This window comes from Brevibacillus sp. HB2.2 (assembly GCF_013284275.1).
Lineage (GTDB): Bacteria > Bacillota > Bacilli > Brevibacillales > Brevibacillaceae > Brevibacillus > Brevibacillus brevis_D.
Genome location: NZ_JABSUV010000015.1, coordinates 1 through 113578 on the forward strand (window position 1 = coordinate 1; position 113578 = coordinate 113578).

Here is a 113578-nt window from a genome sequence, read left to right on the forward strand (position 1 = left end):
CTATTTATGTTCAAAATGTAAAAATGAAATAGCCCAGCGGTGGCTCCTGTAAAGGAACTCCGGCTGGGCTTTCTTTGTATTTGTTTACGAGTGATCAGGCTGATAAAAGTGAAGGCGATTGCCAAAAGGATCGGTCACGCTCACTTCACGCGTTCCCCACGGCGTCTCCTCTAAACCAGGACGAGCATACTTGTACTCTTGGCGCAACAGGGACTGATGAAAAAGCTCAATGTCCTCTACCTGTACGCGAATCGCTGAGCCAGGACAAGCATCCCCGTGATGCTCAGACAGATGAAGTGTGCACGACGGAGAGGAAATTTGCATGTATAAAGGAAAATGATCCTCGTAACGATGCTCCCAATCAATTTGAAAACCTAGAAAATCCACGTAAAACTCTCTTGCCTTCTCAACATCAAACATACGAAAAATCGGCGTGATAATCTGATTCATTTGCCTAGACACCTCCGGATTGTATGGAGGGAGGCGAGGTGCATCCCTTCGTGAAAAATCGTTCGGACAAGCACTTGTGCAATCGTATGCATGCCAGATTCCGTTGCGGGAAACTCTTCTTCTAATCGATCCTTGTAAGAGGCTTGTATCTTCTGAGGTTGTTCTTGTAATAAGGAGACGAGCACGGCGAGTTTCGGTGGCTGCGCATCCCAATCAGCTGGCTTTGTCCCGAAGTTAAACCATTCGTTGAAGCCAGAGGGGATTGGGAGCGGTTCTTTTGTAAGGTGAGCGATCCATAAATACTGATCGAGATAGATATGCCCCAGATTCCACAAGATATTGTTGGAGAAACCATCGGGAATGATGTTCACATCTTCCTCCGTCAAGCCATCAATTGCTTTTAATGTCTCCTGTCGATAATCCTCTAGCTGCTGGAATAACACTTTATGCCGTTTTTCCATATCCTTTCCCCCTAGAGTGGCAGTCTTTGTAAATAAATTCGAGTCAAAGATTCTACCTTCCTTCTATAAGAAGAGGGAGCATCGTCAAAAAAGCGTGCAGAGCCAATTCGTCTGCACGCTTTTGTATGCTGCTTATAAGAAACGGCGCTACATTCTTTCCTGCTCGAGGGCGTGAGAATGGGAGAATAGTTTCCGCCATTTTACTTGCGGTACGCAGATGGCAGCAAGGATCATGAATACGCCACCCCATTGAGGGAGAGAGACAGTCTCTTTAAGTACGAAGCTCGACAAGAGCACGACGGTGGGCAGCTCGACTGCACTTAAAATGGTAGCCAGTCCATTACCGATCCGTGGCACACCAACAGCCAAACAGAAGATGGGAATGACCGAACCGAAGATCGCAACCAAAAGACCGAGCGGCAGCAAACCTTGCAGAAGCTGACCATTTACCAGGAAAGTTGGTGGATAAACGATCGAGAGCATCAGGGCAGCCATACTAATCGAAATCGCGCTTCGCAAGTAGGGGTCCATTCCTGGAAGAATTCGCCCGCTAAAGAAAATAACCAAGGCAAAGGTCGCGCCCGACATCAGACCGAAGATCAGTCCGACCATGTCTACACTCTGAATTCCGCTTTCGCTAAGTCCACTTGCAAGAACGGTCCCTGCTCCAAGCATAGCCAGAGAAACCCATTTTTCAGCGGTCGGCCATTTGCGATCCACAATCGCCTCCAGCAAAACGCCGATCCAGGTAAACTGAAAGAGAAGAACGATGGCGAGCGAAGCCGAAACCCTGCTAACAGCCTGATGGTAAAAAAGACTGGTTGAGGCCATCATGAGGCTGGCTGGTGCCAAAAGCAACAAATACTTGAACGAAAACCGTTGCTTGGAGAAAAAGATGGCCATGACCGTCATGATCAATCCGCCAAAAATCAATTGGCTTCCACTCATTTCAAACGGCGTAAAGCCGAGTTGAAAAGCATGCTTCATGAAGATCGAGAGGACACCGTAGCTGCACGCACCGAGTAAAACTAAAAAGATAGATCGCCAGTATGTCATAAGTAAAAGTTCCTTTCGTATGACTAAACTCGGAAGAATAATGACTATTGTACTACAGGTCTAAAAGTGGTACAATAAAATTTTTGTCCATACTTCACTGTGCTACTAAGGTAATTAGATAGCTACATGCATTGGTAATATGGTAACGGATGAAAGTGTAGGGGACACCTTCTTTTACGTGAGAATACATAGCTGTTTTTTCGTATTTCCGTTACACTACTTCATAGAGAAGAAGTTTAAAAGTCGTCTATAGAGAAAGAGAAGGCGAAACACATGGAGGAGCAGGATGAGACAGGGGATTATTTATGCAATTGTGGCGTATTTGGCTTGGGGGTTACTCCCGCTCTATTGGAAGCTGTTTCAGGCAATGGGGGCATGGGAGATACTCGCTCATCGAATCGTCTGGTCGGTTATTTTTGTCGCAATCATTATTCAGGTAACGAAACGCTGGCGCAGTATGTGGGGAGCGGTTACTGGTTTTAAAATGTTCGGAGCATTAGCGATATGTTCACTGCTAATCAGCGCAAACTGGCTTATTTTTATCTGGGCAGTGAATAACAATCATGTCATGCAAACGAGTCTTGGTTACTATATGAATCCTCTCATCACTGTACTGCTTGGAGTCCTTTTCTTAAAAGAAAAAATGCATGCTGGGCAATGGTTCGCGCTTATACTCGCGGCTTTCGGAGTCCTGTTCATCACCTTCCAGTACGGTGAGATTCCATGGGTCTCTTTATCACTTGCTCTGACCTTTGCTTTTTACAGCTTGGCGAAAAAACTCGTCCGGTTGGAGGCGATGGTCGGACTGGCGTGGGAGACGCTGTTTGTGGCCCCTATTGCTTTCGGTTATTTGTTGATGCTACAGGTTAATGGGACGGAGACGATGACATCCTTAGCGTGGTGGCAACTTTTGTTGCTGACACTGGCGGGGGTAGCTACTGCCATGCCGCTCTACTGGTTCGCCCAAGCAGCGACTAGACTCCCACTTTCCGTTGTGGGCTTCATTCAATACTTGGCGCCTACGATATCGCTTTTATCAGCTGTTTTCTTGTTCGGTGAGCCTTTCACGCAAACACATTTCATCAGCTTTGGATTCATCTGGTCTGCGCTCATCGTATTTACAGTGTCTTCTGTACGCATAAAACGAAAAGCTTCCCCAATCAATCCCGAGGTTGCTATCAAAAAACAAGCGTAACCATAAGAAAACTCCTGGCCCGCCGAGAAAGACTCGGAGCTGGTCAGGAGTTTTTGCTTACCAAGATGTGATTAGCAAATCGCTTCGCCGTGCTTTTTCATGCGGTACGCGCCGTGATTAGTAGGTCCCACATATTGATTGAGCGCAAACGAGTGGCGAATCGCTTCGGTAATAAATTCTTTGGCAACAGCTACTGCGTTGTGTACAGAGCTTCCTTTTGCCAATTCAGCACAGATTGCAGCTGAGAACGTGCAGCCGGCACCATGAGTAAAGCTCGTCTCAAAGCGCTCTGATTCCATTACCTCGATCGTTTTCCCGTCATAGAAAACATCTACGGCATTTCCGCTTTGAAGCTTGCTGCCACCTTTTACCACGACATAAGAGGTGCCGAAGTCGTGGATGCGCTTCGCCGCTTCCTTCATGTCATCGACACTTTTCAGCGCACCCATTTGGCTAAGAATACCAGCCTCGAACAGGTTAGGAGTCGCAACTGTTGCATGCGGGAGCAAGACTTCGCGCAGGCTGACTGCAATTTCTGGATGGAGAGCTTCATCTGCACCCTTACAGATCATCACAGGGTCAACGACAACATTTTTCAATTCGTATTGTTTTATTTTACGGGTAGCGAGGTCAACCAATTCAGTGGTTCCGAGCATCCCTGTTTTTACAGCATCTACGCCAATTCCTGCGAGTACGGTTTCGATTTGTTTTTCTAGGATCGCAACATCGATCGGAAACACTTCGTGAAACCATTCGTTATGTGGATCTTGGGCTACGATAACGGTGAGGGCGGTCATCCCGAAAACACCAAGCTCCTGAAACGTTTTGAGGTCTGCTTGCTGACCAGCTCCGCCGCTGGTGTCGGAACCTGCAATGGTGAGTGCTTTCTTCATGGTCATTGTGATTATCTCCCTTTGTATACCGCTGCACAATCGAAGCGGATCTATACTGTCATGCGCTGTAATGCCTCTCTCTCTATTAAAGAGGAAGAAATCGGTGCTGTCAATAATATCCCCAAAATATAAAAACCGCCTCCCTTAGAGGGAAAGCGGTTTATGTATGTGTGCATTTATGCTTGAGAAGCAGCGTGGTGAAAAGAGAAGCTGATGGTAGTGGACATGGACTTGGAACGCTTGGTTGCAAGCTGTTTGGCTTGTTTTGCTGCCTCAAACATACTGGGTGCCTTGATGATTTCAACCCATCTGCGTGTTGCTGTTTCAAATAAAAAGCGATAGATAGTCATCTTTTTCGACCTCCATGGTTTGTTGACATCTACATTGTAATACGTAACAGGCTGCAAGAGGTTACACAGCTGTTACATATTTTTGAAGAAAACATGGTTATTCTGTAAATCGTAAAATGTTTGCGAAAGAAGCGTTACGTTTTGCGAAATGTTACGTCTTTAGTATGTGATGTTTACGAAAGCTTCCATTTTTAGAGAACGAATGAGGTGCGACAAACGATGGTCAATTCAACAGGAGAGCTGACGGTGACAGGGGTCAATCACAGCTACGGAACGGGAAAAATCAAAGTGCCCGTGCTGTACGATATCAACCTTCATATCAACCAGGGAGAATTCGTAGCTCTGTGCGGCTCGTCGGGGTCAGGGAAGTCTACGCTCTTGAATTTGCTTGCAGGTTTGACCAAGCCGGAGGAAGGGAGTGTCATGGTTAGCGGAGCAGAGATTTCCAGCTACAACGAAAACGAACTATGCATGTTTCGCCGGAAAAGCATGGGCTTCATCTTCCAGTCATACAATCTGCTCCCAAATCTGACAGCGTTGGAAAACGTAGAACTTCCCTTGATTTTTGCAGGCGAAAGCAAGAAAAAACGTCGGGCAAAAGCAACGGAAATCCTACACCGCGTAGGGTTGGAAGGTCGTATCGACCACAGACCCAATGAGCTTAGTGGTGGACAGCAGCAGCGTGTCAGTATTGCAAGAGCGCTCGTCAATCAGCCTGGCATCATCTTGGCGGATGAGCCGACGGGGAACCTGGACTCGAAGACAGAACAAGAGATTCTCCTTTTAATGAGAGAAATGAACAAGGAAAATGGGACTACATTCATCATCGTTACCCATGAGCAGGAAGTCGCGGAACAGTCCGACCGCGTTATTTATCTCCAAGACGGACGGGTTGTACAAAAAAGGACAAGACCAGCGTAGGCGAGGGTATGAGGTGAACAAACAGTGAAGGTAATGGATTCTTTTCGCATCGTCTGGAGGAATCTGTGGCGAATGAAGCTACGGACAGCCCTCACGTCGGTTGGTGTCATGATCGGGACGGCTGCAATCGTCGCGATGATGGCGCTTAGTTTAGGGCTTAAGGAAAGTGCGGTAAAAAGCTTGGAGAACTTCGGGAACTTGACAGAAATGGACGTCGATGCATTGCGCTGGTACGAGGAAAATGGCGAGTGGATTGATGTCCCAGAGGATAAGGTCAGGAAGCTGAATATGCAAGCGGTGCAGGATTTAAAAAAGATTCCTGGTATTCAGGCAGTTATGCCGATAAAAGAATTACGAGAGCAAGCGAAATTAAAGGTAGGTAGACGAGAAGGTTACGTACAGCTAATTGGGGTGGATGTGAACGAGTCGGCTGCCTATCGCAAAAATGACATTGAAAAAGGAAGCTATCTGACAGGGGCGCCACAAGAAATAGTGGTTGCTTTCGATGTATCCAGAGAATTGCGTGACATAGAAAAGGAAAAGCGCGAGGAACGGCGAAGAAAAGCCGGAGCTGGACGGCATGAAATGTCCCAGATGCCACCTCCTGATATAGGTGGCGGAGATGCACTGACCTTCAATCTCGTAGACAGAGCAGGGACTCTCATCTTGTCACGCGAATATCGCATCGACGATGAACCGAAATACGAGAAAAAAGAACTGCGTGTGAAGGTTGTCGGTCAATTGAAAAAGTCAGAAGAACGTAACTCCTCAGCCGCGGTTTATGTACCGATTAACGTAGTGAAAGAGCTGAACGAGTGGGTCACGCGCAGTCGAGGTGACGAAGTCGAAGAGGGAGCATCGCGCAGATCACGCGATAAAGCCAAAAAGGATACCTTTGAATTTGACAGAATTACAGTCAAAGTAGAATCTCGTGAAAAAGTCGAGAGTGTAGTCAAAGCGTTGAAGGAAAATGGCTTTGAAGTATATTCGCCTGCACGTGAGCTGGAAACCATCAATAACTTCTTCTTCGTGATTCAGATGGTCCTCGGAGGAATTGCAGCAATCTCCTTGCTTGTCGCAACTATTGGAATCGTCAATACGATGATCATGTCGATTTTAGAGCGAACCAAAGAGATTGGCATCATGAAAGTAATCGGAGCCACTGTGTTGAATATTCGTTGGCTGTTCTTAATGGAGTCAGGCTTTATTGGCTTAATTGGTGGACTAGCTGGTCTTGGCATGGCGTGGGGAGCGGTTGAGCTCGTGAATTACTTCGGAGCGTCTGGCGGTCTTTTGGATAGTCTGAACATGGGCTATGGCGGTGGAGGAGATCCTGAGGCTGAGCCGGCAAAGCTAGCGGTCATTCCAAGCTGGCTGGCACTCTTTGCGATTGGCTTCTCCTTTGTTATTGGGGTGTTGGCGGGAATCTTCCCGGCAATCCGCGCATCTCGTTTAAGTGCACTGCAAGCGATTCGATCTGAATAAGTGATGAAATGTGGGGAACGTAAGATGAACAAGAAAAAATGGATCATTATCGCCACGGTCGTGGCCGTTCTTGGAGGAGGAAGCTATTACGGCTATTCGTACTTCAAGGGCGAAGAGGTTACAGAAGAAAAGCCAGAAGAAAAACCGAACTTCCCGACAGCGCTCGTGGAACGTGGTGAGGTCAAGAAGACGATCAACTCAGCAGGTACAGTGGAAGCGAAGGCGCGTGAGGAAGTCAAGCCAGAGCTCAATGGCAAGGTGCAACGTGTGCTAGTCAAGGAAGGTCAGTCTGTGAAAAAAGGTGATGTCTTGTTCACGATAGACAGCTCGGATGCACAGCTGGAAATTCAAAAGCTAGAGCTGGAAATTTTAAAAGCGAAAAAAGAACTAAGTGAAATTAAACAGAAAAAAGACAAGATCACGGCTACCAAGGAAGGGAAAGTCATCGAAGTCTCAGTGGAAGAAGGGCAAGATGTCAGACCAGAAACGGTAGTCGCCAAACTTGCTAATACCGACTATTTGAAAATTATTGGGCAATTTACCTCCTATGAGTCTGAACGATTCAATGTAGGTACAAAAGTGAAGGTATTCATCCCGACTTCCATGTATTTTGTGGATGGTGTTGTCACGGAGGTGGATAGAATAGGTGAAAAAGTAGAAGGTGCTGGCGGAATTCACAATGTCGAGGTATTGGTCAAGAAGCCTGGGGCCATTTATGTTGGGGACAAGGGTGAGGTACAATTCACGGATGATAAGGGACTCTTATATGTAAGCCGAAATCAGAAAGAATTCCAGCTGCCAGATGAAATGGAGATATTGGCTGGTACTTACGGGAAAATCGGCAAGATCGACGTGAAAAAGGACGATGTCATCAAAGTAGGGCAACAACTGTTCAAGATGGATATGGAAGCGTCCGGTATGGAGCTGATGGAAAAAGAACTAGCGCTAAAAGGGTCCTTATTGAACATGGAGCAGAAAAAGCGTGAAATTGCGAAGAACCAAGTAACAGCGCCAATTAGCGGTGTCATCACCAAGCTAGGTGTAAAAGAAGGCGAAGCGCCAGGGTCAGAGCCTGCGGCCATTATTATGGACACAACTTCTGTTTACTTTATGGCAGCCGTTGGAGAGCTTGATATTCCCGCGATTAAGATCGGACAAAATGTCGATGTTTACGTGTATGCATTTGGTACAGAGCCGTTTAAAGGTAAAGTCATAGAGCTCCCGAAAGAAGGGAAAAAAGAAGACAAGGAAGTTCGTTTCGCGGTAAAAGTGGAACTACTAGACAAGGCTGAATTTAAGCATGGGATGACGGGAGATAACGATATTATCGTCGCTCAAGCACAGAATGTCCTGCGCTTGCCAAGCAATGCGGTTGAGATTCTGGGGCCAGGTCAGGGTACCGTAATGGTGAAAGATCCGAGCACGGGAGACCCGATGCCGAAAGACGTACAAATCGGGATTGAAGGTTATGATTTTATTGAAATTAAAGGCGGCTTGAATGAGGGAGAAGAGGTTCTGGTGACCAACGCCGAAGGCATGTAAAAGCCAATTGAATTCGTTTATAGCGACAGCCCCGTTGCCACTGGCCAAAAACCTAAGGAAACGGGGCTGTTTTTTACACGCTTACGATTTTCAACGATTGAAAAGTAATGGTAACGTTGCGGACACTTTCGACGTCAAACTATGTAAAGGATGGGAAATCTTACAGCCGTTTTCCTTTGCAAACTGATCAGCAACAGGTGCCATGGAGAGCTGTGCCACTGCAATTGGTTGATCTGGAAACGTTTGGCGGAGCTGATACAAGGCGTCTTTTACTGCTTCTCTGTACGCTTCTTGCTTGTTTTCCATGAGCAGGGCAAAAGCATTTTCGACGAGAGATACTTGTACCTCTGGATGAAGGTTGTGGGAATGGGCGAGCTTCACGAGACGCTCCATCGTAGGTTGGACAGTAGCGGGATTGGAGAACAGCAGAACTTGTGGCTCAGGATGACGGGCAAGCTCATGAAAAAATGGTCCATCGATCGTGAAGAGTGGGACAGTGACAGTTGCTTCAACCTCGGGTGTTACCAGTGCGGCATACTGCGTGCAAGTGATCACGATTGCATCGACCGCGCAGCTCTGCATCCAGTTTAGCTGCTCACGTAATTTGGCTTGTGCTTGTTCCGTGGTATGGACTGGAATTCCCGCGTTTTGCAGGAGTAAACCTGGATCAACAAAATGAATGAGCTCTACGTCAAAGGCTGCGAACGCATCTGATAAAAGGGAAATATTCGAATAATGTCCATGGAGACAGGCAATCCTGGTCATTTTACAGCTCCTCCTTGTAGAGTATCCTTCTCTGATTTCTTATGGGCAAGGACGCGAATACGCTTGTAATCGAGCACCCAGTGTCCCTCTTGAAACAGAGCAGGACGCAGTATGTCAGTGACTTCCCTACATACTTGCTGGATATCATCTGAGGACAGTCCAGCAAAAAAAGGACTGCAAAAAGAATTCAGCCAATTCGAAAGCCCCAAGTCCCCATCAGCCATGACTGTCGGACGGTCAAAATGGGAGGCAAATACGACATGGAAGCCTTGCTTCTCCAAAAGGGTCGTGTACTCTCCAATGCTTGGAAAATACCAAGGTGAGCGCTCATCAGCAGATATTCCTCTTCGTGCTAAAGCAGTCCGTAATGCATTTGTGATTTGTCCGCAATTGCCGTGCCCTCCAAATTCGGCAACAAAGCGTCCACCGGGAGCAAGAGCCAACCAAATGGTTTCAACGACTTCTGCAGGGCGTTTCATCCAGTGGAGTGCGGCATTGGAAAAGACAGCGTTGTAACTGACATCTGTACGATACGTATGCGCATCGGCTACTTCAAAAGCAAACGGCGGATATTTTTTCCGAGCAGCCTCAATCATGGTTGCAGAAAAGTCGATTCCTGTCACATATGCTCCTGCAAGCGATAGTTCGGCACACAGGTCGCCTGTTCCACAGCCTAAGTCAAGAATGCTTTCTCCAGGAGCCGGCTGTAGCCAGTCCACTAACCCTTTGCCGTATTCAGAAACGAAATTCATTTTGGCGTCGTACAGTCCGGCATTCCATTGATTGGTTTGTACCATCTGAATCCCCTCCTTTTCATCCATTTTTACCGACTAGGGAGATATAAGTCAAATCTATATAAATTATAAACCGGATAGTATTTAACTATATCTAGCGCGTGAAAAAGCTTTATGATCGTAAAGGATATTTCGCTGTTTTTGTCGAATGATCACAGTTGAAAATTGTAAGGAAGAAAGTAGGAGGACAATTCGTGAAAAAATGGGTTGTAAAAACACTTCTAGTGTGTTTGGCAACGGGCACTCTTTTGTCAGGTGTGTCAGTACCGCCAGCCATGGGGGCCGGGGCAACAGCATCCATGAAAAAAAACAGCCAAGTATCTAAGCCACTCCGGCAGCAGCCTGTTCACGATATGGTTATCTTTAACGATTATCAGGTTGCAGGACTGGATTCAAATGGTTGGAACTGGGTGAAGAATGATGAGTTTATTCTTCCTCCCGAGACACCACTTGATATTGACGTGATACAGACTACTTATGGAACTGGCACCAACATCAATCGGAAGCAAGTTTTATTGGATGGCGTAGAGTTACCGGAGTATCAAGCCGAAAATACCTCGTCACAAACTACTTTTAAATGGCAAGTACCTCGGTTTACCATTCCAGCACAAAAGCTGTCTGCTGGATCGCATACCTTGACCTTTGTTGTGACAGATGCCAAAGGGAAGAGCAGCACAGTGCATGTGCGATTTCTGGTAGAGGCCATAAATTACCCGAGCATATTTAACGGGGAAAAGGCAGAGGGAGAACCAGTACCAAGTGGCGGGCAAACGGCGATTTTTGGAATGATGGGTTCACACGACTTTACCAGTTCTGTACGGGGCACGTGGAAATTAACAAATAAGTCCACGAGTACAGAGATGAGGTCTGTTCAAGAAACAATATTTTCGACGGGGACATTGTTGACGGGGCAGTATGAGCTCCTCTTTGTTCCAGATGATACAACCATGTCACCTTGGATGACAACGATTCAAGTAGGCGTTGCAGAGCTGTACATGGGAACGGATGCAAGCGGTCAAAAGCTGACGCAAGATCAGAAAATAACAGCTCCAGCAGCACCAGGGAAGGTTCCATTGTATTCGCCAATCCCAGGAAGATGGTCGGTGAACGGGACAGGACAAACCTTGACAGACGCGCAACATTTTGAGGTGGACATTCCTGAGAGATTGGCTGGAATCACAATCGCTGTCACGTTTGAGCCTGTTTCGGGGCAAAAAGAGAAATCGTCTTTGTGGGGCGATACTTCGGCGACAACGGTTCAAATAGAAATACCAGGTGCACCAAATGCCTGCGGCCCTGCTGGTGGAAATGTCACGATGGATGTGTTGATGAAGCAAAACGAAAAATCAACACCGACGGTAGAAAAGATGAACCTGTATTCCTCTGATAATACAGTCAAGCTGTATCAGAATCCTGTTCATGTGATCTGGCTGACCACTGCTGCCGAGCACATTGAAAAGGGAAGTGAAGCGGATGATGATGAGGGGCCGGGTGTATGGGCGATCGATAACGTCATTGCCGATGAGAGCAAATTGAATTGGGATCACACGGGATTGCTGTTGTCCGGCTACAAGCCAGGTCGCTACAAAGTCAACTACTATAGTAAAAGAGACCCAGCGCAAGTCTGGTGCGGCTATGTTCAAGTGATAGAAGATTCGCCTCCAATCAAGTCGTATCCGGCATGTGAGCAAGGGGATACAGGTGTGAGTCCGCCAAGTTCGCCAAGTTCGCCACTTCTTCTTCGAAGCGAGAGCGGCAAGGAATACCGGGACGGACAAAAGATTACCGTGAATGCAGGCGATGATCTCGAAATGGAAGACCTAAGGCTGATCGCTACTCATGCTGAGCTAGTCGGATCCAAAAAGATTAGGGATAAGAGCGAAAAGAAGTCCTACTATATGCCGAAATTTGAATGGAAACATGGCGAGATCGGTATTGGTGCCAACCGGAAGCACAGTAATGGTACCATTTCCTCAGAAAATCGGATCGAGATCTTTTTCGGGGAAGAAGAGATCGCCAGCATCAAGCCCAGCAAAGGTGATGGCGACGATAGCGAGGGACTTGAATCACTGAATTTGAACAGGTATATCGATACGGATAAGCCTGGGGAATACAAGATCAAGGTAACGAATACGCTCAGCAATAAGACCTGCACGGTTATCAACTCCAAAAGAAAGTACACGAAGAAAAATGATGTAAATGAGCGTAATGAAACATTGACGCTTACAATTGAAGTGAAATAGTAGATAGGAAAACCCCCTTGCATTTTGGCATGGGGGTTTTCGACTACAAGGGGAGGAAGTTCTGTGACAAATGAACAGAAGGTAATCTTGGAAAAGTTCGGCTTTCGGATCGAAGGAGAGCAAGTGAAACATTTGAAGCTGGGGATCGTAAGAAATATAAAAGAATTCGTCTGCCACCCCACGCCAGAAGAGTTGCAGGACTATATCAAGTCCATCTTGCGCAACCAATGTCAGTGGAAGCGAGGAGAATCTGAGTGAGCAGGCAGGGAGGTTGTTGGGGTTGAAAGAGTCTAGCGAGACATTGGTTACGGCCTTACGCGAAGTGGAGGACTGGGAGAAGGACCAGAACGACTTGTGGTTCTGGGAAAAGCTTGGCAGACTTCCTTTTGTTCTCTTGGATCGGATTACGCCTGCATTTGTTCAGGAGAAGCTGGGAAAAGCCGTAGATGAAATGGCAGCCTTTCTCGAGACAGGTGGGACTTATTTGGTGCAGGATGAATCGATATACAAGCGGTTTGACAAACGGTTAGAGGCTTCTGTAATTGGCAAAGAGGAGATTGCTGCTGTACCGCTTACAATCATGAATGATGTCGCAATGGAGCTGAAGGATTCACGTGCGAATTTTGCCACAGTACAAGGTGCGACGACTGGCTTCGGGGGGATATTTACCCTTGCGATCGATATCCCGCTATTGATGGGAACATCCCTAAAAGTATTACAAGAGATGGCGCTTGCCTATGGCTATCGACCGGAAGAGAAGAGGGAGCGGCTGTTTGTCGTCAAATGCTTACAATTTGCTTCATCAGACATCGTAGGGAAAAAAGCGATACTCGCTGAGCTCTCCCGCTTTGATGAACCAAGTGCGCAGAGAGAGGTAATGGCACAATTGCAGGGATGGCGTGAAGTCGTGGTTACGTACACAGAAAACTTCGGGTGGAAAAAGTTATTTCAAATGGTGCCTATTGCGGGTATTTTGTTCGGAGCGTATTTAAATCGCTCAACCGTAAAGGATGTCGCCGAAGCGGGGATGATGCTGTACCGCAAACGGCGCATCCTGGAGCGGCTGCGCGAGATTGAAAAGAGCATGGAGCTTACACAGACCACTCCTCAGCAGTAAGAGCGTAGATGAGATGGTCCTCCCATACACCGTTAATTTGCAAATAGCGTAGCGATAGCCCTTCCTGGCGAAACCGGTTTTTTTCCAAGACACGAATGGAAGCTTGGTTGCGAGGCATGACAGCCGCTTGTACCCTGTGTAGCCCAACATCCGTTAGAGCAAAGCGAAGGGCAAGATTTACAGCTAGTGTTGTATAGCCTTTGCCATTGCAGGCCTGATCCATGAAGTAGCCAATCGTCGCATTTTGCCATGCGCCGCGTGCGACATTCGACAACGCTACACGTCCAATCATCTTTTCAGATTCCCGGGAGAATACACCAAAAGCATAGGCAGTACCACGTTCAAAATCATTCTGTGCTTGCGAAATCTGTTCTTGCTGTGCTGGAAGGGTCAGAAATGAAGCGGGGCGGATCGGTTCAAATGGTTGGAGAAATTCATGATTACGCAGCCGAAGCTCTAGGAGCTCGGCTGCGTCTTGTTGATGGAGAGGCCGTAACAGAATCTCGTCTGTATGTAGTGACATGAGATCAATCCTCCTTAAAAAGTTGGATTGATAGTATAGCATGTGCCAAAGTATTTGGGAAACATCGATTAGCCGAGCAATTCAGCAAACGATACCCCGAATGCTTTGCAAGTTTCCACTTCTTTTGCTGTAGGAGAAAGCTCGATTTTCAAACCTTCCAGAGGAGTTTCAGCGCCACGCTCACTCGCCTTTTTCAGCAAAATATCAACAGCGGCACCGACATGCTCGTAAGCGGAATCGCAAGAGCCAAAAGCAACAACCTTTTTCCCACTAAGGTCAATATCGTCCATTTCCTCATAAAAATCCAGGCATTCATCTGGGAGTTCGCCATCGCCCCATGTGTAGGCACCAAGCAAGATTCCGTCGTAAGCCTCGAGTTCTTTTGCATTCGCGTCCATTACTTCTTTTATCTCCAGCTCAGCACCAGTTGAACGAATACCTTCTGCAATTGCTTCAGCAATTTCCTGTGTATTCCCTGTCATGCTCGCGTATACCATCAAAATGCTCATAAAACGTAAAACCTCCAATTAGATAATGAGTATCATTCTCACAAATAAAATTAATGAAAATGAGAATCGTTGTCAATAACTTTTTTCATCTTGCCACGTTTCATTGATTTTGGTAGAGTTAAATAAAATTAATATAATGTACACTAAATAGAGGTGCGCCGAAGAAGAGTAAGCCTTTTCGCAATCTGCCAGGGGGCAGGAGAAGGAAGAAAGGCTAAAGCGCCGAAGCTTTTGCTATGCCCCTACGTAGCACAGGCTGGGGTGTTTCATGAAAAATGAACATCCTGTCACAAGGGACCTTACATCTTTTTGTGGAGCGCTATTTATGATTTGCTTACGTAGTATCAAAAGCAATGAGATAGCGAATGCACTCATTGCTTTTTTTGTTTTACCATGCTGTTATTTTGAGGAGGATGTAACAATGAACATGATGGATGCTAACGAAATTATCGCGTTTATTCAAAAAAGCGAAAAGAAAACACCTGTGAAGGTATATGTGAAAGGGAACCTGGAGGGAATCGACTTTGGTGCGAGCTCTAAAGCCTTCATTACTGGTCCGACTGGTGTTGTTTTTGGTGAGTGGAAAGAGATTGAGCCAGTACTCGCTGCTAACGCAGACAAAATTGAAGATTATGTAGTAGAAAGCGATCGTCGCAACTCCGCTATTCCATTGCTGGATACAAAAGGGATTCAAGCGCGTATTGAGCCAGGCGCAATTATCCGTGACCAAGTGACAATCGGTAACAATGCGGTCATCATGATGGGTGCTTCCATTAACATCGGTGCAGTGATCGGTGAAGGTACGATGATTGATATGAATGTTGTAGTAGGTGGACGCGGAACCATCGGGAAAAACTGCCACATCGGCGCTGGATCGGTTATCGCAGGCGTTATCGAGCCGCCGTCTGCACAGCCAGTTGTTGTCGAGGATGATGTTGTCATCGGAGCAAATGCTGTCATTCTGGAAGGTGTACGCGTAGGAAAAGGTGCTGTTGTTGCAGCAGGTGCTGTCGTCATTGAAGATGTACCTCCATACGTAGTAGTGGCGGGAACACCTGCACGTGTGATCAAGCAAATCGATGAAAAAACTCGTTCCAAGACAGAGATCAAGCAGGAGCTACGTCAGCTGTAAGGGAGAGAGTGCACATGGACTGGCGTTCGCTCGATGAACAATATATCGTCTCCTCTTATAAAAGAATTCCGATTGCCATAGAGAAAGGCGAAGGAAATTACTTGTACGATACGAATGGGAAGAGTTATCTCGACTTGTTTACTGGACTCGCGGTAAACGTTTTGGGGCATTCTCATCCGCGCATTGTACAGGCTCTGCGTGAGCAGGGAGAGCGCTTCTTGCATATTTCCAATGTATTTTTAAACAAGCCGGCTATTCGATTAGCGGAGCGTTTGGTTGCAAACAGCATCAGCGGTAAGGTGTTTTTCACCAACTCTGGTGCGGAGGCCACAGAGTCTGCGATCAAGCTGATTCACAAATGGACGAAAAACGAGGGAGCAGGTCGTGAAGGCATCGTTGTTTTACGCAACAGCTTTCACGGGCGAACACTTGGAGCAGTACGTCTGACGAGGCAGGCTCACGTCTATCAAGACTTTCCTCAGCCAGCTTTTCCTGTTTATGAACTGGATGTGGAGGACACGGCAGGATTGCGAGCGATTTGCCAGGAGGCAAGACCCGCTGCGGTCCTTATGGAGCCAGTCTTGGGTTCCGGCGGTGTCGTGCCACTAACAGAAGCGTTCTTGCGAGAGGTAGCTGCCATCTGTGAACAAGAAGGCATGCTCTTTGTCATGGACGAAATCCAGACAGGAATGGGCAGAACAGGAAAGCTGTTTGCTTATGAGCATGCAGGCGTAGCGCCAGATCTCATCCTATTCGCCAAAGGCATAGGGGGAGGGCTACCTCTCGGCGGTGTCATCGCTGGTCCAAAGCTGATGAACCAGTTCAAACCGGGGGATCACGGAACGACATTCGCACCATCGCCATTGTCTGCTGCCCTGGGGAATGTCGTGTTGGACGAATTGCTTAATCCAGCCTTCATCGCTCATGTAGAAGAAGTGATTGCGTACCTGTGGTCGGGCTTGGAAGCGTTGCGAACGCGTCTTCCAGATCAACTGCAATCCCTTCGCGGAAAAGGCTTGATGGTTGGAATTCCGCTCTCTTCCACCCCGGAAGAGGTAAGCCACTTGCAGCAAGCATTGCTTGACGAAGGAATCCTTGTAGACGTGACCCAGAAAACGATTGTTCGTCTGCTTCCGCCACTGACGTTGACAAAAGCCGATGTCGACCGTTTCCTTGCTGTGTTTGAAGAGCAATTAACAGCAAGAACAGGTACGAAAAAGGAGGCGTAGAACATGACGACTTCCTTGTTTACACAAATTCGCCGAGATTTGCACCAAATACCGGAGCCAGGCTTCGCTGAAGTGAAGACGCAGCAATACTTGCTCGATTATTTGAAAAAGCTGCCTCAGGAGCGAATCGAGATCAAAACGTGGCGGACAGGCATTTTGGTCAAGCTGGCAGGAACAAAGCCAAAACGACTAATTGCCTGGCGGACGGATATGGATGGCCTACCGATCGTAGAGGAAACGTCCTATCCGTTTCGATCGCTTCATGAAGGGTATATGCATGCTTGCGGCCATGACATGCATATGGCAATCGCTCTTGGCCTCCTGACGCATTTTACTGAGCATTCGATCGCAGATGATTTGCTGTTCCTCTTCCAGCCGGCAGAAGAAGGCCCTGGCGGTGCTTGGCCGATGATGGAAAGTGAAGAGTTTGCAGAGTGGCGACCGGACTGCATTTTTGCCCTGCATATCGCGCCAGAATACCCAGTTGGTCAAATTGCGACAAAGCCAGGAATTTTGTTTGCCAACACTTCTGAGTTGTACATTGATCTAGTCGGCAAAGGGGGGCATGCAGCCTTCCCTCATAAGGCGAATGACATGGTGGTTGCAGGAAGCCATCTGGTGACACAGCTTCAATCGATTATTTCGCGCAATATCGATCCATTGGATTCTGCCGTCGTAACGATTGGCAAGCTGGAGAGCGGGACGAAGCAAAACATCATCGCGGAGAAGTCCAGGCTAGAAGGGACGATCCGAACCTTTTCGATGGAATCGATGGCACTTGTCAAGAGCCGCATTGAATCTCTCGTAAAGGGAGTGGAAATTGGCTTTGATTGTCAGGCAACGATTGACTATGGTGTTGGCTACTGCCAGGTTTACAACGAGGAGCAGCTAACGACAGACTTCATGCAATGGGTACAGGAGCAATGTGATGATGTAACTCTCATCGCCTGCAAGGAAGCCATGACCGGAGAAGATTTCGGGTACTTTTTGAAAGAAATCCCCGGCTTTTTATTCTGGCTGGGTGTGCAAACGCCATACGGCTTGCACCATTCCAAAATTGAGCCCAATGAAGACGCGATCGAGGTTGCTATTCGACTGGTCTCCCGGTATTTTACTTGGCTTTCGCAACAGGAGTAGCAGGTGTCAGGAGTAAAAAAAAGAGTGGCTAGATAGCCGCTCTTTTTGCTGTGTCATTCCCAGCTGTATTTTGGTCAAGAGTAAGAAGTAGTTACTAACATCTCTGTGTATAAGTCTTTCTTCCTAAGGTTTTTGTGCTTGTGGATATTGTGGATATTGTTGAAAAAACTTATCAGGGCAGCACAACTATTTCCTTTTCCAAACGTATAAACTAGGGAGAAGAAATTCCGGAAAAACAAGCGCTGCCGCGCACACATACAGGAGGATTATTGACATGAAAAAAGCATGGTTATCGGCCTTGTTGGCGTTGACTGTAGCAGCAGGGGTGGGGAGCACTACTGCGCTGGGAGAAGGTGCGATGCGCGTATTTTTCGGTGCGGAAACTGTAGCGAGTGAAATGCCAGCATCCAAGGCTGAATCGGTAGAATCAATAGTGAACAAGCTCGGTGGTTTCGTCGATTACGATCAGCAATCTGGCAAATTGCAAGTGATTAAGCCAAACGTAAATATTATTGTGGTCGAAGGGATTCAGCAGACCCGCAATAAAAATGTCGTTTTCAGCAACCCTGTCAAAGGATACAGCGATAAAAATGTCCCTCGTACGTTTAACGTTTTCGTAGAGGTTGATGACGCGCCTATCGCCAAAGACTTGCGCATGCAGCTCGTGTTGGTCGGACCGGACGGCAAAGAAGTGTCTAAAGGGAAAGAGTGGAAATACTCCACACAGAATGCAAACAGTTTTTATTTTTCTGAGCCTTTTGTATCTACGAAACTCGAAGCATACGGCACTTATAAAGTACAAGTTCAAATGAAATCCGAGAAATTCACTTCTTTTGTAACCGTCGGTGAAAATACATTTACAGTTGGACGCTAAAAATTATGGCTTGGATGCGTTTCCACTTTACATGTCCCCGTGCTATAATATACGGAAAAGCCAATATACTTGGTAATAGCAAGTAAAAGAAAGGAACGATGGGAGCGAATGGAGACAAATCCCCCGCGATCGTCCACGGATGTAGAAGGCCCGAGTATACGCATTGCCTGGAAAGATGAGCAGTCCATTCAGGCAGAGTGGAGCATGACGAAGGAGTTCGAGCAAGAAATAGAGCGAAAGTTTGCTATTCCATTTGCTGAACTGCCTTTTGTCCTACGCCTTTTTGATGTGACGTACCGCAAAGAGATCCGAAATGATGGCACTGACCTTTACACTGATTTTGATATCAACCACCGTTCTTCCGAATGGATTTTGTACGGAGTGACGCAAGGATTGGAATATTGCGTCGATCTGGGAATTCGGATGGTGGACGGAAGGTTTTATTCGCTGTCCAGGTCTCAAATGATTTGATCAACGTGCTCAAGCAACGTTACGACTGAGGCAACTGCATTTTTATACGAAACAGCCCCATTACCCACAAGATTTGTTTGTGGCAATGGGGCTTTTGATTTTTATTCATGGACTCATGGCTTCTCTCGCTGTTTGTCCAGCAGTCGCAGGGCAATTGCTAAAACAGCCCATACTGGCATCGGTTCATCTAGCTTATTTAGCCAATCGGGCGAGGTCAGCAAGCCCTCCCGTAACGCACGATTACCCAACTCCGATTTCCAGGGAGGAATCGATTGTGGCTCTTCCGGGCCGAATTGATCGTACTGGGTCAGGTTGTACGTCTGAATGAGGTGCGTCAGCTTTTCAGCGTACGCAGGATCGGTAGCGTAGCCGGCTTCCTCTAAAGCCTGTGCGGCTTGTGCGGGAGTCGTGGCTGCAAGCACGTTTTTGTAAGCGGGCTTGCGTAGAAACTGGGCATGGTCCTCCATGGATTGCTGATAATTTTCATAAGCACGGAACTGGGAAGTACGTGTAACCGTCTTTCCGTTTTCCACCTCTTTGCTTTCGATGGTGACAGAGCCAGCAGGTCCCGTTCCCTTTATTCCAAAGAGGTTGTACGAGGATGTCCCAGTGGCAGGGTCAACAGGTACTTTTTGACCCCAACCTGACTCGAGTACGGCTTGCGCTATTGTAATGGAGGGGAATATACGATGGTTCTGATAAGACTTTCTGGCGTGGTCAGCAATCAGCTGAAGAAATGCTTGGGAATCCATAAGCTCCCCCCTTTCCTCTCTTTGTTATTCGTATGAAAAAAAGAGGTCGGGGGGAATAGGCCTGAACATGAAAAACAGTCGATATGACTCGACTGTTTTCCGTTTTTCTTTATGGTTTTCGAGGTTGGAAATATTGAATGCGGTTGTTGAAGAGGTGAAGCTCTGCTTTATAATCACGTGCCAAGTATCGACAGTACTCATTCGCCTTGTTTTTGTCGCCATGTGTGGCTGATTCAGGGAGGGACACTTGTATGTAGTGCTTTTCGGAACCGTTTTCATTTTTGCTCCCGACTCCAACAACGATGGCTTTGTACATATTTGGGTCTTTTCCTTTGAGAAGGAACCACGCGTCCTTTCCTTCAGGGCGTTCTTCTAGGGTGTAAGGGAAAGCGGCGTCAGCATAGGTCCAGCCCAACTGCTTTCCAGTTTTTGTGGTCATGTCAACGTATCGCGTAAACTTGGCTTTCACGTCGTCAATACTTGCAGATGCTGCGGTAGAACCATCAACGAAATAGATGTAGGCCGATTGAAGTTTCACGACTGCACTCACTCCTAGTACCGGTATTCTGTGCGTTAAGTGTAGCATTGTCTTCCACTCTTTGGCAATGAGGCAGTTGGCGATCAAAAACAATTGCGTGTTTTTTCTGAAAAGTGTAAAATATATATCATATTTATATGCAGTTAGATGAACGATAAAGGATCATGGAGGAATATACGCATGCAGGAGGCCTCAATTAGACATGTATTCGAAGCTTTAAACACCATGCGCGCCATCGATGTGGTGAACAAAGAAGACTGGGAGCGAGCAGCGAAGGAAGCTGAATTGGATTCCTCCGTGCAGTTAAACATTCTCTGGATCATCTACTGTTATGAAGGTGTACGCGTCACGCAAATTGCAGATTGGACCTTCTGGCATCCCTCTTCGATTGTCATTCATATCAAGAAATTAATGGAGAAAGGCATGGTGACCATCGAAAAGTCGGAGTTGGATGGGCGTGTCGTTCACGTATACCCGACTGAAAAAGGAAAAGAAGTATTGGAAGCCAGTCGAAGAAGTGTACCAGATATTTTTAGATTGACGTATGCATTGGAGAAAATGGAGGAACGATACAGTACAGCAGTAGTTGAACTGTTCTTTGAATGTCTCTCCTTTGTAGCGCAATCGTTGCATGGTGCAGAAAAAGTAAGATGGATTCAAGAAGGCGAAGACAGGGTCATAAACCCGACACGCCTGGTAAATGATGCTGTTTGGGTGGCAAAAACGTGATTTTTCGCTTATACTAGTAAATAATCCGAATATTTCACGAAATTCGGAGGCCAAAATACTGTTGAGGAGGGATTGCTGATGGAGCACTACGACCACTTATACGACGTATCGGAGAATGCTAATGTACGTTTTCTCGGTTTTATTTCAGAGGGAACACGATACGACTTTGGCATGGTATTTACACACAAGTTTTATGGGAAGCCGTTGGTGATCTGTATGCAGACAGGGCAATCGACTCTTCTCAGTTCTGAAGATGCGGTGAATCCAGGATACCTGCAAAAAATTTTCAGGCTGGATTCGGAGAACGAGGCAGTCGCGCTTGCTGAGTTTTTTCAGGAGCATTTACCATCCATTCCATTTGAAGAAAATCAGTATTAGGTAACGAGCAGAAGTTTATCTTCTGCTCGTTTTGGTTTTTTTTGTAAAATACGATCCTCTGTTTTTTAGTATAATCGAAAGAAATCAAGCAGTAGGAGGAACAGGGAGAATGGGTGTACATAAATGGTCGGCCAATGATTCTCGGGGAGCCATTGTTCTCGTCCATGGAACGGGAGAGCATCATGGGCGCTATGAGCATGTAGCAGCTTACTTCAATCAGGCAGGCTGGGACGTATATGCGGAAGATTTGCCGGGATGGGGGCGCTCTCCTGGGAGGCGGGGGCATATTCAATCATTCGAAGACTATTTGTCCCGTGTACGTGAGTGGACGAGTACCGCTCTTGCCGATGCATCAGGGGAGAAGCCAGTATTTTTAATGGGGCATAGTCTGGGTGGTCTCATCGCGACTCGCTTTATTCAGACGGATGAGCGGAGCAATGAGTTGGCAGGGTTAATTCTCACATCTCCATGCATGAAGCTCAAATTGGCTGTACCGGCGTGGAAGGCGCAATTGGCACAATTTCTCGATCGGGTCTGGCCAACCCTTGTCATGCCGAATGGAATCACTCCCGATATGGTATCGCGTGACGAAGCTGTTCAGGCTGCTTATCGCAACGATCCGCTCAATTATTCCAAGGTAAGTGTCAGATGGTTCACGGAATTGAACCGATCTATGGAAAAGGCGTGGGAGGAAAGGAATCGAATCAAGCATCCTGTCCTTGTTTTGCAGGCTGGGGCTGATACATTGGTTGATGCGGATGCTGTGGAGCAGTTTACAGCCGGCCTTTCAGACAGACAAACCTTTGAGCGATTCGCAGGCTTGCGACACGAAATTTTGAATGAACCTGAAAAGGAAGAAGTTTTGCAAAAAATCGTGACCTGGTTGAATGATAATATTCCGTTGTAATGTGACATACTAATTATCGACGAATGCATCTTGACTCCGAACGTTGTAGCATATTAAGATGAATGTAACATAACATTTAAAGGAATATGTGAATCAATTGAATGCGGAGGGGACATAGATGGGAACTATCGTATGTCAGACTTGCGGAACCATCATCGAGCATTTTGAAAGTAACTCAGTGAAAACGCTTTATGCGGTGTGCAACTGTGACTGCCGACCTGGTGAAAGACAGGAAAAAGAATAAAAAATAGTCAACAGGCCTACGGTGAGGCCTGTTTTTTTTGACAACCTTTTCCGTATGGAGGATAATGGAGAAGAGTGAAAATCGTTGTAAAAGGAGGAATTGTTTCATGAAGCGAAAACCGATGCAGGGAATGCTGGCCGCTGCACTTTTGGTCACATCTCTGTGGAGCGGGACACCGGCGCTTGCCTACAGTATTGGTGATGAAGAAAAAATCGATGCGAGCAAGCCTGAGATTTCCGGAGCCGGTTATGACATTTCCAAAAAATATGCCGTGTGGATGGTTGAAGGGGAAGAAACCGTAACCCTTTACAATCTCGATAAAGGTACACAAACGCAAATTGGCGACAAGGAATCAGAAAAGACGAATCCCAAAGTCGATGGTGAGTATGTCGTATGGATCGACTCCCGTGATGGTGGTTCGGACGTCTACTTGTATGACATCGCGAAGCAAAAAGAAACCCGTTTGTCAGATGGGTCAGCAACTGTCGATGGTGTGGAGATCGGGGATAAAAACGTTGTCTGGACAGATAACGGGGATGTTTATCTGTACAAAATTTCTACAGGAGATACAGAGGTCGTATCTGCGAGTGGAAAAGCAAGCAACCCAGTAGTAAGTGATGCGTATGTCGCATGGGAAGATGAGCGAGATGGCAACAGCGATATTTACTATTACGATATCAAAGCCAAACAAGAAAAGGAAGCTGTCGTCCAAAAAGGCGATCAAGGGCGTCCTACTCTTTCCACAAATAAAATTTTGTATGAGAATCGCTCGTATAATCAAATCTACGTGCATACCATCAGCAATGGCAGAAACAAAGAATTGACGAACGGTTCAAGTGACAAAGAATTTGTACATACGTACAAAGATGATTATGTGTATGCGGAAGGTAATGATCTGATCTATCGTACCGTCGATAAATCGTCCAAAAAGAAGATTGACTCCAACCTTTCTGGAAATGTAGGACCGAAAATTTATGGTGACTACATTTTGTATGCCAAAAAGGACAGTAATAAACAGCTCCAGCTTCATCTGTATGATCTGGACGATAAAGAGCAAGTTCCGCTGGGTAATGTAGGTGGCGATCCTATTGATCCAGCTGGCCACGATCGTTATGTCGCGTATGTATCAAAGTCTAAGAATAACAATGCGATCGTTCTTTACGATATGGAAAAAGGAACGAGCAAAGCCATCAGTGGTTCAGGTCAAGATGCTGCTCGCCCTGTCGTAAGCTCTCGTTATGTTGTCTGGTATGATCAGAAGGAAGACGCGCTCTTCTCCTACGATATTCGTAAAGGCGTCCAAACGCAGATCACAAACGAAGATGATGATCAAAAGCCGAGTGAGAAGTTTTACGAAATCGACGGAGAACGTCTATTGTGGGTTAATGTCGATCGCAGAGCAGAAGTGATCATCACAAATCTGTCCACTGGAAAGCATACTGAGGTAACAAGGCTAAAAAGTGAACCGTTAAGTGTTGATATTTCTCAGGACTATGCAACCTGGGTAGTCGAAGAAGGCAAAAAGAATGCATCGATCATTCTCTACGATATCGAGGCAGATAGAGAAAGAGAAATTCGTAAAAACGTAAAAATAGACAAAGCAGCGATTGGCGATGATTTCGTGGTTTGGAGCGAAGATACTGGCAATTCCAAAGCAGGTTGGGATTTGTACTATTACAACATCGACCGTCAAAAAGTCAATCCGCTGCTACGCTATTCGGATGGCGACCAGAAAAATCCACAGGCTTCACGAAATATGATTTTGTTTGAAGACAATCGTCTGTCCGGAAAAGGCAAGCAGTTCTACTTTGAGCTATATGATTTCGAAGAGGGGTCATTTAGCGATATCGAGTGGGATGATGATGCGGAATTGAAAAGCCCGCGCATGGGGGGGAATCGCATTGTCTGGGTAGATGATCGCGACAAAACTCCTTACGTTTACACGTTGGCGTTCGCCTCGGGTGCTGACGATGACGACGAAGACGACGATGATGAAAAAGACGAGGACTGATTCTGAATAAATCGAGTCAGGCTCTCTGAGAGAAAAACAGACGAAAGGATTTCTTTCGTCTGTTTTCTTTTACGTCCGGCATAAATATGGCTTCAAAAGGACAAGTGCTATGAGAAATATAAGGACGGCCACATAAGCAGGCAAGAGATGAATAAAATCAACATAGCCAACGGTAAAATGTATGCTTATGCCAGAAACAAAGCCTGGAATGCCTGCTAAAAACAATGTCCACCAAATCCACCCTTCTCCTCGCCTGATCCCCCAAAGACTGATCAGCAAGACGGCTAGGCCATTCGAAACTAATGCCCCGCCAAAGCCAGCACGGTCATGAGCAATGACCGGAATTAATCGCTCGTTGTAAGACTGCAAGGTATCAGCAGACACACAGAGAAAGACGAGGTCGGAAGGAACGAAGACATCAGTGACGCCGATGATCGAAATGATGATACCAGCCCCTGTTAAACCAAATCCGATGATGACAAAGAGCAACTGTCCCCATAGTGCCATTCGCCAATCTCGATCATTGTGAAGCTGAGGAGGTAGGCGAGTCAAATGAACCTTCGCTGGTGTCCGTAATGCGAGCAAAAACATGGGGAACAATACGAGCGCTAAAATCGCGTGCAAGTAATCGAAGTACCCATATCCAATAAATAAAAAGATGCTGGAAAATCCAACGGCTCCGGAGACGAGCAAGATGGTCCGCGTCCAGTGAATATCTTTACGTAGGCCATGGTAAGCCAGTTGGCTATACAAAATTCCTATGGATATCATCGTTCCTGCCAGACTTACCCGATCGTGCGACATAAAAGAGAGGATTTGCGCATTTAAAAATGCAAGCTGGTCGGCTGACATCCCGAGAAAGCGTTCGTCGTAGGGGAGGACGACGGTTGTTGCGGCGACCAGCCAGGCAAGTGCCCCGCCGATCATCATGCCCAAGCCCAACAAGATGCCCCATACCCAAGAAGGAAATAAAAAAGCAGGTCGCTTTTCTTGTGGAGGGTTTGTGGCTGGTTGTGTTTGCAAGATGGCTTCATTAATTCGTTTTGGCAAGCCAGGTCCAGAATAGACCAAGCCACTGTGCAACTGCACAAAGTCGGCACCCGCTGCCAGAAAGGTCAGAGCATCTTGTGGCTCCAGAATCCCACCTGATCCAATGATAAGAGCATCTGACCACTGTTCCCGTGTCCAAGAGACAAAATTGACCGCTTGTTTGTGCGAACTCCTCCCTGTGGTGTAAACAGAGGTGTTCGCGCGTGATGAATCTTCCTGGATGATGCCTCCAGCGACAACTAGACCGTTGAGTCCTGCTTCTTTTGCCGAGATGAGAATCGGGAGTGCTTCCGTTTCTGAAAGGCTCGGAGGAATCGCCAGCAAGAGAGGTAGATCTGTTTGGCTGCGCAAACAGGAAAAATGTTCCTTCCACGCTGTATGGCTCCATTCTGGCTGTCCCAAATTCGCGCGCGTATCAATTGTGAAAAACGAACAGATGTGCTCCAATTTGCCGATCAGCTCCTGAAGCTCTTCTGTGGCTTCTCTCAGGCTGGTTTCTGGTTGGCAGGCCAATCTGACTCCGATCGGAATTTTGATGCCAGAAGACCCCGTCAGGCGCCTCAGAAGGTCATCTATACCATTATTTACCAAATGACCGAAATAGTGGATATTCATGGCGGTAATGTCACGGTGAACGGTGCGGTGAGAAACGATCGGATCTTTGGACACAGGTCCTAGCTCTAGAAACCCGAAGCCGAATTTGGACAGCGCCTGAATGGCGATGCATTCCGTGTCCAATCCTGCACCCAACCCGACTGGGGTAGGGAACGTGACTGCGCCCATTGTTTTGGAGAGCTGCGAGGGTGGCTCCATATGTCCCATCCATTCGATGATGGACGGACCACCCGGAATTTTGGCCAAAGTACCGATTGATTTCAAGGTAATCGATCTAGCCCTTTCGGGTGGCATGAGAAAGAGAAGTGGCCGAAATATCGTTTGATACGACCAGTCTGGCATGGCAGCATCGCTCACCTTTCCTGATTTTTCCCAATTTCATCTTATCTCAAAATGCTTGCATAAAAAATAAAAAAGCTGCTCTCTCGTGAAAGAGGCAGCCGTTTTTCGGTTCGGATCGCTTAGCCAGAAATGGCGGTTTGTCTTTTTACGACTTTGATCGTTTTCAGTGTCTCATCTTCAGGACCTTGTACAGGTAATCCGACTCGAATGTTCTCCTGGATGTATGCGATATTTTCCTCGGTGATTACCTCCCCAGGTAGGAAGATCGGGATGCCTGGAGGATACACCATGATGAACTCAGTGATGACTCGACCTGCTGCTTCCACTAATGGAATCGTCTCTGTTTCTGCATAGAAAGCATCCCGAGGGGTGGTGGACAGCACAGGGATATTCGGCAGGGAGATGGTCGGCTTGTCTTCTGCTTGTACGTGCGAAAATTCAACGGACAGATCACGCAAGCCATTTACCAGCGCACGGATGGATTCTTCCGTATCTCCGGCAGTAACGAAGCAGAGGATGTTATACAGATCGCTCATCTCTACCTCAATGTTATACTTGTCACGCAGCCAGTTCTCGACTTCCCATCCAGTGATTCCGAGATCGCGTACATGGATGAGGAGCTTGGTTGGGTCCATCGCAAAAGTCGCAGGCTTTCCAAGAATCTCCTTGCCCACGCAGTAAATACGCGGGATTTCGTTAATCATATCGCGTGCTTTTGTTGCCAGCTCCATCGCTTGATCCGCGAGCATTTTCCCGTTGAGGGCCAAGTGCTGACGCGCCATGTCCAACGACGCGAGGAAGATGTAAGAAGTCGAGGTCGTCGTGAGCATACTCATGACCGTTTTCACCCGATCCACATCGACGAGCCCTTCCCGTACATTCAAGATCGACGTTTGGGTCAAAGAGCCACCCAGCTTGTGTACGCTGGTCGCAGCCATGTCGGCACCTGCTTGCATGGCTGAAATCGGGAGCTCCTCGTGAAAATGAATATGCACACCATGCGCTTCGTCGACCAATACAGGAATTTCATAGTTATGCGCCGCCCGCACGATCTCACGCAGGTCACCTGCAATACCAAAGTACGTTGGGTTAATCACCAACAGAGCAGCAGCATCAGGGTGGGCTTCCAGTGCTTTTTGCACGGCCTTCACTGTGATCCCGTGAGAAATACCCAGGCGCTCGTCCATGGCAGGGTGAATAAAGATGGGGATTGCTCCAGCGAAAATAATCGCCGACATAATCGATTTGTGCACGTTACGCGGTACGATAATTTTGTCGCCAGGACTGCAGGTCGCCATAATCATCGCCATGATGGCACCGCTTGTACCTTGTACGGAAAAGAATGTATGGTCAGCGCCGAATGCCTCGGCTGCCAAATCTTGTGCTTCTTTAATCATTGCCTTCGGGTGATGCAAATCATCCAATGGCGCAATGTTGATGAGGTCTATCGAAAGAGCGTTGTCCCCGATGAACTCGCGAAATGCCGGATGCATACCCATACCCTTCTTATGGCCCGGAATGTGAAATTGAATCGGGTTCCGGTTGGCGTGCTCCAACAACCCGCTGAACAAAGGAGTTTTCATTTGTCTCACTACGATCGCCTCACTTTACTAATCAAGAATAATAAGGGGAAAAACAAACAAATTGAGTATAGCAAAATAGGGGGGGAAAGCAAGCGAATTTTTATTCAGGTTTACGTGTGGTGGCAGGAGTTTAGCCTGTAAGCCGAGAAGGTCATTTACACGAGGTGATAAAAGGATGAAAACGAGAGTAACGGAGCTACTTCAAATAGCATACCCAGTCGTTCAAGGCGGCTTGGCTTATTTAGCTTACGCAGACTTGGCTGCGGCTGTGTCAAATGCGGGGGGACTCGGTCAAATTACGGCGATGTCCTTGCCATCGGCTGAAGCGCTGCGAGAGGAGATTCGCAAGGTTCGTGCATTGACCGATAAGCCATTTGGTGTGAATTACGCAATTGGTCAACACGGTCGGCCGTATGAAGAAATGCTGGATGTGGCGATTGAAGAAGGAGTGACAGCTGTTTCGGTAACAGGAGGAAATCCAGAGCCACTGCTGCGCAGACTCGATGGTCATCCCATCAAAAAGCTTGTCTTGGTTGCATCTGCCCGCCAAGCACAAAAAGCTGAATCGATCGGCGCGGATGCTGTGATGGCTGTTGGTCAAGAAGGTGGGGGTCACCTGGGACGAGATGATATCGGGACGTTTGTTCTGATTCCGCGTGTGGTGGATTCCGTGAAAATCCCGGTATTGGCTAGCGGTGGTATCGGTGATGGTCGGGGAATTTTGGCAGCGCTTGCACTTGGTGCAGAAGGTGTGGAGATGGGAACGCGATTTATTGCGACGAAAGAATGTGTCCATGCCCATTCTGCTTATAAAGAGGCGTTAGTTACTGGAACCGAGCACGATACCGCAGTTATCAAGCGCACACTGGGGGCACCTGCGAGGGTCGTTCGTACACCAGGCTCTGATCATATTCTCCAATTGGAAAAAGAAGGGGCAGGCTACGAGCAGTTAAAGAGCTTCATCAGTGGAGAGAGCAATTGCACCTTTATTTATGAGGGCGACAGCCAGCGAGGCTTTGGGTGGGCTGGTCAGGTTATTGGATTGATTGATGATGTACCAAGTGTCCAACAATTGTTTGACCGCATGTTTGGCGATGTGAACAAGTCTTTGGATCGGCTGCGGTCTTTTTCCTAAAACAAAAGAACAGGCCTGCGTTTTTCAAATGAAAGCGGACCTGTTCTTTTGCATATAACTTAAGTAAAGAAAGCGGTAAGCGTTCTATCCACGAGAATTTCCTAATGTATAGAGCTTACTCAACACGCCAAATGTTTCTTCGAGTCGACTCACCAATGCTTCTCCGTCTGAAAGAATTGGATCATGACGATCAATGGTAATTCCGCAGAGCAACTCCGCTTTTTTTACCTGTGCCAGCCTGTCCACCAGCTTTTTCACGCCAGCCGTGCCCAATTCTTTTTGAGATGTACTTGCTGGTTGCATATGATCCGGGGACCAGTGAAAGTGCTCCGGAACCATCGCAAGAACCTCATCCAGATGCTTGTTAAATGCATGGCTGATGATCTCTTTGGAAGGAGACTCGTAGATTACCGCGTACCAAACGAACAAATGTGTTCCCCACAAGCCGATTTGAAAGTGCGGATGTTTTTTGTAACCGCGTTTATCATTAGCCCAGGCAACCCACGTATCAGCTGGTGGGTTCACCGTACGGCGAGCATGTTTTGCTATGTGCGTAAACATTTCATCCCCGGTTGCTACGGAGAGAAAAGGCGCAAAGTGTTGGCTGAGTACTTCGAATTTGGGACGGATATTGGTTTTGATCGCGTCCATCCGAGCATCCAGTCCATCAATGGCAAAAACATCAAAATCTTCTTGACGAAAACCTGGAAATGTTGGCATGTAACAAACACCTCTTTTAAGCATCATCAAACCCTACTGGAAAGAAAAGGGCGATCGTCCCCGTCAAGGGAGCTTGGAATCCTCCATATGATATCATACCATCTAGGAAAAAAATACATGCCGAGTTTATGAATAGCAAAACCAAAGCCTGAATAATATGATATACCACTCACTCCCTTACGGCGAAAACGATATCTGAGTATTCTGTCAACGGGAGGGGCCTGTAGAAGATGAATCTCGGCATGGAGTTGGAGTATTTCCATTTGGCAGTTTGGTTTGACCGCAAAACATTGCACGCGATGGTGCAGGCCCTGGTGGAAGCAGGGGTGAGCGTCACGTGGAAAGAATCTCCCGAGCAGTTTCACCTCCTCGTGAACACCACAGATGGCCGATCCGACTGGAAAATGCAGCGTTTAAATGGGTCCTATAAGCTGCACATTGCAGGCATTCCTGTCAATGATTCTCGGGTGGCACTCGTACTGTACCACTTCGTAGAGCGGGCAAAAGGGCATGCCATGATCAAGGTCACTTTTGAGGAGTGCGTCTTGCTGAAGCAAATCCAGTACGGAGAAGTTATCAGAATAGTGGAATTAAAAGGAGCTGAGAAAAAAGTGATCTATGAAAAATTTTGCAATGTAACGATGGATCAGGTAATTGCCGCGATGAAACGACGTGACTCGGAAGAACGCATCCCGGTACTGCGTCTGGAGTTGGATTATGAACTGGCGACGTTGTATGACGCGATGCAAGCCAAAGACCAAAGTCAGATGAAACACTCCACAGAGCGATTAAAACAGCTCCGTCGGGAAATGTTGCTTTTGGAAGCGTAGGCAGACTGGAGGATAGCCAAAGGACGATGAGTTTGACACAAACCAATACGGAATGAAAAAGCGACATCTCAAACAAATGAGGGTGTCGCTTTTTTTGGTGGAAAAGTCGCTCATTTAGTAATTGTTGTTTTTATAAAAGACTTGTTTGAATGGGAGGCCCGACGGTTGTACAATAAAGAAGGTTTTTAACAGCATATTTACGTACGCGCCGGAAAGGAAGAAAAGTTTTGGAAGCATTCCTATCACAAATCCCCACTGTAGCGATCCTGCTTTTAGCCGTCATCGCATTAACACTGATCCTGTTATGGATCGTGATTATGCAGTCAGTTCGGACCAGTCGATTGAGGAAATCGATCAACCGGATTATGACAGGGACGGGAGGAGCCAATCTCGAGGAAGGCTTGCATAAACTGCTGGATCAGGTAGAGGAAATGAAAAAGCAGCATAGCGATCAGCAGTTTGCCATCAATCGTCTGTCACAACGAATGGCAGCGCAATGCGGCAAAGTAGCGATTATCCGTTACAATGCCTTCGGGGATGTCGGCAGTGATCTTAGCTTTTCGCTGGCGGTAACAGATGACGCTGGGAACGGCGTCGTGATCACCAGCATTTTTGGACGAGAAGAATCTCGCGTGTACGCCAAGCCGCTAGAGCAGGGTACATCGACCTACCATTTGTCTGAAGAAGAACAGGCTGCGATCAAAAAAGCGATGACCTCAACCGCAGGGATATAAGTCGCTTTGAATTTCAATGAAACAGCAAGCATTTGAGTGAATCAGGGAGTTCTTTTCATTTCCCTGCTTCTGATTGCGGATATTCCGGTTTTTTGCTAAAATTCATCGTCATTTTGCTCAAGACTTTTGAGGGCACCTGAGGTATAATAAAGATGTCAGAAATGGCTTTTTTGCGAAAAACAAAAAGTAGGTGATCCGCCTTCATTACCCAAATCGATTTTCGATGCGGAGGGCAAGGCCAGGTTCTACAGCGTTCTTTTGTTGATACTTAGCGTATCTCCTCTGTTTTGGATAACTGTTCGGTCATACTCGACCCATGCAAACCAAAAGAATTGAGGAGATATTTATGGCACAGCGTTTAGCAACTAATTACGCCAAGGCCTATTTTACGGTGAATGAAGAAGAGCTGAACCAGTTCGTTTCGCTTTTCACCAATGAACACATTTCAGTCCAAGTCAAAGTGTGTGACAATGGCGATCGTGACGTAATCTTGAATGACAAGACCGGCGAAATTCAATTGAGTTTCTGTCGGATTGGCAGCCGCTACTCATGCGACAGCTCGTATCTGATCCAAGATCGGCAGCTGGCAAATGCTATGAGAAAAGCAATGAAAGCGTTCCGAGGCTATGGAATTGTCCACCGGATTTACGACGGCTTCACAATGGTGTATCACTACGATCAAGGATCGGTTGTGAGCATTCAGGAGCTAACCGGAGACGAAGAAGTGTCCATCTTTGAAAATAACTCTCTGCACATGGCCAATGAGCTGGAGGCTTTGTTCCAGCAGGATGGTAGCGAGCAGGAGATTGAGTCCTTACGTCAAGAAACGGACCGATGGCTGGATTTGCGTAATTGGGCAAAAAGAACTGCCCCAGAAAAACTTCCAGCAATTGATGTTCGATTGGTAATGTTATCGCGACGTCTATTTGAATTAGAAGTTTAGTGAAGGAAGGGTGCCCATGGCGCCCTTTTTTATTTATGTGATCAGGTAGCGAAGTAAGAAAAAGCGGGTTTCCTCCTAACAAGAGGTGCCCGCTTTTACTATTTGTCCTTCACATTTAGCGCAAGGGTAATGGCTTGCTCATATTGTACCAAATTTCTCCGGCGTGATCTGAGCTGGAAACACCGTTGTTGAGGTATCCATGTCTTTCATAGTAGCCAATCAAATTATCTTTACACGTAAGAGTGATCGTCTCGCGACCGGACACTTTTGCGGATGCTTCCAGATGTGCTAGGAGCATGGAGGCAATGCCGCGATTTTGAAAAGTGGGAGAAACCGCTAAACCTAAAATAGTTTGATGACCGCCAGATGCCGGATTTTCTTTAATCGTTTGAAAAAGATCATCAGTAATGAAGGGAGATTCAATGACGGGTCCATTGATCAAGCCAGCAATGATCCCATCCGCTTCCGCTACAAAAAAACTGTCAGGAATCAATCGAATACGTTTCTCAAATGCTTCTTGTGTTGCAGCTTCTTCTGGTGAGAAGCAAAGGTGCTCGATAGCGATTAGTGCTGGCAAATCTTCTGGTTTGGCATTACGGATAGTAATCATGTGTTGTAATCCTCTCCATTCAGGTTCCTTTCTAAAAGTTTAGCATATATCGTAATAGGTGAAAGCCACTTGTAGTAGGCGTCTGCTCTCCATTCTGTAGAGACAGCCGTCATGCCTATTTGTAATGTTCTTATAGATTATTGAAAAAGGGTATTGTCAAACTAGGCCGATGCATGGTATTGTTGTTTTCGTTGGAAACAGGATTAGGAACCAGGATTCACTTTAAAGGGTGGATAACAACGGAAACCGCCCCCGTTAGTGAATGACGCAGGTCCTAGCGATGTTTAACATTACACTCGTTAGGAAGGGGGAACCGAAAGATGGAATATTCGACTTTCGGAAGACACGTTGCTGTTGACACATGGGGAGTTCAGTTTGATTTGTTGAACGACGCAGAATTTTTGAAAAAGGAAATGATTGAGGCTGCTGAGGCATGCGGTGCTACGGTACTGAGTGTGCAAGCGAAGCAGTTTTCTCCTCAGGGTGCTACCGTACTGGTTCTTCTCTCGGAAAGCCACCTGTCCATTCATACGTATCCTGAGCGCGGCTTTGCTGCTCTGGATTGCTACACGTGTGGGGAAACCGTTGATCCGCAAATCGCCATCGACTACTTGGTATCCGTGCTAAAGCCGGAAAAAACTTACGCGAAGAAATTAGTTCGTGGTTTGGGTGAACTGCAAGTTGTTGAGCCAGAAATGAAACTGGTTGAAGCGGCAAAGTAAGTAACAAATGGAAAAGTTTTCAAGAGGTGCGGACTAATTCCGCACCTCTTTTATATGGAGCTTCGATTCCTATTTGTCATCATGGAGTGACAGTAGGGATTCTGAGACCCATATCGTGGAGCAGAGAACGAAATTCCGTGGATGTATTGGTGATTTGATTGTTCATGTCGGGCCTCACATCAACTTGATTGGTCCGATGCGTCGCTTCTTCATAAATATCTGCATGGATGGCACGAATCCGATCAAATGTGGCTGCGTCGGAGGCTACTTGGATGGAGAAGTGGGGAACACGTGAACGAACGGCTGAGTGGACTTGCTGTTCGATTATGCGCGTTTGCTCAGGGCCAAAATTTTTTCGAACACGAATTCCGATGACAGCATCTGTTCCACTCACGAGAACAGTAGCCCGCTCCACACCAGGTACTTCATCTGCGACCAAGGTGAGCTGTTCAGCCAAATCCTGATTGAAACCATTGACCGTATAGCCTTTGTGATAATTGCGGGCATTGATTCCGCCAGTGTAGGCATGATAATCATGAGTGAGGCTTGTCCTGGTACCCGGGGCTTGCTGATAGGTGGTACTTTGTGTGTGCGCTTGATTTTTTGGATGGCTGCTCGAGCTTGCGCATCCGGTCAACATGGTTGCAATCGTTAGCAAGCCAACCAAATATTTCGGGCCGTACCGATTCATACGTATGCCACCTCCATTTTCCTTAGTATGACGAAAATAAAGTTCCCTACTCTGGAAGTGGCTCCCGTAAAAAACTGCCCATTGTGCCGCGTTTCACTACCTGTTAATATGGAAGGTATGCATAATAGAGGAGGTTCACATGAAGCGTCTTGACATACGCAACATTGCAATTATTGCCCACGTTGACCACGGAAAAACCACGCTGGTTGACAAACTTTTGATCCAATCGGGCACATTCCGCTCGAACCAACAGGTAGAAGAGAGAATGATGGACTCTAACGACCTGGAGCGCGAGCGTGGAATCACGATCCTGGCGAAAACTACTTCTGTCAAATACAATGATTTCACGATTAACATCTTGGATACACCAGGCCATGCTGACTTCGGTGGCGAGGTTGAGCGTATCATGAGCATGGTGGATGGCGTTCTGTTGATCGTCGACGCCTTCGAAGGCTGTATGCCACAAACGCGCTTTGTATTGAAAAAAGCGCTGGAAGCAAAAGTTACCCCTATCGTTGTCGTGAACAAAGTAGACCGCGACAATGCACGTCCTCAAGAAGTTATCAACGAAGTGTACGACCTGTTCATTGATCTGGATGCGACGGAAGACCAACTGGAATTCCCAATCGTATATGCTTCCGGTCTGCAAGGGATTGCAGGACTTGAGCCAGATAAGCTGGAAGGCGACCTTCGCCCACTGTTTGACACCATCGTAGAGCATATGCCTGCTCCTGACGCAGACGAATCCGCTCCGCTCCAAATGCAAGTAACCATGCTGGATTACAACGACTTTTTGGGTCGTATCGGGATTGGCCGCATCTATCGCGGAACCATGAACCTGAATGAAATGGTATCTGTCACTACTCGCGATGGCGAAGTAAAAAAAGCACGGATTCAAAAGCTGTTCGGTTTCTCCGGATTGCAACGTGTTGAGCAAAAAACAGCAAGAGCAGGAGATATCGTAGCGATTTCTGGTATTGACGATATCAACGTAGGGGAAACGGTTTGCCACGTTGATCATCCAGAGGCATTGCCACTCTTGAAAATTGACGAGCCAACTCTGCAAATGACGTTCCTTGTGAATAACAGCCCGTTTGCTGGTCGCGAAGGTAAGCACGTGACTTCCCGCAAGCTGCGTGATCGTCTGATGTCTGAGCTGGAGACAGATGTATCTCTGCGTGTAGATGAAACAGATTCGCCAGATGCGTATGTGGTTTCTGGACGCGGTGAATTGCACTTGTCCATCTTGGTAGAGAACATGCGTCGTGAAGGCTTTGAGCTGGGTGTGTCCAAGCCTGAGGTTATCATTCGTATGATCGATGGACAAAAAATGGAACCGGCTGAGCTGTTGATCATTGATGTACCTGAGGAATACACAGGGCCGGTTATGGAGACATTGGGTCAACGTAAAGCCGAGATGGTTAACATGATCAACAACGGCTTCGGACAAGTTCGCCTGGAATTCATTATTCCATCCCGCGGTTTGATTGGATATCGTACAGAGTTCTTGACGATTACACGCGGTTACGGTATTCTCAACCACTCCTTTGACAGCTATCGTCCACTTGTACCAGGAGCGGTAGGAGGACGTCACGCAGGGGTACTTATTTCCCACGAGACAGGAACAGCTACCACGTACGGCTTGATGTCCGTAGAAGATCGCGGAACGATGTTCATTCACCCAGGTACAGAAGTATACGAAGGCATGATCGTGGGCGAGCACAACCGTGACAACGATCTTGTTGTAAACGTATGTAAAGAAAAGCATGCGACCAACGTACGTTCTGCGACCAAGGATGAGACTGTCAAAATGAAGGCTCCTCGCATGTTGTCTTTGGAAGAGGCACTGGAATATCTGAACGACGATGAGCTGTGCGAAGTAACACCTCAATCCGTTCGTCTGCGCAAAAAATATCTGAACAAATCAGATCGTGAGCGCTATGAGAAGCAAAGACGCTATGAAGCACAACCGCAAGCGTAAGATTGATTAGAAAAGAACGCCACTTGATCCTGTTTGGGGATGAAGTGGCGTTTTTATTTGGGCTTGTCCTTACAACAGATTCTCGATATTTGAGCTGAGTTCTTCGGGTTGAGTACGAGCACTGATGCGTTTCACGACACGACCGTCTTTATCCACGAGGAATTTGGCGAAGTTCCATTCGATATCTGGATTTTCTTCGCTTGGAGCATGTTCCTTCAAGTACTGATACAACGGGTGGGTACCAGGACCATTGACATCGATCTTCGCAAAAAGCGGGAACGTCACGCCGTAATTGCGATCGCAGAACGTTGCGATTTCTTCTTCTGTTCCAGGCTCTTGCCCAGCGAACTGGTTGCAAGGAAAGCCGAGAACGACGAGACCCTTATCTTGATAACGCTCATACAGCTCCTGTAGCCCTTTGTATTGAGGGGTAAGTCCGCATTGGCTGGCGACGTTCACGATTAGCAGTACGTGGCCTTTGAAGGCGGCCAAAGTCTTTTCTTCACCGGAAATCGTTTTGACGGCAATATCATACAAGCTCATCTTATTCCCACCTTTTTCTACTGACATATCCCCATCATAGCATGTACGGCGAAAATCATGCCAGCCACATGGAAGGTCCTACCGTTTTTTGACACAGAATCCACCACCTGATAAAGTAAGAAAGATAGCGTTTTCCTAAGAAAAAAGGAGTGACTATTCGTTTCATTCCGCCTATGAGGTGGCATGTGAAGCGGTAGGGGTTTCACCGCTTGAAGACAGGAGAGATAAGTGATGGACTGGATACAAATCGCATCAACCTATGTGCCAACGAATCCAGATCAGCTCACAGCATTTGACAGCTTTCGCATGTGGGCTGATAAATATCGCGCTTGGATTTTGTTTGCGGAATTAATTATTGTCTATTATCTTGGCTTTGCTACCCGTATCCGTATGCCTATTTTGAAAAATGTGCTCTTGTACATCCTTTTATTTGTTGGAGCTCTCATTTTCGCTATTTTGGATGTGCAGCTTCCTGTGAAAAGTGCAATGCTGGTGGCGATCGCGATTCTCGTGATTGTAAAGGTACGTATCAAACCGGATCAAACTGGGCGAAAGTGAGGAGAATCGCGTGAAGCGTGAAGATGCACTTTTTAATTGGCTCCAAATTCAATTGGTTGCCGATGCGCGACCAGAGGACCGCTCTGCTTTGGATACAGCTGCTTTTTTCTTGCAATTGCTACATGAGGATCATCAAATGAGCGATATCGGCTACCGTCAGGAAGGTAGCTGGTATGTGCTATCGGGGAACGCTGATTCACAGTCCGTTGAAGTGCGATACCCTGCTGAATCAGTCGAAGCTTTATTGGTCGCGATTGAAAGTGAGCCCAAGTACAACTGCAAATAACGGGACAAAGACTCCTCTCCACTTGCCGAAATGATTCGGAAGTTGGGGGGAGTTTTTTTGTTTCAAGCGCTTTTCATAGGTAATAAGACGCGGTTTCCTGGATGCTGCAACTTTTGAAAATGATTTCCCGTCAATAGGAAAGACCCAAGCAAGCAGGGGGATTTTGGCAGACTAGAAGGGGGAACTACCATTGAAGAAGTACATGACCAAGCCCGTATTAGCAGTTGTGACAGCGGCAGGTATTCTTGGCTGTTTAACGCCAATTTTTGCCAATGCAAGCTCGATTGCTAGTCCAAGTGCCACAAAGGTAGTCATGAATGACGAGGGGAAGCAAGTCACGCGCTACAATTTAAAAGAACTGGCCCAAAATGATCCAACCACGTTGAACATGCTCTTGAAAAATCAAGCGGATCACTTGTACATCATTGTAGATGAAATCAACTTGAATACGAAGCTCCAAACGTATATGGAAGAAAACAAAGCGGAGTGGGAGCGTATCTACAACGAGTACTACAGCGACATCTGGCTGGAAGTGCGCCTGACAGAGAATGCTGAAGAAATCGTGAGCGTAAATGCCAAGACTGAAAATAACAAGGTGTACATAAAGGGGATTGTGACTTCGGATGTCACCAAGGTGGTAGTGAAAAAGCCGAATTCCGACATCATTGAAGTCGTTCCGACCAACGAGCATTCTTTTACGGTCAGCTTTGAAGCTCCGGATGCATCCTATGAGCCGTATGTAACCGTAAGTGCCTATGCAGGCAGCAAGCTGGTCGATAGCGAACAGGTAAAGATCGTTCCAAAAGCAGAAGAAGATCAGGAAATGATCATCCATACCATGTCTGTATTGGATGCGAAGAAAAAGGAATTAAAAGTAAAAGGAATTGTCAAGCAGGGGGCAGACAAAGTAACTGTCACCTATAATGGCGTGAAAAAAGACGCAAGCGTGAAGAAGCTGTGGGATGGCGTAGGCAGCTTTACAGTTACAGTAAAGGATGTACAAGCCGCAAAAGATCAAAAAGCCTTGATCGAGGTTTACGAGGATGGCAAGAAGGTTGATTCCGAATCCGTTCAGGTAGAAATCGTTAACGCTCCTGACAAGGATCAAGCGACCGCATATGTCATCAAGGCGACTGCTGTAAACAATCCTGCCGCTAAGTCCATCCAAGTGAAGGGGACAGTAAGCGGCTGGAACAAAAAGGACGATGCTGAGCTGGTTGTGATCGCTCCTGACGGGAAGAAAAAAGAGATCAAACCGAATGACAAAGGCGAGTTCTCTTTGACGTTGTCTTACAAGAATCATTCCTTTAGTGCTAAATCGATTCAATTCGCATTGTATGAAGACGATAAGCTGATTAAGAAAGCTGACGTTGCACTCAGCACAAAGGTCATTGTCGAGCCTGTGAAGCCAACAGACGGCGATGAAGACGATGATGATGACAAAAAGAAAAAAGAAAAAGGGAAGCAGAAAGATAAGCATCCCAACGGCAATGCGTATGGCTATTGGAAAAAGCACGGTAAGGAATGGAATGAAGATCACGATGATGACGATCATGACGAGGACAGAGACTAGTCTCTATCATTAAGGCCGTTGCTTGTAAGTCTCGACGTACTCCACCAATTGTCTGATGTAATCCCCCAAAATGGGGATCGAAAGAAATTGCGTCAAGAGGGAGCCGAGGAAAGCCAAAACGATAGCAGTACCAATCGTCAATCCCAGACCCCGGGCAAGACCTGCGAGGAAATTGATCCAGAGCAGCTTGCGCGGGGCTGTGTAATTTTGGATCACATCTGCTAGTCGGATATCTTCTAAGAACATCGCAATTTTGTGCATCCGCTCATTTACCTTCCGAACTTCCTGAAGCTCTTCAAGTACTTGGTCAATTTGCTGCATGAGGCGATCTGTAGGCGACAAGCTGTCCATCCCCTTCCATCATTCGGTATCGTTACCTACCAGTCTAGGGAAAAAGACAACCAGAATCAAGGTGGAGAGGAAACGTTTGCCTATCAGCTATGCGAAGGGTAAAATGAACGTACTAAACGTTTGATAGGAGGCTTTGAAATGGCTGAAACTGTTTCCCAAACTCTTTCCGAAGATTTATTCAAGCTCTTGCAAAAGGAGCGTTTTGTTACCTTGGGCACAGTAGACCATGAGTCAGGAGCACCATCGCTCAGTTCCTTGTCCTGGACGTATGCTGTCAGCGCCGATACGATTCGTTTTGCCGTGGATAATCGCTCACGTATTTTGGCTAATATTGCGAAGGAACCGCAGGTTGTCCTGCATTTGATCGGTGCGGGCTCGTCTTTCGCCATTAATGGTCGTGCTGTCGTTAAAACAGACCGCCTAGAAGGTGTTCCGCTCAAGCTGGCCATGGTAGAGATCAAAATTGAGGCTGTTCGTGATATTATGTTTTACGGTTCCCGTATTTCCGCAGAACCACAATATGAAAAGACGTATGACAAAAACGCAGCAGCGAAGCTGGACAATCAAGTGATGACCGCCCTGAAGGATGCAAATTAACGGGTGGAAATAAATTGTTGACAAGAATCCTGCCGATCCATTAGTATTAGGGTCAATCGAATTGAATAGCAATCTTCTTATCCAGAGCGGCGGAGGGACTGGCCCGATGATGCCCGGCAACCAATCACCTGTATTTTAACAGGGAGATAATGGTGCTAATTCCTGCAGAGTTATCAAACTCTGAAAGATGAGAAGGATTTGCTTACGGTGACGTAAACAAAGCCTTCTTTCAGAGGAAAGAGGGCTTTTTTGATGCCCTCGTACACTATTGGAGGGAGAGAAACAGACATGAAATTGGAAACAAAGTTGATTCAGGCGGGAGTAGGCAAAGACGAAAAAACAGGGGCGGTGAGCTTTCCTGTTTACTATGCAACGGCTTATCGTCATCCTGCCTTGGGCCAGAGCACTGGCTATGACTATACGCGCACAGCTAATCCTACTCGCACCATTTTGGAGGAGACCATCGCTATAGCGGAATCAGGAGATGCAGGATTCGCCTGCGCCTCGGGAATGGCCGCTGTTCATACCGTCATGGGCTTGTTTTCCCAAGGAGATCATCTGATTGTTTCGCTCGATCTGTACGGGGGAACCTATCGATTGTTCGAGCAAGTGCTCTCTCGTTACGGTCTGACGTTTACGTACGTGGATTTGCGTGACATTGGAGCACTGAAAAATGCGATTCGCCCAGATACAAAGGCCATTTTCGTCGAGACACCAACCAATCCGCTCATGCAGATTACCGATATTCGAGCAGTAGCACAATTGGCGAAGCAGCACAGTCTCCTGACGATTGTAGACAACACTTTCTTAACCCCGTATTGTCAACGCCCACTAGAGCTTGGTGCAGATATCGTCTTACATAGTGCGACCAAGTATTTGGCAGGACACAATGATGTGTTGGCTGGACTCATCGTAACAAAAGGAGAAGAGTTGTCGGAAAAAATCCGGTTTTTGCACAATTCAATCGGTGCTGTACTCGGACCTCAAGATTGCTGGCTTCTCATTCGCGGGATGAAAACATTGGCATTGCGGATGGAGCGCCATCAATCCAATGCCTTGATTGTAGCGGAAAAGCTGCGTGAGCATCCGGCAGTAGCGGAGGTATTTTATCCGGGTCTGTCCGAGCATCCGGGACATGAGATCCAGGTGAATCAAGCGACAGGGCATAGTGGGATGGTATCGTTCCGCGTACGCGATGTGGAGCAGGTGGGGGTATTCCTGCAAAATCTGCAAATCGTGTCCTTTGCCGAAAGCCTGGGGGGTGTCGAGTCATTGTGTACGTATCCGGCGACGCAGACTCACGCGGATATCCCGCAAGAAGTCAGAGAGCATGTCGGTGTTTGTGATCGATTGTTGCGGCTGTCGGTTGGCATCGAGCATCCAGATGATGTCGTAGCCGATTTGTTTCAGGCCTTGAATGCTAGTTTGGTCGTAGGGGGGAGTGTACGATGAATTTTGCCACCAAGCTCCTCCACGGTTCCACTTGCATTGACCCGTTCACAGGTGCGTCGTCGGTTCCGATTTATCAAGCTTCTACGTTTCATCAGGCTGATATCGATCAGCCATGTGCATTCGATTATGCCAGATCAGGCAATCCGACCAGGCAGGCTTTGGAAGAAGGCATTGCGACTCTAGAAGGAGGCGCACGCGGTTTCGCGTTCTCATCTGGCATGGCTGCCATTTCCAGCGTTTTCATGCTGTTTTCTGCCGGAGATCATGTTGTAGTGGCGGAAGATGTATACGGTGGCACGTTTCGGTTTTTGACCAAGGTATTGTCGAGAATGGGCATCTCTGTAACGTTCGTGGATGCGACAGAGACAGAAGCCGTTCGTGCGGCCATTACACCGGCAACAAAAGGGGTTTACCTGGAGACCCCCTCCAATCCCACCTTAAAGGTGACAGATATTGCAGCGGTTTCTCGTATCGCGAAAGAGCACGGCTTGCTCGTCATCGTCGATAATACGTTCCTTACCCCGTATTACCAGCGACCATTGGAACTTGGCGCAGATGTGGTCATTCATAGTGCAACAAAGTTTATCGGAGGGCATAGCGACGTCGTGGCTGGTCTGGCCGTGACCAGGGAGGCTGCATTAGGGGAGCAGCTCTACTTTATCCAGAATGGCATGGGAGCGATTTTGGGTGTGCAGGACTGCTGGCTCGTGATGCGTGGGCTCAAAACATTGAAAGCCCGACTGGATGTGAGTACGAAGACAGCCGCGGACTTGGCTGAGTGGTTGTCTACGCATCCACAGGTAAGCCGAGTTTACTATACGGGACTAGCGGATCACCCCGGTCACCTGATTCAAACACAACAAGCGACTGGTCATGGGGCTGTTCTTTCCTTTGATGTAGGGAGCCGTGAGCGAGCAAAAGCGCTGTTTGATCGCGTGAAATTGCCGATTGTGGCAGTCAGCCTCGGGGCAGTGGAAACGATTCTCTCGTATCCAGCTACGATGTCACATGCAGCGATGCCCGCTGAAGAAAGAGCTGCAAGGGGAATCACAGACGGTTTGATCAGATTGTCAGCTGGTCTAGAGGATTTCGATGACTTGGTGGCAGATTTGAAGCAAGCACTGGATCATTTGCCATCTGAAGCACCAGTCCATAAAGAAAAAGAGGTATTCTCCCGGGCTTAAATCCGGGGGATACCTCTTTTTGTTTATGGTGTGCCTGTACGATTTGCGTTGATTTTGTTTTGTCCTTGTGGCTCTTTGTGCATGCGTTTTTCTTTTACTTGGGAAGGGGTTTCTTCACGAGGCTGCACACTGCGTGGCAGTTGGGGGATGATCCGACCTACCATATCCGCCAACTCTTCGGTAATTCCGGCAATCGGATGGCCACGACGAATATCATCTCTCATTTCCCGTAAACGCTGGACGATGGCAGGGTCTGCAGTAACGACAGCATTCGCTCCTTGGGGGTCTTCTTTCAGAGCTTCCGCAACTGTATACTTAATGACGCCAACTTCTGGGCGATCCAGATTCGGATCCACAGTAATACCGACTACCGCATATTTGCCCAAGACCACAGCCGTGGCGCTGTGCACCCTTTTCACACGTGTTGCTAGTTGGGCGAGACGATCAGCGGTGGCTTGGGAAGATTGATTATAAGCAGGCTCGGGAGCTGTTTGCTGAACACGCTGAGTATGAGTGGCATGCTTCGGCTGTTGTGCAGCCTGATTCGTCGGGGGTATATTGCCTGACGTACATGCTGTAAGCAACAAGCTAAAACCGAGACAGTAGATCATGATCCGTTTCACAGGCATTCTCCCTTTCCCAGTATTGCCTTCCTTCGTTAGGAGGGCAGGGTTACAAGTATTTTGTTCTGGGCTGTCCATTTTCATTCTGCCAATGGGTCGTCTATCTCTGTCTACCTGAACATAGACTGTAGTACATCACGTCGCCGCACTTGAGCATCCCTCCAAAAATTGCATAGGGTATATAAGAAGGGTAATAGGAGGCGAGATTTTGAAGAAAATCTACGTACTGGACACCAACGTACTCCTGCAAGATCCAAGGGCGATGTTTTCTTTCGCTGACAACGAAATCGTCATACCAGCTGTCGTATTGGAAGAAATCGATTCCAAAAAGCGGTACATGGATGAAATTGGCCGCAATGCTCGGTACGTATCTCGGCTCTTTGACAGTTTTCGTGAGCTGGGGCAATTGCACACTGGCATTACCCTTGAAACAGGTGGATTGTTTCGAGTGGAACTGAATCATTCCTCTTTCCACCGCCTTCAAAAACAATTCACGGAAATGAGTAATGACAACCGGATTTTAGCGGTTGCACTAAACTTACAAGAGGAGGAAAACGGAAAACCACAGCCAAGACCAGTCATTCTGGTAAGTAAGGATGCGCTTATGAGAGTCAAGGCTGATGCATTGAATATTTCCGCAGAGGATTTTCTTTCGGATCGAGTTGTGGGGGAGTTCTCCAGTATTTACCCGGGGTATCAGAAGATGATGGTAGCGTCCGATATCATCAAGACTTACTATGCGACAAAAAAACTGCAGCTGGCCTCCTGTTTTCCGCGCTATCGCTTTTACCCTCATCAATTTTTAGTGCTGAAGGACGAATGCAACCCATCCATTTCAGCGATTGGAAAGGTCGACCCAGACGGAAAGATGTTAGAAATGCTTGTATCAGATGATGATCCGATTTGGGGCATCCGAGCCCGTAACGTGCAGCAACGGATGGCAACCGAATTGCTGCTACGAGATGATATTCCTTTAGTAACCATGACCGGTAAGGCCGGTACAGGAAAAACCTTGCTGGCATTAGCAGCGGGCCTGCTGCAAATCGAAGACCAGCAAAAATACAAAAAACTGTTAGTGGCAAGACCTATCGTTCCACTTGGAAAAGACATCGGTTATTTGCCCGGCGAAAAAGAAGAAAAGCTTCGACCGTGGATGCAACCGATTTATGATAATTTGGAATATTTGTTCAACACGAAACGCCCAGGTGATCTGGATAAAATTTTGGCAGGCATGGGGAGTTTGCAGGTGGAAGCTTTGACGTATATTCGGGGGCGCTCCATCCCTGAACAATTTATTATCATTGATGAAGCGCAGAATTTGACAAAGCATGAAGTAAAGACGATCCTGACGAGGGTGGGGGAGGGCTCGAAAATTGTGCTAATGGGTGATCCTGAGCAGATCGATCATCCGTATCTGGATGAGAGCAACAACGGTTTAACCTACGTGGTAGAGGTATTTAAAGACCAAAAACTGGCTGGACATATCCAGTTGGAAAAAGGCGAACGGAGTGTGCTTGCACAGCTGGCCGCAGATTTATTGTAAAGAGGATGTATGAAAAATCACGAGGAGGTCATACTATATTTGTCGAGCCCGATGATTCATGTGAGTAAACGGCGAAATGCCTTGCAGGAGGCGAAGATCCGTGGATAATCATGATCAAGCAATCGACGAAAGTCGTATGGAAATACACCGATTCCTTTAGCTACTTTTCTCTACGATGGAGGTTGAAGAGCCAAAGAGAATAACCGGTAGAACCCCATAAGCAATTCGGGCTCGACAAGGACCGCTCCTCATTGGAGCGGTTTTCATTTTTGGAGCATTTGGCAGGCAAAAAGAAAAACGCGGATAAACAATCCCGCGTTTTTGTCCGATTTCCCTTATTTAGCAGCTGCGATTGCTTTTCGCAATGACGAAATACATCCGATGTGCATTCCTTCATGGAAAAGAGTGAAGACCATCATTTCCCCATAAGTATGCATCGTGCCTTTGTCTCCTAGTTCAAACGGCTTTGGCAATGGATCATTCAAGCGGGAGTGAAATTCTTCTTTGATACGTACATGCTGTTCCTTTAGCTCGGCAGCAAAGGCTTCGAGGGAAGGTGCTTCTTTTTGCCAATCAGCAGGTTTGGTTCCTGGAGCGAACATGGCTGCGTAATGCGGAGGACATTTCATTCCTTCTGGTCCGAAGAGCAAGTAATCTTGTGTCAGGAGAATATGGCCAATATTCCAGCGAATGTTGTTTTGAAAGCCATTTGGAACCACATCTGCTTTTTCCTCGGTTATTTCCGTCAATCTCGCCAAAAACATTCCGCGAATCAAGTCGTACTGATTCCATACAAAAGAAAAGTCCTGCATAGCAACCCCTGCCCTTCCTTATATTTACATACACTTCACATCTTACCGCATAAACAACAAAGGGGAAATATACAAACTGCAAAAAAATCTGCAAGTTGTCCCTCCAATTCCATACATATGTAAAAAGGAGGGAAGATGATGGTTACGTTGGATTCATCGATTTCTTTTTTGATTTATATAACTGCGGTGTCCAGCGCGGCAGCAGGGGTTACAGAAGCTTTTAAATCAGTCATTCCCTTTTTGGCGACGGACTATGAGGCGAAAGAAAATTGCTGGGAGGATGAGTATCACGCCGCTCGATTGATGCACTACAAGCGATTTTTCAATTTGGTCATTTCCGTATTGGCTGCTGGTGTCATTTTTGGCATGCTAGGTCTGGATCCAGCCCTTATTTTAACGGGGGCGGAATCCGCTTATGTAAAAAATTCGTGGCAGTTAGGAACATGGATGTGGGGGATTGTTGCGGTGTTTGGCTCGCCTTTTTTTGCATCACTCCTCAAAATACTAGAGAGCTTCAAACAATCGGTAGACAACAATCTGCCTCCGAATCGACCGCGCCGCAAAGTCAGCGGAACACGACAATAAGCTCGTCTCTCCATAGTTGCCCGATACTTGCTGGATACGCTAAGATAACCAAAAGAGCGGTAGCAAAGGTGGGCACAGAAGGATGATAGCGAAATGCTTGCGAATGGCTGTGATTTGGGTGTTGACAGTAGTAGTCTTGGTGGCATGTTCGGCCCAGTCGGAACCAACTGCTACATTTGACCCCGAAAATCAAAAGGAATACGGAGTAAACGGCATTTATCTCGGGCAGAACGTTACAGAAGCAATGGATATTTTGAAGCCGACAAAAGCTGATTTTATGGATATGGTGACAAGGCAAAGCTACACGGTAGAGCAGATGGCGCAGGGTGCGGGAGATGCAGTGATGGGGATGCTGCTGGTTGATCAGACCCAGTTGATGATCAAAGTTCACAAAGGTGAATTGACATCGATTATGCTGGGAGGAGTTCCCCGTGAGGACGCGCAAAAATTCAAAACATATCGAGGACTCGCTATGTTTGACAGTGCTCAGCAGCTAGAGAAGCTGTACGGTAAAGGAAAAGGCGAGCAAGAAGTGGTGTACGAAGGCAGCAAATACACCGCCAATTTTGGTCTTGTGAATAATCAAGTGGCGTGGTTCCGGTTTGATCGTAAATCGTCGCAATAAGGAAAAGGGAGCTCGCTTAACAGGCGCTCCCTTTTTTACATGGAAAGGATTTATGTAGTCCGATGAAGCCAAACGAGCTTCACTTGATAAGCCTTCGCGATTCCCTCTGCCAGTGGAATCAAGTTTTGATCGATCAGGTAGGCTTCGGGTTGGTCTGTATTTTCAGGTATCACGCCTAGAACATGCTCGCGGAGTTGTTCTATGGCAGCCCACTGATCCTCTGATTGGGATGGAGCCACCAGCGTTACGATGGCAACTTGATCTGCATATACATACAAATGTTCATTTTGGGAGACAAAACCGATATCATCGAGTGGCTCGATTGTCGTTGCTGACGGCAGAAGCAATAGAGAAAAGGCATCGCCTAACATGTTGGACTTCTCCAAAATGGTTTCCAGCTTCTCCTGTTCGGCTTGATTCTCGACAATAAAAAGCAGTTTGTCTCGATCAAAGACATTGACATGATCTCCGATTTTATGTATGACTTGAGCATAGAAGCCAGGGAGCTTCCCAGCTGGTACATTCAGTTCAATTCCGTACATATGGCGCATGTCATACCCCCATGTTTGCAAACTTGTTTTTTCTATTCGTATCAAAAAATCAAGGAGGTTTCCCGTGATGAATCAAAATCTTGCCATTGAATCCTATGCGTTGGGAGCATTTCAAACGAATGCGTATGTCGTGACAAACACCACTACCAACCAAACCATTGTGATTGACCCGGGCATGGAGCCAGATCAGTTGCTCCACACCCTCGCAAATAAAAACGTCGTCGCCATTCTTTTGACGCATGCCCACTTGGATCATATTGGTGGACTCAACCAAGTAAGAGAATTAACAAAAGCACCCGTTTACATTCATCCTCTGGAGCAGGAATGGCTCACAAATCCTGATCTCAACGGATCGCGACGCTGGAATCTGCCGGAGCTCATCATATGTGAGCGGGCCGAGCACGAGCTGGAGGATGGTCAGACTCTGGAACTGGCAGGTTTTCATATTCAGGTGCTGCATACGCCAGGTCATTCTCCAGGCAGTTGTTCATTCGTAATTGGCCAACACTGCTTCGGTGGGGATGTTCTGTTTAACCAGAGCATCGGGCGTACAGATCTCTTCGGAGGAGATTTTGAGACACTGATGATCAGCATCCAGGACAAACTGTTTGAGCTCGATGATGAAACGATTGTTTATCCAGGACATGGACCGAAGACGACAATCGACTACGAGAAAACGTACAATCCGTTTGTCACTGGCATGCTTCGTTAGTCATTTCATCATTCTTTATAAGTCTGGGAGAGGATTTTGTCAGGTGGTGGAGAAAAGGAAGGGGGTCACCATTTACCAAAGGAGCTATTCATTATGAAGCGAACATGGAAATGGGCACTCCTTCTCGTTATCGCCTGCACGAGTCTGGTTGGGTGTGCGGCACCCGTCGCCCAAACAGATAAGACGAGCCAAGCTCCCAACGTGAAAGTGCCTGATCCCGAAACACCACCGCAGACAGCGACCAATCAACAAGAGACACAACCTCCGACTTTACCATCAAGATTTCCGGAACAGCGTATCTCCCTTCTCGCTGTTGGGGATATCATGATGCATCAAGAACAGTTGGATGCCGTCTGGGACCCAGCGACGAAAAGCTATGATTTTAAACGTTTCTTCCCGAATGTCATCCCGATGTTCCGCGAGGCAGACTGGGTCATCGGCAATCTTGAGACAACGATGAGCGGCAGCGAGGCCAAATACTCAGGCTATCCGATGTTTAATTCTCCTGAGTCGCTTGCACATACGTTGAAGGAAATTGGATTTACTGCGGTAACGACAGCGAATAACCATTCGATGGACCGCAAAGAACGAGGGGTTCTGCAAACCATCAAATATCTCGATGAAGCCGGTCTACCGCACACGGGAACGTTTGCAAATCCCGAGGATCGAGATGAGCCCTTGCTGTTGAGCAAGGACGGATTCACACTAGCCTTGCTGTCGTATACGTACGGAACGAATGGAATCGCGATTCCAGAGGGCAAGCCGTATCTGATCAATCTGATTTCGCCTGAGCTGATGAAGAAAGACATCGCACGGGCAAGAGAAAAAGGAGCCGATCTGGTTGCAGTGGCGCTTCATTTCGGAAATGAGTATCAACGGATGCCCAGTCCTGAACAAATCAAGACTGCCGAGCAAGCCCTGACATTTGGAGCGGATATCATACTGGGCGCGCATCCACATGTGGTACAACCTTACGAATGGAAGACGGTCACCCTCGAAGATGGACGTCAACACAAAGGGCTAATCACCTACTCGTTAGGCAATTTCATCTCCGCGCAGCGATGGGACTACAAGGATGTTGGGGCAATTCTGAAGCTTGTGCTGTACAAGAATGAGTCAGGAGAGGCCAGCATCGAAAGTGCTGAAATGATTCCGACCTACGTTCATTTTTATCGGAAAAATAACAAGCGCAACTATGTCATTTACCCAGTGTCAGAAACATTGGAGAAGCTAAAGCAAGGGCAAAAATACCCGACGCTAACGAAAGAAGCGATCCAGTACATGACACAATTGCAGCAGGAAATGCCGGCTCATATCAATAAGGTTGTCTCCCAGAAAAAAGCCAGCTAACGAATAGCTGGCTTTACTTCTTTCCAAATCCAAATGGGAGATTAAATTGTAGCTGGAGCTTTAATTCTTCGTCCATCAGCGTGATGCCCTGCACTTGGATATTGGGGGAGATCAGCTCCGGATAAAATCCGAGATCGTACGCTTTCTCCATTTCTTCCACGGTTGAAGGAGGCAAGGCAAAGCCGTCAAAGTACAGCTCGGTAATGTGGAATTTGAGGTGGGTGGGAGAGACGAGCTCATAGTTACCAACGAGCTTGAGCTCCATCTGATCATACGTGCCTTCCACGGTCAGCTTGTTATCCTCAAAGGAGAAATGGGATTGTTTAAACAAGGCGTCTTTTTCTATCAAAAAATTGTTGAAGTCAGTCTGGTTGATGGTTAGCGTATGCTTGAGGAGACCTTCCGACGAAATTCGATCCGGCGTTGCCAACTCGGGAACTTGAACCATGACCTGCGCGAGCATTCCAAAGAAGGTCTGGAAAGCGGGCAAACCACGTTTTTCCCAGTCTAAAATCAAGTGATTCATCATGGATTCCACAACTGTCGAGTCATCCAGTTTTTGTACATTCTTTTCTTTTTCAGCGGCAACAGCGAGCATCTCTGACAATTGAAGCTCGTATTTTTTTCGTAGTGCTTGAAGTTGTTCCAATCGATTCTTTTTGTCGGTTTGCATCGCGGTGAGCTTCGTACGCTCAGTATGATAGGTTTCTAGTCGAGACATGTCACGCTCGTACAAGATCTCGTAGAAATCGTACATCAATAAGAACTGATTGAAATTTTCCGCATTTAATAGTAACGTCAGAAGATTAGTACGCTCGCCCATGTAATAGGCCCGCGCTACTTCACCGGCACGACGTTGTGTCGCTTCCATCACCAGCTTTTGCCGTTGCAAGTCGAGATCCATTTGAGCGATTTCCCCGTATGTCCGCGTCTCTTCTTCCTTAAGTAAGGTGAGGGTTCGCTCCAGCTCTTTTTGTGTAAAATGCTGCTGCAGGATGAGCTGTTCCAAAGAGGTAGCGGGCTCTTCCTGGGCGAACACCGTCAGTGGACATACAAGCAGGAATAAGACGAGTAGAATTTTGCGCATGATTTCACCTTTTGCTTTTGCCTTTCCATATTGTATGCTTCTTTTCGTATTATAGCCTTATCTAGTTGAATTTGGATAGCAGGAGAAGAGCTGATGACAATGATCGAACTGATTCGCGAGGAAATAGAAAGCCAAACAGGAAAAGCCATTACGTTCGCGCGCTTTATGGAGTTGGCTCTCTACCATGACACGCATGGCTATTATATGGTCGAACAACCGAAAGTAGGAAAAGCGGGAGATTTTTATACGAGTGCATCGGTGCATCCCGTCTTTGCGGAAACAATCGCAGATGCTGTCTTGGCATTATGGGAGGAGGCGGATATCACTTCGCCTGTTCTCGTGGAGATTGGTGGTGGAACCGGGGCTGTCTGCCGCCACATGCTGGAGCGCATCCGTGCGTGCAAGCCAGAGATATACAAAGAATTGACGGTCATTTTGATAGAGGCGAGTCCGTATCACCGGAAAATGCAGCAGGAGGCGCTTCAGTGGCACGAGGGTCCGAAGCGTTGGTATTCTTCCGTGAATGAAGCTGCCAAACAAGAAAAAATAGAAGGGGTTATTTTCTCAAATGAATGGCTGGACGCATTTCCGGTACATATTGTGGAAAAAACCAAATCCGGCTGGCAGGAAGTGTGGGTGCGTGTTGGCGAGGACGGGTTGGAAGAGTGTCTGGGGGAGATGACACCAGCGCTAGGAGAATATTTGCGTGGGCTGAACTTGAAGCTGCCAATCGGCATGCGGATCGAGATAAATTTGGCGATGGAGCAAGCCGCACAAGATGTTTCCTGCCTATTGAAAAAAGGATTCGTCATCACGATTGATTACGGTGACCTGCAAGAGGATCTCTACCATCCCAGTCGCAAAAACGGAACACTGATGTGCTATCATCGCCATCAGGCTCATACGAATCCGTATCTCAACATAGGTGAACAAGACTTGACGACACATGTGAATTTTTCTGCGTGGAAAGAGTATGGAGAAAAGGTTGGTTTACAGGAAATAAACTATATGAGGCAGGATCGGTTTTTAATGCGGAATGGCTTGCTTCATAAAGCGGTCGCGCATATGGATAGGGACCCTTTCACGAGCGTTGCGATGAAACGGAATCGGGCTATTCAGCAGTTGATCGATCCTGCTGGCTTGGGTGGGCGTTTTTGGGTTATGGTCCAAGGAAAAGGCATTCGGGAGTAAAAGAAAAAGATAACACAAAAAAAGATGCTCAAGGCGAGCATCTTTTTTTACATAATCAATTGTAGAAAAGCGTGTTCTTGTGGGCCAACAGGCATCACGAAGAACGTGTAATACGTGAATCCAACAAAAGACAGGAACATGAAGCCGAAGAAAATGTTTAAGTATACTCGTTCAGTCAGGTTCATGTAGCTCAACGCTACGAAGAAAGCAGTCAAACTGAAGAAGATGAGCGCCATCGGGTACAATTCCCCCCAAAACGCCATCAACGCGATCACAATGGTCCAGAAACCAAGAACGCGATACATACGATCCATTTTTGTCCCCCCTTTTTGCCTCCAACGGTAAGATTTACAAGATTCCTCCCCCATTATATAGGACAGGTGAACACGTGTAAACGATAAAGGTATGACGGATTAATGTCACCCGGGAAGGAGAGACTGGACTTGCGGTGCTAATACTGAATCACCGTGTAGTTGCAAGATTGGCAACCGCGAATTTTGGAATCATCCTCACGTAATTCAATGTTCCCCAAGTACGTTTCGAATATTCCCATCAAGAGAGCGTTGTGCATCTGGCATACGGCATTCGGGTATTTTTTTGCGCTGTCAGAGAAGGTGCAATTATTCACGCGAAAACGCAGCTTTCCTTCAGCCATTGCTTCGATGTCTGGTTTCAATCCCTGAGCCACGACAATCCGATGGACCAGGTCCAATTTTTCTTCCATAGAGGCTGTTTCTAAATTGATTCCGCTTCGGACAACCGCCCGTTTTGCCATTTCTGTTCCAATGCGATGTCCCATTTTAATAAGAGCGGCTTCGCCAGCTTCGCCGAGCGATAGCAGGCTTTCAATCGCGATATCGGCCAACAGCTGATAGTCACGAGGTGGGAATTGCAGACTCACAACCTGTTCAGATAGTGAGTACAACCGACTGGGACGTCCTCCCTTACCGCTTTTGTCTGTAACAGCAGTGAGTAAATTTACGTCCTCTAACTTCGTCAAGTGCAAGCGTGCCACATTTGGGTGGATAGAGAAGTGATCAGCTATATCCTGAACCGTAATGGGATCTTTACTGTAGGCGACAAATTGGTAAATGGAAAAACGGGTGGGGTCAGCTAAAGCACTGGTTAACTTTTGCGCATCGTGGTCCATGCCGATACCCCTTTCTCAAAACAATCTTCATAAGATCAAATTAAAAAGTCGTCTTTTCAGCACCGAGAAAGTGGTGAGAACCTGAAAAAGGAGGAGCGGAGTGTAGGGGACCTACATGAGCACCGGACTTTGAAGGTGAACGCCTCTTTCGATGTTGCCCAAGCTTTCAGGGCTCCTTCGTGATCAAAAGACGACTTTTTGAAGATCTTCATAAGTGTATCCCATTTTGTGTTACTTGTTAAGGTAGCAGTGTGCTACAACAGCATATCACACGAATTTTCATCTAGTTTTTAAATTAACTACTATTGACATAGTGTTAATGAAGCAGTAAAATCCAAAGTAAGGAAGGAAAATTAATTGACTAACCTTTCGTAAGAGTACGAACGAAACATCATGAACTGCAAATCGCAAGACTTTTATAGATGAAATCATTCGTGATAGTTGAGATGGAGGGGTAACCAATGGCCGTTGCTGAACGTACACAAACACAAAAATTAACGTTTTTTACTTATCCGAGCTGCACATCCTGTCGCAAAGCGAAGGCATGGCTGGCAGAAAACGGAGTGAACTATGAAGAGCGTCACTTGTTCAAAAATCCACCGACAGCAGAAGAACTGCTGGATATTATTAAAATGACTTCAAATGGCTTGGATGAAATCTTGTCCACGAGAAGTCAGCGTTTTAAAAACCTGGATGTCGATATTAATGATATGTCAGTGAAGGAATTGCTTGAAATGCTTAGCGAAGAGCCTCAGCTTTTGAAACGTCCGATCCTGACTGACGGTGAAAACCTGATCGTCGGATTCAATTCTTCCGCGATGAAAAATTTGTTGTCCGAATAAAGAGGGGGTAAAGGCCTCCTCTTTTTTGTTTGTCCACCGAAAGGTAAAATAAAGCCACTAGCTGATAAAAAGGTGGGAGTTCATATGGAGACCTTGCTTTTGCAAAAACAGGACGGTATTGCCACAATCACATTAAATCGGCCGCATGTACATAATGCCATCAGTGTGGAGCTGGTTGACGAGCTGCATCAGGTCTTGCAAGACTGCCAAGCCGATCCTCGGGTGAAGGTTCTGATTGTGACGGGGACGGGCAGAAGCTTTGTTTCCGGAGGCGATTTGAATCAGTTTATTGCTGCGCGTGGCTTTGAACAGGCGCATCCTTTGCTCAGCAAAGTGACGGGGCTTTTGTCGACCATTGATCAGTATTCCAAACCGGTGATAGCCATGATAAACGGTGCTGCGGTCGGAGGTGGTTGTGAGTTTGCGGGCGCGTGTCATTTTCGTTTTGCCAGTGATCGGGCCACCTTCGGGTTTGTACAAATCAGCATGCATATTACGACAGGCTGGGGTGGAGGAAGTCGGCTGTTGGACTTGCTGCCAGAATCAAAAGCACTCGCTCTCCTGCTGACTGGAGACAGATTGCGGGCAGAGGAAGCCAAGTCCTATGGTTTTGTTGACGAGGTATATCCGGAAGAGGCGCTGCATGAGGAAGTATATCGTTTCGCTCGAAAAATCGCTGCCCAGCCGCTAGCTGGCATTGAGGCGTACATGCAGATCCTGAAGTGGAAGCGTATGGGTCTTCCGCAAGAAGAACGAATCCGGCGCGAAGTGAGTCAATGTGCGCATCTATGGGGCAGCCCCGAACACGTCGCTGTAGTGGAAAGCTTCCTGACAAAGCGCCCAACATCCTGATCGATATAGTCCTTTTCGTTTAAACATTTATTTGCTTGGACATACTTTTTCTAGTAGAAAGCGATTCTACAAGAGTAGGGAAAAGCATAGGATGAATTACATCATCCTTTTTAAAGGTAACGGGAGGGACTCATATGGTAGCTTCCAGACAAGACGCATGGACCGAAGATGACGATCTAGTGTTGGCGGAAGTCACCTTGCGCCACATACGCGAAGGCGGCACACAGCTTGCTGCATTTGAAGAAGTGGGTCAAAGGTTGGGAAGGACAGCAGCTGCGTGCGGCTTCCGCTGGAACAGTTGCGTGCGCAAACGGTACGATGCGGCCATTTCGATTGCGAAAAGCCAAAGGCAACAGTTGAAAAAGCTCGGGAGGATTCAAGCACCACCCCCTGTGGTTGCTGAGGTCGAGGTCGTCACGTTGCATACAAAACGTGCTGAGACACCAGTAGCAGAGGTACAAATGTACACCGATGTAGAGGAGCAGCAGATTGAAGCAGTCATTCGCATGCTCGTCAATCAAAAAGAATTGACTCGTCGCATGCGACAATTGGAACAAGAGTTGGAAGGAAAAGAGTTGGAGTTAAAAGAATTGAAAGAAGCCCACGAACGCGCTAGAAAAGAGCTGGATCAGGTTCAGGGTGTCAATGATGACTACCGTGCATTGGTACAGATCATGGAACGTGCTCGTAAGCTTGCTTTTTTACAAGAAGAGGATTCCAACAAAGCGATCTTCAAAATGGATGAAAACGGAAATTTAGAGCGCGTGGAAAAATAAGCGTAGGCATGAAAAAAGAAGCGGTGTTGATCCGCTTCTTTTTGTTTACGCATTCATTGATAAAGAGGGAGCTAGTCTTGCAGCTCTACGCTCTCTGGCAACCATACGTACGGGTTTTCGCCACGGTCACGCATGAGGTTGTACTTCACAGGCGTGAAGCCCATTTTCAACCAAAAATCGTCTGCGCGACAACGGGAGTTGGTTTTAATAGGAGCCCCAAAGCTCTTCGCGTGGTTAACCAAAGCAGTTCCGTAATCTTTGGAGCGGTAATCAGGCAGGACCTCGAGCTTCCACAGCTCGTAATAGTCTTGCGCAGGTTGGAAGTAACGGTCGTATTTCCCGTCAATTTTGTAGAGGCTCATACGTGCTACCAGAAGATCGTTGTCATAAATACCGTAAAATGGAGATTCCGAATCGTTTTCCACGATGTTCGCCTCCAGGTCTTCCTTCATAGAAAGCTCCTCCAGGCCAAATTCGCGAAACTTCTGGAATTCCTCCAGTGTCTTATAGTTGATTTGCAAACGTCTTACTTCAAACATGGTTAGCCACTCCTCTCACAGCTCTTTGCCTTGGCCACCTTTTGGCCCCGCCCCTTTATTATACACAATGATTGGCTTTTCCGAAGTGTTTTTCTTTTTTTATTGGAGGGATTGGCAGGAAATGATTTCGCTATCTTGGAAAAATTTAAAATTTCATCCTAGAACTATGATCGTTCTCGTGGCAAAATAGAAAGTAGCATCACATGATACAAACCAGGCAAACAATTTGGAAGCGCTTACGGTTGTAGTCGGTTTGTCAAAGAGGGGAGCGTTGCCATGAATAAGGTATTAATCGCAAACCGTGGTGAGATTGCCAGACGAATTATCCGTACATGCAAGGCAAGAGGAGTGGCTACGGTTGCTGTCTATTCGGATGCAGACAAGGATCTGCCGTTTGTACGTGAAGCAGATGAGTCCGTCCATATTGGTCCACCGCCCGTTCCACACAGTTACCTGAACGTAGAGGCCATTCTTGCAGCAGCGAAAAGCACCGGTGCCGATGCTATTCATCCAGGCTATGGTCTTTTGTCAGAAAACGAAGCTTTTGCCCGCCGCGTTCTGGAGGCAGGTCTCCTATTCATTGGGCCTACCCCCGAGGTTATCGGTCAAATGGGAGACAAGTTGACTGCCCGACGTATGATGGAGGCTGCGGGAGTACCAGTCGTTCCAGGGTGCGAACAGGCTATCGATTCTCCAGATGAAGCAGCTGCCATCGCGGTGTCCATCGGATATCCCGTGATGCTCAAGGCCAGTGCTGGCGGCGGAGGAATCGGGATGCACATTTGTCGAGACGAGGCAGAGCTGCGTCAAGCGTACCAATCGGCGAAAGGTCGCGCAAAAGCGTATTTCGGAAACGATGCGATGTACATGGAGAAATACGTAGAACGTCCGCACCACATTGAAGTGCAGGTCGTCGCCGATCAGCATGGAAACGTCATCCACTTATTAGAACGGGAATGCTCCATACAGCGCAGACATCAAAAGGTGCTCGAGGAAAGCCCTTCGCCCTTTTTGAACACAGCAACTCGAGAGCTTCTGTGCGATGCAGCGGTTACAGCAGCGAAAGCAGTGGGCTACTCGGGTGTAGGAACAGTCGAATTTATCGTAGATGAGCAGAAAAACTTTTACTTCTTGGAAATGAATACACGCTTACAAGTGGAGCATCCCGTGACGGAAGAAATGACGGGCATTGACCTCGTGTCGCTCCAACTGGACATTGCTGATGGTCACCCGCTGGCAATCAAGCAAGAGGACGTCAAGGCTCTGCGTCACGCGATTGAGCTGCGTGTCTATGCGGAAGACCCTGTCACCTTCCTGCCCTCACCAGGGACCATTACGTTGTACCAGCCACCAGCATTTGAGGATGTACGAATTGATGATGGGGTAGAGACAGGTACACAGGTGACTCCTTTCTACGACCCGATGATTGCAAAGGTCATTGTATCTGGGGTGACAAGAGAAGAGGCTGTGCAACAGGCGCAGAAGGCTATGGATCATTTTCTGATTACTGGCATTAAAACGAACATTCCGTTTTTGAAAGAAGTATTACAGGACGAACAATTCCGAGCAGGTAACTATACGACATGGTTCGTTACTGAGCGTGGAGCCGCGTCAAGCTCGAAAAAACGGTAAGCTAACAAAAATGATATGTAAGGGAGAGAACCATCTATGAAACAAGTAGCAGCCAATATGGCAGGAACCGTTATAAACGTCCTGGTGCAGCCAGGTGACGAGATTAATGAAGGACAAGACGTTCTTGTACTGGAATCGATGAAAATGGAAGTTCCTGTACAGGCTCAAGCCTCAGGCAAGGTTGTGGAAGTAAAAGCGAATATTGGCGATTTTGTCAACGATGGCGATATCATCGTCGTTTTGGAATAGGATTAGAATGTTTCTAAACTGAGCGGCCGCTAGGTAAGGGAGGTGACTTGTTGTGCGTGTACAAATCGTGGAGGTCGGTCCTCGTGATGGGCTGCAAAATGAGAGCGCAATCGTTCCGGCAGCGGCAAAAATCACGCTGATTCAAAAGCTAATGGCAGCAGGCTTGAAGCGGATAGAAGCAAGTTCGTTTGTGAATCCGAAATGGATACCGCAATTAGCGGATGCAGACGAGGTCTTGCAGGGAATCAATCGCAGCCAAGGGGTAACGCTTAGTGCACTGGTTCCTAATATTCGCGGTCTGGAGCGGGCGCGCCAAAGCGGACTGACAGAGATTGCCCTGTTCATGTCTGCCTCTGAAACGCATAATCAAAAAAATATCAATAAACCGATACTAGACACGTATCCGATCCTGCGGGAGGTTGCCCAGGAAGCGCTGGCTCTAGGGATGAAAGTTCGCGGATATATCTCAACGGTATTCGGTTGTCCGTACGAGGGAAACGTTCCGCTAGACAATAGCCGCAGGGTTACAGAGGCTCTATTGGAAATGGGTGTGTACGAGATTTCTCTCGGGGATACGATCGGGGTTGCAACACCGAAGCAGGTTCATGAGGTCTTTGGAGAGCTTGTGAAAGATGTTACGAACGAGCGCTTAGCCGCCCATTTCCATGATACGAGAGGAACGGGATTGGCGAACGTAGCAGCAGCGCTAGAGGAAGGAATCCGCATCTTTGACAGCTCAATCGGTGGCCTCGGCGGATGCCCGTATGCGCCAGGAGCTGCCGGCAACATTTCGACTGAAGATGTGGTCTACATGCTGCATGGAATGGACTATGAAACGGGCGTCGATCTCGAGAAGTTGATTGAGGCTGGTGCGTATATTGGGCAGCAGTTGGGCAAAGAGCTCCCCTCAAAAGTGCTGCAGGCATCGCTCGCAAGCAAACCAGCTGGATGATCTGTATTTTCCACACATTCGCAAAGAGGGGATAAAAGATGACGGTTTCCCTGCAAAGAGAGGGCGCGATCGGCGTACTAACGCTGCAACGGCCAGAAGTTTTTAACTGCCTCAATCTTGAAACACTTGTGACTCTGCGTGGCTTGATCAGTGAAATCAGCCATGATCGCGACATCCGGACAGTCATTGTGACAGGTGCTGGTGACAAGGCGTTTTGCTCCGGTGCGGATTTGAGAGAGCGGCGCTCCATGTCACCACAGCAGGTCGATGTCTATATCCAAACGATTCGAGATACGTTCACAGAGCTGGAAAAGCTACCGAAACCAGTCATCGCGGCGATTAACGGGCTGGCGCTGGGAGGCGGTACAGAATTGGCGCTGGCGTGCGATCTGCGAATCATGAGTGAACAGGCCCAGATGGGATTAACGGAGACCTCGCTCGGGATCATCCCGGGTGCTGGCGGAACACAACGTTTACCTCGGCTAGTTGGAAAAGGCGTCGCCAAGGAACTGATTTTTACGGCAAGGCGTGTATTTTCGGAGGAGGCACTGTCCATCGGGTTAGTCAATCGGATAGTTCCCGCTGATCAACTCCTGGCGATAGCCATTTCTTTGGCCGAGCAAATTTCAGCGAATGCTCCACTTGCCCTAGCCCAAGCCAAGTTTGCCATCGATTGTGGAGGAGAGGTCGAGCTAGCAAGCGGACTTCAGATTGAAAGCAACGCGTACAAGTTGCTCGTCCCAACGAAAGACCGCCTAGAAGGACTCACAGCTTTTCAAGAAAAACGAAAACCGATATACCGCGGAGAGTGACGAGGGGGATTACGCTGATGACCAAACATTTGGAAGACACATTGCACGAAAAAATCGCCCAAGTAGTGCAAGGGGGCGATGCCAAGTATCATGACAAGCTCAAGGAGCAAAACAAGCTATTCGTTCGCGATCGCCTCAAGCTATTGTTCGATGACGAGTTCATGGTCGAGGATGGGTTGTTCGCGAATGTCATGGCAGGCGATCTGCCGGCGGATGGAGTTGTAACCGCAATTGGCAAGGTAAATGGTCAAACTGTCTGCGTGATGGCCAACGATTCAACAGTGAAAGCTGGGTCCTGGGGATCGCGGACCGTCGAAAAAATTATTCGCATTCAAGAGACAGCCGAAAAAATGCGTGTTCCACTTCTCTACCTGGTCGATTCAGCAGGAGCGCGTATCACAGACCAATTGGAGATGTTCCCAGGCCGACGGGGGGCTGGGCGAATCTTTTACAACCAAGTGAAGCTATCCGGCAAAATTCCACAAGTGTGCATTCTGTTTGGACCTTCTGCTGCTGGTGGCGCTTATATCCCAGCTTTTTGTGACATTGTCATCATGGTCGACAAAAACGCGAGCATGTACTTGGGCTCTCCGCGTATGGCGGAAATGGTGATCGGAGAAAAAGTGAGCTTGGAAGAGTTGGGCGGTGCACGCATGCATTGCTCCGTCAGCGGATGTGGCGACGTACTAGCGGCCAATGAAGAAGAAGCGATTCAAGCAGCGCGTAGCTATCTGCGTTTCTTCCCGGCGAACTATACATTGACGCCACCGACTGCACTGGCAAAAGCCCCTGTGTCAACAGCGAAAGAAATCACAAGCATCGTGCCCGAGAACCAAAATGCAGCTTTCAATATGCATGATGTCATTACAGCATTGGTCGACGAGGATTCGTTCTTTGAGATCAAAAAATTATTTGCTCAAGAGCTGATTACCGGATTGGCACGTCTGGATGGCAAGCCTGTCGGAATCATTGCCAACCAACCGCGTGTGAAGGGAGGCGTTTTGTTTGTCGATTCGGCTGACAAGGCGGCTCGATTCATCACACTGTGCGATGCGTTTTCCATTCCACTGTTGTTCTTGGCGGATGTTCCTGGCTTTATGATTGGGACAGCCGTAGAGCGGGCAGGCATTATCAGACACGGGGCAAAAATGATCTCCGCCATGGCGGAAGCCACGGTACCGAAAATATCCGTCATTGTACGCAAAGCGTATGGTGCCGGCTTGTATGCAATGGCCAGCTCTGCATTTGAACCAGATGCTTGCCTCGCACTGCCCGGTGCCCAAATCGCCGTGATGGGACCAGAAGCAGCCGTTAATGCCGTCTACAGTAACAAAATACAGGCGATCGAGGACCCGGCAGAGCGTCAAGCGTTTATTCAGGAAAAACGTAAAGAATATCAGGAAGACATCGATCTGTACTTGCTGGCATCGAACTTGATTGTAGATGCTGTTATACCTCCAAGCGAACTGAGACGCGAATTAATCCAACGCTACGAGGTTTACAAGGAAAAGCGCCACGTTTTTTCGGACAGAAAGCATGCAGTTTACCCCGTATAAATCAGGGGTCAGGCTATCGTCAAAGGGCGATAGCCTTATTTTTTTACAAAAAAAGTGAAAGGGCCTAGGAATATTTCGATAATTTCGATCTTTTTTTGTGGCAATCAATTGAACAATCCCGAAAACTCTGTTATTCTTGAAAAATAAGCATTGATTAATGTGGGTGAACAAATGCTGCTAGAACCAATGACGTGTCAAGTGGTAGTCGTAGGGGGCGGGTCTGTCGGGCTGCTGTATGCAGCGAGGCTCGCACTTGCTGGACAACCTGTCACGATTGTCACACGCAGTTCACTCCAGGCGAATCAGCTAAATGAACGCGGGCTCAGCTTTCAACAGCTGAATGGCGAGACAGTCACTGTTTCCGTCACCGCGAGCCCCATTGAAGAAGGATTGCCTGAAGGGAAGCTGTATCTGTTAACTGTAAAGCAGCCAGATTTGCATAGCGTGCTTCCAGCCTTACGAGGGTTAGACCTCAAGGCAAGAGTGATCGCTTTGCAAAATGGCATGGGTCATTACGAATTGCTTCGAACCGTTTTAACGGAGACACAGTGCTTCTTTGCGATTAATACGGAAGGGGCAAGGAGATTGTCGCCTACAGAAGTCGTGCATACCGGTACAGGTACTTTGCGCGTAGGCTCTTGGGAGACGTCTGATTGCAATGATCCACTGATTCGCACATTTGTTGAGTGGGCAATATCAACAGGCATGGAGGCTGTCTATGAAAAGGCAATACAGCCCTTCGCTTGGCGCAAGCTCATCGCAAATGCGCTGATCAATCCGTTAACCGCGCTTTTTGAAATCCCAAATGGTGCTCTCCTCGAAAATTCACATACGCAACAGCTCATGCGTGCTTTATTTGTGGAAGCAGCTACAGTAGCTGCGTATGCCGGACAAAAAATCGAGGATGCAGACTTGCAGGAAATTGTCTCCATTTGCCGAAATACTTCCCGTAATCTTTCCTCCATGCTGCAGGATATTAAGAAGCGCAGACCGACGGAAGTGCAGTCTATCAACGGCTATCTCGTCCAAGTAGGACAAAAGGCCGGGATTCCGACACCGCTGCACGAAACCTTGCTTCGCGTTATCCTTCTTAAGTCAGACATGGGAATACGGAAGGAGGGAGGCGACAGTAGATGACCTTTCTGGCGAATGTCTGGGCCTATTTGTGGGGGACGCTGACGGTTGTGCCGTTTCTCGGATTTCCGATCGTTTATTTCATCTTGTATGGAATGACGCGGAACAAGAAATTGGCGGGCCGCTTCGCGATAAATATCACGAATCTTTTGGTGATTCGCTCTGCCGTTTCCACTTACGAACTGATTTGGCCCGAGGCATTTTCCGCTTGGTGGTGGGTATTCTGTTTTTACCTGGTGGTAATCATGCTCCTTGGGTGGGTACAGATGAAGTTGAAGGGGCGGCTCTCCCTCAAAAAGGTAGGATTTTCAGCCTGGCGATTGTCGTTTCTCTGGTTTGGAATCGTCTACATAGTGCTGTTTACGACCGGAATTATCAAAACGATGGGTGTCGTGTAAAGCACTGTTGATACATATCGTATTTATTCCGATAAGAAAGAAGGTTGGAACTATGCGACTTCCCATCGAGACCATCGGTCATAAGATTCGAATGATTCGGAAAGAACGCGGCTTTACCTTGGAAATTATGGCAGGAAAGACAGGGTTGAGCAAAGGTTTGCTGAGCCAAGTAGAGCGTGGAATTTCGCAGCCGTCACTGGATTCACTGTGGAAAATCACCAAAGCTCTGGAGTCACCCATCATTCATTTTTTCGAAGATATTGATCAAAAGCAGGTGCATGTGACTCGCTTGCAAAAACGCAGACAACTGGTCTTTCCTGAATCGACGGGCACTTATTCGCTACTCTCGATGGGAGGTAGTGCCAAGCTGGGGATGCTGGAAGTGCGACTGATGCCTGGAGAAATGGCTGTTGACAAGTTCGTGCAGTCAGAGGGAGAAGAGTGCTTCACGGTCATCACTGGAAGTGTGACAGCACGCTTCAACGATGAAGAGCATGTATTGGAAGCAGGAGACAGTATTTCATTTGACAGCAGTAAAACGCACGCAATCGAAAATACAGGAGAAACGGAAGCTTTGTTAATCTGGTCCGTCAACCCTCCGCAATTTTAATGCAAGCGCAAACAAGCTTGTATTACACTTTGACAACCCATTAAAGTGGGTTGTCTTGTTTTTTGTGGCTGTGGAGCATGTTATAATTTTGGTTGACCATGGCCCGAAGAAAGGTGAGCTTGCATGAATGTTGAATGTCTCGCGCTTCCATTGGCGAATCCGCTGGCACAGGAGTACCAGCAGCAAAATGCCTCTGCATTACAGTTTTTTGCGCATAATCCCTACCGTGAACAGTCCTACCGAGAACGCGTGGAATGGCTTCAAAGTCAATCCTATCCTCACCGGAACCAGCTCGTGGAAGGTTTATATCGTTTTAATAAAGAGATGGGCTCTCACCCTGAAGCACTGAAAAATATCGAGTTGCTCAAACAGCCGGACACCTATGTGGTCATCGGCGGTCAGCAAGCAGGAGTTCTGGGTGGACCACTCTATACGGTCAACAAAGCTGTTCATCTGATCCAGGCAGCGAAGAGGTTGTCTGCCGAGCTTCAGGCGAACGTCATTCCGGTGTTCTGGATTGCTGGCGAAGACCATGACATCGATGAGATCGATCATGTGTACTGGGGAGCGGACGATGGAAAGCGCCTGCATAAAGAGCGACTGGCTCTGAACAAAAAGGGCCGCCAATCGGTAAGTACGCTACCCTTGGACCCTGAGCTGTGTACGCAGTTCCTGGAGAAGTTTTTCCAGGGACAAACAGAGACTGCCGAAACCAAACAGATTCGTGAGTTGCTGACGCAGACCGCGGCAGATTCGCGCACAGTCGCAGAGTGGTTTGGCCGCTTGATGGCAAAAATGTTTGGCAAGCACGGTCTCGTTCTGGTTGAATCCTCGTTGCCGTTCGTTCGTGAACTGCAGCAACCAATTTTTTCACAGATCATTGAAAACAATGAGCAATTGACGAAGGTGTTGCTGCGGGCAGCGGATCGGATTTCAACTGCTGGCTATCCGCTTCAATTGCAAGTGGAAGAGCATCAGGCCAATCTGTTCGTCTATGAGGGCGATGATCGATTGCTGCTGGAACGTCACGGAGAGCGCTTCATCAATCGGAGACGTGCTTACAGTCGCGATGAATTACTCAAGCAGGTCGCAGATTCCCCGGAGCGTTTTAGTACAAATGTTGTAACCCGTGGGTTGATGCAGGAGCATCTGTTTCCTACGCTTGCCTTCATTGGAGGTCCGGGCGAGATTTCGTACTGGGCGTTTTATCGGGAGGTATTCGAGCTATTTGGGATGCAGATGCCGATCGTATTGCCTCGGATGTCCATTACCCTTGTGGAAGGTGCTCAACTGAGACTGCTGGATAGCTTGGGGCTTTCTGTTGAACGAGTCTTGACTGATTTCGCCGCTTGGAAAACCGAGTGGTCCAAAAACCAGGCGCCACATCCACTGGAGCAGCAATTCGCTTCGGCACGGGAGTCGATGATGTCGATCTATCGTCCGTTGGTAGAGGAAGTCGTTTCTCTGGATGGCGGATTGCGTGGTCTGGCTGAGAAAAATAGTAAGCTGCTGTTAGAGCAAGTCTCTTTTTTGGAAGAGCGTTTGATTCGTTCGCTACAGCAAAAGGATGACGTAGAGCACGTCCGCGTCCAACGAATTGAGACCGCTTTGTTGCCCGAAGGTGGACTGCAAGAAAGAAAGCATTCGTTTTTCCCGTTTGCAAATAAGTATGGTCTTGGTTTGATTGACCGATTAGTAGATGCGCCATTCGCGCATGATGGTACTCATCAACTTTATTACCTGTAAAAGACAGCGCAAAATAGTCGGATCGTCCAAGAAGTGGACCCGGCTATTTTTTTATTGTTAAAGTAGATGGAAAACTTTTCTATAAATTATGCCGAAACTTTTCCGACAAATTCTGCGTATTAGTAGTAATGGATTGTTTTTGGGGAAAGGTGGTACTCGGGATGCAGATTACATTACAACAAATCGGGAAAAAAGCCACTCTACTAGTTGTTAGCTTGACGGTTTTATTGACGGGCATAGCAACTGCAGGAATGAAAAAGGCCGACGCACGGGAAGAATACGTGGCCAATTCCCCTGCATTTATCGACACAAATGGACATTGGGCGGCAAAGGAGATAGGGATTGCTTCCAAAAAAGGATTGATCAAAGGTTTTCCCGACGGAACCTTTAAGCCAGAGCAAACGGTGACGCAAGAACAGTTTTTATCCCTGATTGAACGCGTCATACCTTCCTTTACAGGCCATGAGCCTGAAAGCTATATCAAAGAGACCTACTTGCAGGCTGCTGCGGGACGTTGGTCGGAAAAAACCTATCACCATTTAGCTTCAGCGGGTATTATGCCATCCGGGAAACCGACGGAAAGCATGACACGGTTGGAAGCGGCAAGAACCTTGCTGGCGGCCATCGGGCATCAATCAGAAGGGGAAAAATATCGGGGAACGACTGCGAAATTTTTCACGGATCTTTCGGTCGAAAATGAAACACAGGTGATGACGGTCTACCCTGCCTACAAAATGGGGATCTTGGCTGGCTTTCCAGATGGAAGCTTCCGTCCTGATGACAAAATCAACAGAGCACAGGCAGTCGTCCTGTTAAATCGCTTGGAAACAAAAATCGATGAGCTGTACCCTGGCAACGTATCGGAGAGCGAGAAAAAGGCAATGACACAAGCAGTCTCGTCATTTGTAGGTGACGTGATGGATAAGCAAAAGATTCGTCGCTATGATGACTTGGTCGCGTATGTAAAGAAAAACAATCTGGCTGTGAGCGAATCGTTTTTACGCGAGCATTTTTCGTTTATGCAGTATGAAGTGTATGATTATGTCCGGTTTCCGCAGTTTAATGAGCTGATGTACTTTGCCAAAATCGGAATGAATAAATATAGAATGACGGTTCAATATTACGCAGGAGATTTGGGCGGAAGTGTTGATCGTACGTTTTACCTCACCTCCAGTGATGGCAAAACGTTTCGGCTGATTGGAAAAGATGAATAAGAAAAGAAGGCTGGGACACGACCCCAGCCTTTTTTCTTTCAGGTATGACGTTTTTGGCAGATAAAAAGCACGAGTGCAATCACAAGCGGATAGAGAGCGGACCACCCCAAAAAAGGATAGAGTCCTACTGTACAGACGAGAGAAGTCCAGGAAGCGATTCTGCCTACGCGACTATTGCGCAAGAGCCGGACCCCTGCTAGACACCCGCCGATGTAAGTTGCAAAAAAGGTAGCATTGGGTAGCTCGATGAGTCTCGACAAGTCGATCACGTCGAAATAGAGTACGCCAAGAACGACGACAAAACAAAGAGAGAGAAACAGAAGTCCGCCGGTTGGTGTCCGGTATTTGGCGTGAAGAGTGCCAAACCAGCGAGGAGCGATCTTTTCTTGGGCCAACGAATAGGCGATCCGCGACGCAGCTCCGATGTAAGCGTTGGCTGTAGCGATACAAATGAACAAGGCGGTTACAGCTACAATCCACCCGCCGATCGGCCCTAAGGAGAGTTGAACCATGACACTGAGCGAGGCAGCCGAGATACCGCCTCCGTAGCTATGCGTAGCCACAGTCATAAAGGCTACGGCAAAATACAACAGAGCGACGATTCCCGCACTCCACAAAACACCGCGAATCGCGTTTTTTGCAGGATCGACGAATTCCTCTGAGAGATGCGTCACGGCTTCCCACCCAATGAAGCACCAGAACATCAGACCTGCTGCTTGCACGACACTCAGCCAACCGTTTGGCAAAAAAGGGGTAAAGTGAGTGACAGAGGCATGCGGAATGCTGGCGACAACGGCCAAAATCAAAATCGTGATAATCAGCGAGACAACAACGGTTTGGACACGTGCAGCTACATGCAAGCCTACAACATTCATCATAAGGACAGCGAGAAGAAGCAGACCAGCCGCCACATATACTTGCGACTCACTCCAGTTCAGCAGGATGGCAATGTAGTTGGCCCCTGTCACACTCAGAATCGGTGCGCCTATCGGGACAGATAAGAGAAAGAACCAGCCAACCATGTTTCCGAATCGATCTCCGTACGCTGTCCGTACAAATGTAGAGACTCCTCCTGAGCTCGGATAACGAGCAGATAACAGCCCCATCGTAATGGCCATGGGCAGGACGAGAATAGACATGACAAGCCAAGCTAAAATGGAAGCAGGACCAGCCTTCTCAGCTGCGAGTCCAGGGATGAGCAATACGCCGGAACCGATCACAGCCCCGATGTATAGGGCGACGATCTGCGGGAGTCGCAGTGTTTTAGCTAGACCGGGGGCTTGCGCGGATAATTTCCCCATAGGTAGATCCCTCACTTTTTTTACTTACCTTGTCGTTGATAACTGAAGTGTAGCATAGACATAATTATCGGAGTTATCTATAATATTAGATGATTCAAATCGATTTTTCCGATGAAATGAGGGGGGAATCTGGATACTCGTTATTTGCAAACCTTCCGTGAAGTAGCAAAATGCCAAAGCTTTACTCGTGCAGCAGAAGTGCTGGGCTACGCGCAGTCGAGTGTGACGACCCAAATTCAAAATCTGGAGTCGGAGTTCGGTGTCAGCCTATTCGAGCGTTGGGGCAAAAAGATCAGGCTTACCCATGCAGGCGAAGTGCTTCTAGGCTACAGCGAACAGCTACAAGCCGTATTAGATGAGGCAAAAGCGAATCTGTCAGAGCAAGCGCAACTGGCAGGAACGTTGCGTATCGGAACAGTGGAGTCATTGGCAGCCTTTTATTTACCCCCTTATTTGCAAAAATTCCGCTTGGAGCAGCCGCGTATGCGGATCATGCTTGCACCGGGCATCTGCCAAGACTTGAGGCAGGGAGTAAAGGAAGGAAAGTTCGATTTCGCTTTTGTGCTCGATTGGCTACAAGAACAATCTGAGCTGGAAAATGTCGTTTTAGGTGAGGAAAAACTAGTTGTTGTTGCTGCCCCTACCCATCCGCTTGTGAAAAAAGAGAAGGTAGAAACCCATGATTTTACCGGAGAAACCTGGATTTTTACAGAAAAGGGATGCAGTTACCGCGGGATGATGGAATCGGTGTTGCGTGAAGCCGGCGCCACCGTGGAATCTTCTTTTGAATTTGGCAGTCTGGAAGCGATTAAACAATGCGTTGCCTATGATTTAGGAATTGCGTTACTTCCGAAAATTGTCGTACAAGAAGAAGTAAAAAATGGTACACTAGTAATACTCTCGTTTTCCCATCCGGATATCCGTGTTTTCCGACAGTTGGTCTACCATAAAAAGAAATGGATGCCGCAGGCTTTGTTGCGCTTTTTGGAGCTACTTACGGTAGAAACCGCGGAGTGTAAACTACCGCTAATAGGAAAATAATTGGAAAAACTGATGATGGTTGAACTTGCGTATGATATGATAGACAAGGTTGCTTTATGAGATAAAAGGAGGTCCATCCGTACATGAACACAGTATCTGAAAGCATCGTAAAAGATATGGCGTTGGCGCACAACGGCCATCTGAAAATTGATTGGGTAAAAGAACACATGCCTGTCTTAAACCGCATTCGTGAGCGCTTTGAAAAAGAGCAGCCGTTTGCAGGCCTGAAAGTTGCGATCTCCTTGCACTTGGAAGCAAAAACAGCTTATCTGGCAAAAGTAGTTCAAGCTGGTGGCGCTGAAGTAACCATTACTGGTTCCAACCCGCTGTCCACGCAAGATGATATTTGTGCAGCATTGGTGGAAGACGGTATCCGCGTATTTGCGAAATACAATCCAGATCCTGCCGAATACAAAGAGCATCTGATCAAAACGCTGGAAACTCGCCCTGACCTGATCATTGATGACGGTGGCGACCTGATCACGATTTTGCACAGCGAGCGCCGTGATCTGCTGTCTCAAGTGCGCGGTGGTGCAGAAGAAACGACAACAGGTATTTTGCGCCTGAAAGCGTTGGAGAAAGAAGGCAAGCTGGAGTTCCCAATGGTTGCCGTAAACGATGCATTCTGCAAATACTTGTTCGACAACCGCTATGGTACGGGTCAATCCGTATGGGATGGTATCAACCGTACAACAAACCTCGTAGTTGCTGGTAAAACAGTTGTGGTAGCTGGCTATGGCTGGTGCGGTAAAGGTGTAGCAATGCGTGCAAAAGGTTTGGGCGCAAAAGTAATCGTAACCGAAATCGACCCAATCAAAGCGGTAGAAGCTTACATGGATGGATTTGAAGTAATGCCAATGCTCGAAGCTGCGAAGCATGGTGACTACTTCGTAACAGTGACAGGTAACCGCGATATCATTAGCAAAGAGCATTTTGCTGTGATGAAAGATGGCGCAATCTTGTCCAACGCAGGTCACTTCGATGTCGAAGTAAACAAGGTTGACCTGAATGCCATGTCGACTTCTTCCCGTATTGTGCGTAAAGATATTGAAGAATTTGTCTTGACTGATGGTCGAAAAGTGTATCTGCTCGCAGAAGGCCGCCTCGTGAACCTGGCAGCTGGCGACGGACATCCGGCTGAAATCATGGATATGACCTTTGCTTTGCAAGCGGTATCCTTGGCTTATGTCAATGAACAGTACAAAAACATTGGCAAAAAGGTGCTGAACGTACCATTCGAGTTGGATCAAATGGTGGCTCAGTACAAGTTGGAAGCTCTGAACATCGGAATCGACAAATTGACAGATGCGCAAAAATCCTACCTGGAAAGCTGGGTCGAATAGTCCCTCGAATCCCGTCTTTTCCCGGCAAAAAAATATGCGAAAAAATCCTGCATACAAACGCAGGATTTTTTTTTATAATAACAAATAGGTACTAGGTGGGGAAAAGTGGGGGAAAGTGGAGCCAACCGACAGGAAAGTGGGGGACCAGGGCGTGTTCATGGGGGAATATCAGCACAGCATCGACGAAAAAGGCCGCCTGACGATCCCAGCCAAATTCCGTGAAGGGCTCGGTACTTCCTTTGTTATTACCCGCGGCCTGGACCAATGTTTGTTTGCTTATCCGCAAGATGAGTGGAAACAACTAGAGGAAAGACTTAAGTCTCTCCCATTTACAAAAGCAGATGCTCGCGCATTTACACGATTTTTCTTTTCAGGTGCCACCGAATGCGAGTGGGACAAGCAGGGAAGGGTAAACATACCCCCCAATTTACGTGAGCATGCAGGCATGCAAAAAGAATGTGTGATCATCGGGGTATCAAACCGTGTAGAGGTATGGAGCAAGGAACGCTGGGAAGATTATTTTGCCCAGTCAGAAGGCTCTTTTGGAGAAATTGCCGAAAAACTGGTTGATTTTAATTTGTAGCAGCGAGAAGAACAGGAGTGACGACATTGTCGTTTCATCACGTAACCGTTTTGATGGATGAGGCTGTCCAAGGGCTAAATATTCGTCCTGGGGGCATTTATGTAGACTGTACACTCGGCGGAGCTGGGCATAGCAGTTTGATTGCTTCCAAGCTGACGGAGGGCGGTCGACTTATCGCCATCGATCAGGACGACTGGGCACTGGATAATGCCCGCGAAAGACTCTCTTCCTATATGGACAGAGTCACGCTGGTAAAGAGCAACTTCCGCCATATCAAAGACATTGTGAGAGATTTAGGCTTGGCTGGTGTAGACGGGGTGTTATTTGACCTCGGGGTATCCTCTCCACAATTGGACGAGGGAGAGCGAGGCTTCAGCTACAATGCCGATGCGCCCTTGGATATGAGAATGGACCAGCAAGCGCCATTGTCCGCCTATGACATTATCAATGAGTGGGATGAAGAAGAGATTGCCAAGATCATTTGGCTGTACGGAGAAGAGAAATTTTCCCGTCGAATTGCCCGGCAAATCGTTCAACAACGGAAGAAGCAGCCGATTCAAACAACAGGTGAACTCGTTGAGTTGATTAAGGAAGGAATTCCTGCCGCTGCGCGCCGTACCGGACCCCATCCGGCAAAGCGTACCTTTCAGGCAATTCGGATCGCTGTCAATGATGAATTGGATGCATTCAAAGAGGCCGTCGTCGATGCAATTGAGGTTTTGAATCCAGAAGGTCGCGTAAGTGTCATTACGTTTCATTCCTTAGAGGACAGAATCTGCAAGCAAATTTATCAAGACTTTTCAAAAGGGTGCACGTGCCCGCCAGCCTTTCCGATTTGTACATGCGGAAATAAAGCAGTAGTAAAAGTCATTACAAGAAAGCCGATTTTGCCATCAGAAGAAGAATTAGAAGCAAACAAACGTGCACGATCAGCTAAACTACGGGTAGCGGAGAAGTTGTAGACCGGGATCGACGAGAAAGGGGAGGGAGAAGCGATGAGTTATTACTACCGAGGGAATTTAGCTATGGAGCTGGAACAACAATCCCGCTCTGTAACGAAAACAACAAAGCGCACGGTCCGAATCAAGCCAACGATTCCGACCGGAGAAAAATTGCTGTATCTCTTATTTATCTCGTTAACCGTCGTCGGCTTGGGTCTAGTGGGTGTCCGCTACTCGCAAATTTCCCAGTTGAATTACGAAATCCAGACCACCAAACATGAAAACCGTGTGACGGCAGAAAAAAATGCAACGTTGAAATTGCAAATTGAACAAATGACCAACCGGGATCGCCTGCAAAAAGAAGCAGAGAAGCAGGGGATGGTATACAATCCAGCAGCTGTACATACGATCGGGAACCCAGAAGTACAGGCGAGTCTGCCAAAACCACAACCCAAAAAACCTTAAATGTTACTGCGCCTTATGTGCGGTAACATTTTTTCTTAGCTGGGCCAGTTGGCTTAGGGAGCGGGCGATCTTTGATGCGATGGAGATGAACGGAGATGGAATGGAAGCGAAAAGTAAATTGGCGAATTCTTATGGTAGCCTTATGTACGATTTTGATTTTTTCGACGTTGAGTTTTCGAATCTACTGGCTTCAGACTGTCAAAGCTACCGAAATCATGGGGACGGCTCAAGAGCAGTGGGACAGGGAGCAAGTCTTGAAGCCCAAGCGCGGGGCGATCTATGATCGAAACGGCGAGATTTTGGCGTATAACGGGAAGGCATACACGGTAAACGCAAAACTGAAGCCACGAAATGATAAAGACGAAGATTTTGTGAAAGATCCTTACTATACAGCGAATATGTTGGCTCCTATTTTGAATGCGCCTGTTCCTGAATTAGTGAAGAATTTGACTAAGCCGAACAAAGTCGTGGAATTGGGACGCTTCGGGCTAAAGATCAGTGAAGAGCAAAAGAACCGAATTCTAAATTTGCAATATCCGACACTGCCAAGTGGTGAGAAGCTCAAAAAGAATCAGCTCCCAGGAATCTATTTGACTGAAACGACTCGCCGGGTTTATCCGAATAACGCCTTCGCTTCCCATGTGATCGGTTATCTTGATTTGTATGATGAACCGAAAATGGGGATCGAGTTGCAATTTAACGATAAATTGGCTGGCCAAAAGGGACATATTGCCTACCAAAAGGATCGTGCTGGTTACCAACTGCCGGACGGAGAAGGTGAGTACACTCCGGCAATAGACGGAGTAGATGTATATCTCACCATTGATCGCCAGATACAGGATTATGTAGAACAAGCCCTTGATAAGGTGGAGCAGCAGTACAAGCCGCAGGGCATGACGGTCGTTGTAGCCGACCCGCAAACGGGCGAGGTATTGGCGATGGGCAACCGCTCGACGTTTAATCCGAATACGTACTACAACGGGGTTGAAAACTACAACAACCATGCGGTCACTACAATGTTCGAGCCGGGCTCTACGTTTAAGATTATTACGTTGGCGGCAGCGATTGAAGAAAAAATGTTTAATCAGAATGAAACCTATCAATCAGGTGCTTACACCATCAAGGGACAGATTCCGATTCGTGACCACAACAATGGTCTCGGGTGGGGAACCATCAGCTTTTTAGAAGGGGTTCAGCGATCGAGTAACGTATTGTTCGTTAAGTTGGGTTATGAACGGTTGAAGCTGGAGGGTCTAAAGAAATACTTCAAAAAATTCGGGATGGGTCAAAAAACCGGAATTGAGCTTCCTTACGAAAAAGAAGGAAATTTAATCAACCTGTATAAACCTCAGTCACCGCGTGACTGGGCTGCAACAACGTATGGTCAAGCAGCGACGGTTACGGCGATCCAGCAGGTTGCCGCTGTGGGGGCGATCGCGAATGGAGGAGAGCTTCTAAAACCTCATATTTTAAAAGAAATGCGTGATCCTCACACAGGGGCCGTTGTCGAACGCACGCAACGTGAGGTTGTGGATCGGGTCGTAAGCGAAGCGACTGCAAAACAGACACGCGACATTTTGGGCAAAGTTGTCTCAGAAAAACCTGGAACTGGTACACTATATCAGATCGAAGGGTATCAAGTCGCAGGAAAGACGGGAACTGCACAAAAATATAATCCTAACAATGGGAAAATTTTGGATGGTCGTTACGTGGTTTCCTTCATCGGTTTTGCGCCAAAAGACAATCCGAAGTTGTTAGTTTATGTTGTCATTGACGATCCGAAAACAGATGCATGGTATGCATTGTGGGGCCAAATGATGCTTGCGCCGATGTTTACGTCTATTATGGAGCGCAGCCTGCAATATTTGCAGCAGCAGCCTGATCTGTCGGTAGTTAAGAGTACTAAAAAACCGACGCCGAAAACAGAAGTACAGGCAGCGCTGGCATCCTCACCAGCTACACAGAAGACATTGCCTAAGTTTGAAGGGATGTCCACGACAGCCGCACAATTGCGGGCGAAGCAGGACAATTTGACGGTCACGGTAGCCGGAACAGGTACGAAAATCGTCAAACAGTATCCCGAAGCCTATAATCAGGTCGTTCCAGGTGAACAGATCATCCTTGTAACGGACAGGGTAAAAGGAACGAAGATGCCTGACTTCAAAGGAAAATCATTGCGGGACGTCATGGAATTTACCTCTTTGATCAATCTCGCAGTGAAATCGACTGGAACTGGCTTCGTCACCCAACAAAGTATTCCTCCAGGAACGGTACTCCAGGGTACAGAGCTGCTTCAGGTGACGCTGCAATCCGTGTCGGAACCACCTGTACCGGCAACACCTCCTTCTCGTCAGGAGGGCAGCACGGTGCCTGCTACAACAACGCCGAACAATACAGGAGCGAATCCTCCTACAAATCCAACAGGAGGAAATAATCCGGCTCCACCATCTTCCGGTCAGCAAACCGGGCAAGGTGGAGCAGTACAGCCGCCAGCTTCTGGACAGGCACCACCTCCTGACAAACCAGGAGACCAATCAACGCAAACACCGCAAACACCGACAACTCCATAGTTCTAACTAGTCCCCCCTGCGAATAAGGTTAAGAAGAGACAACCTATTTGAGGGGGGACTCGCTTTGCGGGTATCCAATGCTACTGTACGCCGTCGCATTTTTATCATCTTGATTGTAGGAGTCGTTTTGTATTCGGCACTTGTCACCCGTTTGGGTTATGTTCAATTGATAGAAGGACCGAAACTCTCGCAAATGTCAGATGAACTTCTCAAACGGGAGATTAAATTTCAACCCAATCGTGGTCGCATTTTAGACAGAAGCGGAAATGAGCTCGTGACGAATATGACTGTGCCTACACTGGTATCGGTAGGGGCGCAAATCAAGGACCCGAAAGAAACAGCGAGACAGCTCGCCGTCATTTTGGAGCAAAAAGAAGAAGATGTATTTCGTGCCATTACGAAAAAAGCAATGAGCAACAACCAGATTCCAGGTGGAAGAAAACTGTCTGTTGAAAAGGCGAGGAAAATACAAGAATTGAATTTGCCAGGGATATACTTGGCAGGGGATACGAAGCGTTTTTACCCGAACGGAACGATGGCAGCCCATATACTTGGTTTCACAGGCATTGACAATCAAGGGTTGACAGGTCTAGAAAAAATTTATGATCCCTTCTTGATGGGGACCGAGGGACATATCTCATTTCCGTCAGATGCCAAAGGGCGCGTACTGCCAGGTGGAACCGAAGACTACGTAGCACCCGTAAATGGGATGGACATGTATTTAACACTCGACAGTGCCATCCAATCGTTTATCGAACGCGAGCTGGATCAGGCAGTAGTCGCTTATCAGCCAGATGATGTTCTGGCGATCGCGATGAATCCAAAGACAGGGGAAATATTGGGGATGGGGAGTCGCCCGACTTTTCAACCAGATGCGTACAGGGACTATCCTTCTGAGGTGTACAATAGAAATCTCCCTATCTGGAAAACATACGAGCCTGGTTCCACATTCAAGATTGTGACACTGGCCGCTGCTTTAAACGAAGGCGTTATCAATCTGAACGAAGGCTTCTACGATCCGGGATTCATAAACGTGGCAGGGAAGCGATTGCGTTGCTGGAAGCGTCAGGGGCATGGACAGGAAACGATGCTGGAAGTGGTAGAGAATTCTTGTAACCCTGGCTTCGTGACGATGGGCCAGCGACTGCAAAAAGAACGACTTTTTGACTACATCAAAAAATTTGGCTTCGGACAAAAGACAGGGATCGATTTGATCGGCGAAGAAAACGGGCTGTTATTCAACTTGAAAAAAGTGGGACCGGTAGAGCTGGGGACGACTTCTTTCGGTCAAGGGGTTTCGGTAACGCCGATTCAACAAATGGCTGCGGTCTCAGCCGCTATCAATGGTGGCAAACTTATGAAGCCGTTTGTCGCCAAAGAATGGCGGGATAGTGTGACACACGATGTGGTAGCGAGGACTTTGCCGACAGAGGTTCGACAGGTGATTACCGAGGAGACCTCGGCCAAAGTTCGACATGCGCTGGAAAGTGTGGTCGCGCAAGGAACGGGAAATAAGGCATTTATTGAAGGGTATCGGGTAGGAGGTAAGACGGGAACCGCGCAAAAAGTAAAAAATGGCCGTTACGTCGATGGCGAATACATCGTGTCGTTTATCGGCTTTGCGCCGGCTGATGATCCACAGCTCGTCGTATATTTCGCTGTAGATAATCCGAAAGCACTGGCGTTTGGTGGATTGATTGCTGCCCCGAGTGTAAAAAGTATCATGGAATCCTCCCTACAGCATTTGAATGTACCCAAACGAAAAGATGGCATCCCCAAGGAAATTAACAAAGCACTGGGAGAACGGGCGCCAATCGAAGTACCAAACATGGTCGGACAATCCATGAGAGACGTAGTGACAACGTATGATACTCTGCCGCTAGTCGTTTCAGGTAAAGGTCAGTACGTTATCCAACAGTCCCCAGCACCTGGAGTAAAAATTGATGAGGGCGGAAAAATTCGCATATACCTTGGTGACAAATCGACCAATTAGCTATAAAATGAGATTTCGAAGGCGGAGGGGAGTAGGCTTGTCTACGTTCGCTCTGCCTTTGTTCATCAAGACTGCGCCTAAATGATCGGCGTAGCCAAGTACAAATGTTCAAATTTCTGTCTATACTAGTTGGAGAATGGGGTGCCTGTTTCATGTTTCTACGGGATCTGCTCATGCCTTTGTTGCCAGTAACGGTTTCGGGGGATGACAGCATGGAGATTACGGGTTTGACAGCAGACTCGCGCCAGGTAAAGCCCGGCTACTTGTTTGTCTGTCTAACTGGATATACCGTGGATGGACATACGTTCGCGGCCCAGGCGGTGAAGAATGGTGCCGTCGCCGTGTTATCCGAACAAGATCTGGACGTGCCAGCGACTATTGTCAAAGTACCGGATACCCGGCGGGCAATGGCTATGCTGGCTGATCGTATTTTCGGATCTCCCACGAAAGAAGTAAAAGTCATTGGCGTAACCGGGACAAATGGCAAGACGACCACAACGCATCTGATCGACAAAATTTTGCGCGATCAAAGCAAGCAAACAGGCTTAATCGGAACGATCCATATGAGAATTGGAGACGTTACGGAGGAAGTCAAAAATACGACTCCAGATGCCATAGATTTGCAAAGAAGCTTTCGTCGCATGTGCGATGTAAACACAGACTATGCGATTATTGAGGTTTCCTCTCATGCATTGGAGCTGGGAAGAGTCCGCGGTTGCGAAATCCATACAGCGGTTTTTACCAACCTGACGCAGGATCACCTCGACTACCATAAAACGATGGAAAACTATCGCTACGCCAAATCATTATTGTTTTCCCAGCTGGGCAACGGCTATGACACAGACCGTCTAAAAACAGCTGTACTGAATGCCGATGATGAGGCGTCCGAATTATATGCCACCGTTACACCGGCGCGAGTCATTACATACGGCATCGATCAACCAGCAGATGTAAGGGCAAAACAAATCGAAATCACAAGTAAAGGAACTTCTTTTACAGTCGAAAGCTTCGCTGGCAGTGCGCGTCTGAACTTGAGGCTGATGGGAAAGTTCAATGTGTATAACGCTTTGGCAGCCATCGCGGTTACACTCGCAGAAGGTATTCCACTCGAAGAGATCAAGGCGAGCCTGGAAGAGGTAGCGGGCGTAAATGGGCGATTTGAAGCAGTAGATGCTGGTCAGCCGTTTGCGGTGCTCGTCGACTACTCCCACACACCAGACAGCTTGGAAAATGCATTAATGACTGTCAAGGAATTTGCCCGTGGCAACGTATTTTGCATTGTGGGCTGCGGAGGCGATAGGGATCGAACCAAACGCCCAATCATGGCGCAAATTGCAACGAAATATGCTGATCTGACCGTCTTAACGTCAGATAATCCACGCTCGGAGGAGCCGCAGGCGATTCTAGATGACATGCTGGCTGGTTTGTCAGAAGTGGCACCTGATCGTTATACGGCACTGACAGACCGACGCGAAGCCATTGCCCATGCAGTTTCGCTTGCAAAGCCGGACGATGTGATCTTGATCGCCGGAAAAGGACACGAAACGTATCAAATTATTAAAGACCAGGTATTGGCCTTCGATGACCGTGAAGTTGCGCGCGAAGCGATTGCCCGGTACAACCTAGACTAGAACAGATGCCACACACTGCATCGAAAGAAAGGAGGCTCGGGCATGTTCGTTGACAACGTCCTAATCGTCACGATCGTCGCTGCGTTTCTCATCGCCGTACTCATTGGCCCATTGTTTATTCCCTTCCTTCGCCGCCTGAAATTTGGGCAGGCAATTCGTGAGGAAGGACCGCAATCCCATTTTAAGAAGGCTGGAACTCCCACCATGGGAGGCACCATCATTCTTTTGGCACTCATATTTACCGTGTTGAAGTTTGCCAATGCGAAAATGGAAATTTACTTCCTGTTATTGGTGACCCTCGGATACGGTTTAATCGGGTTTTTGGATGACTTCATCAAAATCAAGAAAAAACGCAACCTCGGGTTGACTGCCAAACAGAAGTTTGCTGGTCAAATTGTCTTGGCAATCGGCGCTTATATTTTGCTGCTTATGATGGGGCATGACACGTCCATCCATCTGCCAGGTACACCGTGGAAGCTCGAGCTCGGCTATTTTTACTTCCCATTCCTGTTGTTCCTCTTGGTAGGTACAACGAATGCCGTTAACATCACAGATGGATTGGATGGACTATTGGCAGGGACGGGAGCGATTGCTTTTGGTGCTTATGCGATCATCGCATGGTTTGGTCAAGATTATGACACTGCCATTTTTAGTGCGGCTGTTGTAGGTGCGGTACTTGGCTTCCTCGTCTTCAATGCGCATCCGGCACGCGTGTTCATGGGTGATACGGGTTCACTCGGACTTGGTGGAGCGCTCGCGGGAATTGCAATCATGACCAAGACGGAATTACTTTTGGCTATTATCGGCGGGGTATTTGTTGTCGAGACGCTCTCTGTTATTATGCAGGTAGTCTCCTTTAAGACACGTGGAAAGCGGATTTTCCGTATGAGTCCCCTGCATCATCATTTTGAATTAACAGGCTGGTCAGAGTGGCGCGTGGTTGTCACGTTTTGGCTCGTCGGTATGTTCTTTGCTGGATTGGGTGTATACCTTGAGGTGGTGACAATCAGATGATGCGTTTTCATAATAAGCATGTCGTCGTTATTGGTATGGCAAAGAGCGGTGTCGCAGTGGCAAAACTGCTACACCGCTTTGGTGCTCATGTCGTCGTAAATGATAAAAAGCCACGTGAAGAAGCGGTCGGGGTAGAAGAGCTGGAATCGTTGGGGATTCCGGTCATTTGTGGTTATCATCCCGATGATCTCATTCATGAAGGCGTATCCCTTGTGGTCAAAAATCCGGGGATTCCGTATGAAGCAGCACCCGTCAAGCAGGCGCAGGCACGCGGCATTCCTGTTGTGACGGAGGTGGAGCTGGCCTCCCAGATTGCCAAGGCACCGATTATCGGCATTACAGGCTCCAATGGCAAGACCACGACTACGACGCTCGTTGGACTGATTTTCAAAGAAGCGGGTCTGGATGCGAAGGTAGGAGGAAACATTGGGACCGTATTGTGCGGCCTAGCGGAGGAAGCTGGTCCCGACGAATGGCTCGTTGCTGAATTGAGTAGCTTCCAACTGATGGGGACGCGGGAGTTCCGGCCACATATCGGTGTTTTGCTCAATCTGTATCCTGCTCATTTGGATTACCACCACACCATGGAAGAGTATTTGGCAGCCAAACTGAAAATGTTTGCTAACCAAACGGCAGATGACGCAGCTATTTTGCCATATGACCAACCAGAGATCGTAGAAAAATGCAAAGACCTCCCTGCATCCATCTACTACTTTAGCAAGAGTCAAGAGGTGCCAAAGGGAGCTTTTGTCAAGGATGGTTTGATCCTGTTTGCAGATGGGAATGGGAATACAGAGCCAATCGTTGCGATCGCGGATATTACCGTTCCTCATTTGGACAACGCACTGGCAGCGATTCTGGTTGCGAAGCTCGCAGGCGCGGACAAGCAATCGATTATACAAGTTCTTACGACCTTCCCAGGGGTAGAGCATCGGATGGAGTTCGTGGACTCGATTCGCGGTGTCAAATACTTCAATGATTCAAAAGCGACCAACCCGGAAGCGGCATCCCGCGCCTTGCAAGCGTGCAAGGAGCCGGTCGTATGGATTTGCGGTGGGCTGGATCGTGGTGTTGATTTTCGGGAACTGCTGCCAGTGATCCAAGGTCGGGTAAAAGCAGTCATCGCTCTCGGGCAAACGGCTCCGATTTTACTGGAACGTGCGCAGGAAGCAGGGATTAATGAGCGGATCCATGTCGATACTGTGGAAAAAGCCGTTCTTGCTGCTTCCCAGTTGGCCGAATCAGGTGATGTGGTCTTACTGAGCCCTGCTTGTGCGAGTTGGGACATGTTTCCTTCGTTTGAGACAAGGGGGAGCATGTTTAAGGACGGCGTGCATAGACTTAAAACAAGCCTAGCATAACGTCCCACTGGTATCATCACGAATATGACAAAAGCGGGACGGCATGAGAAAGGATGACCTGGCACAATGAGCAAGGTACGCTCTGCCCCCGACTTCGTAATTATTTTTGCAACACTTTTTTTATTGGGAATTGGCATCGTGATGGTGTATAGCGCCAGCGCGATCGTGGCGCAAAAGCCGCCGTTTTCCGATCCGTATTTTTTCGCCAAGCGGCAACTGATCTTCGCTCTGTTAGGGATTACATCCATGTACATTACGATGAATATCGATTACTGGGTGTGGAAGCAATGGGCCAAGCCAGGGTATTTGGTAAGCATCGGTCTGTTGATTTTGGTTTTGATCATCGGGATCGAAGTAAATGGCTCGAAAAGCTGGCTTGGTTTCGGCGCTTTTGGAATTCAACCAGGGGAATTTGCGAAACTGGGCGTCGTTGCATTCCTGGCGAAGTGGCTCTCAGATAATCAGAAGAAAATTGTCTTATTCCGAAAAGGTCTTATGCCTGCCTTGGGAATTCCCGTTCTGTGTTTTGGGTTGATCATGCTGCAACCGGATTTGGGAACCGGGACGGTTTTGATGGGAACCGCCGTCGTTATGATTTTTGCGTCAGGTGCGCGGATTAGTCATTTTGTCGGTTTGGGAATGATCGGAGTTGTTGGCTTCATCGGCTTGGTTTTGTCAGCACCTTATCGAATCAAAAGGATTACGTCCTTCCTCGATCCGTGGTCTGATCCGCTCAATACGGGCTATCAAATCATCCAATCTCTTTACGCAATAGGTCCCGGCGGTTTGTTGGGTCTTGGCCTTGGACAAAGCAGACAGAAGCATCTGTACTTGCCTGAGCCTTACAATGATTTTATTTTCTCGATTGTCGCGGAGGAGCTGGGCTTTATCGGAGGCACGCTCATTCTCCTGCTATTCCTCCTCTTGTTGTGGAGGGGAATGCGAACGGCAATTACGGCTCCAGATTTGTTCGGAAGCCTGCTTGCGCTAGGGATCATTGGCATGATTGCCATCCAGGTTGTCATCAATATTGGTGTTGTGACAGGGATGTTTCCGGTGACTGGAATCACGTTGCCGTTCCTAAGCTACGGTGGTTCATCATTGACACTGATGCTCACTGGTGTAGGTGTCTTGTTGAACATCTCTCGTTTTTCTCGATAACAGAAACCTCAACAGGAGTACGCAATAAGAATGTAAAGCAGCCTATTGCTACTCCTTCTCAAAAAAGGGTGTGAACGTAATGCGTGTCGTCTTAACAGGCGGTGGCACAGGTGGACATATTTATCCGGCGCTTGCGGTGGCGAGGGAAGTTTCTCGTCAATATCCGCAGGCTGCCTTTTTGTATATTGGCAGTAAAAAAGGCTTGGAAGCAGGTTTGGTTCCGCGATCCAATATTCCTTTCCAATCCGTAGAAATTAGCGGATTGAAACGCAAGCTGTCGCTGGACAACTTGAAGACCTTGTGGAAATTCGTCCGGGCTGTTGGGGATGCCAAGAAAATGCTGCGCGAGTTCAAACCGGATGTCGTAATTGGTACGGGTGGCTACGTATGTGGTCCAGTCGTATATGCAGCTTCGCGCTTGGGGATTCCAACGTTGATCCATGAGCAAAACGTAGTGCCAGGCTTGACCAACAAGTTCCTTTCTCGCTCAGTTACTCGGGTGGCTGTTTCGTTCAAAGAATCGCTCGCCCATTTTCCCCCGTCTAAAACGGTACTGACCGGAAATCCACGTGCAACGGAAGTTATGCACGGTAATGCAGAGGCGGGGCGTAGCTTTTTGGGTGTGGACAATAGCAAAAAAATCGTGCTGATCTTTGGTGGCAGCAGGGGAGCGCGTGCAATCAATGAGGCGGTGCTTTCAGTTGTTACGCAGTTGGGTAAATACACCGATACTCATTTTGTATATGTGACGGGCGACGTTCATTTTGAGTCGATTTCGGCACAGCTTCGTGAACGAGGAACGCTTCCAAGTAACATTTCTGTGCTTCCGTTCGTCCATAATATGCCGGATGTTTTAGCAGCGACGCATGTATTGGTTGGTCGCGCAGGAGCATCTACCTTGGCAGAAATAACGGCACTAGGTGTGCCTTCGATCTTGATTCCGTCCCCGTATGTCACGAACAACCATCAAGAGAAAAATGCAAGGGGATTGGAGCGCGCAGGGGCCGCTCATGTTATCGTAGAGCGGGAGCTTACCGGAGAGAGCTTGCTACTTTCCTTGGAAAATATCCTTACCAATCCAGCGAAATGGGAAGAGATGAAAAATAGTTCACTTTCCTTGGGGATGCCGCAAGCAGCGACGGAGATCGTTCGTCAATTAGAGGCGATGACACGAAAAAAATGATCAGATAGGCGATTGTCACGCCGATCTGGGCGAAAGCATAGTATGGAGCAAACACGTGAGAAGACTAGGTCCGACCTAGCAAACGTATCAGGAGGTTCACAAATGAAAAAAATCGCAGATGAGCTCATGCAAGCAGGAATCGAAAAAGTGTGGACCGATGAACCCCTTGCTAATCATACAACGTGGCGGATCGGGGGTCCTGCTGATTTGTTAATCCAACCCAAGGATAAAGCATCCTTGCAAAAGGCCTTGCAGATCATCCATCGTCATGAAATTCCTTGGAGTGTAATCGGGCGCGGTTCAAACCTTCTGGTGAGGGACAGAGGGATACGTGGAGCCGTGCTTAAAGTGGCCGAGGGCTTGAGCCACTGTGAGTTCAGGGGCGAAGAGGTGTGTGTGGGTGCCGGATATTCCATGATCCGCCTGGCGGTGGAGACAGGCAAGATGGGATTAACAGGTATGGAGTTTGCAGGAGGGATTCCTGGTACGGTAGGCGGCGCCGTCTATATGAATGCGGGGGCACACGGATCTGATCTTTCACGTATTCTTATTGAGGCCGAGATCCTTTTCGAAAACGGCGAAAGTAAAGTGTTGAGTAACGAGGAACTGAGCTTTAGCTACCGGACTTCTCTTTTGCAAAAGCAAAAAGGGATCGTGCTAGAGGCCCGTTTTCAATTGAGGACGGGCGACCGCAAGGAGATTGCGGCCACACTCGCTGTCAATAAGGAACGACGGCGCAATACGCAGCCATTGCAGATGCCGTGTGCTGGCAGTGTGTTCCGAAATCCGCCTAATGATCACGCAGGTCGCCTGATTGAAGCAGCTGGGCTGAAGGGCTATCAGATCGGAGGAGCTCAGGTTTCAGAAAAACACTCCAACTTCATCGTGAATTGCGGAGGAGCAACGGCTGCCGACGTCCTCACCTTGATTAATCACGTTCGGAGCACGATTCTCGAGAAAAATGGGATTGACCTGCATCCGGAAGTTCTGGTGGTGGGCGAGGGGTAACACGGAGGTGAAAGTTTGGAGACTTTTGCGATCGAAGGCGGAAGACCTCTGTCCGGTTCGCTTCGGATCCAAGGTGCTAAGAACGCTGCTCTTCCCATTCTTGCCGCTGCTGTGCTCGCGGAAGGGCAATTCTATATCTATGACGTCCCCCATCTAAAAGACATTAAGGTCATGCTCGAAATCTTGACGTTGCTTGGGGCGAATACGAAGCATGAGGACGGATGTGTCGATCTGGATACAACGTCTGTCTGTGTCCCGCAGGTGCCGGATGATTTAATGAGCCAAATGCGATCTTCGATTTTTTTGGCGGGACCACTCCTGGCACGTCTGGGTGAGGTCACGATTTCCAGGCCAGGTGGATGTGACATTGGAGAGCGCAGGATTGACTTGCATTTGGCTGGATTGACAGCGCTAGGAGCCAAAATTGAAGAATCGGAAGGTTACATTACATTTCGGGCCAAACAATTGCGTGGGTCCAATATCTTTCTTTCCTTCCCCAGTGTGGGCGCGACGGAAAATATCATGATGGCGGCTGTGCTGGCAAAAGGCACGACCCGAATTTGTAATGCAGCACGTGAGCCGGAAATCATCGACCTCCAGAATTTCCTGAATGCAATGGGAGCAAGGATCAGAGGGGCGGGCACCGATACGATTGAGATCAGTGGTGTACCTCGTTTGCGTTCCGTCAGTTACCGGATCATACCGGACAGGATTGTGACAGGAACTTATCTGCTGGCTGTCGGTATTTCACAGGGACATATCGAATTGACCAATACACTGCCTGAGCAATTGATGGCATTGATTGAGGTCGCCCGTAGCTGCGGTGTTGAAATCAAGACCCGCCATGATATAATGGAAATCAAAAGCTCCTCCCGTCCACGTGCCTACGACCGGATCATCACCTCGCCATATCCCGGGTTTCCGACCGATTTGCAGGCGCAGTTGATGGTGTTTCTGTCACAGGCTAGGGGAACGAGTGTCATTAAAGAGACCATTTTTGAAGGAAGATTCAAACATGTGAATGAATTGGCGCGAATGGGCGCCTCTATATACGTTGATCTTGGCTCCGCAATTATTCGGGGTGTCAATAAATTGACCGCTACGAATGTCGAAGCTACTGATCTTCGAGCAGGTGCTGCCTTAGTCCTCGCGGGGCTTGCTGCAGAAGGTATTACCACGGTGAACCAGATCCATCATATTGATCGTGGATACGATCGGCTGGAAGAGCAGTTGCGTCAATTAGGAGCCGATATATCACGAGTATCGATGTAACCGAGGGAGAGTGGGCGGCATAATGTTATGCCGCTTTCCCTGTTTTGTTAAATGACATTTATTCGAAGGACATCCAGTAATTTACTTTGCTCTGGGCAATGAGCCTAAAAAACAAGAGGAAGGGTACGGCCATGGCGGTATATGAGGAACGCATTCCGCAAGTCAAGCAACAACGCCCCAGAAGAAGGGGCAACCGCAAACTGGTCTTTCTGCTGGTATTGTTTTTTCTTACCATTCTCATCATCGTTTTTATCCGTTCCCCTTACAGTAAGGTGCAAGAGATTCGAGTGACTGGTAATGATATTTATACGACAGAGCAAGTCATTACAGAATCTGGCCTAATGAAGGACATGCAGTTTCTAAACGTATGGGAGAACAGTGTGCGAAATAACTTGAAACCATTAGAGGCCATTAAAGATGTGACGGTGAGCCGCTCTTTCCCCGGGTTGATCACGCTACATATAACCGAACAAAAGCGCGTCGCTTTTTGGAGTGGGCAGGACGGAAGCCGCTATGCCTTACTGGACAATGGCTATGTGCTCAAACAGGTTAATTTCGCCAAGCGCGTAGTGGACAGGCCATTGATTAGCTCGTGGGCCTCACCGGAGCTCCTTCCCCATCTCGCCAAGTCGCTATCGAAATTATCGCCAAATGTACTCGCGGAGATTTCAGATATTACATTGACGCCGACGGTTTACGACAAGCAACGCATAACGCTGTACATGCGCGACGGGAATGAAGTAAGAAGCGTCATCTACAAGCTGGACAAGATGATGAACTGGTACCCGGCGATCATGAAACAATTGCCGCCAGATACAAAAGGGGTGCTCTCTTTGTTTGAGCAACCGTGGTTTATTCCGTACGGGGCTCAAGGGGCTATTCCTATACAGGAAGGGCAAGAGCAGCCACAGCAGTAAATGAAAAAGGGGAAAGTAGACATGAGTCGTCGTCGCAAATTTCATTTGTATTTAACCATCGTGACGTTATCTACCGGCTTTCTAGTGGCCACTTCCTTCGAAACGAACAAGCTTACCCGCAAAGAACGGATGAATGATCAGCTGTTCCAACAGGAAACGCAATTGAATGACCGGATTTTGGCTGAAAAGGAGCAAAATCGGCATCTGGAAAATCAACTGCTCGATCTGCAACGTCAGGTGGGAAAAGTGGAAGAGGCGATGGCGGAGCGCAAATCGGAGGCTGCTGATACACTCAGCCAACTGGATGCAGCGCGGATGCTAGCAGGGGTAGTCGCTGTGGAAGGGCCAGGTATTGTCATAACGATGCAGGATAGCCAGAATGCAGCGAACAGCACAGACATCGCAAACTACATCGTGCATGAGCAGGACGTGCGCCTGGTCGTAAATGAACTGCGTGCAGCAGGAGCAGAGGCCATCAGCATTAACGGGCAGCGTGTGGTAAGCAATTCCGAAATTCGTTGCATTGGACCAACGATTATCGTAAACGGCATCAAATCGGCCGCTCCATTCGTGGTAACAGCGATAGGGAATCCCGACACACTAGACAGTGCTTTGAATTTGCCGGGAGGTGTTTTACACTCCTTACAAGATTTTGTACAAATAAGCATAGCCAAAAAAGAGCGGGTCGAACTACCTGCCTTTGTTGGTGACGCGAAAACGAAACACTCCTAAATAAAAGGATGCGTTTACCTATGTTACAAAAAAGCCGTAAAATCACATTTATTCTTGCCATCATTAGTGCTATCATAGGTGTGATGTTGACTGTGCAATTACGAAGCAGTCTTCATCCTGTTCATAAAGAGTCTCGCAGCATCGCGGAACTTCGGACCACGTTGCAAAAAGAACTGGAGAAACACAAAAACCTGCTCGCAGACATTTCAAAGTATAATCAGCTGTACTACCAATACGAAACCTCACTCAGTGAAGATGAAAGTATCTCCGTTATGAAAGAGGAGTTGGCACGGACTCGCCGAATGGCTGGAATGGTAGGGATGGAGGGAGAAGGCATCGTTATTGATGTTGTCGATGCTCATACACCTGCAGAGCCAGTTGGGGATGGACATATGCCTGTGCCTGTTGTAGGAGACTATACGATTGACGATGAAGATTTGCGCTGGTTGGTAAATATCCTGTTTGCAAACGGAGCACAAGCTGTTTCCATTAATGGTCATCGACTGATTGCTACCACTGCGATCCGCAATGTGGGAGACGTCATCCAAATCGATACCAGGACGATTAGGGCTCCGTATGAGATAAAAGCATTGGGGGAGCCTGAAGTATTGTTGTCCGCATTGAAGCTGGAGGGCGTAGAGGAAAACTTCCAGCTGGCGAATAAAAAGGTGCTGGCAGAAAAACGGGACAAGCTGATGATTTCAGCGAATAATGAAACACGTGTCATTCAATTTATGAAACCTGTAAAACAAAAAGGAGATTCGTAACCATGTGGCTCCCGCTTATCGGACTGATTGTCGGTCTTGTTGTCGGCTTCCTGCTGGATTGGCGTGTGCCCCAGGAGTATAGCAGCTATCTATCAATAGCCCTCTTGGCTGGATTGGATACGATCTTTGGGGGGATTCGTTCGTTTTTAGAGCGTACTTTTAACGTTCGTATTTTCATGTCTGGATTCTTTTTTAACACACTTTTTGCAGCAGGCTTGGCCTTCATTGGAGGGTACTTGGGGATTGATCTGTATTTGGCTGCGATCGTGGCTTTCGGGGTCCGTTTGTTCAACAATCTCGCTGTCATTAGGAGAATTGTTCTATCCAAATGGATCAATCAGCAAGAATAACGCGAAGAAAAATGGGAAGATGGTCATTTTTTTGCAAAAAATCAATAAGAAAAAAAGGGAATGGTTGTCCTGTGTGGAATAATTTATGCAGGTGTTCTCACTTTAGCAAGAAAAAAGACGTAGCAGGGGAGGTGTCACAGGTTTGGTAAGCAATGAACTCATAGTCAGCCTAGACATTGGAACATCCAAAGTACGCGTCATGATCGGCGAGATCAACAATGGTTCCATCAACATCATCGGCGTCGGACAATCACACTCAGAAGGAATCAAGAAGGGCGTGATTGTAGACATCGACCAAACCGTGCATGCCATCCGGGAAGCGGTTGATCATGCGGAACGCATGGTTGGCGTTTCAATCGAAGAAGTGTATGTGGGGATCACTGGAAACCATATCGATCTGCATGAAACCCAAGGGGTTGTCGCTGTATCCAGCGAAGACCGTGAGATACGAGAAGAAGATATTCAACGCGTAATTCAGGCAGCGAAGGTCGTGGCTATTCCTCCAGACCGTGAAATCATCGAGGTAGTCCCAAAGGAGTACATCGTTGATGGACAAGGGAGCATTAAGGACCCTCGTGGGATGATTGGTGTCCGACTGGAAATGGAAGGGACCATTGTGACCGGGTTGAAAACGGTCGTACATAACATCGTTCGCTGTGCTCAACGAACCAATCTGCGTGTAGCTGGAATATTCTTGCAACCGCTTGCGGCTAGCACTGTTGCTCTATCCAAAGATGACAAAAATATGGGTGTCGTTCTTGTCGACATCGGTGCGGGTTCTACCACGATCGGTGTATTCGAGCAAGGGAAACTGGCAGCGACCACCGTGATCGGCATCGGTGGCGACCACATTACGAGCGATATTTCACTCGGACTGCGAACGCATACAGATGTGGCAGATCGTGTGAAAACCAAAAACGGCTGTGCCCTTATTGACGAAGCATCCGAAGATGTGAAGTTCAAGGTGAACCGGATTGGCAGTGAAGTTGAAAAGCAATTTACGCAAGTGGATTTGGCCAATATTATCGAGCCGCGCGCTGCGGAAATATTCCAATTAGTCGAGGATGCTGTATACAAATTGGGCTATCGCGACGAAATTGCAGGTGGCTATGTTCTCACTGGTGGTACCGTAGCTATGCCGGGCATGTTGGAATTGGCAAAAGAAGAATTGGACGCACCTGTTCGAATTGCGATTCCTGATTACATCGGAGTGCGAGATCCTGCCTACACCACCGGGGTAGGTTTGATTCAATATGCCTTGCAGTTGATGGAGCGCCGCAGCATTCGCGTCACCCCCTCATTCAAGGGCACTCAGAAGCAAACCGTCTCGTCTAAGCCAAAAGAAGGCGGCGGTTTGATGGAAAAAGTAAAAAACTGGTTTAGCGAATTTATTTAATGGAGTTCGCTTTATCGAGCTTAACTACAAGGACGAAGACGGGTATCGGTTCGTTCCATTGTGTTTAGTTGACAGGCTTCTGTAGCCACGAAGTTTTCTTATGTTGAAGTTGGGGAGGACTAGCAATATGCTGGAATTTGATATGGACTTGGAATCCTTTGCACGAATTAAAGTTATTGGTTGCGGGGGCGGAGGTAGCAACGCAGTAAACCGCATGATCGCCGGTGGAGTAAAGGGTGTAGAATTCATCACCTTGAACACTGACGCGCAAGCACTTCAGCTCTCTAGTGCAGATATCAAGCTGCAAATCGGGGAAAAATTGACACGTGGACTGGGAGCAGGTGCGAATCCTGAGATCGGTAAAAAAGCGGCGGAAGAAAGCCGTGATTTGATTGAGAACGCTTTGCGTGGAGCTGACATGGTATTCGTAACTGCCGGTATGGGTGGAGGTACGGGTACAGGTGCAGCACCTGTTGTTGCAGAGATCGCCAAAGAAATGGGTGCTCTTACAGTTGGTGTAGTAACTCGTCCGTTCTCTTTCGAGGGTCGCAGACGTTCCCAGCACGGTGAGATTGGTATCGCTGCTCTGAAAGAAAAAGTAGACACACTGATCGTGATTCCTAACGACCGTCTTTTGGAAATCGTTGATAAAAATACACCAATGCTCGAAGCATTCCGCGAAGTTGACAACGTACTGCGACAAGGGGTTCAAGGTATTTCCGACCTGATTGCGGTACCTGGACTGATCAACTTGGACTTCGCTGACGTGAAGACGATCATGACTGAGCGCGGTTCTGCTCTCATGGGTATCGGTGTAAGCAGTGGCGAAAATCGTGCGGCTGAAGCTGCACGTCGGGCTATTTCCAGCCCACTTCTCGAGACTGCGATTGATGGTGCACGCGGTGTTCTCATGAACATCACTGGCGGTACCAATCTGAGCTTGTACGAAGTAAACGAAGCAGCCGACATCGTATCTTCTGCATCTGACCCAGATGTTAACATGATTTTCGGTGCGGTGATTAACGAGGATCTGAAAAATGAATTGGTAGTGACCGTAATTGCTACAGGCTTCGAGCATAGTCAACGCGCGGCGGAAGCTCCGCGCCGTCAACAACAGCCGATCAACACGCCTGGCAATCGTCCAACACCAGTTTCCAATACGAATAACAGCCGTGCGAAGGAAGAAGAGGAAGACAAGTCCTTCTTCTCCATGGGTAACCTGGATAATCTGGATATTCCAGCATTCCTGCGCAATCGCCGCCGCAACAAAAACTAAAGTGAAAAGCGACCGCCAAAAGCCTTGTTCCCGTCAGTGGGGACAAGGCTTTTTTTGTTGATTGGATGAAAAATGTTAGACAAAAAAACCAAAAAAACACCGTCAAGAATTGACAGACTTTACATACACATTGATATATACTGCTTTTACTGATAGAAGTCGTCCTACTATTTACCATTTTTGCTAGGACACATGCTTGCTGCCAAGTCGGTCAAAAGATGAGGGGGAAAGCAAGTGGTTGTGTATCTTGATATCATTCTACTCCTGAATGTGGCTATTGATACCTTGTTACTCTGGTTTACTGCTTATTTTCGCAAAGAACGCATGGTGTGGTGGAGAATGATAATTGCCTCTCTGTTTGGCTCCGCGTATCTGGTCTTTTTCTTTTTCCCTGTGTTTTCTTCCATGTATCAATGGTGGGTCAAACTGCTCTTTTCTGTCATCATGCTGTGGATTGCTTTTGGGAACAGGAGGTTGTTGTCCTTTGCGCAAAACTTGATCATTTTTTACTTCGTCGCATTTGTGTTCGGAGGAGGAGTGTTTGGGCTACAGTATTTTTTGGCACCGCAGAGTGAAATTGTCAATGGACTGGTTGTCACGCATAATGATGGGTTTGGCGTCGGATTCAAGCCTACTTTGGGGATTGTCCTGATCGGTTTTATCCTGATCTTTTTCCTCGGGAAAAGGAGCTACCGTGCAATCCAGGAGCCACGAAGAATCGAAACCTTTCTTGTCGATGTCGTCGTCACGCTAGCAGGGGAAAAAGTCATTTGCCGTGGACTTGTGGACACAGGAAACCAGCTCCACGAGCCGATTACACGCATACCCGTTATGATTATAGAAAATCGCATGTTCGCACATTTGCTTCCGCCGTCGCTTCTCCGACAAGCCGATGAAAACGGTGGAGTGTGGGAGAAGCTGGACGGATCTTGGGACCATTTGCCGCTGGAATGGCAGTCTCGGATACGCTTGATCCCGTATCGAAGTGTGTCAAGAGGAATGGATTTTTTACTCGCAATCAAGCCAGACCGTGTCATGGTCGTGCAAGACGGGATTCGTTTTGAAACAGAACGAGTGCTAATCGGGCTTAATCCGATCCCATTGGCTGCTGACGGCAAGTATCAGGCCATCGTGCACCCAGCCATGATGGAAACTTATACAGAGGAATCAACCTTTATTCTCAAACAGGAGGGCTAATCATGTATGTAAAACTTCGCCTACAACTCCAATTGACCTGGTACCGAATCTTGCTCTGGCTTGGTGTACGCGCCGAAGAAGTCTATTATATTGGCGGGAGTGAAGCATTGCCTCCACCGTTGACCAGAGAAGAAGAGGAGCTGCTGCTTGGACGACTGCCGTCTGGTGATCCGGCTGTCCGTGGTATGTTGATTGAACGCAATCTTCGTCTGGTCGTTTACATCGCCCGCAAGTTTGAGAATACGGGGATTAACATTGAGGACTTGGTTAGTATCGGCACTATCGGCTTGATCAAGGCAGTGAATACCTTTGATCCAGATAAGAACATCAAGCTGGCAACGTATGCTTCTCGTTGTATCGAAAACGAAATCCTCATGTATCTTCGCCGAAATAATAAAATTCGTTCAGAGGTATCTTTTGATGAACCCCTTAACATTGACTGGGATGGCAATGAGCTGTTGCTCTCAGATGTTCTAGGTACGGAGAATGACACGATTTATAAAAATATCGAGGACCAAGTGGATCGAAAGCTTCTGAAAAAAGCACTGGATAAATTGTCTGACCGCGAGAGAATTATCATGGAGCTGCGCTTCGGCTTGGCGGGAGAAGAGGAAAAGACACAAAAGGATGTAGCGGATTTGTTGGGAATCTCACAGTCGTATATTTCGCGTTTGGAAAAGCGAATTATAAAACGGTTGCGAAAAGAATTCAACAAGATGGTCTAACGCATATTTTCCCAGCTTGGGGGGATACTGTTCCTAAACCGAAACAGATGGTGGTTTTTGCCACCTTCTTGGTCGGCTACGCGTCAGTTACGCGGCCTTTCAAGACAACCGGGTTAGGGACTTTTTTCTTGCTTCGAGGAGGGAAAGACGTGACGCGCAATAAGGTAGAGATATGCGGGGTAGATACCTCCAAGCTTCCGGTGTTGACAAACAAAGAGATGCGGGATTTGTTTGAGCGCCTGCAAAGTGGGGAGCTGGCGGCCCGCGAGAAGCTGGTCAACGGCAACTTGCGATTGGTGCTTAGCGTAATCCAACGGTTCAACAATCGCGGAGAGTTCGTGGATGACTTGTTTCAAGTGGGCTGCATCGGGTTGATGAAAGCGATCGACAACTTTGATCTCGGGCAAAATGTGAAGTTTTCCACGTATGCCGTACCGATGATCATCGGAGAAATTCGCCGCTATTTACGGGATAACAATCCGATTCGTGTTTCCCGCTCTTTGCGAGACATCGCGTACAAGGCCTTGCAGGTGCGTGACAATTTGACCAACAAACATTCGCGAGAGCCTACCATTATCGAGATTTCTCAGGAATTGAACGTAGCCAAAGAAGATGTCGTGTTTGCACTCGATGCGATCCAGGATCCGGTTTCATTGTTTGAACCGATTTATCAGGATGGTGGCGATCCGATTTACGTCATGGATCAGATAAGTGACGAGAAGAACAAAGATGTCACGTGGGTAGAGGAAATTGCACTTCGTGAGGGAATGCAGCGGCTAGGTGACCGAGAAAAAATGATATTATCCATGCGCTTTTACGAAGGAAAAACGCAGATGGAAGTAGCAGAGGAAATCGGTATCTCACAGGCACAGGTCTCCCGATTAGAAAAAGCGGCAATTGCCCATATGCAAAAGCACGTTCAATCGTAATGAGAAACGACATAGGTGACCCGGCGGTCTTGTACCGTTCGGGTTTTTTGTACGAGCGGAAACGTTCGATTTCAATCACCTTACTTTTTGGCAAAGAAGCGGACATATTCCTATTTGGACTCATATACTGAAAGTAACGGAGAAAAGAAGGTGAGGAAGAATGGTAAAAATCTCTGACTTCCAGACCAAAGAAGTGGTAAATATTCTCGATGGGAAACGGCTTGGGCAAATTTCAGATTTGGAGATCGATCTGCGTCACGGGCGCGTAGAGGCTATCGTTGTACCGGGACCAGGAAAATTTCTCGGGTTCTTTTCTGCCGGGAACGATTATGTCATTCCTTGGCGCAATATTGTGAAGATCGGGAAAGATGTGGTTCTTGTTCGGATGGAAGAAGCACTTAAAGTTGAAGTGAAAACTTCTGGCGGAGATGAATACTAACGTGAAAGGGAGAAAGGCACGGATAGCCTTTCTTTTCTTTTCGGCTATGGTATGATTAGCCATATGAGGAAGGTGACAACATGAGAGAACCATTTGTCAGGGTGGAGGATAAGTCAATCTTATCGTTAACAGAGTGGGAGCAACAATTTCCTGGATTAGTGGCGGGGTTTACCATTCGCTCAGGCGGGGAAAGTGAACAACCGTACGGGTCTTTTAATATGGGGCTGCATGTGGGTGATGAATCTGCGAACGTAGTAGCCAATAGACGCAAGCTGGCAGAACAAGTCGGGATGTCATTTTCGGCGTGGACATGCGCCGATCAAGTGCATGGGAATCAGGTATGCCAGGTTACAGCAGGCGGGGCGGGAAAAGAAAGTCTGGAGGACGTCATTTCTGCAACAGATGGTTTGTTTACCCTTGAAAAAGGAGTCATGCTGACCTCGTTTTATGCAGATTGTGTGCCTCTCTATTTTCTACACCCTCAATCAGGTGCAATCGGACTTGCCCACGCAGGCTGGAAGGGAACAGTAGGCCGTATTGCCGAGGAAATGGTGAAGGCAATGACGAAGCACTATCAGGCCAAGCCAGCGGACATTTTCGTCGCAATTGGCCCATCCATTGGCGGCTGTTGCTATGAAGTCGATGAGCGAATCATGACGCAGGTTCGCACTTGTGCAGGCGATTGGGAAAAAGCAGTGATCTCCTCTACTGGGGATCGATATATGCTGGACCTCCGTCAGCTGAACACAGCGATATTGCTCGAAGCAGGAATTTCTTCCGGGAATATTTTCTCCACGCATTGGTGTACAAGCTGCAGAACAGACTTGTTTTTCTCTCATCGCAAGGAAGCTGGGATACAAGGAACTACCGGACGGATGGCTTCCTATATCGGCTGGAAGGAAAACCTGTAGAAGAAAGGGAAGGGTTCGTTATGACCAAGGAACAAGAATTTTTAAAAGAACGACTGCAATCCATCGAGGCAAGAATTCAGGCTGCTTGCGATCGGGCGAACCGCAAGCGTGAGGAAGTAAAAATTATTGCCGTGACCAAGTATGTCGACGCAGATGCTATTGGCGATTTGCTCGCTGTAGGCGTTGAGAATATCGGAGAAAATCGCGTGCAGGATGCCTTGCCCAAGCATGAACTACACGGCGATAAAGGAATCTGGCATTTTATCGGGCACCTCCAGACGAACAAGGCAAAAGAAGTCGTAGGGAGATTCCCGTACATCCATTCTCTGGATCGACTTTCTTTGGCACAAGAGTTGAATCGACGCGGTGAAGCGCTGGATCATGTCGTAAAATGCTTTTTACAGATCAATATATCCGGTGAAGAGACAAAATTTGGGCTTAGTCCCAATGACGTATTGGCTTTTTTGCGCGAAACCAGTAATATGAAACATATAAGTATCGTTGGATTAATGACAATGGCGCCTGTTGTCGAAAACCAAGAGGAAGCCAGACAGGTGTTCCGTGGTCTCTATGAGTGGAAGCAACGGATTAACGAAATGGCATTCCCGCACGCACCGGTGGAAGAACTGTCCATGGGCATGTCTAGTGATTTTGAAGTGGCCATTGAAGAGGGAGCTACATATATTCGTTTAGGATCGGTATTGGTCAAGCCGGAGTAAAGGAAAGCAGACCAAACCACGGAGTAAGAGAGGAGGAAGAGTATGGGTGTTATGAATAAATTGATGGGGTTTCTGGGGTTAGAAAACGAGGAATACATCGAAGAGACAACAACGGTGGAAGAGGAAAGAGAAGAGCAAGAGTCCTCGCACAAACGCCAGCCAGCGATCGGTCGAACTAACAACGTAGTACCGTTTCAAGCACGGGAAAAGGAGGGAATCCGTTTGATTCTCTGTGAACCCCGTCATTACAGCGACGCACAGGATATCGCGGACAACCTACGTCATCGTAGACCTGTTGTGGTCAATCTTCATCGCGTGGAAAAAGACCAAGCCAAGAGAATTATCGACTTTTTGAGCGGGACGGTATATGCATTAAACGGTGATATCCAAAAGGTCGGAGACACGATCTTCGTGTGCACACCTGACCATGTAGATATTCAGGGTACGATCTCCAGTGTGCTGGAAGAGTAGCCATTTAAGACGAATGTAAAAGGGTGAGCTAATGACTGCTGTCATTTCGATTTTAAATTTTGCCTTTACGGTATATCAATACATGATTATTGCTTACATTTTAATGTCATGGGTTCCTCAAATGAGAGGTACAGGCATCGGTCAGTTACTGGAAAAACTGGTTGAACCTTATTTGGCGCCATTTCGCCGGTTTATCCCACCGCTCGGCTTCATCGATATCTCCCCGATTGTCGCATTGATTGCCCTGCGTCTTGCCCAATCTGGCCTGTACGCCATTTTGGAACAAATCATGTTCTAGGCGAGTGAAACGATGAGCATATTTGACCATTTTTCAAAAGAAGAACGTCCCTTTGTTGAACGGGCGCTGGAAATGCTGACGCAAGTAGAGCGGAAGCAGGCCATGCGCCTTACTGATTTTGTAGACCCGAGGCAGTTGCTGATTTTTCAGAGTCTATCCTCACAAGTAAGAGATGTGAAGGTTTCTCCATATGGAGGATACGAAGGTGCCGAGCGAGTTCGTATTATCATCCATCCGGAGTACCTCCCAGTCGAACCTGATGATTATCGCCTTACCTTATTGGCAATCAAGGCAGATCAGCGCTTTCATGTGCTGGAGCATCGAGATGTGATGGGGGCGATGCTGGGTGTCGGGATGAAGCGGGAGAAATTCGGAGATATGCTGACAGATTCAGCGGGCAGCTATGCGATTGTAGCAGAGGAAGTTGCTGATTTTGTCTGTGCGCAGGTGACGCAAATTCACCGGACATCTGTTCAGTTTGAGCGGGTAGCATGGGAGGCGTTCACACCGCCTGCACCCATGTTTGTAGAAAAAACAATCACCGTCCCATCAGGTCGAATTGACGCGATCATCGGAGAAGTACACAATATGTCTCGCGCAAAAGCCCTGGTGCCAATTCGAGCGGGAAAAGTAAAAATCAACTGGAAAGTAATCGAAGACCCGTCTTATCAACTCCAGATGGGGGATATGGTATCTCTTGCAGGCTATGGTCGGTTCAAAATTCTTGAGGTAGCAGGTCCAACGCGTAGCGGACGAATTCGAATGATTGTCGGACTGGTTACATAAGATGGACCAAGGCGCAAAAAATTGTAAAATACGGCAGGAAACACTGCTAATCCTGTCGAAATGATTAGAGACGAATTATCGGGAAAAGTGGGGGGTTCATGTGCCATTAACGCCGTTGGATATACACAATAAGGAATTCAGCACAGGCTTTCGTGGGTATAACATTGACGAAGTGAACGAATTTCTCGATCAGGTGATCAAAGATTTTGAGCTCTTGATAAAAGAGAAAAAAGAACAGGAAGAGCGCGTAGCCATTCTAAATGAGCGCGTAGATTACTATAAGAGTTTGGAAGAAAATTTGAGCAAGTCGATTCTGGTGGCGCAGGAGACAGCAGAGGATGTGAAGTCCAATGCCCGCAAGGAAGCGCAGCTCATCCTAAAAGAAGCGGAGAAAAATGCAGACCGAATCGTCAATGAAGCATTGGCGAAGTCGCGCAAAATCGCAATCGAAATCGAAGAATTAAAAAAACGTGCTTCGGTTTACCGTATGCGCTTTCGGACGCTTTTGGAAGCGCAACTGGAAATGCTGGAGAATGGCGACTGGGACAGCATCGAACAGCCACAGGCTGATTCTGCTGTGACAGTTGAATAAATCATTGACGTTCGAGCAATGATGGTATTATAATGAAAGACAACTTTTTTGAAATAAATCACAAATCATAGACGATGAACGGGAAGAGTACGTGAGCCAGCACTGCCTAGAGAGTCGGGAAAAGGTGAAAACCCGGCCAGTTGCTTTCGCAGAAAATCACCCGGGAGTTCAATATCCGAAAACCGGTGAACCTTGATGGTTGAACAGGTGAGTAAGTGAGCGCGTCATTCCCGTTACGAATGAGTGAAGTGGAACGAATCCGATGCAGGCTTTTTTGTCGTACGGGTTTGTTCAATCAGGGTGGTACCACGGGAGCTTTCTCTCGTCCCTTTTAGGGGATGAGTGAAGGCTTTTATTTATTTAAGGAGTGAATCAGGCCATGGATTACAGCAAAACTTTAGCGCTACCAAAAACCGATTTCCCTATGCGTGGCAATTTGCCAAGCCGCGAGCCACAGATGCAAGCGGTATGGGAAGAGCAAAATATTTACCAACAAGTGTTGGATCGTACAAAAGACCGCCCGTCATTTGTCTTGCATGATGGCCCTCCATATGCGAATGGAGACATTCATATTGGTCACGCACTGAACAAAATCCTCAAGGACTTCATCGTTCGCTATAAATCCATGGCAGGCTTTTATGCGCCGTACATCCCAGGCTGGGATACACATGGTTTGCCGATTGAGCAAGCGATTATCAATGCACAAGGGCTGGATCGTCGTAGCATCGAAGTGAACGATTTCCGCCAGCGCTGTGAAGAATATGCTTGGTCCTATATCGACAAGCAACGCGACCAATTCAAGCGTCTGGGCGTTCGTGGAGATTGGGAAAACCCTTATGTAACACTCCTGCCTGAGTATGAAGCCAACCAAATTCGCGTATTCGGTGAAATGGCGAAGAAGGGTTATATTTACAAAGGTCTGCGCTGCGTATACTGGTCTCCGTCTTCTGAGACGGCTCTGGCTGACGCAGAAATCGAATACAAAGACAAGCGTTCTCCTTCTATTTACGTCAGCTTCCAAGTAGCAGATGGAAAAGGCAAGCTGGACACAGAGACAGGTGTTGTGATCTGGACAACGACTCCGTGGACATTGCCAGCAAACCTAGCGATCAGCTTGCACCCTGAACTCGAGTACAACGTCGTGAAGGTAGATGGCCGCAAATTCCTGGTAGCCAACGGTCTGATTGAAGCCGCGAGCAAAGAAATTGGCTGGGAAGGCGTAGAGATTCTTGCGACCTTTAAAGGTCAAGAACTGGAAGGTATAGAAACGCAGCATCCGTTCTATGATCGCAAGTCTCCACTCATCCTGGGTGAGCACGTAACCTTGGATGCAGGTACTGGTTGCGTTCATACTGCTCCAGGACACGGGGAAGATGACTTTAACGTTGGTCAAAAATACAATTTGGGTGTCCTTTGCCCGGTAGATCACGAAGGTAAAATGACCAATGAAGCACCAGGCTTTGAAGGTCTATTCTATGAAGATGCCAACAAAGTGATTACCGAAAAGCTGAAAGAAAACGGAGCACTCTTGAAGCTCAGTTTCTTCACGCACTCTTACCCACATGACTGGCGTACGAAAAAACCGGTTATTTATCGCGCGACAGAGCAATGGTTCGCATCGATCGACGGATTCCGTACGCAAATGCTCGAAGCGATTAAAAATGTAAAATGGATTCCGCATTGGGGAGAAACTCGTCTGGCTAACATGATTGCGGATCGTGGCGACTGGTGCATTTCCCGTCAGCGTGTCTGGGGTGTACCGATTCCAATCTTCTATTGCAAAGCATGTAACGAACCGATCATTAACGACACGACGATCAACCATGTTGCTGATCTTTTCCGCAAAGAAGGATCGAAAGTATGGTTCTCCCGTGAAGCAAATGAGCTCGTTCCAGAAGGGCTTTCTTGCACCAAATGCGATTGCAACGATTTCCGCAAAGAAACGGATATTATGGACGTTTGGTTCGACTCCGGTTCCAGCCACCAGGCTGTTTTGCGCGAAAGAGGCATTGCTTGGCCAGCTGACATGTATCTGGAAGGCTCTGACCAGTATCGTGGCTGGTTTAACTCTTCTCTCTCGACAGGGGTTGCCGTGTATGGCACTGCTCCTTACAAATCCGTCCTGAGCCATGGCTTTGCATTGGATGGAGAAGGACGCAAAATGTCCAAATCTCTTGGTAACGTCATCGTGCCTCAACAAGTTATTGACAAGATGGGCGCAGATATCTTGCGTCTGTGGGTAGCTTCTGTTGATTATCAGGCTGATGTGCGCATTTCCGATGCGATTCTAAACCAGATCGCTGAGGTGTACCGCAAAATCCGCAATACGTTCCGCTTCCTGTTGGGTAACCTGGATGGATTTAATCCAGCAACAGACCGCGTAGCGTATGAAGAGCTGGGAGAGCTGGATCGTTATGTTCTGGCGAAAGCAGCAAAAGTTGCGAAGCGTACACGCAAAGCGTACGATGAATATCAGTTCCATACCGTTTTCCATGCGGTTCACAACTTCTGCGTGATTGATTTGTCGGCGTTCTATCTGGATATTTGTAAGGATCGCCTGTATGTAGAAGCACCAGACAGTCTGAAACGACGTGCTGCACAGACAGTGATGTACGATTGCTTGCTCAGTCTGGTGAAGCTGGTTGCTCCACTCTTGCCGCATACAGCCGACGAGGTGTGGGCGTTCATTCCAGGAGTGGAAGAGAAGAGTGTGCAGTTGACAGATATGCCAGAAGGCGACGAACAACATCTCAGCTTTGCAGCAGAAGCAGAGAGCAAATGGGATGCGTTCCTGGCGATCCGTGACGAGGTTCTTAAAGCCATGGAAGAAGCGCGCCGCAACAAGGTGTTCGGTAACTCCGTTGATGCCAAGCTGGCTCTGTACCCACAAACGGAAGAAGTTGCGAAAACATTGGCAGCAATGGACGATCTCGCTGACCTGTTCATCGTGGCTCACGTGGATGTACACAGCGGGTCTGCTCCGGCAGAAGCGGTACAACTCGAAGGAATTGCTGCTGTGGTCTCTGCCGCAGACGGTGGAAAATGCGAGCGTTGCCGCGTAGTAAAACCTGATGTTGGCACTCGCGAGTCGCACGCGTCGCTCTGCGTACGTTGTGCTGATGTCGTCGAACAACATTACGCACATGTAACAGAATAAAATCGGTTGATCAACCTGTCATTCCCTTTGGGGGTGGCAGGTTTTTTGCTGGTCATATTTCCTTCGGGACCAAGACATACTACCTGTTGAGGAAACCAAACAAAGGTGGTGTACAGCGTGGACCAAAAGATGGTGGCCAGCTTCCGGGAAAAGCTGCTGGAACAGAAAAAAGAACTGGAAGACCGCGTACAGGACCATTATGGCATGAGAGAACCGATGACAACCTCTTTGCAGGAGTTCTCCATGTACGATAATCATCCGGCAGATATCGGCAGCGAGATGTTTGAACGGGAAAAAGATTTGGCTCTAGACAGTCTCGATCGTGAGACGTTAAAAGAGATTGATCAAGCGCTACAGCGTATGGAGGAAGGCACCTACGGCCTGTGTACCGTCTGTGGAGAGCAAATACCTGTGGAGCGACTGGAAGCATTGCCACAGTCACAAACGTGTAAGGAGCACGCACCAGCGCCAATAGTCAATGAGTCACGTCCGATTGAAGAGGAGTTTTTGCAGCCACCATTCGGACGTACGTCTTTAGATGAAAAAGAAGGACAAAACGGATTCGACGGTGAGGATGCTTGGCAAATTGTCGAGTCATGGGGGACATCCAGCACGCCTTTTTCGTACCAGGGACCCGACAAAACGGATTACGACGAAATGTATATCGAGAGCAATGAGCCGGATGGTTTTGTAGAAGCCGTAGAGGAGATCGGTTATACCGATATTGAGGGCTATCACGGACCGGACAGTGTGCATTTTATGAGAAGCGGGACGTATGAGGAGTACATGAGAAAAGGAGAAGGAAAAGGAAACTTCCTCTCCTATGACGACTATGAGGGAGAGCAAGCAGAGCGAGAGGGCATGGATGACTATTCGTGATCAGGTAGCGATCGCAGACCTGCAAATTGAGCGCGTGGAAACGTATCCGCTTCTTCATCGTCTATCGCAAGCTTACGGTGATGCGAATGGGTATAAGTGTTATCGAACGAGTTATCTCATTCGGATTATCACACGGGCTGGAATAGATGGCTGGGGAGAAATTATTGATTGGCTGCCCACGCTCCACAAGGGCTTTAGTGAGCGCATCATTCCGTACTTGCTGGGGAAGGAGGTGGATGACAGAGTAGCTATTGTCGATGTCATAGGAAAGTGGCATCAGCGATCGGCTTCAGGTGTCAGTATGGCCTTTACGGAAATTTTGGCGAAAGCGGTGGGGTTATCTGTGTGCCAACTGTGGGGAGGGCAGATTCATTCTAGTATCCCGGTATATGCCTCCCTCCAATCCTATCGTGAAACAGATGACTGGATGCAACAGTCATGGAAGCAAGTTAGCCAGCAAGTCGACGATGGCTTCAATATGGTGAAAGTAAAGATTGGCGGGCGCTCTGTTCAAGAGGATCAGACGCACATTGAAAAACTGATGAATTTGCTTCCTGAGAAAGTCCAAGTAGCAATAGATGCCAATCAGAGCTACGACTGTGCGACTGCAAGGAAGTGGGCAGGGCTTTTTTCCCGTTATGGCAATTGGCTTTGGCTGGAGGAGCCGATGCCTATGGATCGTACAAACGAATATGTCAAGCTTCGTTCGTATTTATCCATTCCGCTTGCTGGCGGAGAAAACTTGATCCGTTGCTCACAGTTTTTACCCTTGTATAAGGAGGGGGCCGTCGATATTGCACAGCCTGACCTGATGCATACAGGGGGCATTGACGATTATCGAACACATTTGCAAATGGCCCGTCAGTTTGGTTATCGCGTGTCTCCGCATTCCTTTGATGGCTCGCTGGCACGATTGTATACGTTATTTGCACAAGCTTGCTTGTTAGCATGGACCAAAATGGATAGCCATCCCATTGAGCCTGTCGAATGGGACGTAATGGAGAACCCCTTTACACAATTGTTTCCGCTGCGACCCATAAATGGCGAAGTGACGCTACCCAGTGGCGTGGGAATAGGTGTTGAACCTGACTGGGAGATTATTAACGCGTTGCGCTGGGACGGTAGCGCTTATGCGTAAGACAAGGAGTTTCGTATGGCACAAAATGCGAAAAACCTAATTGGGCTTGTCGGGGTTCCATTAGTGATGGTGCTTGGCAACTCGATGCTGATCCCTGTAATGCCTACAATGAAAACGGAAATGAAGCTCACTTCCTTACAGTCGAGCTTGTTGATCACCGCTTTTTCGATTGCAGCAGGTATTGTTATCCCTTTTGCCGGCTATTTGTCGGATCGATTTGGGAGAAAAATTGTCATTATCCTCTCCCTTGCCCTGTATGGTTTGGGTGGTTTGGTCGCAGGGCTTGCCGCGTTGTGGATCGATCAACCTTATATGGCCATCATGGGGGGGCGTGTCCTGCAGGGGATCGGTGCCGCCGGAACAGCCCCCATCGCGATGGCATTGGTAGGGGATTTGTTCGATGGCGCATCGGAGAGTAGGGCATTGGGGCTCTTGGAGACATCCAATGGGATGGGAAAAGTATTAAGTCCGATTATTGGCTCCTTGCTAGCTCTCATTTCTTGGTACATGGTCTTTTTAGCTTTTCCGATTATTTGTGGGGTCGTCCTCCTGATGTTTTTATTTTTGACCAAGGAAAAGAAACAGGAGAAGAAGCCGCTCCCCGTCAAGCAGTACATGCATTCGATCGCGCAAGTGTTCAAGCAGCATGGAAAATGGCTTGTCCCCGCGTTTTTTATAGGGAGCATCTGCTTGTTCACGTTGTTTGGTGTACTGTTTTACCTCTCTGATTTATTGGAGGAAAAATACAAGATTGATGGTGTCATCAAAGGCTTCTTTTTGGCGATTCCCTTACTCGTAATGAGTATAGCGGCATACGTGACAGGAATCATCATTAAAAAGAAGCTGAAGCTGATGCGTCTGTTTGTGATAATCGGCATGTTTTTGTTGGCTACGTCTTACGTTCTGGCCAGCTTTGTCCAAGGGGCTTATATTTTGATTGGTATTTTGGTCATCGGCAGCGTGGGGACGGGGATGATTTTACCGTGCTTGAACTCCATGATCGTTGGGGCTGTACAAAAAACAGAGCGGGGCATGATTACTTCTTTGTATAGCGGTGTCCGTTTTATCGGTGTTGCAATTGGCCCGCCTATTTTTACCTGGTTGCTCGGAATTTCCCGAACGGTCATGTTTCTATCGATCGCAGGTTTATCGCTCGTTTTCGCAGTAGTTGCGATCTTTTTCTTGAAGCCCAAGCAGGTCGAGCAGCAAGGACAGGGGACAAAAGATAGCGAGACGAAAGCGTGGCGGCAACTATCAGAGGTATTGGGAATTGAACCGGAAACGGTACATGAGGAACAACGTGAGAGAGCCATCGAAAGGTATGGTTTTGACCCAAATGAGCTCGTCAAGCGTGTGTTGTCGGGAAAGAAGGAAAAGGAAAAACAATAAACAGGCTGTCTCTGCCGGTCAGTCTCACCGAATACAATGTCGGAGACCGGTAGGGACAAGCCTGTTTATGATGGCTAGGACTCAGCGAACGGATGACGCAAAGCTCGTTCGAGTGCGAGCGGATACACATCATCTTGCAAAATGCGACTAAACTCCTGATTGCCTTTTACATCCCGCGGGATATCCGCAAACACAATGGTGGCAAGCACATCGGAGCCACTTGGCTGGTTTGTATAATGCGCTACCTTGGCGATATAAATGTCTTTTCGCATCGAGTCGTCGATGGTGTACTGTCCGATGCGCTCAATCCCTTCCAGAATGGCGCCAGTTTCTTCATAGACCTCACGCACTGCTGCTGCCAGGCTGCTTTCACCCGGTTCTACTTTTCCCCCTGGTAGCTCCACACCGCGTTTACGATGGCGCGTAAATAACAGCTTACCTTGATAAAAAGCAAAGATCAGCACGTGACCGGCTTGGTGGTTACGATATTCTTCTGGGGAAAAGGTTAGCTTGACAGGTAAGCCGAAATCGTCGTTAAAAGCGTACATGCAATGCTCTCCTTCTACAGGCTCATTGATTTGGTGTTTTGGATTTGCAAGGAAATATGTTTGACCGCCTTCATCGCTTGACCAACTGCTAGAGACAAACTCGCATAAGCGGCACCATTGCTCACGTCTCCGACTGCGTATATCCATGGAGAGTTGACTCGTTGATACGAATCGGTTTGCAAATATTCATCGCCAAACGTGTCCAAGCCTTTGAGACCGGCTGTGTTTCCATGAACGCCAATTCGTGGCAAAATCCAATCGACTACGATCGTCTCCGGATTTCCTTCTCGCGTAGAGTTGAGTGACAAAACAGTCCGTGCCTCTACGTCCTGATAGTCGCTAACTTGTGTTTCCCACAGGACTTGAATGTTGGGGAGGCCTGTGATTTTCTTTTGCCACTCCGGCCGAGCACGCCACTTTTTGCTCCGAACCAACAGATAGACCTGTCGGGCATGTAAACTCAAATTCGCAGCACTCTCTAATGCACGATCTCCTCCGCCAATTACGGCGATATCTTGCCCGGCGATGGTGTGCGCTTGGGCAGTTGTAGAAAACCAAGGCGACAGGACGCTCGGACAACCAGCTAGGGTCGGGATTTCATTCCAACCAACGCCTGTAGCAATGAGTAAATAGTCGACACGATAAACGGATTTTGAAGTGGTCACCTGTTTCGTTTCCTGATCAATGGAAAGAATGGTTTCGTTGAATCGTATGTTTTGCTGCTGGATGAAAGGATGTTCGATCAATACCTTTACAAGGGCAGCTCCCTGGTCATATACAAGGGGCGGAAAGTCGGTAATCTCGTTGTAAATGTGATGCAGTTGGCCGCCGAGTCTATCCGTTTTTTCGATAAGAAGACAAGAAAGACCTAATCGTTGGCACCATATTGCTGCGGACAACCCTGCGATGCCGCCACCTGCGATCAGCACCTGTATGTGTTCCACTCTCAAGTCCCTCCGATTCCCTTATTCATCTATCCGATTTTCCTCAGTTTTAGACTACCTGTTTCGATTCGCAAGTGCAAGAACTCAAAGGGAAAACCGCTCGATTTGAATCGGCAGGATTCTACATTTTAACGGAAGATTGTGGTAAAATGAGGCGAAAGTTTTCCAGAATATATTGAAAAATGAAAAGCCCAAAGCACTATGGACCCCGTGATACGAAAAAGGAGTGAACCGAACGTGCAAGCCAAGAATGACAAGCCTCAAGCTCCTGCAAAACAGCCGCGTAAACGGATGAAGCGTGGCCAGCGAAGCAAGCGGATGTATCTGCTCTTGGCGGGTTGCTTATTCCTCTGTTTGTTGGCCGTAGGAGCAGGCTTCGCCCTTAACCAGTTAGACAAGACCCTAGATGTTGTAACAGCCGACCCTTACAAGTTGCCGGATCAACCTGTTGTTGAAAAGCCGTATGAGCAAAAGAAATCAATCGCCTTTGTCATTGTCGGGGTGGATACGCGCAAAAACATCGGCATGTTGAACACAGATGTTCTGGTCGTCGCAGTCGCCAATCCGGTTACGCAAAAGCTGAGCATGGTATCGTTGCCCCGTGATACCCGCGTTCAAATCCCAGGCTATCCAGGCTATCACAAGGTCAATGAAGTATTTGCATTAGGGGAAAATATTAGGAAAGATGCAGAATTCAAAGGGAAGCCTGTCACAGAAAATGGCATGACGATGCTTAAAAAAACGTTGAATCACATGCTGGGGATCTCGGTTGAGCATTATGTGCAGCTTGACTTTGAAGGCTTTACAGCGGTCATTGACAAGCTAGGTGGCATTACGGTTGACGTAGATCGAGATCTCGTATACGAATTGCCGAAGCAAGGTGTATACCGCAATTTGAAAAAAGGGAAACAAGTATTGAACGGCGAGCAGGCACTCGGCTTCGTCCGTCATCGCATCGACAGACGTGGAGACGCTTACAACTCGAGCGACTTCGATCGCAACCGTAGACAGCAGCAGGTGATTCGTGCCGTGGCAGAAAAGAGCATGTCGATGGATGGATTAACGAGTTTGACAGCTGTGCTGGATACCGTTGGTAAGCATATCAAAACCGACCTCTCGACAGACCAAATTAAAGGATTGGCACTCGATTTTGCCAGCTTTTCGTCAAGCAACATGGTTACATTGAATAATGGGGCGATCTGGAGTTCTCCTTATTCCTTGTGGCCGAGGGAAAACATGCAAGCGGTCCGAACTGCCCTGCAAACAGAAGTGGGTGTAGCCGGACCGGGCGAAACGCTCAGTGATGCAGCTATAGCAGAAGTAGCAAAGGTCGAAATGAAAGCGGAGAAGAGAACGCCAGCTTCAAATCCTAAGTCTACAACAGGGACAAAAGAACAGCCAAAAACACCAAAACCAGCGACAACACCAAAAACTAATCCAGAACCGAAACAGGAGCCTGTAACACCACCAACTGTTCCAGATGGCAATGGCGAACTCAATCCTGCGCCGACGGATAGTAATATGCCGCCACCAGATATTTTGGCTCCGCCTGCACCGGCGACAGATAGTGCTGACATCGGGCAAACTGGATGATCTTGAGCACACCCCCCAGGCAAAAGAACATATTCTATCATACATAGACTGTCTTGCCTCTGCTGGGAAGGGGAGTGTGTACGTGATGAAAAATCTGCAAGAGACCATGAAGCAGTTGCAAAAAGCATCCGAAAGTTTGTCCAAGCTCGGTTTTAACCCTGATCACCCGTGGAAAGCATTGAGCCAGATGGGACAGGTGCTGGATACAAACTTTTGGGAGAATATCGCGACGCTTAATAAGCAAGCTGCACAAAAAACGGCCGCTGACGCCGCGCCAACTGTACCACCCGTGAAAAAGAGAAAAAAAAAGACGAAGGAAAAACCGATGCGATTCGTGCAGGCTGACGATTCGCATTTTTCCCCAGTCTCGGATATCTTCCAATCAGAGCAAATGGTCATTGTTTCCTGTGAACTGCCGGGCTTCGATCGCGATAGTCTGGAGATTACTCTCTCCGAGCAACGGTGGTTGGAGGTCAAGGGGATCATCAAGGGGAATGAGCACCAGGGGATTCGTACACAAGGGGAAAGAAGCTACGGCCCCTTTTATCGAAAGCTGGCTCTTCCGGTTTCCGTCAGTTCAAAAGGGATGAGGGCCCAATATCAGGACGGATTGTTAGAAATCTATTTGATGCGTGGTGGGGCTGCGAACGAAGGAAAAACAACATTTAAGGCGAGCTTGTAACAGCAGGTGTAGTCGAAACATCAAAAAAGAACCTGGATTTTTCCGCCAGGTTCTTTTTATTGCACATAAACAGACGCGATGATATAATCAGATCACGCCTGTTATTGCTTGTGTGATCATAATTATTGCATCTTATATCATAATCGTATCATGCTGCTGAACTCTTGTCAAATGTTTTTTCTCATTTGAATGGTTAGGGGAGATATTGAATGAGTTCTTTGGTTCTCGGTTTTCAGGAAATGAAAAAGACGCAGCTTTTGCTCGTTGGCGGAAAAGGGTTACATTTAGGGGAATTATCAAAAATTCAAGGAATACAAGTACCAGAGGGATTTTGCGTGACAACAGTGGGATATCAAAAGATGGTCGAATCAAACGACATGTATCATGCATTGTTGGATCAACTAACCATGTTAACAGTACAAGACCGAGAACAAGTTGGAGAAATCAGCAGGAAGATTCGAGAGAGTATTATGGAAGCAGAGATTCCTTCCGATGTTGTGAAAGCCGTTACTCACTATCTCTCCCAATTTGGAGAGGAGCATGCTTATGCAGTACGTTCTAGTGCGACAGCTGAAGATTTACCACATGCCTCTTTTGCCGGTCAACAAGACACCTATTTAAATATCATTGGCAAAGAAGCAATCTTGCAGCACATCAGCAGATGCTGGGCTTCCCTCTTTACGGATCGCGCGGTCATCTACCGTATGCAAAATGGATTTGACCACAGTCACGTTTATTTATCCGTTATCGTTCAAAAGATGGTTTTCCCACAGGCTTCCGGGATTTTATTTACCGCTGATCCTATTACATCCAATCGGAAGTTGCTATCCATCGATGCCAGTTTTGGACTTGGAGAGGCACTGGTCTCTGGACTGGTTTCCGCTGATTGTTATAAAGTGCGGGAAGCAGAAATCGTCGATAAGCGGATAGCGACCAAAAAATTGGCTATCTATGGACGAAAAGAAGGCGGAACAGAGACAAAGCAGATCGGTCCTGATCAGCAAAAGACGCAAACACTAGCCGATGAACAAATATTACAACTGGCACGCATTGGAAGACAGATCGAAGCTTATTTTGGGTCCCCGCAAGATATCGAATGGTGTTTCGGTGATGACACCTTTTATATTGTCCAGAGTCGGCCGATCACGACTTTATACCCGATCCCTGAAGCGAATGATCAAGAAAATCACGTCTATGTATCTGTTGGCCATCAACAAATGATGACCGACCCCATGAAGCCATTGGGGCTGTCTTTTTTTCTGTTAACGACTCCTGCACCGATGAGCAGAGCAGGTGGAAGATTGTTTGTTGATGTTACAAAAATGTTGGCTTCACCTGACAGCAGACAAACTATATTAGATACCCTGGGACAATCCGATCCGCTTATCAAAGATGCACTTATGACCATCATAGAGCGTGGCGATTTTATACAATCGTTCAAAATAGAACAGAATCCCGATAAAAGCAATAAAGGCATGTCGTTTTGGGGTTTTCAAGAACAATTCGAAAACGATCCGACAATTGTTTCTGATTTGATAAAGCGTACGCAAAGATCGATCGAAGAGGTAAGGCATAACATCCAAACGAAATCAGGACCGGACTTATTTGATTTTATTCGGGAAGACATCCAGCAATTAAGGAAGATTTTATTTGATCCACAAAACATAGGTGTGATTACGGCTGCGATGAACGCTTCAAAATGGATCAATGAAAAAATAAACGAGTGGTTGGGGGAAAAAAACGTAGCCGACACGCTTTCTCAATCTGTGCCAAACAATATTACTTCGGAAATGGGTCTGGCGCTCATGGAGGTTGCGGATATCGTTCGTCCTTATCCAGAAGTCATTGATTTTTTACAGCATGTCAAAGATGATAACTTTTTACATGAACTGATTCAGTTTGAAGGTGGACAGGAGACGCAAGACGCAATCTATGCCTATCTCACGAAATACGGGATGCGATGTTCGGGAGAAATCGATATAACGAAAACGCGTTGGAGTGAAAAACCAATCATGCTTGTCCCCATGATTCTAGGTAACATCAAAAACTTTGAACCGAATGCTGGCAAACGGAAATTCGAACAAGGGCGACAGGAAGCTTTGGAAAAAGAACGTGAGCTATTAGCGCGACTCATGCAATTACCGGATGGTGAACAAAAAGCAAAAGAAACCAAACAAATGATCGACCTCATCCGGAATTTCATCGGCTATCGAGAATATCCAAAGTACAGCATGATGAATCGCTACTTCGTTTATAAGCAGGCTTTACTGAAAGAAGCTGAACAACTCGTACAAACAAAGGTCATTCATGAAAAAGACGATATATACTATCTCACTTTTGAAGAGCTTCATGAGGTCGTACGCACAAATAAATTGGATGATCAGATCATCAACAAACGAAAAGATGAGTACAAGTTTTTTGAAAAACTGACTCCCCCACGTGTAATTACGTCTGATGGTGAAATTATTGTTGGTCAGTACAAGCGAGAAAATCTGCCAGCTAATGCGCTTGTAGGTCTACCTGTTTCAACCGGAGTCATAGAGGGGCGAGCACGCGTCATCTTAAATATGGAAGATGCTGATTTAGAAGATGGCGATATATTAGTCACCTCCTTTACTGATCCTGGCTGGACACCGTTGTTTGTATCCATAAAAGGTCTAGTCACCGAAGTTGGAGGACTGATGACCCATGGAGCAGTTATCGCGCGTGAATATGGCTTACCAGCTGTTGTCGGCGTGGAAAAGGCTACAACACTGATAAAAGACGGACAACGAATTCGCGTGCATGGAACAGAAGGGTATATTGAAATATTGTAGTCAGGGAGGCCTCGTGCCTCCTTTTTTGTTTCGCTTTTTGGCCAAAATAAAAACAGTGTCAATGAAAAAACATTAACACTGCAAGGATTAGATGTTCCCAAACATCGGTTGATCGACGACATTGGGGTCCAAAGTATTGGTTGCGTTGACACCATTGAGCGTATTTACGACGTTACCTGTGTTGCCGCCTCCTGAACCGGAGAATGTCTTGGCGGCTGTTTTTGGCGATATGTTGAGGGTGTCTCCGAAGTTAACGGTACCTGAATTGTTATTGATATTGACAGCTCCAATGACAGAAGGCAAAGCTTACTCCCTCCCTCCAGTTTTTGGCTCTTCTCGGAAAATGTGACGAATATTTACGACTCGAGTTTCGAGTTTTATGGATTCGTTCGAACCAACATGGACGACAGAGGATCCTGCGACGAAAGGGACTTCCACTTTTCGAATGAAAATGTACGGGCAGTCGTGGAACGTATCGATGCAAATCGTATCTGAGAGACTAGGGGGAGTTAAAGGAACGGAAAAGGCCGAGTAATTCTCAAACATAAATTCATTTTCATAGAAGATGGCCTGCTCACGTTGGACGGCTAATATGTTCGTGACAGCATCAATCTGCCGGGAATCACCTATTTGCAGAACAGATGAGGTATCGACCGAGAGAACATCCAGCTTATGGACATGACTGGTCCTTCGGTACATGGTGACATCCTCCTTATGAAGCAGGTATGGCAGTATCAATCGGGATCGTGGCTCCGACAATCATTTTTTCGGGTGGCGTTTCATAAATCGCTCTAAGGTCTACTGTCTGTGTGTCCCCAATAAACAAGGAAGCGGTAGAAGTGAGAGCACTGACGGAGACCCTCTTTACACAAATGGCTTCGTTTATCACTTGATACCTCATCATGGTTCGTTCACCTCACGAGGCAAATTTTTCAGGAATGTTTCGCAGGTCTTGTCGATATCCCGTTTCACTTTTTGGACGGTATTTTGTACGAAAACATCGAGCTGCTCTGGTTCTAGTTCATCGGTCGAAAGCTCGCTCAGATAATACTTAATCCGTTGATCGATCTGCTTTTTAATGTCATCCAAGATAAACGCTCGATAATTGTTATCGAGTGGATAATTGCACTCTGTCTCGATTCTTTCAAGAACGAGGTAGGCATCTGACTCTAAGTATTGATAAATTTCTTTCTGGACACGGGCAAAAAGTGGGGGATTGCTTTGATGCGGATTAGGGATATCCATCGACTGATTGATGGAAAAATCACCGATTCCTGCATCATTTCCTTTTGGATTTAAACCGATATTGAGAGTCCCTTCCAGTCGCTCGACCTTTAGCAGATCGAATTTGTACTCGTTTTTGATGACGGAAGGAATCTGTTTTTCCTTGAGATCATTTACATCTTGCTGTAGCTGTTCAATCATTTGCTTCAAATTCTCGATCTTATTGTTTTGCAATTGTATATAGTCATGTAACTGTTGAAGATACTTCATCATTTCGGGATCCATGTACATGACGACCATCCTTCTTCATCTAGCATACAACGAATTAGCCAAGCCGTGAAAAAAAACCTGGGCGTATGAGTGAAGGCTGAACCAATGGAATGAGGGGCACGAATTCTTCCAAACTGGTTCTGGGCAGTGGCCCCACCTGTGGAGCTGGCTCTGTGTATCCGCCGGTGTTGTACAGCTTGGATACGGGCTTAATAATCCCAGCGCTTCCTATTTGGCACACGGAAGAGTTGCTTATGCCTTCGATCTTGAGCGAATTGATTACGATATGTTGCGTCACAAAAAAATTCATGCGAAATCGCGTCCCTTTGCCCTGAAATCGTTCGTTTCTTCTACAAAAAGCGGGATATCATTATCGGATTGTTCATTGACGTAGACGACGCTACGTGGAATTTTAAAGGACAGATTGGTACCAGAATTGAATGATCCTCCACCCGCGAAGGTTTTGGCATAAGTGGTAGGTGCGATTTTACGGACGTCTCCGACATTGAAAACGCCGCCCACGTTGTTTACATTGATGACTCCAACGAATGCTGGCATGTTCGGCACATCCTTTTGGGAGAGATCCTCTCTGTATTGTATGTCGTAGGCCATTGGGTGTTCATACCTGTTTTTGCGACCGAACTCATGTGAGTAGCATACGATGTATGGATAGGCGCGAGTTTAGGAAAAGGAGAAAAAGTTCTATGAATATGAAGGTGACGAATAAAAAAATAGACGTCGGTGATTTCAGCTTTGGAGGAGTAACTAAGTCGTCGATTGTGCTGATTGGGGACACCGATGTACTTTCCTGCTTCTCTA

General features: G+C 47.5%; 119 protein-coding genes, 1 pseudogene, 2 riboswitches and 1 other annotated feature (1 of these 123 cut by a window edge). Of the genes and pseudogenes, 86 read left to right on the forward strand and 34 right to left on the reverse strand.

Going from position 1 to position 113578, the window contains the following annotated elements; translation table 11 throughout:
• Positions 1-84 precede the first annotated feature (84 nt).
• The 3 genes from HP401_RS12790 to HP401_RS12800 all read right to left on the reverse strand — a co-directional run bounded on the left by HP401_RS12790 (position 85) and on the right by HP401_RS12800 (position 1967).
• Positions 85-450: a glyoxalase superfamily protein gene (locus HP401_RS12790; RefSeq protein ID WP_015892180.1), complete on the reverse strand. Its 366-nt coding sequence runs from the start codon at positions 448-450 to the stop codon at positions 85-87.
• On the reverse strand, positions 447-911 hold the full coding sequence (locus HP401_RS12795) for a DinB family protein (protein WP_173605260.1): 465 nt from the start codon (positions 909-911) through the stop codon (positions 447-449). Before HP401_RS12795 ends, HP401_RS12790 begins: the two co-directional genes overlap by 4 nt.
• Before the next feature lie 147 nt (positions 912-1058).
• Positions 1059-1967 (reverse strand): EamA family transporter, encoded by a 909-nt coding sequence (locus HP401_RS12800; protein ID WP_173605261.1) that lies wholly within the window; start codon positions 1965-1967, stop codon positions 1059-1061.
• 286 nt (positions 1968-2253) lie between these two features.
• Between HP401_RS12800 and rarD the strand changes: the two genes are divergently transcribed.
• Positions 2254-3162 carry an EamA family transporter RarD gene (rarD, locus tag HP401_RS12805; protein ID WP_173605262.1) on the forward strand — a complete coding sequence of 303 codons (909 nt, stop codon included), beginning with the start codon at positions 2254-2256 and terminating at the stop codon, positions 3160-3162.
• 71 nt (positions 3163-3233) lie between these two features.
• Here the strand turns inward: rarD and pdxK are convergent, their stop codons facing one another.
• Both pdxK and HP401_RS12815 read right to left on the reverse strand, forming a co-directional pair.
• Positions 3234-4061, reverse strand: a complete 828-nt coding sequence (pdxK, locus tag HP401_RS12810; RefSeq protein WP_087348129.1) for a pyridoxine/pyridoxal/pyridoxamine kinase — start codon at positions 4059-4061, stop codon at positions 3234-3236.
• Positions 4062-4231: 170 nt separating this feature from the next.
• Positions 4232-4405 (reverse strand): hypothetical protein, encoded by a 174-nt coding sequence (locus HP401_RS12815; RefSeq protein ID WP_007723176.1) that lies wholly within the window; start codon positions 4403-4405, stop codon positions 4232-4234.
• Positions 4406-4624: 219 nt separating this feature from the next.
• Here HP401_RS12815 and HP401_RS12820 point away from each other — a divergent pair, with 219 nt between their 5' ends.
• From HP401_RS12820 to HP401_RS12830, 3 genes are read left to right on the forward strand one after another with little or no spacing between them, the layout of a single operon-like run.
• On the forward strand, positions 4625-5326 hold the full coding sequence (locus HP401_RS12820) for an ABC transporter ATP-binding protein (protein ID WP_015892175.1): 702 nt from the start codon (positions 4625-4627) through the stop codon (positions 5324-5326).
• 24 nt (positions 5327-5350) lie between these two features.
• A complete protein-coding gene (locus HP401_RS12825) occupies positions 5351-6811 on the forward strand; it encodes an ABC transporter permease (protein WP_142496410.1) in 1461 nt (486 codons plus the stop codon).
• Positions 6812-6835: 24 nt separating this feature from the next.
• Positions 6836-8353: an HlyD family secretion protein gene (locus HP401_RS12830; protein ID WP_173605263.1), complete on the forward strand. Its 1518-nt coding sequence runs from the start codon at positions 6836-6838 to the stop codon at positions 8351-8353.
• 90 nt (positions 8354-8443) lie between these two features.
• On the opposite strand, the gene HP401_RS12835 is transcribed toward HP401_RS12830, so the two are convergent.
• A complete protein-coding gene (locus HP401_RS12835) occupies positions 8444-9118 on the reverse strand; it encodes a hypothetical protein (protein ID WP_173605264.1) in 675 nt (224 codons plus the stop codon).
• Entirely contained in the window at positions 9115-9915 is an 801-nt protein-coding gene (locus HP401_RS12840) for a methyltransferase domain-containing protein (protein ID WP_173605265.1), read from the reverse strand. Before HP401_RS12840 ends, HP401_RS12835 begins: the two co-directional genes overlap by 4 nt.
• A gap of 191 nt (positions 9916-10106) precedes the next feature.
• Here HP401_RS12840 and HP401_RS12845 point away from each other — a divergent pair, with 191 nt between their 5' ends.
• The 3 genes from HP401_RS12845 (at position 10107) to HP401_RS12855 (ending at position 13272) form a co-directional block, all read left to right on the forward strand.
• Positions 10107-12155 (forward strand): hypothetical protein, encoded by a 2049-nt coding sequence (locus HP401_RS12845; protein ID WP_173605266.1) that lies wholly within the window; start codon positions 10107-10109, stop codon positions 12153-12155.
• Between the two features lie 63 nt (positions 12156-12218).
• A complete protein-coding gene (locus tag HP401_RS12850; RefSeq protein ID WP_254457074.1) occupies positions 12219-12413 on the forward strand; it encodes a hypothetical protein in 195 nt (64 codons plus the stop codon).
• A 13-nt stretch (positions 12414-12426) separates the two neighbouring features.
• Positions 12427-13272 carry an EcsC family protein gene (locus tag HP401_RS12855; protein WP_173605268.1) on the forward strand — a complete coding sequence of 282 codons (846 nt, stop codon included), beginning with the start codon at positions 12427-12429 and terminating at the stop codon, positions 13270-13272.
• Here the strand turns inward: HP401_RS12855 and HP401_RS12860 are convergent.
• Together HP401_RS12860 and HP401_RS12865 are read right to left on the reverse strand one after the other, a co-directional pair.
• Positions 13247-13795 (reverse strand): GNAT family N-acetyltransferase, encoded by a 549-nt coding sequence (locus tag HP401_RS12860; protein WP_142496416.1) that lies wholly within the window; start codon positions 13793-13795, stop codon positions 13247-13249. The genes HP401_RS12855 and HP401_RS12860 overlap by 26 nt on opposite strands.
• A gap of 68 nt (positions 13796-13863) precedes the next feature.
• On the reverse strand, positions 13864-14304 hold the full coding sequence (locus HP401_RS12865; RefSeq protein WP_007723194.1) for a flavodoxin: 441 nt from the start codon (positions 14302-14304) through the stop codon (positions 13864-13866).
• Between the two features lie 140 nt (positions 14305-14444).
• Positions 14445-14634, forward strand: a riboswitch (Lysine riboswitch).
• Between the two features lie 91 nt (positions 14635-14725).
• Between HP401_RS12865 and dapD the strand changes: the two genes are divergently transcribed.
• The 5 genes from dapD (at position 14726) to HP401_RS12890 (ending at position 19147) form a co-directional block, all read left to right on the forward strand.
• Positions 14726-15436 carry a 2,3,4,5-tetrahydropyridine-2,6-dicarboxylate N-acetyltransferase gene (gene dapD, locus HP401_RS12870; RefSeq protein ID WP_007723196.1) on the forward strand — a complete coding sequence of 237 codons (711 nt, stop codon included), beginning with the start codon at positions 14726-14728 and terminating at the stop codon, positions 15434-15436.
• A 14-nt stretch (positions 15437-15450) separates the two neighbouring features.
• The gene (locus tag HP401_RS12875; protein ID WP_173605269.1) at positions 15451-16665 is read left to right on the forward strand and encodes an aspartate aminotransferase family protein; all 1215 of its coding nucleotides are present in this window, start codon (positions 15451-15453) and stop codon (positions 16663-16665) included.
• 3 nt (positions 16666-16668) lie between these two features.
• Positions 16669-17802 (forward strand): N-acetyldiaminopimelate deacetylase, encoded by a 1134-nt coding sequence (locus tag HP401_RS12880; RefSeq protein ID WP_173605270.1) that lies wholly within the window; start codon positions 16669-16671, stop codon positions 17800-17802.
• Between the two features lie 274 nt (positions 17803-18076).
• Positions 18077-18676, forward strand: a complete 600-nt coding sequence (locus tag HP401_RS12885; RefSeq protein ID WP_173605271.1) for a hypothetical protein — start codon at positions 18077-18079, stop codon at positions 18674-18676.
• Between the two features lie 108 nt (positions 18677-18784).
• Complete coding sequence (locus HP401_RS12890) at positions 18785-19147, forward strand: DUF4912 domain-containing protein (RefSeq protein ID WP_007723202.1); 363 nt, start codon at positions 18785-18787, stop codon at positions 19145-19147.
• Positions 19148-19260: 113 nt separating this feature from the next.
• Here HP401_RS12890 and HP401_RS12895 read toward each other — a convergent pair whose 3' ends face one another.
• Both HP401_RS12895 and HP401_RS12900 read right to left on the reverse strand, forming a co-directional pair.
• Positions 19261-19899, reverse strand: a complete 639-nt coding sequence (locus HP401_RS12895; RefSeq protein WP_173605272.1) for a glycoside hydrolase family 73 protein — start codon at positions 19897-19899, stop codon at positions 19261-19263.
• Positions 19900-20008: 109 nt separating this feature from the next.
• Positions 20009-20437 (reverse strand): DUF1885 family protein, encoded by a 429-nt coding sequence (locus HP401_RS12900; protein WP_016740671.1) that lies wholly within the window; start codon positions 20435-20437, stop codon positions 20009-20011.
• A gap of 180 nt (positions 20438-20617) precedes the next feature.
• Here HP401_RS12900 and HP401_RS12905 point away from each other — a divergent pair, with 180 nt between their 5' ends.
• The 5 genes from HP401_RS12905 (at position 20618) to HP401_RS12925 (ending at position 24706) form a co-directional block, all read left to right on the forward strand.
• A complete protein-coding gene (locus HP401_RS12905; protein ID WP_007723208.1) occupies positions 20618-21166 on the forward strand; it encodes a MarR family winged helix-turn-helix transcriptional regulator in 549 nt (182 codons plus the stop codon).
• A gap of 78 nt (positions 21167-21244) precedes the next feature.
• The gene (locus HP401_RS12910; RefSeq protein WP_015892160.1) at positions 21245-21544 is read left to right on the forward strand and encodes a DUF3055 domain-containing protein; all 300 of its coding nucleotides are present in this window, start codon (positions 21245-21247) and stop codon (positions 21542-21544) included.
• 109 nt (positions 21545-21653) lie between these two features.
• Positions 21654-22451: an alpha/beta hydrolase gene (locus HP401_RS12915; RefSeq protein ID WP_173605273.1), complete on the forward strand. Its 798-nt coding sequence runs from the start codon at positions 21654-21656 to the stop codon at positions 22449-22451.
• Between the two features lie 118 nt (positions 22452-22569).
• Positions 22570-22695, forward strand: coding sequence for a GapA-binding peptide SR1P (locus HP401_RS12920; protein WP_015892158.1), 126 nt, complete (start codon positions 22570-22572; stop codon positions 22693-22695).
• A 106-nt stretch (positions 22696-22801) separates the two neighbouring features.
• Positions 22802-24706: a TolB-like translocation protein gene (locus HP401_RS12925; RefSeq protein ID WP_173605274.1), complete on the forward strand. Its 1905-nt coding sequence runs from the start codon at positions 22802-22804 to the stop codon at positions 24704-24706.
• 69 nt (positions 24707-24775) lie between these two features.
• Here HP401_RS12925 and HP401_RS12930 read toward each other — a convergent pair whose 3' ends face one another.
• Both HP401_RS12930 and HP401_RS12935 read right to left on the reverse strand, forming a co-directional pair.
• A complete protein-coding gene (locus tag HP401_RS12930; RefSeq protein WP_173605275.1) occupies positions 24776-26713 on the reverse strand; it encodes a beta/alpha barrel domain-containing protein in 1938 nt (645 codons plus the stop codon).
• Positions 26714-26832: 119 nt separating this feature from the next.
• Entirely contained in the window at positions 26833-28305 is a 1473-nt protein-coding gene (locus HP401_RS12935; protein WP_087348096.1) for an aminotransferase class I/II-fold pyridoxal phosphate-dependent enzyme, read from the reverse strand.
• A gap of 163 nt (positions 28306-28468) precedes the next feature.
• Here HP401_RS12935 and HP401_RS12940 point away from each other — a divergent pair.
• Positions 28469-29431 (forward strand): annotated as a pseudogene (locus tag HP401_RS12940) (NAD(P)H-dependent flavin oxidoreductase); the annotation flags it as partial.
• 84 nt (positions 29432-29515) lie between these two features.
• Here HP401_RS12940 and HP401_RS12945 read toward each other — a convergent pair.
• Complete coding sequence (locus HP401_RS12945; RefSeq protein ID WP_142496425.1) at positions 29516-30151, reverse strand: YktB family protein; 636 nt, start codon at positions 30149-30151, stop codon at positions 29516-29518.
• 230 nt (positions 30152-30381) lie between these two features.
• Between HP401_RS12945 and HP401_RS12950 the strand changes: the two genes are divergently transcribed.
• From HP401_RS12950 to HP401_RS12960, 3 genes are all read left to right on the forward strand, one after another.
• Positions 30382-30981 carry a hypothetical protein gene (locus HP401_RS12950; protein WP_173605277.1) on the forward strand — a complete coding sequence of 200 codons (600 nt, stop codon included), beginning with the start codon at positions 30382-30384 and terminating at the stop codon, positions 30979-30981.
• 227 nt (positions 30982-31208) lie between these two features.
• The gene (locus HP401_RS12955) at positions 31209-31715 is read left to right on the forward strand and encodes a DUF4446 family protein (protein ID WP_015892148.1); all 507 of its coding nucleotides are present in this window, start codon (positions 31209-31211) and stop codon (positions 31713-31715) included.
• A gap of 346 nt (positions 31716-32061) precedes the next feature.
• Positions 32062-32658, forward strand: a complete 597-nt coding sequence (locus HP401_RS12960) for a hypothetical protein (protein WP_173605278.1) — start codon at positions 32062-32064, stop codon at positions 32656-32658.
• Positions 32659-32773: 115 nt separating this feature from the next.
• Here the strand turns inward: HP401_RS12960 and HP401_RS12965 are convergent, their stop codons facing one another.
• Positions 32774-33268 (reverse strand): GNAT family N-acetyltransferase, encoded by a 495-nt coding sequence (locus HP401_RS12965; protein ID WP_087348086.1) that lies wholly within the window; start codon positions 33266-33268, stop codon positions 32774-32776.
• 320 nt (positions 33269-33588) lie between these two features.
• Here HP401_RS12965 and speD point away from each other — a divergent pair, with 320 nt between their 5' ends.
• Positions 33589-33990, forward strand: coding sequence for an adenosylmethionine decarboxylase (speD, locus tag HP401_RS12970; protein ID WP_007723244.1), 402 nt, complete (start codon positions 33589-33591; stop codon positions 33988-33990).
• Positions 33991-34069: 79 nt separating this feature from the next.
• On the opposite strand, the gene HP401_RS12975 is transcribed toward speD, so the two are convergent.
• Complete coding sequence (locus tag HP401_RS12975) at positions 34070-34681, reverse strand: YhcN/YlaJ family sporulation lipoprotein (RefSeq protein WP_173605279.1); 612 nt, start codon at positions 34679-34681, stop codon at positions 34070-34072.
• A gap of 139 nt (positions 34682-34820) precedes the next feature.
• On the opposite strand from HP401_RS12975, the gene typA reads away from it, so the two are divergent.
• Entirely contained in the window at positions 34821-36662 is a 1842-nt protein-coding gene (typA, locus tag HP401_RS12980) for a translational GTPase TypA (protein WP_015892143.1), read from the forward strand.
• A 69-nt stretch (positions 36663-36731) separates the two neighbouring features.
• Here typA and HP401_RS12985 read toward each other — a convergent pair whose 3' ends face one another.
• Positions 36732-37205: a glutathione peroxidase gene (locus HP401_RS12985; protein WP_173605280.1), complete on the reverse strand. Its 474-nt coding sequence runs from the start codon at positions 37203-37205 to the stop codon at positions 36732-36734.
• Positions 37206-37436: 231 nt separating this feature from the next.
• On the opposite strand from HP401_RS12985, the gene HP401_RS12990 reads away from it, so the two are divergent.
• The 3 genes from HP401_RS12990 to HP401_RS13000 all read left to right on the forward strand — a co-directional run bounded on the left by HP401_RS12990 (position 37437) and on the right by HP401_RS13000 (position 39622).
• Entirely contained in the window at positions 37437-37763 is a 327-nt protein-coding gene (locus tag HP401_RS12990; RefSeq protein ID WP_064200516.1) for a YlaH-like family protein, read from the forward strand.
• A gap of 10 nt (positions 37764-37773) precedes the next feature.
• On the forward strand, positions 37774-38049 hold the full coding sequence (locus HP401_RS12995; protein ID WP_173605281.1) for a hypothetical protein: 276 nt from the start codon (positions 37774-37776) through the stop codon (positions 38047-38049).
• 190 nt (positions 38050-38239) lie between these two features.
• Positions 38240-39622 carry a hypothetical protein gene (locus tag HP401_RS13000; protein WP_173605282.1) on the forward strand — a complete coding sequence of 461 codons (1383 nt, stop codon included), beginning with the start codon at positions 38240-38242 and terminating at the stop codon, positions 39620-39622.
• 9 nt (positions 39623-39631) lie between these two features.
• On the opposite strand, the gene HP401_RS13005 is transcribed toward HP401_RS13000, so the two are convergent.
• Positions 39632-39973, reverse strand: coding sequence for a DUF5665 domain-containing protein (locus HP401_RS13005; protein ID WP_007723262.1), 342 nt, complete (start codon positions 39971-39973; stop codon positions 39632-39634).
• Positions 39974-40111: 138 nt separating this feature from the next.
• Here HP401_RS13005 and HP401_RS13010 point away from each other — a divergent pair, with 138 nt between their 5' ends.
• From HP401_RS13010 to HP401_RS13020, 3 genes are all read left to right on the forward strand, one after another.
• Positions 40112-40570, forward strand: a complete 459-nt coding sequence (locus tag HP401_RS13010; protein ID WP_016740691.1) for a pyridoxamine 5'-phosphate oxidase family protein — start codon at positions 40112-40114, stop codon at positions 40568-40570.
• A 74-nt stretch (positions 40571-40644) separates the two neighbouring features.
• Positions 40645-40764: riboswitch (SAM riboswitch) on the forward strand.
• A 94-nt stretch (positions 40765-40858) separates the two neighbouring features.
• The gene (locus tag HP401_RS13015; protein ID WP_173605283.1) at positions 40859-42022 is read left to right on the forward strand and encodes an aminotransferase class I/II-fold pyridoxal phosphate-dependent enzyme; all 1164 of its coding nucleotides are present in this window, start codon (positions 40859-40861) and stop codon (positions 42020-42022) included.
• Positions 42019-43206, forward strand: a complete 1188-nt coding sequence (locus tag HP401_RS13020; RefSeq protein WP_173605284.1) for a trans-sulfuration enzyme family protein — start codon at positions 42019-42021, stop codon at positions 43204-43206. Before HP401_RS13015 ends, HP401_RS13020 begins: the two co-directional genes overlap by 4 nt.
• A 23-nt stretch (positions 43207-43229) precedes the next feature.
• Here HP401_RS13020 and HP401_RS13025 read toward each other — a convergent pair whose 3' ends face one another.
• Positions 43230-43835, reverse strand: coding sequence for a YhcN/YlaJ family sporulation lipoprotein (locus HP401_RS13025; RefSeq protein WP_173605285.1), 606 nt, complete (start codon positions 43833-43835; stop codon positions 43230-43232).
• Between the two features lie 202 nt (positions 43836-44037).
• Between HP401_RS13025 and HP401_RS13030 the strand changes: the two genes are divergently transcribed.
• Complete coding sequence (locus HP401_RS13030) at positions 44038-45372, forward strand: PhoH family protein (protein WP_173605286.1); 1335 nt, start codon at positions 44038-44040, stop codon at positions 45370-45372.
• 335 nt (positions 45373-45707) lie between these two features.
• Here HP401_RS13030 and HP401_RS13035 read toward each other — a convergent pair whose 3' ends face one another.
• Positions 45708-46184, reverse strand: coding sequence for a DinB family protein (locus HP401_RS13035; RefSeq protein ID WP_173605287.1), 477 nt, complete (start codon positions 46182-46184; stop codon positions 45708-45710).
• Positions 46185-46322: 138 nt separating this feature from the next.
• On the opposite strand from HP401_RS13035, the gene HP401_RS13040 reads away from it, so the two are divergent.
• Positions 46323-46769 (forward strand): hypothetical protein, encoded by a 447-nt coding sequence (locus HP401_RS13040; RefSeq protein ID WP_173605343.1) that lies wholly within the window; start codon positions 46323-46325, stop codon positions 46767-46769.
• 82 nt (positions 46770-46851) lie between these two features.
• Positions 46852-47394 (forward strand): hypothetical protein, encoded by a 543-nt coding sequence (locus HP401_RS13045; RefSeq protein ID WP_173605288.1) that lies wholly within the window; start codon positions 46852-46854, stop codon positions 47392-47394.
• A gap of 50 nt (positions 47395-47444) precedes the next feature.
• On the opposite strand, the gene HP401_RS13050 is transcribed toward HP401_RS13045, so the two are convergent.
• On the reverse strand, positions 47445-47945 hold the full coding sequence (locus HP401_RS13050) for a hypothetical protein (protein WP_173605289.1): 501 nt from the start codon (positions 47943-47945) through the stop codon (positions 47445-47447).
• A 67-nt stretch (positions 47946-48012) separates the two neighbouring features.
• Here HP401_RS13050 and HP401_RS13055 point away from each other — a divergent pair, with 67 nt between their 5' ends.
• A complete protein-coding gene (locus HP401_RS13055) occupies positions 48013-48657 on the forward strand; it encodes an MBL fold metallo-hydrolase (protein WP_173605290.1) in 645 nt (214 codons plus the stop codon).
• A gap of 93 nt (positions 48658-48750) precedes the next feature.
• Positions 48751-50007 (forward strand): CapA family protein, encoded by a 1257-nt coding sequence (locus tag HP401_RS13060; protein ID WP_173605291.1) that lies wholly within the window; start codon positions 48751-48753, stop codon positions 50005-50007.
• Between the two features lie 13 nt (positions 50008-50020).
• Here HP401_RS13060 and HP401_RS13065 read toward each other — a convergent pair whose 3' ends face one another.
• A complete protein-coding gene (locus HP401_RS13065) occupies positions 50021-51094 on the reverse strand; it encodes a coiled-coil domain-containing protein (protein WP_173605292.1) in 1074 nt (357 codons plus the stop codon).
• Positions 51095-51187: 93 nt separating this feature from the next.
• Between HP401_RS13065 and HP401_RS13070 the strand changes: the two genes are divergently transcribed.
• A complete protein-coding gene (locus HP401_RS13070) occupies positions 51188-52285 on the forward strand; it encodes a class I SAM-dependent methyltransferase (RefSeq protein WP_173605293.1) in 1098 nt (365 codons plus the stop codon).
• A 47-nt stretch (positions 52286-52332) separates the two neighbouring features.
• Here HP401_RS13070 and HP401_RS13075 read toward each other — a convergent pair whose 3' ends face one another.
• Both HP401_RS13075 and HP401_RS13080 read right to left on the reverse strand, forming a co-directional pair.
• A complete protein-coding gene (locus tag HP401_RS13075; protein ID WP_064200528.1) occupies positions 52333-52599 on the reverse strand; it encodes a DUF2626 domain-containing protein in 267 nt (88 codons plus the stop codon).
• Positions 52600-52736: 137 nt separating this feature from the next.
• A complete protein-coding gene (locus HP401_RS13080; RefSeq protein WP_064200529.1) occupies positions 52737-53435 on the reverse strand; it encodes a helix-turn-helix transcriptional regulator in 699 nt (232 codons plus the stop codon).
• 461 nt (positions 53436-53896) lie between these two features.
• Here HP401_RS13080 and HP401_RS13085 point away from each other — a divergent pair, with 461 nt between their 5' ends.
• The 3 genes from HP401_RS13085 to HP401_RS13095 all read left to right on the forward strand — a co-directional run bounded on the left by HP401_RS13085 (position 53897) and on the right by HP401_RS13095 (position 55905).
• Positions 53897-54277, forward strand: coding sequence for a Spx/MgsR family RNA polymerase-binding regulatory protein (locus HP401_RS13085; RefSeq protein WP_173605294.1), 381 nt, complete (start codon positions 53897-53899; stop codon positions 54275-54277).
• A gap of 84 nt (positions 54278-54361) precedes the next feature.
• Positions 54362-55129, forward strand: coding sequence for an enoyl-CoA hydratase/isomerase family protein (locus HP401_RS13090; RefSeq protein ID WP_173605295.1), 768 nt, complete (start codon positions 54362-54364; stop codon positions 55127-55129).
• A gap of 134 nt (positions 55130-55263) precedes the next feature.
• A complete protein-coding gene (locus tag HP401_RS13095) occupies positions 55264-55905 on the forward strand; it encodes an RsfA family transcriptional regulator (RefSeq protein WP_173605296.1) in 642 nt (213 codons plus the stop codon).
• A 71-nt stretch (positions 55906-55976) separates the two neighbouring features.
• Here the strand turns inward: HP401_RS13095 and HP401_RS13100 are convergent, their stop codons facing one another.
• Complete coding sequence (locus HP401_RS13100) at positions 55977-56444, reverse strand: N-acetyltransferase (protein WP_015892118.1); 468 nt, start codon at positions 56442-56444, stop codon at positions 55977-55979.
• A 276-nt stretch (positions 56445-56720) separates the two neighbouring features.
• Here HP401_RS13100 and HP401_RS13105 point away from each other — a divergent pair, with 276 nt between their 5' ends.
• The 10 genes from HP401_RS13105 to HP401_RS13150 all read left to right on the forward strand — a co-directional run bounded on the left by HP401_RS13105 (position 56721) and on the right by HP401_RS13150 (position 66747).
• The gene (locus HP401_RS13105; RefSeq protein WP_173605297.1) at positions 56721-58076 is read left to right on the forward strand and encodes an acetyl-CoA carboxylase biotin carboxylase subunit; all 1356 of its coding nucleotides are present in this window, start codon (positions 56721-56723) and stop codon (positions 58074-58076) included.
• A gap of 36 nt (positions 58077-58112) precedes the next feature.
• Positions 58113-58325, forward strand: a complete 213-nt coding sequence (locus HP401_RS13110) for a biotin/lipoyl-containing protein (RefSeq protein WP_015892116.1) — start codon at positions 58113-58115, stop codon at positions 58323-58325.
• 52 nt (positions 58326-58377) lie between these two features.
• Positions 58378-59277, forward strand: coding sequence for a hydroxymethylglutaryl-CoA lyase (locus tag HP401_RS13115; RefSeq protein WP_173605298.1), 900 nt, complete (start codon positions 58378-58380; stop codon positions 59275-59277).
• A 38-nt stretch (positions 59278-59315) separates the two neighbouring features.
• Positions 59316-60089, forward strand: coding sequence for an enoyl-CoA hydratase-related protein (locus tag HP401_RS13120; protein WP_173605299.1), 774 nt, complete (start codon positions 59316-59318; stop codon positions 60087-60089).
• 17 nt (positions 60090-60106) lie between these two features.
• On the forward strand, positions 60107-61645 hold the full coding sequence (locus HP401_RS13125; RefSeq protein WP_173605300.1) for an acyl-CoA carboxylase subunit beta: 1539 nt from the start codon (positions 60107-60109) through the stop codon (positions 61643-61645).
• A gap of 171 nt (positions 61646-61816) precedes the next feature.
• Entirely contained in the window at positions 61817-62782 is a 966-nt protein-coding gene (locus HP401_RS13130; RefSeq protein WP_173605301.1) for a ketopantoate reductase family protein, read from the forward strand.
• Positions 62779-63177, forward strand: a complete 399-nt coding sequence (locus tag HP401_RS13135) for a DUF3397 domain-containing protein (protein ID WP_087348042.1) — start codon at positions 62779-62781, stop codon at positions 63175-63177. The genes HP401_RS13130 and HP401_RS13135 overlap by 4 nt, the downstream gene beginning before the upstream one ends.
• Positions 63178-63229: 52 nt before the next feature.
• On the forward strand, positions 63230-63787 hold the full coding sequence (locus HP401_RS13140) for a helix-turn-helix domain-containing protein (protein WP_016740713.1): 558 nt from the start codon (positions 63230-63232) through the stop codon (positions 63785-63787).
• Between the two features lie 123 nt (positions 63788-63910).
• Positions 63911-65533, forward strand: a complete 1623-nt coding sequence (gene bshC / locus HP401_RS13145; RefSeq protein WP_173605302.1) for a bacillithiol biosynthesis cysteine-adding enzyme BshC — start codon at positions 63911-63913, stop codon at positions 65531-65533.
• 161 nt (positions 65534-65694) lie between these two features.
• On the forward strand, positions 65695-66747 hold the full coding sequence (locus tag HP401_RS13150) for an S-layer homology domain-containing protein (protein ID WP_173605303.1): 1053 nt from the start codon (positions 65695-65697) through the stop codon (positions 66745-66747).
• 38 nt (positions 66748-66785) lie between these two features.
• Here the strand turns inward: HP401_RS13150 and HP401_RS13155 are convergent, their stop codons facing one another.
• Positions 66786-68048: an APC family permease gene (locus tag HP401_RS13155; RefSeq protein ID WP_173605304.1), complete on the reverse strand. Its 1263-nt coding sequence runs from the start codon at positions 68046-68048 to the stop codon at positions 66786-66788.
• Between the two features lie 144 nt (positions 68049-68192).
• On the opposite strand from HP401_RS13155, the gene HP401_RS13160 reads away from it, so the two are divergent.
• The 34 genes from HP401_RS13160 to HP401_RS13325 all read left to right on the forward strand — a co-directional run bounded on the left by HP401_RS13160 (position 68193) and on the right by HP401_RS13325 (position 104682).
• Complete coding sequence (locus tag HP401_RS13160; protein ID WP_254457066.1) at positions 68193-69089, forward strand: LysR family transcriptional regulator; 897 nt, start codon at positions 68193-68195, stop codon at positions 69087-69089.
• Between the two features lie 83 nt (positions 69090-69172).
• Positions 69173-70432, forward strand: a complete 1260-nt coding sequence (locus tag HP401_RS13165) for an adenosylhomocysteinase (protein WP_015892105.1) — start codon at positions 69173-69175, stop codon at positions 70430-70432.
• Positions 70433-70583: 151 nt separating this feature from the next.
• Complete coding sequence (gene mraZ / locus HP401_RS13170; RefSeq protein ID WP_007717680.1) at positions 70584-71015, forward strand: division/cell wall cluster transcriptional repressor MraZ; 432 nt, start codon at positions 70584-70586, stop codon at positions 71013-71015.
• 17 nt (positions 71016-71032) lie between these two features.
• On the forward strand, positions 71033-71977 hold the full coding sequence (rsmH, locus tag HP401_RS13175) for a 16S rRNA (cytosine(1402)-N(4))-methyltransferase RsmH (protein WP_173605305.1): 945 nt from the start codon (positions 71033-71035) through the stop codon (positions 71975-71977).
• A 33-nt stretch (positions 71978-72010) separates the two neighbouring features.
• Positions 72011-72421 carry a cell division protein FtsL gene (gene ftsL, locus HP401_RS13180; RefSeq protein ID WP_173605306.1) on the forward strand — a complete coding sequence of 137 codons (411 nt, stop codon included), beginning with the start codon at positions 72011-72013 and terminating at the stop codon, positions 72419-72421.
• A 95-nt stretch (positions 72422-72516) separates the two neighbouring features.
• Positions 72517-74991, forward strand: a complete 2475-nt coding sequence (locus HP401_RS13185; protein ID WP_173605307.1) for a penicillin-binding protein — start codon at positions 72517-72519, stop codon at positions 74989-74991.
• 64 nt (positions 74992-75055) lie between these two features.
• Positions 75056-76984, forward strand: a complete 1929-nt coding sequence (locus HP401_RS13190) for a stage V sporulation protein D (protein ID WP_015892101.1) — start codon at positions 75056-75058, stop codon at positions 76982-76984.
• A 152-nt stretch (positions 76985-77136) separates the two neighbouring features.
• Positions 77137-78615: a UDP-N-acetylmuramoyl-L-alanyl-D-glutamate--2,6-diaminopimelate ligase gene (locus tag HP401_RS13195; protein WP_173605308.1), complete on the forward strand. Its 1479-nt coding sequence runs from the start codon at positions 77137-77139 to the stop codon at positions 78613-78615.
• A gap of 42 nt (positions 78616-78657) precedes the next feature.
• Positions 78658-79629 carry a phospho-N-acetylmuramoyl-pentapeptide-transferase gene (gene mraY / locus HP401_RS13200; protein ID WP_015892099.1) on the forward strand — a complete coding sequence of 324 codons (972 nt, stop codon included), beginning with the start codon at positions 78658-78660 and terminating at the stop codon, positions 79627-79629.
• Positions 79626-80990, forward strand: a complete 1365-nt coding sequence (gene murD, locus HP401_RS13205) for a UDP-N-acetylmuramoyl-L-alanine--D-glutamate ligase (protein WP_173605309.1) — start codon at positions 79626-79628, stop codon at positions 80988-80990. Before mraY ends, murD begins: the two co-directional genes overlap by 4 nt.
• A gap of 66 nt (positions 80991-81056) precedes the next feature.
• A complete protein-coding gene (gene spoVE / locus HP401_RS13210; RefSeq protein WP_173605310.1) occupies positions 81057-82151 on the forward strand; it encodes a stage V sporulation protein E in 1095 nt (364 codons plus the stop codon).
• Between the two features lie 79 nt (positions 82152-82230).
• The gene (gene murG, locus HP401_RS13215) at positions 82231-83334 is read left to right on the forward strand and encodes an undecaprenyldiphospho-muramoylpentapeptide beta-N-acetylglucosaminyltransferase (RefSeq protein WP_173605311.1); all 1104 of its coding nucleotides are present in this window, start codon (positions 82231-82233) and stop codon (positions 83332-83334) included.
• A 102-nt stretch (positions 83335-83436) separates the two neighbouring features.
• Entirely contained in the window at positions 83437-84342 is a 906-nt protein-coding gene (gene murB, locus HP401_RS13220) for a UDP-N-acetylmuramate dehydrogenase (protein ID WP_173605312.1), read from the forward strand.
• Positions 84343-84357: 15 nt separating this feature from the next.
• Entirely contained in the window at positions 84358-85614 is a 1257-nt protein-coding gene (gene murA / locus HP401_RS13225) for a UDP-N-acetylglucosamine 1-carboxyvinyltransferase (protein WP_173605313.1), read from the forward strand.
• Between the two features lie 131 nt (positions 85615-85745).
• Positions 85746-86531, forward strand: coding sequence for a cell division protein FtsQ/DivIB (locus HP401_RS13230; RefSeq protein WP_173605314.1), 786 nt, complete (start codon positions 85746-85748; stop codon positions 86529-86531).
• Between the two features lie 21 nt (positions 86532-86552).
• The gene (locus HP401_RS13235) at positions 86553-87263 is read left to right on the forward strand and encodes a DUF881 domain-containing protein (protein ID WP_015892092.1); all 711 of its coding nucleotides are present in this window, start codon (positions 86553-86555) and stop codon (positions 87261-87263) included.
• 20 nt (positions 87264-87283) lie between these two features.
• Positions 87284-88030, forward strand: a complete 747-nt coding sequence (locus HP401_RS13240) for a DUF881 domain-containing protein (RefSeq protein ID WP_015892091.1) — start codon at positions 87284-87286, stop codon at positions 88028-88030.
• 2 nt (positions 88031-88032) lie between these two features.
• Positions 88033-88380, forward strand: coding sequence for a small basic family protein (locus HP401_RS13245; RefSeq protein WP_015892090.1), 348 nt, complete (start codon positions 88033-88035; stop codon positions 88378-88380).
• 142 nt (positions 88381-88522) lie between these two features.
• The gene (gene ftsA, locus HP401_RS13250; protein WP_015892089.1) at positions 88523-89776 is read left to right on the forward strand and encodes a cell division protein FtsA; all 1254 of its coding nucleotides are present in this window, start codon (positions 88523-88525) and stop codon (positions 89774-89776) included.
• A 127-nt stretch (positions 89777-89903) separates the two neighbouring features.
• A complete protein-coding gene (gene ftsZ, locus HP401_RS13255; RefSeq protein ID WP_015892088.1) occupies positions 89904-91052 on the forward strand; it encodes a cell division protein FtsZ in 1149 nt (382 codons plus the stop codon).
• Positions 91053-91286: 234 nt separating this feature from the next.
• Positions 91287-92249 (forward strand): sigma-E processing peptidase SpoIIGA, encoded by a 963-nt coding sequence (gene spoIIGA / locus HP401_RS13260; protein WP_173605315.1) that lies wholly within the window; start codon positions 91287-91289, stop codon positions 92247-92249.
• Positions 92250-92251: 2 nt separating this feature from the next.
• Complete coding sequence (gene sigE / locus HP401_RS13265) at positions 92252-92974, forward strand: RNA polymerase sporulation sigma factor SigE (protein ID WP_007717727.1); 723 nt, start codon at positions 92252-92254, stop codon at positions 92972-92974.
• A 149-nt stretch (positions 92975-93123) separates the two neighbouring features.
• Positions 93124-93903: an RNA polymerase sporulation sigma factor SigG gene (gene sigG, locus HP401_RS13270; protein ID WP_015892086.1), complete on the forward strand. Its 780-nt coding sequence runs from the start codon at positions 93124-93126 to the stop codon at positions 93901-93903.
• A 160-nt stretch (positions 93904-94063) separates the two neighbouring features.
• Positions 94064-94342, forward strand: a complete 279-nt coding sequence (locus tag HP401_RS13275; protein ID WP_015892085.1) for a YlmC/YmxH family sporulation protein — start codon at positions 94064-94066, stop codon at positions 94340-94342.
• Between the two features lie 80 nt (positions 94343-94422).
• Entirely contained in the window at positions 94423-95253 is an 831-nt protein-coding gene (pgeF, locus tag HP401_RS13280; protein WP_173605316.1) for a peptidoglycan editing factor PgeF, read from the forward strand.
• 20 nt (positions 95254-95273) lie between these two features.
• Entirely contained in the window at positions 95274-95972 is a 699-nt protein-coding gene (locus HP401_RS13285) for a YggS family pyridoxal phosphate-dependent enzyme (protein ID WP_173605317.1), read from the forward strand.
• A gap of 42 nt (positions 95973-96014) precedes the next feature.
• A complete protein-coding gene (locus HP401_RS13290) occupies positions 96015-96443 on the forward strand; it encodes a cell division protein SepF (RefSeq protein WP_173605318.1) in 429 nt (142 codons plus the stop codon).
• A gap of 31 nt (positions 96444-96474) precedes the next feature.
• Complete coding sequence (locus HP401_RS13295; protein WP_015892081.1) at positions 96475-96741, forward strand: YggT family protein; 267 nt, start codon at positions 96475-96477, stop codon at positions 96739-96741.
• Positions 96742-96753: 12 nt separating this feature from the next.
• A complete protein-coding gene (locus tag HP401_RS13300; protein WP_173605319.1) occupies positions 96754-97527 on the forward strand; it encodes a YlmH family RNA-binding protein in 774 nt (257 codons plus the stop codon).
• A 100-nt stretch (positions 97528-97627) separates the two neighbouring features.
• Positions 97628-98119, forward strand: a complete 492-nt coding sequence (locus HP401_RS13305) for a DivIVA domain-containing protein (RefSeq protein ID WP_173605320.1) — start codon at positions 97628-97630, stop codon at positions 98117-98119.
• Between the two features lie 65 nt (positions 98120-98184).
• Positions 98185-98452: a binding site (T-box leader), on the forward strand.
• A 46-nt stretch (positions 98453-98498) separates the two neighbouring features.
• A complete protein-coding gene (gene ileS, locus HP401_RS13310; RefSeq protein ID WP_173605321.1) occupies positions 98499-101276 on the forward strand; it encodes an isoleucine--tRNA ligase in 2778 nt (925 codons plus the stop codon).
• A gap of 105 nt (positions 101277-101381) precedes the next feature.
• On the forward strand, positions 101382-102155 hold the full coding sequence (locus tag HP401_RS13315; protein ID WP_015892077.1) for a TraR/DksA C4-type zinc finger protein: 774 nt from the start codon (positions 101382-101384) through the stop codon (positions 102153-102155).
• Positions 102142-103293 (forward strand): mandelate racemase/muconate lactonizing enzyme family protein, encoded by a 1152-nt coding sequence (locus HP401_RS13320; protein WP_173605322.1) that lies wholly within the window; start codon positions 102142-102144, stop codon positions 103291-103293. Before HP401_RS13315 ends, HP401_RS13320 begins: the two co-directional genes overlap by 14 nt.
• Positions 103294-103308: 15 nt before the next feature.
• Positions 103309-104682 carry an MFS transporter gene (locus HP401_RS13325; RefSeq protein WP_173605323.1) on the forward strand — a complete coding sequence of 458 codons (1374 nt, stop codon included), beginning with the start codon at positions 103309-103311 and terminating at the stop codon, positions 104680-104682.
• A gap of 74 nt (positions 104683-104756) precedes the next feature.
• Here the strand turns inward: HP401_RS13325 and HP401_RS13330 are convergent, their stop codons facing one another.
• The gene (locus HP401_RS13330; protein ID WP_173605324.1) at positions 104757-105230 is read right to left on the reverse strand and encodes an NUDIX domain-containing protein; all 474 of its coding nucleotides are present in this window, start codon (positions 105228-105230) and stop codon (positions 104757-104759) included.
• A gap of 14 nt (positions 105231-105244) precedes the next feature.
• Complete coding sequence (locus tag HP401_RS13335) at positions 105245-106174, reverse strand: NAD(P)/FAD-dependent oxidoreductase (protein ID WP_173605325.1); 930 nt, start codon at positions 106172-106174, stop codon at positions 105245-105247.
• 237 nt (positions 106175-106411) lie between these two features.
• On the opposite strand from HP401_RS13335, the gene HP401_RS13340 reads away from it, so the two are divergent.
• The 3 genes from HP401_RS13340 (at position 106412) to ppsA (ending at position 111265) form a co-directional block, all read left to right on the forward strand.
• Positions 106412-107767, forward strand: a complete 1356-nt coding sequence (locus HP401_RS13340; RefSeq protein WP_173605326.1) for an LCP family protein — start codon at positions 106412-106414, stop codon at positions 107765-107767.
• An 85-nt stretch (positions 107768-107852) separates the two neighbouring features.
• On the forward strand, positions 107853-108449 hold the full coding sequence (locus HP401_RS13345; protein WP_173605327.1) for an Hsp20/alpha crystallin family protein: 597 nt from the start codon (positions 107853-107855) through the stop codon (positions 108447-108449).
• A gap of 209 nt (positions 108450-108658) precedes the next feature.
• A complete protein-coding gene (ppsA, locus tag HP401_RS13350; RefSeq protein WP_173605328.1) occupies positions 108659-111265 on the forward strand; it encodes a phosphoenolpyruvate synthase in 2607 nt (868 codons plus the stop codon).
• A gap of 87 nt (positions 111266-111352) precedes the next feature.
• Here ppsA and HP401_RS13355 read toward each other — a convergent pair whose 3' ends face one another.
• From HP401_RS13355 to HP401_RS13380, 6 genes are read right to left on the reverse strand one after another with little or no spacing between them, the layout of a single operon-like run.
• Positions 111353-111568 carry a spore germination protein gene (locus tag HP401_RS13355; RefSeq protein WP_007717765.1) on the reverse strand — a complete coding sequence of 72 codons (216 nt, stop codon included), beginning with the start codon at positions 111566-111568 and terminating at the stop codon, positions 111353-111355.
• Between the two features lie 3 nt (positions 111569-111571).
• Positions 111572-111964: a spore germination protein GerPE gene (locus HP401_RS13360; protein ID WP_172140170.1), complete on the reverse strand. Its 393-nt coding sequence runs from the start codon at positions 111962-111964 to the stop codon at positions 111572-111574.
• Between the two features lie 13 nt (positions 111965-111977).
• Entirely contained in the window at positions 111978-112169 is a 192-nt protein-coding gene (locus tag HP401_RS13365; protein ID WP_173605329.1) for a spore gernimation protein, read from the reverse strand.
• Positions 112166-112780 carry a spore germination protein GerPC gene (gene gerPC / locus HP401_RS13370; protein WP_173605330.1) on the reverse strand — a complete coding sequence of 205 codons (615 nt, stop codon included), beginning with the start codon at positions 112778-112780 and terminating at the stop codon, positions 112166-112168. The genes HP401_RS13365 and gerPC overlap by 4 nt, the downstream gene beginning before the upstream one ends.
• Positions 112781-112814: 34 nt before the next feature.
• On the reverse strand, positions 112815-113069 hold the full coding sequence (locus HP401_RS13375) for a spore germination protein GerPB (RefSeq protein WP_016740747.1): 255 nt from the start codon (positions 113067-113069) through the stop codon (positions 112815-112817).
• Positions 113066-113317, reverse strand: coding sequence for a spore germination protein (locus HP401_RS13380; RefSeq protein WP_016740748.1), 252 nt, complete (start codon positions 113315-113317; stop codon positions 113066-113068). Before HP401_RS13380 ends, HP401_RS13375 begins: the two co-directional genes overlap by 4 nt.
• A 146-nt stretch (positions 113318-113463) precedes the next feature.
• On the opposite strand from HP401_RS13380, the gene HP401_RS13385 reads away from it, so the two are divergent.
• A protein-coding gene (locus HP401_RS13385; protein ID WP_172140172.1) for a hypothetical protein crosses the window boundary here: on the forward strand, positions 113464-113578 show its 5' portion. It continues 83 nt past the right edge of the window; only the first 115 of its 198 coding nucleotides appear in the window; its start codon is at positions 113464-113466; the stop codon falls past the right edge of the window.

What these genes read in the sequence shown, in the direction of transcription:
- HP401_RS12790 (WP_015892180.1), bottom strand. Translation starts at nt 450, where the DNA reads ATGAATCAGATTATCACGCCGATTTTTCGTATGTTTGATGTTGAGAAG.
- HP401_RS12795 (WP_173605260.1), bottom strand. Translation starts at nt 911, where the DNA reads ATGGAAAAACGGCATAAAGTGTTATTCCAGCAGCTAGAGGATTATCGA.
- HP401_RS12800 (WP_173605261.1), bottom strand. Translation starts at nt 1,967, where the DNA reads ATGACATACTGGCGATCTATCTTTTTAGTTTTACTCGGTGCGTGCAGC.
- rarD (WP_173605262.1), top strand. Translation starts at nt 2,254, where the DNA reads ATGAGACAGGGGATTATTTATGCAATTGTGGCGTATTTGGCTTGGGGG.
- pdxK (WP_087348129.1), bottom strand. Translation starts at nt 4,061, where the DNA reads ATGACCATGAAGAAAGCACTCACCATTGCAGGTTCCGACACCAGCGGC.
- HP401_RS12815 (WP_007723176.1), bottom strand. Translation starts at nt 4,405, where the DNA reads ATGACTATCTATCGCTTTTTATTTGAAACAGCAACACGCAGATGGGTT.
- HP401_RS12820 (WP_015892175.1), top strand. Translation starts at nt 4,625, where the DNA reads ATGGTCAATTCAACAGGAGAGCTGACGGTGACAGGGGTCAATCACAGC.
- HP401_RS12830 (WP_173605263.1), top strand. Translation starts at nt 6,836, where the DNA reads ATGAACAAGAAAAAATGGATCATTATCGCCACGGTCGTGGCCGTTCTT.
- HP401_RS12835 (WP_173605264.1), bottom strand. Translation starts at nt 9,118, where the DNA reads ATGACCAGGATTGCCTGTCTCCATGGACATTATTCGAATATTTCCCTT.
- HP401_RS12840 (WP_173605265.1), bottom strand. Translation starts at nt 9,915, where the DNA reads ATGGTACAAACCAATCAATGGAATGCCGGACTGTACGACGCCAAAATG.
- HP401_RS12860 (WP_142496416.1), bottom strand. Translation starts at nt 13,795, where the DNA reads ATGTCACTACATACAGACGAGATTCTGTTACGGCCTCTCCATCAACAA.
- HP401_RS12865 (WP_007723194.1), bottom strand. Translation starts at nt 14,304, where the DNA reads ATGAGCATTTTGATGGTATACGCGAGCATGACAGGGAATACACAGGAA.
- dapD (WP_007723196.1), top strand. Translation starts at nt 14,726, where the DNA reads ATGAACATGATGGATGCTAACGAAATTATCGCGTTTATTCAAAAAAGC.
- HP401_RS12875 (WP_173605269.1), top strand. Translation starts at nt 15,451, where the DNA reads ATGGACTGGCGTTCGCTCGATGAACAATATATCGTCTCCTCTTATAAA.
- HP401_RS12880 (WP_173605270.1), top strand. Translation starts at nt 16,669, where the DNA reads ATGACGACTTCCTTGTTTACACAAATTCGCCGAGATTTGCACCAAATA.
- HP401_RS12885 (WP_173605271.1), top strand. Translation starts at nt 18,077, where the DNA reads ATGAAAAAAGCATGGTTATCGGCCTTGTTGGCGTTGACTGTAGCAGCA.
- HP401_RS12890 (WP_007723202.1), top strand. Translation starts at nt 18,785, where the DNA reads ATGGAGACAAATCCCCCGCGATCGTCCACGGATGTAGAAGGCCCGAGT.
- HP401_RS12895 (WP_173605272.1), bottom strand. Translation starts at nt 19,899, where the DNA reads ATGGATTCCCAAGCATTTCTTCAGCTGATTGCTGACCACGCCAGAAAG.
- HP401_RS12905 (WP_007723208.1), top strand. Translation starts at nt 20,618, where the DNA reads ATGCAGGAGGCCTCAATTAGACATGTATTCGAAGCTTTAAACACCATG.
- HP401_RS12910 (WP_015892160.1), top strand. Translation starts at nt 21,245, where the DNA reads ATGGAGCACTACGACCACTTATACGACGTATCGGAGAATGCTAATGTA.
- HP401_RS12915 (WP_173605273.1), top strand. Translation starts at nt 21,654, where the DNA reads ATGGGTGTACATAAATGGTCGGCCAATGATTCTCGGGGAGCCATTGTT.
- HP401_RS12920 (WP_015892158.1), top strand. Translation starts at nt 22,570, where the DNA reads ATGGGAACTATCGTATGTCAGACTTGCGGAACCATCATCGAGCATTTT.
- HP401_RS12925 (WP_173605274.1), top strand. Translation starts at nt 22,802, where the DNA reads ATGAAGCGAAAACCGATGCAGGGAATGCTGGCCGCTGCACTTTTGGTC.
- HP401_RS12930 (WP_173605275.1), bottom strand. Translation starts at nt 26,713, where the DNA reads ATGCCAGACTGGTCGTATCAAACGATATTTCGGCCACTTCTCTTTCTC.
- HP401_RS12945 (WP_142496425.1), bottom strand. Translation starts at nt 30,151, where the DNA reads ATGCCAACATTTCCAGGTTTTCGTCAAGAAGATTTTGATGTTTTTGCC.
- HP401_RS12950 (WP_173605277.1), top strand. Translation starts at nt 30,382, where the DNA reads ATGAATCTCGGCATGGAGTTGGAGTATTTCCATTTGGCAGTTTGGTTT.
- HP401_RS12960 (WP_173605278.1), top strand. Translation starts at nt 32,062, where the DNA reads ATGGCACAGCGTTTAGCAACTAATTACGCCAAGGCCTATTTTACGGTG.
- HP401_RS12965 (WP_087348086.1), bottom strand. Translation starts at nt 33,268, where the DNA reads ATGATTACTATCCGTAATGCCAAACCAGAAGATTTGCCAGCACTAATC.
- speD (WP_007723244.1), top strand. Translation starts at nt 33,589, where the DNA reads ATGGAATATTCGACTTTCGGAAGACACGTTGCTGTTGACACATGGGGA.
- HP401_RS12975 (WP_173605279.1), bottom strand. Translation starts at nt 34,681, where the DNA reads ATGAATCGGTACGGCCCGAAATATTTGGTTGGCTTGCTAACGATTGCA.
- typA (WP_015892143.1), top strand. Translation starts at nt 34,821, where the DNA reads ATGAAGCGTCTTGACATACGCAACATTGCAATTATTGCCCACGTTGAC.
- HP401_RS12985 (WP_173605280.1), bottom strand. Translation starts at nt 37,205, where the DNA reads ATGAGCTTGTATGATATTGCCGTCAAAACGATTTCCGGTGAAGAAAAG.
- HP401_RS12990 (WP_064200516.1), top strand. Translation starts at nt 37,437, where the DNA reads ATGGACTGGATACAAATCGCATCAACCTATGTGCCAACGAATCCAGAT.
- HP401_RS13005 (WP_007723262.1), bottom strand. Translation starts at nt 39,973, where the DNA reads ATGGACAGCTTGTCGCCTACAGATCGCCTCATGCAGCAAATTGACCAA.
- HP401_RS13010 (WP_016740691.1), top strand. Translation starts at nt 40,112, where the DNA reads ATGGCTGAAACTGTTTCCCAAACTCTTTCCGAAGATTTATTCAAGCTC.
- HP401_RS13015 (WP_173605283.1), top strand. Translation starts at nt 40,859, where the DNA reads ATGAAATTGGAAACAAAGTTGATTCAGGCGGGAGTAGGCAAAGACGAA.
- HP401_RS13020 (WP_173605284.1), top strand. Translation starts at nt 42,019, where the DNA reads ATGAATTTTGCCACCAAGCTCCTCCACGGTTCCACTTGCATTGACCCG.
- HP401_RS13025 (WP_173605285.1), bottom strand. Translation starts at nt 43,835, where the DNA reads ATGCCTGTGAAACGGATCATGATCTACTGTCTCGGTTTTAGCTTGTTG.
- HP401_RS13035 (WP_173605287.1), bottom strand. Translation starts at nt 46,184, where the DNA reads ATGCAGGACTTTTCTTTTGTATGGAATCAGTACGACTTGATTCGCGGA.
- HP401_RS13040 (WP_173605343.1), top strand. Translation starts at nt 46,323, where the DNA reads ATGGTTACGTTGGATTCATCGATTTCTTTTTTGATTTATATAACTGCG.
- HP401_RS13045 (WP_173605288.1), top strand. Translation starts at nt 46,852, where the DNA reads ATGATAGCGAAATGCTTGCGAATGGCTGTGATTTGGGTGTTGACAGTA.
- HP401_RS13050 (WP_173605289.1), bottom strand. Translation starts at nt 47,945, where the DNA reads ATGCGCCATATGTACGGAATTGAACTGAATGTACCAGCTGGGAAGCTC.
- HP401_RS13055 (WP_173605290.1), top strand. Translation starts at nt 48,013, where the DNA reads ATGAATCAAAATCTTGCCATTGAATCCTATGCGTTGGGAGCATTTCAA.
- HP401_RS13060 (WP_173605291.1), top strand. Translation starts at nt 48,751, where the DNA reads ATGAAGCGAACATGGAAATGGGCACTCCTTCTCGTTATCGCCTGCACG.
- HP401_RS13065 (WP_173605292.1), bottom strand. Translation starts at nt 51,094, where the DNA reads ATGCGCAAAATTCTACTCGTCTTATTCCTGCTTGTATGTCCACTGACG.
- HP401_RS13070 (WP_173605293.1), top strand. Translation starts at nt 51,188, where the DNA reads ATGACAATGATCGAACTGATTCGCGAGGAAATAGAAAGCCAAACAGGA.
- HP401_RS13075 (WP_064200528.1), bottom strand. Translation starts at nt 52,599, where the DNA reads ATGGATCGTATGTATCGCGTTCTTGGTTTCTGGACCATTGTGATCGCG.
- HP401_RS13080 (WP_064200529.1), bottom strand. Translation starts at nt 53,435, where the DNA reads ATGGACCACGATGCGCAAAAGTTAACCAGTGCTTTAGCTGACCCCACC.
- HP401_RS13085 (WP_173605294.1), top strand. Translation starts at nt 53,897, where the DNA reads ATGGCCGTTGCTGAACGTACACAAACACAAAAATTAACGTTTTTTACT.
- HP401_RS13090 (WP_173605295.1), top strand. Translation starts at nt 54,362, where the DNA reads ATGGAGACCTTGCTTTTGCAAAAACAGGACGGTATTGCCACAATCACA.
- HP401_RS13095 (WP_173605296.1), top strand. Translation starts at nt 55,264, where the DNA reads ATGGTAGCTTCCAGACAAGACGCATGGACCGAAGATGACGATCTAGTG.
- HP401_RS13100 (WP_015892118.1), bottom strand. Translation starts at nt 56,444, where the DNA reads ATGTTTGAAGTAAGACGTTTGCAAATCAACTATAAGACACTGGAGGAA.
- HP401_RS13105 (WP_173605297.1), top strand. Translation starts at nt 56,721, where the DNA reads ATGAATAAGGTATTAATCGCAAACCGTGGTGAGATTGCCAGACGAATT.
- HP401_RS13110 (WP_015892116.1), top strand. Translation starts at nt 58,113, where the DNA reads ATGAAACAAGTAGCAGCCAATATGGCAGGAACCGTTATAAACGTCCTG.
- HP401_RS13120 (WP_173605299.1), top strand. Translation starts at nt 59,316, where the DNA reads ATGACGGTTTCCCTGCAAAGAGAGGGCGCGATCGGCGTACTAACGCTG.
- HP401_RS13125 (WP_173605300.1), top strand. Translation starts at nt 60,107, where the DNA reads ATGACCAAACATTTGGAAGACACATTGCACGAAAAAATCGCCCAAGTA.
- HP401_RS13130 (WP_173605301.1), top strand. Translation starts at nt 61,817, where the DNA reads ATGCTGCTAGAACCAATGACGTGTCAAGTGGTAGTCGTAGGGGGCGGG.
- HP401_RS13135 (WP_087348042.1), top strand. Translation starts at nt 62,779, where the DNA reads ATGACCTTTCTGGCGAATGTCTGGGCCTATTTGTGGGGGACGCTGACG.
- HP401_RS13140 (WP_016740713.1), top strand. Translation starts at nt 63,230, where the DNA reads ATGCGACTTCCCATCGAGACCATCGGTCATAAGATTCGAATGATTCGG.
- bshC (WP_173605302.1), top strand. Translation starts at nt 63,911, where the DNA reads ATGAATGTTGAATGTCTCGCGCTTCCATTGGCGAATCCGCTGGCACAG.
- HP401_RS13150 (WP_173605303.1), top strand. Translation starts at nt 65,695, where the DNA reads ATGCAGATTACATTACAACAAATCGGGAAAAAAGCCACTCTACTAGTT.
- HP401_RS13155 (WP_173605304.1), bottom strand. Translation starts at nt 68,048, where the DNA reads ATGGGGAAATTATCCGCGCAAGCCCCCGGTCTAGCTAAAACACTGCGA.
- HP401_RS13165 (WP_015892105.1), top strand. Translation starts at nt 69,173, where the DNA reads ATGAACACAGTATCTGAAAGCATCGTAAAAGATATGGCGTTGGCGCAC.
- ftsL (WP_173605306.1), top strand. Translation starts at nt 72,011, where the DNA reads ATGAGTTATTACTACCGAGGGAATTTAGCTATGGAGCTGGAACAACAA.
- HP401_RS13185 (WP_173605307.1), top strand. Translation starts at nt 72,517, where the DNA reads ATGGAATGGAAGCGAAAAGTAAATTGGCGAATTCTTATGGTAGCCTTA.
- HP401_RS13195 (WP_173605308.1), top strand. Translation starts at nt 77,137, where the DNA reads ATGTTTCTACGGGATCTGCTCATGCCTTTGTTGCCAGTAACGGTTTCG.
- mraY (WP_015892099.1), top strand. Translation starts at nt 78,658, where the DNA reads ATGTTCGTTGACAACGTCCTAATCGTCACGATCGTCGCTGCGTTTCTC.
- murD (WP_173605309.1), top strand. Translation starts at nt 79,626, where the DNA reads ATGATGCGTTTTCATAATAAGCATGTCGTCGTTATTGGTATGGCAAAG.
- spoVE (WP_173605310.1), top strand. Translation starts at nt 81,057, where the DNA reads ATGAGCAAGGTACGCTCTGCCCCCGACTTCGTAATTATTTTTGCAACA.
- murG (WP_173605311.1), top strand. Translation starts at nt 82,231, where the DNA reads ATGCGTGTCGTCTTAACAGGCGGTGGCACAGGTGGACATATTTATCCG.
- murB (WP_173605312.1), top strand. Translation starts at nt 83,437, where the DNA reads ATGAAAAAAATCGCAGATGAGCTCATGCAAGCAGGAATCGAAAAAGTG.
- HP401_RS13230 (WP_173605314.1), top strand. Translation starts at nt 85,746, where the DNA reads ATGGCGGTATATGAGGAACGCATTCCGCAAGTCAAGCAACAACGCCCC.
- HP401_RS13235 (WP_015892092.1), top strand. Translation starts at nt 86,553, where the DNA reads ATGAGTCGTCGTCGCAAATTTCATTTGTATTTAACCATCGTGACGTTA.
- HP401_RS13240 (WP_015892091.1), top strand. Translation starts at nt 87,284, where the DNA reads ATGTTACAAAAAAGCCGTAAAATCACATTTATTCTTGCCATCATTAGT.
- HP401_RS13245 (WP_015892090.1), top strand. Translation starts at nt 88,033, where the DNA reads ATGTGGCTCCCGCTTATCGGACTGATTGTCGGTCTTGTTGTCGGCTTC.
- ftsZ (WP_015892088.1), top strand. Translation starts at nt 89,904, where the DNA reads ATGCTGGAATTTGATATGGACTTGGAATCCTTTGCACGAATTAAAGTT.
- sigE (WP_007717727.1), top strand. Translation starts at nt 92,252, where the DNA reads ATGTATGTAAAACTTCGCCTACAACTCCAATTGACCTGGTACCGAATC.
- HP401_RS13275 (WP_015892085.1), top strand. Translation starts at nt 94,064, where the DNA reads ATGGTAAAAATCTCTGACTTCCAGACCAAAGAAGTGGTAAATATTCTC.
- pgeF (WP_173605316.1), top strand. Translation starts at nt 94,423, where the DNA reads ATGAGAGAACCATTTGTCAGGGTGGAGGATAAGTCAATCTTATCGTTA.
- HP401_RS13285 (WP_173605317.1), top strand. Translation starts at nt 95,274, where the DNA reads ATGACCAAGGAACAAGAATTTTTAAAAGAACGACTGCAATCCATCGAG.
- HP401_RS13290 (WP_173605318.1), top strand. Translation starts at nt 96,015, where the DNA reads ATGGGTGTTATGAATAAATTGATGGGGTTTCTGGGGTTAGAAAACGAG.
- HP401_RS13295 (WP_015892081.1), top strand. Translation starts at nt 96,475, where the DNA reads ATGACTGCTGTCATTTCGATTTTAAATTTTGCCTTTACGGTATATCAA.
- HP401_RS13300 (WP_173605319.1), top strand. Translation starts at nt 96,754, where the DNA reads ATGAGCATATTTGACCATTTTTCAAAAGAAGAACGTCCCTTTGTTGAA.
- ileS (WP_173605321.1), top strand. Translation starts at nt 98,499, where the DNA reads ATGGATTACAGCAAAACTTTAGCGCTACCAAAAACCGATTTCCCTATG.
- HP401_RS13320 (WP_173605322.1), top strand. Translation starts at nt 102,142, where the DNA reads ATGACTATTCGTGATCAGGTAGCGATCGCAGACCTGCAAATTGAGCGC.
- HP401_RS13325 (WP_173605323.1), top strand. Translation starts at nt 103,309, where the DNA reads ATGGCACAAAATGCGAAAAACCTAATTGGGCTTGTCGGGGTTCCATTA.
- HP401_RS13330 (WP_173605324.1), bottom strand. Translation starts at nt 105,230, where the DNA reads ATGTACGCTTTTAACGACGATTTCGGCTTACCTGTCAAGCTAACCTTT.
- HP401_RS13345 (WP_173605327.1), top strand. Translation starts at nt 107,853, where the DNA reads ATGAAAAATCTGCAAGAGACCATGAAGCAGTTGCAAAAAGCATCCGAA.
- ppsA (WP_173605328.1), top strand. Translation starts at nt 108,659, where the DNA reads ATGAGTTCTTTGGTTCTCGGTTTTCAGGAAATGAAAAAGACGCAGCTT.
- HP401_RS13360 (WP_172140170.1), bottom strand. Translation starts at nt 111,964, where the DNA reads ATGTACCGAAGGACCAGTCATGTCCATAAGCTGGATGTTCTCTCGGTC.
- HP401_RS13365 (WP_173605329.1), bottom strand. Translation starts at nt 112,169, where the DNA reads ATGATGAGGTATCAAGTGATAAACGAAGCCATTTGTGTAAAGAGGGTC.
- gerPC (WP_173605330.1), bottom strand. Translation starts at nt 112,780, where the DNA reads ATGTACATGGATCCCGAAATGATGAAGTATCTTCAACAGTTACATGAC.
- HP401_RS13375 (WP_016740747.1), bottom strand. Translation starts at nt 113,069, where the DNA reads ATGAATTTTTTTGTGACGCAACATATCGTAATCAATTCGCTCAAGATC.
- HP401_RS13380 (WP_016740748.1), bottom strand. Translation starts at nt 113,317, where the DNA reads ATGCCAGCATTCGTTGGAGTCATCAATGTAAACAACGTGGGCGGCGTT.